This is a genomic window from Burkholderia sp. SR8 (assembly GCF_052851275.1).
This window is the reverse complement of the sequence record NZ_JAULUC010000005.1, coordinates 170,026-282,911: the sequence shown is the minus strand read 5'-3', so window position 1 is coordinate 282,911 and position 112,886 is coordinate 170,026. Positions and strand designations below refer to the sequence as shown.

Sequence of the window (112,886 nt, the reverse complement as noted above, 5' to 3'; positions counted from 1 at the left end):
CGCCGACCGCTACGTGGTGTTCGGCAATCCGGTGGCGCACAGCAAGTCGCCGTTCATCCACGCGCAGTTCGCCGCGCAGACGGGCGAGGCGATCGTCTACGAACACCGGCTCGCGCCGGTCGACGGCTTCGAGGCCGCCGTGCGTGCGTTCGTTGCCGAAGGCGGCCGCGGCGCGAACGTGACGGTACCGTTCAAGCTCGACGCGCACGCGCTCGCCGACACGCTGTCGCCGCGCGCGGCTGCGGCAGGTGCGGTGAATACGCTGCGCATCGACGCGGGCGGCCGCATCCACGGCGACAACACCGACGGCGCCGGCCTCGTGCGCGACATCGAACTGAATCTCGGCGTGTCGCTCGCGGGCGCGCGCATCCTGCTGCTCGGCGCGGGCGGCGCGGCGCGCGGCGTCGTGCTGCCGATGCTCGAGCGCGCACCGCTGTCGATCACGATCGTGAACCGCACCGCGAGCAAGGCCGAGGCGCTCGTCGGCCAGTTCACGCAGGCCGCGCACGACGCGGGTTGCGTGCTGTCGGGCGGCGGCCCGGACGCCGTGCGCGCGGAACCGTACGACGTGATCGTCAACGCGACGGCCGGCAGCCTCGATGCGGCGCTGCCGGAGTGCGACGCGGCCGCGTTCGGCGCCGGCACGCTCGCGTACGACATGATGTACGGCGCGCAGCCGACCGTGTTCATGCAGCATGCGGCGTCGCTCGGCGCACGCACGGCCGACGGGCTCGGGATGCTGGTCGAGCAGGCGGCCGAATCGTTCTTCATCTGGCGCGGTGTGCGGCCGGACGGCGCACCGGTGCTGGCCGCGCTGCGCCACGCGCTCGCGGCGGCCTGAGCAGGGCGCGCAGGTGGCGGCGGTGAGCGGCGCGCAGCGCACGCGCACGGTGGGCCTGACCCGCTGGCTCGTCTATGCGGGGTCGGTGTTCGCGGGTGCGTGGCTCGCGACGCAGCTGTTCTATCTCGTGCAGATCGCCGCGTGGTCGTTCATCAATCCCGGCTCGACCGCGTTCATGCGCACCGACGCATGGTGGCTGTCGCGCGACAAGCCGCCCGCGCAGATCCAGCACCAATGGGTGCCGTACGACCAGATCTCGCGCAACCTGAAGCGCGCGCTGATCGCGTCGGAAGATTCGACGTTCGCGACCAACAACGGCTACGACGTCGACGCGATCCTGCAGGCGTGGGAGAAGAACAAGGCGCGCGGCCGGATCGTCGCGGGCGGTTCGACGATCACGCAGCAGCTCGCGCGCAACCTGTTCCTGTCGCGCGAGAAGAGCTACATCCGCAAGGGGCAGGAACTGATCATCACGTGGATGCTCGAGACGGTGCTCGACAAGGAGCGCATTTTCGAGATCTACCTGAATTCGGTCGAATGGGGCCGCGGCGTGTACGGCGCCGAGGCCGCCGCACGCTATTACTACCGGATTCCCGCCAGCCGGCTCGGCGCGTGGCAGTCCGCGCGCCTCGCGGTGATGCTGCCGAAGCCGCGCTGGTTCGACGCGCACCGCGGCTCGGCCTACCAGGCGCAGCGCGCGGCCGTGATCGCGCGCCGGATGGGCGCCGCCGAGCTGCCGCAATCGCAGTGAGCGGCGCGGTCGCGCCGCCGCATTGTCCGTTCCGTCGTCCGCACGCCGATGCTGCGCTGCAGCGCATTCGTGTCGCCGCGCGTGCCGTGCGTCATCCACTAGACGAAATCGTCTATTTCGGTTTGCTGAGCAATGCGTGCGGCCACGCGATTTTGTTTGCCGATATGGCGCGAAATTCGCACGATTTTAGTCGCGCCCACTAAACGCCCGCGCGACTGAAAGGCCGGTGAAATGCAACGGTTCGCGAATCGAAGCATTCCTGAAAGGTGTGCGCTGCACCGACTCCCGCGCAAATATTTCCAAATTTTTCAAAGCCGACCCGCTCGCGTATATTGGCCAGCGCCTCGGCTTATCGGCCGCAATCGAGGCGGGGGGCGGCTTACCCGGCTGCTCGACACAAAAAAACATTCGAGAGAAGGAAAGCAACGATGCCAGCGAGCAAAGCGAAGCTGTTGTTGGGAGTCGTGTTCTCTTCGCTGATTCTGACGGCCTGCAACGACGACGTGACGTCGTCCGCCGCAGCAGGCACCGCCAATTCAGCCGATCCCGCCGCGCAGGTGGACAGGCCGTACAACGATCCCAACAGTTATTCGTCGAGTGCGAGCGCGTCGCTCGACGCGTCCGCCGCGGTCGAAAAGGCCGCCGTCACCCATCACCAGATCACGCTGAACGGCAAGACGATCGGCTACACGGCCACCGCCGGCCACCTCGTCGCGCGCAATCCGCAGACGGGCGCGCCCGAAGCGTCGTTCTTCTACGTCGCATATACCGCCGACAACCAGCCCGCGGCGAAGCGCCCGGTCACGTTCCTGTACAACGGCGGCCCCGGCTCCGCATCGGTGTGGCTGCATCTCGGCTCGTTCGGTCCGAAGCGGATCCAGACGGGCGACCCGAACGCGAACACGTCGACGTTCCCGTTCGTCGACAACGCGGAAAGCCTGCTCGACACCACCGACCTCGTGTTCGTCGATGCGATCGGCACCGGCTTCTCGGAAGCGATCGCGCCGAACACGAACCAGACGTTCTGGGGCGTCGACCAGGACGCCGGCGCCTTCCGCGACTTCGTCACGCGCTACATCGCCGTGAACCAGCGCAACGATTCGCCGAAGTACCTGTTCGGCGAGTCGTACGGCACGCCGCGCACCGACGTGCTCGCGAACCTGCTCGAGACGGCCGGCGTGAAGCTCGCCGGCATCGTGCTGCAGTCGTCGATCCTGAACTACAACGCGAACTGCGACATGGCGAGCGACTATGTCGGCAACTCGAACAACGGTGCGAGCCCCGTCAGTTGCGCGGGCTTCGTGCCGTCGTACGGCGCCGTCGGCGCGTACTACCAGCTCGACAATCCGAATCCGTCGAACCTGCCGCAGTACGCGGACCAGATGCGCCTGTTGACGGCCGGCAGCTACGCGCCCGCCGTGAACGCGTATCTCGCGAGCCATACGGCGCCGTCGCCGAGCCTCGTCGCGACGATGTCGAACGCGACCGGCGTCAAGCAGTCGCTGTGGAATGCCGACTTCAACGTGGTCCCGACCTTCTTCGACAACAGCGTCCAGGTGTCGCTGATCCCGGGCACGCTGATCGGCCGCTACGACGCACGCGTGAACGTGCCGTCGTCGAGCCCGCTCGCAGCGGACGGCGACCCGTCGAGCACGTTCATTACGAAGCCGTTCACCGACACGATCGGCAGCTACCTGCCGAACGTGCTGAAGTACAGCGCGCAGTCCGCGTATTCGGTCAGCAGCAATGCGATCCAGACCTGGGACTGGTCGCACGACGGCCTCGCGATGCCGGACACGATCCCCGATCTCGCCGCGGCGCTCACGCTGAATCCGGCGCTGAAGGTGCTGTCGCTGAACGGGTATCACGACATCGCGACGCCGTTCTACCAGACCGAGCTCGACCTCGCGCGGCTCGGCTCGCAACCGAACCTGACGATCAAGGACTATCAGGGTGGACACATGGTCTATCTCGACGACACGTCGCGTCCGCAGGAGAAAGCCGACCTCGTGACGTTCTACAACGCGGCCGCGCACTGATGCGATGGACTGGTCCGGCGATGCGCGCCCGTGGCGGCGCGCATCGCCGGCCGTCGACGACCCCATTCCAGACTGGAGCCTGACATGAAGAAACGTTTCATCGTCGTTGCCGCGGCGCTTGCGTGCGCCGGCGTCGCAGCATCCGCATCGGTGTCCGCATTCGCACAGGCGAGCGACGCCGCCACCCCAGCGCGCGCGCGCCAGGCGCAGCTCGGCGATCCGTACGTGCCGCCGGCCGCGCGCAAGCCGACCGCCGGCACGCAGACGACCGGCGCCGCGCTGCACGCGCAGGTGGTGCGCAAGCTCACGCGGCAGTTCGGCGCGGCCGACACGCAGAACACCGGTTCCATCACCGAAGCGCAGGCGCGTGCGGCGGGCCTCGGCTACGTCGCGAACCACTTCCGGCAGATCGATGCGAGCGGCAGCGGCCGCGTGTCGTTCGCGGACGTGCAGCGCTACATGCAGGCGCGCAGCGCGAACCAGCAGTAAGTACGGCGTGCACGCATGACGGGGGCGGATCCTGCGACACGCGGGTTCCGCCCCCGTGCGCATCGCGCGCGAACTTTCCCGCGGCGCACGCTCGCGCGGGTTTCTCATTATCTGGACAACGCATTCAAATATTGGAGACGCGTGCGTCCGCTCCTACAATCCGAAGCACATCGACAGCTTCGGACCCACGCACCGCGCGGCGCCCGAGCACACGGAGACACCTTCCATGAAGTTCGCCGGGCACTTTCCTCGGTGCATCGACCGCCGCGCTGCCGCGACGCCCGAGTTCGTTCAGGCGTCGCGACTGCGGCTTCACCGATTCCGTTGAAGCAGCCTGTTCCATGACCAACATGCCCGATACCCTCGCTCTCGACGCCCGGCGCGCGACGCCGGACGATGCGCCGCTCACCGACAGCATCGGCGCGACCAGCACGCCGCTCGATCTCGCCGCGCAGCAGGCCGGCACGCAGACGTTGCTGCGCGGTCTCGCGATCCTCGAAGCGATCGCGAACGGCGCGCGCGACATGCGCGCGATCGGCGCCGCGCTCGGCACGACGCGCAGCACGACGCACCGGCTCGTCAGCAGCCTCGTGCAGGCGCGCTACCTGCGCCAGGTGCAGGGCGGCTACCTGCTCGGCCCGAAGCTGATCGAGCTCGGCACGATCGCGCTCGAGCAGATGCCGCTCACGGCGGTCGCGCGGCCGCATCTCGAAGCGCTCGCGGAAGCGACGCTCGACACCATCCACCTCGGCGTGCGCGACGGCGACGACGTGCTGTACATCGACAAGATTCCGGGCACGCGCGGGCTCGAAATGCGCTCGCGCGTCGGCCACCGGATGCCGCTCGCGTCGACCGGCATCGGCAAGGCGATGATGCTCGACCTCGATCCGGACCTGTGGCGCTCGCTGTTCGAGGCCGCGCGGCGCGCGCTCGCCGGCGTCAATTTCAAGCCGGACAACCGGCCCGAGACGAGCGCGTTCCTGCAGCGCATGGCGCATTACGCGGCCGGCGGCTACACGTTCGATCTCGAGGAAAACGAGGCGTCGATCCGCTGCGTGGCCGCGCCGATTCGCGATGCGTCGGGCGCGATCGTCGCGGCCGTGTCGGTTGCCAGCACGATTCCGTACATGCCGCACGACCGGATGGACGAACTGATTCCGCTCGTGCAGCGCGAAGCGCGAGCCATTTCCGCAGAGCTGGGCTGGAGCCCGCCGCAGGGTACCCGCAGGATCAAACGATGACCGATTCGACCCCGACCGTTCCGGACGCCAATTCCGCCGACCCGTCGCTGATCGCGCTCGACTGGGGCACGACGTCGCTGCGCGCGTATCTGTTCGACGCGCACGGCGCGCTGATCGACACGCGCAGCCGCGCAGCGGGCGTGATGCACGTGCCGGCCGGCGGCGCGCGCGCGTTCGACGTCGTGTTCGAGGAGGCGTGCGGCGACTGGCTCGACCGCGCGCCCGGCATGCCGGTGCTGGCGGCCGGGATGGTCGGCAGCGCGCAGGGCTGGCGCGAGGCGCCGTACGTCGCGGTGCCGGCCGGCGCGGACGCGCTCGTCGCGGGCCTCGTCACGGTGGCGACCGCGCGCGGCACGACGGTGTCGATCGTGCCGGGCGTGATCGCGACGGGCGAACTGCCGGACGTGATGCGCGGCGAGGAAACGCAGATATTCGGCGCACTCGCGAACGATCCCATGCTTGATGCCGATCGTTCAGGGGTACTGATCGGCTTGCCGGGCACGCATGCGAAGTGGGCATGGGTGAAGGACGGGCTCATCGAACGCTTCCAGACCTTCATGACCGGCGAGCTGTACGCGGCGCTGCGCGATCACACGATCCTCGGCCGCACGATGCGCGCGAGCGCGTCGCCCGACCGCGCGGCATTCGAGCGCGGCGTCGCGGTGGCGCGCGGCGCGCAGCGCGCGGGGCTGCTCGCGACGATTTTCAGCACGCGCACGCTCGGCCTGACCGACCGGCTCGCGCCGGACGCGCAGGGCGACTACTTGTCCGGCCTGCTGATCGGCCACGAGCTGAATGCGCTCGACGCGATGCTCGCGGAGCGCGGCGCGGCGCTGGCGAACCAGCCGCTGCTGCTGATCGGCGACGGCGGATTGTGCGCGCGCTACGTCGACGCGCTGAACGTGTTCGGCTGCACGCACGCACGCGTCGCCGCGCAGGCGACCGAACGCGGCCTGTGGTGGATCGCATCGCGCGCCGGGCTCGTGCGCGCGGACGGCGAACCCGCGTGCGCCGACCAATGAACTGCTTGAAGAGGAACTGCCGATGTCGTCCGACCTTACGCTGCCCGCGCCGTACACGCCGAACGCCGCGCTGATGCGCGGATTCGACGCGTGCCCGCTGATCGCGATCATGCGCGGGATCACGCCCGCCGAAGCGGCGGACCACGGTCATGCACTGCATGAAGCCGGCTTCCGGATCGTCGAGGTGCCGCTCAATTCGCCCGATCCGTTCGACAGCATCGCGGCGCTGCGCCGCGCATTGCCCGACGACATGATCGTCGGCGCGGGCACCGTATTGCGCGCCGAGTTCGTCGACCGCGTGCACGACGCCGGCGGCACGCTGATCGTGATGCCGCACAGCGACGCGGCGGTGATCCGCCGCGCGCGCGAGCGCGGGCTCGCGAGCGCCCCGGGCGTCGCGACGCCGACCGAGGCGTTCGCCGCGCTCGCGAACGGCGCCGACGTGCTGAAGATGTTCCCGGCGGAGCAGCTTGGCGTGCCGGTCGTGAAGGCGTGGCGCGCGGTGATCGATCGCGCGGTGCCGCTGATTCCGGTCGGCGGCATTGCGCCGGACAACATGCAGCCGTTCCTCGCGGCCGGTGCGAACGGCTTCGGGCTCGGCTCGGCGCTGTACCGGCCCGGCCAGTCGGCGGACGCGACCGCGGCGAACGCGCGCGCGTTCCAGGCCGGCCTGCGCGCGGCGCGCGGCGGAGCTGCATGATGGGCCGGCTCGCGGGCAAGGTCGCCGTGGTGACGGGCGCGGGCCGCGGGATCGGTGCGGCGATCGCGCACGCGTTCGCGCGCGAAGGCGCGGCCGTCGCGCTCGCCGACGTCGACTTCCCGCACGCGCAGCGCACGGCCGCGGCGCTCGCCGACGGCATCGGCGGCGCGCGCGTGCTGCCGCTGCAGATGGACGTCACGCGACAGGAGTCGGTACGCGACGCGCTCGCGCAGACGGAAGCCGCGTTCGGCCCGCTCGACGTGCTGGTGAACAACGCGGGCATCAACGTATTCGCCGATCCGCTGACGATGACGGACGACGACTGGCGCCGCTGCTTCGCGGTCGATCTCGACGGCGTGTGGCACGGCTGCCGCGCGGCGCTGCCGGGAATGGTCGAACGCGGGCGAGGCAGCATCGTGAACATCGCGTCGACGCACGCGTTCCGGATCATCCCTGGCTGCTTTCCGTACCCGGTCGCGAAACACGGCGTGCTCGGCCTCACGCGAGCGCTCGGCATCGAATACGCGGCGCGCAACGTGCGCGTGAACGCGATCGCGCCCGGCTACATCGAGACGCAGCTGACGCGCGACTGGTGGGATGCGCAGGCCGACCCGGCCGCGGCGCGCGCCGAAACGCTCGCGCTGCAGCCGATGAAGCGGATCGGCAAGCCGGAGGAAGTCGCGATGACGGCCGTGTTCCTCGCGTCCGACGAGGCGCCGTTCATCAATGCCGCGTGCATCACCGTCGACGGCGGGCGCGCGGCGCTGTACCACGACTGACACGCGTGACGTAACGATTCGAAAGACCGCACGTGCGACGGCCGCGCGCACGTTGCGTCGAAACCCAACAAGCGGCTGCATCCTGTTCGATGAAGACAAGGAGACACTGGAGATGAAACGCAGAACGTTCGTAACGCTGGCCGCTGCGGCCGCGGTGGTGATGGGGAGCCCGGTGGCGCACGCGGCCGACCCGGTCAAGATCGGCTTCCTCGTGAAGCAGCCGGAAGAGCCGTGGTTCCAGGACGAATGGAAGTTCGCCGAAATGGCCGCGAAGGAGAAAGGCTTCACGCTCGTGAAGATCGGCGCGCCGTCCGGCGAGAAGGTGATGAGCGCGATCGACAACCTGTCCGCGCAGAAGGCGCAGGGCTTCATCATCTGCACGCCCGACGTGAAGCTCGGGCCGGGCATCGTCGCGAAGGCGAAGTCGCACAACCTGAAGATGATGACGGTCGACGACCGGCTCGTCGACGGTGCGGGCAAGCCGATCGAGTCGGTGCCGCACATGGGGATTTCCGCGTACAACATCGGCAAGCAGGTCGGCGACGGCATCGCGGCCGAGATCAAGAAGCGCGGCTGGAACATGAAGGACGTCGGCGCGATCGACATCACGTACGAACAGCTGCCGACCGCGCACGACCGCACGAGCGGCGCGACCGACGCACTGGTCGCCGCCGGCTTCCCGAAGGCGAACGTGATCGCGGCGCCGCAGGCGAAGACCGACACCGAGAACGCGTTCAACGCGGCGAACATCGCGCTCACGAAGAACCCGCAGTTCAAGCACTGGGTCGCGTACGGCCTGAACGACGAGGCCGTGCTCGGCGCGGTGCGCGCGGCCGAAGGGCGCGGCTTCAAGGCCGACAACATGATCGGCATCGGCATCGGCGGTTCCGATTCGGCGCTGAACGAGTTCAAGAAGCCGCAGCCGACGGGCTTCTACGGCACCGTGATCATCAGCCCGAAGCGCCACGGCGAGGAAACTTCGGACCTGATGTACGCGTGGATCACGCAAGGCAAGGCACCGCCGGCGCTGACGCTGACGACCGGCATGCTCGCGACGCGCGACAACGTGTCGAAGGTGCGCGAGGAGATGGGACTCGCGTCGAAGTAAGCGGCTTGCCGGCTGCCGCGCCGACGCGGCGGCCGGCGATCGATGGATCTGCAAGTGGGGAGACGACGTGTCAGCGGCACTGCGTTTTGACAATATCGGCAAGGTATTTCCCGGCGTGCGCGCACTCGACGGCATCTCGTTCGACGTGCATGCAGGCGAGGTACATGGCCTGATGGGCGAGAACGGCGCGGGCAAGTCGACGCTGCTGAAGATTCTCGGCGGCGAATACCAGCCCGATGCGGGCAGCGTGCTGGTCGATGGCCAGCCCGTGCATTTCTCGAGTGCGGCTGCGTCGATCGCGGCCGGCATTGCGGTGATTCACCAGGAACTGCAGTACGTGCCCGACCTGACGGTCGCGGAGAACCTGCTGCTCGGCCGGCTGCCGAATGCGCTCGGCTGGGTCAGAAAGGGCGCGGCGAAGCGCCACGTGCGCGAGCGGCTCGCCGCGATGGGCGTCGATCTCGATCCGGACGCGAAGCTCGGGCGCCTGTCGATCGCGCAGCGGCAGATGGTGGAGATCTGCAAGGCGCTGATGCGCAATGCGCGCGTGATCGCGCTCGACGAACCGACGAGCTCGCTGTCGCATCGCGAGACCGAGGTGCTGTTCAAGCTCGTCGACGACCTGCGTGCGCAGGGCCGCGCGCTGATCTACATCTCGCACCGGATGGACGAGATCTACCGGCTGTGCGACGCGTGCACGATCTTCCGCGACGGGCGCAAGATCGCGTCGCACGAATCGCTGGCCGACGTGCCGCGCGAGCGGCTGGTTGCCGAGATGGTCGGGCGCGAGATTTCGGACATCTACCATTACGCGCCGCGCGCGCTCGGCGACGTGCGGTTCTCGGCCGAAGGCGTCGACGGCCCGGCGCTGCGCGAACCGGCGAGCTTCTCGGTGCGCGCGGGCGAGATCGTCGGCTTCTTCGGGCTGGTCGGTGCCGGCCGCAGCGAACTGATGCGGCTCGTGTACGGCGCGGACCGCCGGCGCGCGGGCACGCTGACGCTCGACGGCAAACGCATCGACGTGAAGCGCACCGGCGACGCGATTCGTCACGGGATCGTGCTGTGCCCGGAGGACCGCAAGGAAGAAGGGATCATCGCGATGGCGTCGGTCGCGGAGAACATCAACATCAGCTGCCGCCGCCATTCGCTGCGCGCGGGGCTCTTCATCGATCGCAAGACCGAAACCGAAACGGCCGACCGCTTCATCCAGCGGCTGAAGATCAAGACGCCGAACCGGCGGCAGAAGATCCGCTTCCTGTCGGGCGGCAACCAGCAGAAGGCGATCCTGTCGCGCTGGCTCGCGGAGCCCGACCTGAAGGTCGTGATCCTCGACGAGCCGACGCGCGGCATCGACGTCGGCGCGAAGCACGAGATCTACGACGTGATCTACCGGCTCGCGGAGCGCGGCTGCGCGATCGTGATGGTGTCGTCGGAACTGCCGGAGGTGCTCGGCGTGTCGGACCGCATCGTCGTGATGCGCGAAGGGCGGATCGCGGGTGAGCTGCCGCGCGCCGGCGCGAACGAGCATGCGGTGCTGAACCTCGCGCTGCCGCAGACGAGCGTCGTCGAGGCGGCTGACGCGGCCTGAGGCGGCTTGAAGTGGCTTGAAGCGGCCGGGAACGGACGAAAGCGGACGAAAGCGGACGAAAGCGGCCAGGAATTCGAATCGATCACGCGCGGCGCGGGCCGCGCGAAGCAGGAGCAGGAGACACAACCATGCAAGTCAGGGAAAACCTCGCCAGCGCAGCCGTGAAGCCGTCGGCCGACGCGCTGGTACCGCAGCAGACCGACCGCCAGAAGTGGTGGCAGCACCTCACCGAATACAGCCTGATCGCGATCTTCGCGGTGATGTTCATCACGATGTCGCTGACGGTCGACCACTTCTTCTCGATCGACAACATGCTCGGTCTCGCGCTGTCGATCTCGCAGATCGGGATGGTCGCGTGCACGATGATGTTCTGTCTCGCGTCGCGCGACTTCGATCTGTCGATCGGCTCGACCGTCGCGTTCTCGGGCGTGCTGTGCGCGATGGTGCTGAACGCGACCGACAACACGGTCGTCGCGATCATCGCGGCGGTCGCGGCCGGCGCGGCGATCGGCTTCGTGAACGGTGCGGTGATCGCGTACCTGCGCATCAACGCGCTGATCACGACGCTCGCAACGATGGAAATCGTGCGCGGGCTCGGCTTCATCGTGTCGAAAGGGCAGGCGGTCGGCGTGTCGTCGGATACGTTCATCGCGCTCGGCGGGCTGTCGCTCTTCGGCGTATCGCTGCCGATCTGGGTCACGCTGCTGTGCTTCATCGTGTTCGGCGTGCTGCTGAACCAGACGGTGTACGGCCGCAACACGCTCGCGATCGGCGGCAATCCGGAGGCGTCGCGCCTGGCGGGGATCAACGTCGAGCGCACGCGCGTGTACATCTTCCTGATCCAGGGCGCGGTGACGGCGCTCGCCGGCGTGATCCTCGCGTCGCGCATCACGTCGGGTCAGCCGAACGCCGCGCAGGGCTTCGAGCTGAACGTGATCTCCGCTTGCGTGCTCGGCGGCGTGTCGCTGATGGGCGGCCGCGCGACGATCTCGGGCGTCGTGATCGGCGTGCTGATCATGGGCACCGTCGAGAACGTGATGAACCTGCTGAACATCGACGCGTTCTACCAGTACCTGGTGCGCGGCGCGATCCTGCTCGCGGCCGTGCTGCTCGACCAGCTGAAGAACCGCGGCGTGCGCGACTGACCGAGTCCACGGAGACGATACGCATGACCATCGAAACATCCGTGCCGCGCACGCACGCCGCCGCAGGCGACGCACGCTATGCGCGCTACCCGAGCCTCGAGGATCGCGCGGTGCTGATCACGGGCGGCGCGACCGGCATCGGCGCGTCGTTCGTCGAGCACTTCGCGCGGCAGGGCGCGCGCGTCGCGTTCGTCGATCTCGACGCCGACGCGGGCGCCGCGCTGGCCGAGCGTCTCGTGCACGATCAGCAGGTGCGCCACGCGCCGCTGTTCCTGCCGTGCGACCTGACCGACATCGACGCGCTGCGCCGGACGATCGACGCGATCCGCGCGCGGATCGGCGCGATCGCCGTGCTCGTGAACAACGCGGCGAACGACACGCGCCATGCGATCGGCGACGTGACGCCCGCGTCGTTCGACGCGGGCATCGCGGTGAACCTGCGCCACCAGTTCTTCGCCGCGCAGGCGGTGATCGACGACATGAAGCAGCAGGGCGGCGGCTCGATCGTCAATCTCGGCTCGATCAGCTGGATGCTGAAGAACGGCGGCTATCCGGTGTACGTGATCGCGAAGGCGGCCGTGCAGGGGCTCACGCGCGGGCTCGCCCGCGATCTCGGGCCGTTCGGCATCCGCGTGAATTCGCTGGTGCCGGGCTGGGTGATGACCGACAAGCAGCGCAAGCTGTGGCTCGACGATGCGGGCCGGGCCGCGATCAAGGCCGGCCAGTGCATCGACGCCGAGCTGCTGCCGGACGATCTCGCGCGGATGGCGCTGTTCCTTGCGGCCGACGACAGCCGGATGATCACCGCGCAGGACGTGGTGGTCGACGGCGGCTGGGCCTGATTGTTGATGTCCGTGCTCGCGCGGCAGCGCGCGGCGACCCGTATCGTTTCTTCGACGAAGGAAAGGAGCTCACCATGACTGCCACGTCCCCGCGCGCCGCGTCGTCCACGAGCCAGTCGCGCCGCGCGCGCCTCGCTGCCGCCGCGCAGCCGGTCAGCGCCGGCCCGCAGACCGCCGCGTTCGCGCAGGGCGCCGGCGCCGTGCATGCGGCGGCCGTCACGCTGTCGAACGCGTCGTTGCGGCTCGACGTGCTGCCGCATCTCGGCGGCGGCATCGCGCGCTTCGACTGGCGCGGCGATCATGGCGCGCTGGTGCCGGTGTTCCGCCGCTGCGAGCATCCGGAGACCGCGACCGACCCGAACGAACTCGCGTGCTACCCGCTGCTGCCGTACTCGAACCGGATCGGCAACGGCCGCTTCGAATGCGACGGACGCAGCGTCGCGGTGCCGCGCAATCGCCGCGACGAGCCGCTGCCGATCCACGGCGACGGCTGGCTCGCGCCGTGGCAGGTGGACGATGCGACCGACACGGCGCTGCAGTTGTCGCTCGATCGCGCGAGCGGCGCGCCGTACGCGTTTCGCGCGATCCAGTCGTTTTCGCTCGACGACACGACGTTGGCGATCGCGCTGACGATCGAGAACGCGGGGCGCGCACGGCTGCCGTTCGGGCTCGGCGTCCATCCGTTCCTCGTGCGTGACGACGCGACGGAGCTGGCCGCGGCCGCGGGCGGGTTGTGGCTGTCGGGCGCCGATTTCCTGCCGGTGCGGCACGTGAGCGTGCCGCCGGCGTGGCAGTTCGGCGTCGCGTATCCGCTGCCGGCGACGCTCGTCAATCACGCATTCACCGGCTGGGGCGGCCACGCGACGGTGAGCTGGCCGCGCCGCGCGCTGTCGCTGACGATCGCGGCCGACGCCGATGCGTACGTGCTTTACACGCCGCCGGGCGAGCCGTTCTTCTGCTTCGAGCCGGTCGATCATCCGATCAATGCGGTGAATCTGCCGGGCGGCGCGGCCGCGCACGGGATGACGCTGCTCGCGCCGGGCGAGCGGCTCACGCGCCGTTTTGCGTTCACCGTCGAGCGCGCCGATGCGCGCGTGGATGCGGCCGTGCGCGAGGGACGCCGTCGACGCGGGTAAAATACGCGGTCTACCAACGGTTTGCCGCGAGTATCCGCCATGTCTTCCCCGCTTACTTTCATCGAATCGCTGCGCGCCGCGTGGCAGCGCACGAATTCGCTGCTGTGCGTCGGCCTCGATCCCGAGCCGTCGCGCTTTCCCGTGCAGTTCGACGGCCAGCCCGATGCGATCTTCGAATTCTGCCGGCAGATCGTCGACGCGACCGCACCGTATGCGAGCGCGTTCAAGCCGCAGATCGCGTACTTCGCCGCGCATCGTGCGGAAGATCAGCTCGAACGGCTGATCGCGCACATCCACCTGCAGCATCCGGGCCTGCCGGTGATCCTCGACGCGAAGCGCGGCGACATCGGCAGCACCGCCGAGCAGTACGCGCGCGAAGCGTTCGAGCGCTATCGCGCGGACGCCGTCACCGTGAACCCGTACATGGGCTACGACTCGGTCGAGCCGTATTTCGAGCATGAAGGCAAGGGCGTGATCGTACTGTGCCGCACGTCGAACCCGGGCGGGTCCGACCTGCAGTTCCTCGACACGAACGGCCGGCCGCTGTACCAGGTCGTCGCCGATCTTGCGGCGAGCAAGTGGAACGCGAAGAACGGCCAGCTCGGCCTCGTGGTCGGCGCCACGTTCCCGAACGAGATCGAGATCGTGCGCGGGATCGTCGGCGACATGCCGCTGCTGATCCCCGGCATCGGCGCGCAGGGCGGCGACGTGCAGGCGACCGTCCGCGCGGGCCGCACCGAGGATGGCACCGGGATGATGATCAACTCGTCGCGCGCGATCCTGTACGCAAGCAACGGCGAGGACTTCGCCGAAGCCGCGGCGCTCGCCGCGCAGAAGACGCGCGACACGATCAACGCGCATCGCTGATCGATTCGCACGACACCGTATCGCATCCTTCCGTATCGCATCACATCGCCCGGCCGACCGGCTCGGCGGTTGGCGCCGACCCCGCGCACGCGGGCCGGCGCCGCATCCTCCCGTTCGTTCGCTTGCGTCGATCCGCTCTGGCGCGCACCGACAACTTCCCGTCGCTTCCACACCGCATGCCGGCATTTTCGTCGCGCGATGCTGCCGTTTGTCATCGATCCGTAACCAAAATGTCAAGAAAAGGAGCGACGCCATGCCCAAGCTGTCCCGACGTTTTCTGAGCGCGCTTGCCGCGTCGTTGTGCATGTCGTTCGCCCACGCGGCCGACCTGTCGCACTGGCCGGCCGACAGCGCGAAGGCGCTGAACGCGATGATTGCCGAGCATGCGCATCGCGGCGACTACGCGGTGTTCGACGCGGACAACACGACGTACCGCTACGACCTCGAGGAATCGCTGCTGCCGTATCTGGAGAACCACGGCGTGCTCACGCGCGACTCGCTCGATCCGTCGCTGAAGCTGATGCCGTTCAAGGATTCGGCCGACTACAAGGAGTCGCTGACGAGCTATTACTACCGGCTGTGCGAGATCGACGACCTGGTCTGCTACCCGTGGATCGCGCAGGCGTTCGCCGGGCTGTCGCTCGCCGACCTGAAGCGCCACATCGACGCGATGCTCGCCGACGGCAAGCCGGTGCCGATCCGTTACTGGCAGGGCGACAAGGTCGTCGACGGCACCGCGAACCCGCCGCGTTTCTTCCGCGGGATGCAGCAGCTGTACAACGCGCTGCGCGAGAACGGGATCGAGGTCTACGTGATGACGGCCGCGCACGAGGAGCTCGCGCGGCTCGTGCTGGCCGATCCGAAGTACGGCTACAACGTGAAGCCGCAGAACGTGATCGGCGTGACGACGCTGCTGCGCAATCCGGCGACCGGCGCGCTGACCACGTCGCGGCTGCAGATCAAGGCCGGCAAGTACGACGAGGCTGCGAACCGCAACCTCGTGATCACGCCGTTCCTGATGAACCCGATGACGTGGTACGAAGGCAAGCTCGGCTCGATCGTCGGCTGGATCGACCAGTGGAAGAAGCCGGTGCTCGTCGCGGGCGACACGCCGAAATCGGACGGCTATATGCTGCTGAATGCGACCGACGTCGCGCGCGGCGGCGTGCGCGTGTGGGTGAACAAGAAGGACAGGCAGATGACGCAGATGCGCGCGTGGTCGGACGAATCGGCCGCGCAGCAGAAGGCGCTGGGCCTGCCGGTCACGGCGGACCGGAACTGGATCGTCGTGAAGCCCGACGCGATCCAGTAAGCGCGGCGGCGCGCCGGCCGCGCGTGCCGCGGCCGGCGCGCACGCGGATCAGCGTTCGTGCTCGTCGAGCAGCTTCAGCAGCCCGCGCAGCGCATGCGCGGCCGCCTGCGTGCGGATCTGCTCGCGGTCGCCCTTGAACACGAGCGTCTCGACGTCGGTATGGAGCCGGTTGCTCCACGCGAACGACACGGTGCCGACCGGCTTCTTGTCGCTGCCGCCGCCCGGCCCGGCGATGCCGGTGACGGACAGCGCGACCTGCGCGCGGCTGTTGCGCAGCGCGCCTTCGGCCATCGCGCGCGCGACCGGCTCGCTGACGGCACCGTGCTTGTCGATCAGATCGGGCGGCACGCCGATCATCTCGCTCTTGGCCTGGTTCGAATAGGTGACGAAGCCGCGCTCGAACCACTGGCTGCTGCCGGAGATGTCGGTGATCGCGGCGGCGATCATGCCGCCCGTGCAGGATTCGGCGGTGGCGAGCGACAGGTGCTCGTCGCGCAGCTTGTTGCCTGCGCGGATCGCAAGCTGATGGACGACGGAATCGGTTGGCATGCGCGTCGGGAAACGGGAGTCGGGAAATCGGTCAGCCGACGACGGAGCGCCACAGCGCGATCACGAGCAGCGTCATGAACGCGGCGATCAGGTCGTCGACCATGATGCCGAGGCCGCCTTTCACGCGACGGTCGAAATAGCGGATCGGCGGCGGCTTGAGCATGTCGAAGAAGCGGAACACGACGAACGCCCACAACTGGCCGATGAAGGTCGCGGGCGTGACGAACAGCATCACGAGCCAGATCGCGACGATTTCGTCCCAGACGACGGCGCCCGGATCGGCCGTGCCCATCCTGCGTGCGGTGAAACCGGTGATCCACGTGCCGGCGACGAACCCGACCGCGATCAGCGCCCACCATTGCTGCACCGTCAGGTAGCGGTTGAGCACGACGAACGACAGCCAGCCGAACAGCGTGCCGAACGTGCCGGGCATGAACGGCGCAAGCCCGCTGCCGAAGCCGAGCGACACGATGTGCGCCGGGTGCGACAGCATCAGGCGCGCGGTGGCGCGCTGCGGCGCGGTGCCGGCGGCGCCGGTGGCGCCCGCGGCACCGGGCGCGGCCGCGCGTTGCGCGGGCGTCGGATCAGTCTGCATGGAAGTGGTCGAAACCGTGCAACGTGAGGGTCAGGGGCGCGCCGGCGGCGTCGCGCCACGCGATCGCGGGCTGCTCTGACGGCGAGGACAACGCGCGTATTGTACCGATTCGCGTGACCCGGACGCCGGCGCGCGCGCCCGCCGCGTCGACCGCCGCACGGGCCGCGACGGGCGCGGTGAAGCACAGTTCGTAATCGTCGCCGCCGGCGAGCGTGCAGCGCCGCTGCACGTCGGGCGGCAGCGTCGCGAGCGCGGCCGAGCGCGGCACCGCGTCGGCGTCGATGTCGGCGCGCACGTTCGAGCGCGTCAGGATGTGCCGCAGGTCGCCGGCGAGGCCGTCCGAGATGTCGAGCGCCGCGTGCGCGATGCCCGCGAGCGCGAGCCCGAGCGCGATGCGCGGCTCCGGACGCTCGAGCGCGTGCCGGAACGCGGCGGCTTCGTGCGCGCCGGCCGTCCACTCGCCGCGTGCGATCCCGAGTCCGGCGCGCGCGTCGCCGAGCGTGCCGGACACCCACACGTCGTCGCCGTCGCGCGCGGCATCGCGCCGCAGCGCCGCGTCCGGCGCGACTTCGCCGAACACGGTCACGCATAGGTTCAGCGGGCCGCTCGTCGTGTCGCCGCCGATCAGCTCGCAGCCGAAGCGCTCGGCGAGGGCGAACAGCCCGTCGCTGAATGCCTCGAGCCACGCGGCGTCGGCGCGCGGCAGCGCGCACGCGAGCGTAAACGCGCGCGGCTCGGCGCCCATCGCCGCGAGATCCGACAGATTGACCGCGAGCGTCTTGTGGCCGAGCGCGCCGGGTGCGACGTCGGGGAAGAAATGGCGGCCCTCGACCAGCATGTCGGTCGAAATGGCCATCAACTTGCCGGATCGCGGCGCGATCAGCGCGCAATCGTCGCCGATGCCGAGCGTCGACGCCCGCGCGCCACGGGCCGCGCGGCGCGCGAAGAAGCGATCGATCAGCGAAAACTCGGACAAGGCGGCTGGCACGGCGGAGGGACCCGGAAGCGGTGAGGGAACGGCATTGTACGCAGCGAACGGCGCCGTTCCTGCACCGTTCAGTACATTTTTGTCGCGGCTGTCGCACCCGAATCGCCGGTCTGGCGGGGTTCGATTGGCGCTACAATGCCGTCGAACAGTTATTCTAATCCGCCCGTCACGAGACACATGTCGACTCAAGCCTCCTCCAAAGCCAAGCTCCGCGAAGCCGCTCTCGACTATCACGAATTCCCGACGCCCGGGAAAATCGCGATCGCCCCGACCAAGCAGATGATCAACCAGCGCGACCTCGCGCTCGCCTATTCGCCGGGTGTCGCGTACGCGTGCGAGGAGATCGTCGAGAACCCGCTGAACGCCGCGCGCTTCACCGCGCGCAGCAACCTGGTCGGCGTCGTCACGAACGGCACCGCAGTGCTCGGTCTCGGCAACATCGGCCCGCTCGCGTCGAAGCCGGTGATGGAAGGCAAGGCGGTGCTGTTCAAGAAGTTCGCCGGCATCGACGTGTTCGACATCGAGCTGAACGAGTCGGACCCGCACAAGCTGGTCGACGTGATCGCCGCGCTGGAGCCGACCTTCGGCGGGATCAACCTCGAAGACATCAAGGCGCCGGACTGCTTCATCGTCGAGCGCGAAGCGCGCAAGCGGATGAAGATCCCGGTGTTCCACGACGACCAGCACGGCACCGCGATCGTCGTGGCCGCGGCCGTCACGAACGGCCTGAAGGTCGTGAACAAGGACATCAAGAAGGTCAAGCTGGTGGCATCGGGCGCCGGCGCTGCCGCGCTCGCGTGTCTGGACCTGCTGGTCGACATCGGCCTGCCGCTCGAGAACATCACGGTGACCGACCTGGCCGGCGTGGTCTACAAGGGCCGCACCGAACTGATGGACCCGGACAAGGAGCGCTTCGCGCGCGAAACGGAAGCACGTACGCTGGCGGAAGTGATCGACGGCGCGGACATCTTCCTTGGCCTGTCGGCCGCCGGCGTGCTGAAGCAGGAGATGGTGAAGGGCATGGCCGAGCGCCCGCTGATCCTCGCGCTCGCGAACCCGACGCCGGAAATCCTGCCGGAACTCGCGCTCGAAGTGCGCCCGGACGCGGTGCTGGCCACCGGCCGCACCGACTACCCGAACCAGGTCAACAATGTCCTGTGCTTCCCGTTCATCTTCCGCGGTGCGCTCGACGTCGGCGCGACGACGATCACGCGTGAAATGGAGATCGCGGCCGTCAACGCGATCGCCGAACTCGCGCAGCACGAGCAGAGCGACATCGTCGCGACCGCGTACGGGATCCAGGATCTGTCGTTCGGGCCCGAATACCTGATTCCGAAGCCGTTCGATCCGCGCCTGATCGTCAAGATCGCGCCGGCCGTCGCACAGGCCGCGATGGACGGCGGCGTCGCGACGCGTCCGATCGAGGACATGGAAGCGTACAAGCAGCACTTGCAGCAGTTCGTGTATCACAGCGGCACGACGATGAAGCCGATCTTCCAGATCGCGCGCGCCGCGCCGGAAGAGAAGAAGCGCGTCGTATTCGCGGAAGGCGAGGAAGAGCGCGTGCTGCGCGCGGTCCAGATCATCGTCGACGAGAAGCTCGCGAAGCCGATCCTGATCGGGCGTCCGTCGGTGATCGAGCACCGTATCCAGCGCTACGGGCTGCGCCTCACGCCGGGTACCGACTTCACGGTCGTGAACACCGAGCACGACGAGCGCTACCGCGATTTCTGGCAGACGTACTACAAGATGATGGCGCGCAAGGGCATCAGCGAGCAGCTGGCCCGCGTGGAAATGCGGCGCCGCACGACGCTGATCGGCTCGATGCTGGTGAAGAAGGGCGAAGCGGACGGGATGATCTGCGGCACGATCAGCACCACGCACCGCCATCTGCACTTCATCGATCAGGTGATCGGCAAGCGCGCGGGCTGCAGCGTGTACGCGGCGATGAACGGCCTCGTGCTGCCGGGCCGCCAGATCTTCCTGGTCGACACGCACGTGAACGTCGATCCGACCCCCGAACAGCTGGCCGAGATCACGATCATGGCCGCGGAAGAAGTGCGCCGGTTCGGCATCGAGCCGAAGGTCGCGCTGCTGTCGCACTCGAACTTCGGCACGAGCAACGCGCCGTCGGCGAAGAAGATGCGCGATACGCTCGCGATCCTGCAGGAAACCGCGCCGGAGCTGAAGGTCGACGGAGAAATGCACGGCGACGTCGCGCTCGACGCGGCACTGCGCAAGGAAATCCTGCCGGAATCGACGCTCGAAGGCGACGCGAACCTGCTGATCCTGCCGAACATCGATGCCGCGAACATCGCGTACAACCTGCTGAAGACGGCCGCCGGCAACAACATCGCGATCGGGCCGATCCTGCTCGGCGCGGCGCAGCCGGTGCACGTGCTGACCGAGTCGGCGACCGTTCGCCGCATCGTCAACATGGCGGCGCTGCTGGTCGCCGACGTGAACGCCGCACGCTGAGCCGAAAACGAACGCCGCGCCGGCCGATCCGGTGCGGCGCGTCGGGCGAAATTGTAAACAAACGCAAAAAGAGGCGTGCCCGCAACGGGCACGCCGTCGGGTAGGGCGCAATCGCGCTTCCCATAAGCAACAGCAGCATCTCTCCACTCCGGGTAGCGAGCGTGGCAAGGAGGCAGGGTCTTGCCATGACGGAGATGCCACGCGTATTTTATCCTATGTAAGATAAATATAGTCTGATTTCGGTAAAAAATGCGCGATTCGGCGCGGCGCGACGCTTTCGTTTCCCAAACGAACATTGATTCGCGCGAACAATAGCGCTACGCTAACGCCTTTGGTTGGTCGTCAACTACTTGATTTAACAGCGGGAACCCTGGTTCATGGCACGCAAGTGGCTCCGCAACGGCGCGCTCGCGTCCGTCTTCGCGATGTTTGCGATGGGTATCGTCGGCACGCCGACGGGCAGTCTGGTTTCCGCCGCTTACGCACGGCAGGCCGTTTCGGCCGACATGGCCGTCGGCGGGGTCGATACGATCCCGACCGCCCGTCTGCCGCGCGAGGCCGTGACCACGCTTGGCCTGATCGGCGCCGGTGGCCCCTATCCGTACGAGAAAGACGGCGTCGTTTTCGGTAACCGCGAGCGGATCCTGCCGAAGGCGAAGCGCGGCTACTACCACGAGTACACGGTGCCGACGCCGCGCGCACGCAATCGCGGCGCGCGCCGGATCGTCTGTGGCGGGCCATTGCGCCGGATCGACAACTGTTATTACACGGACGACCACTACAACAGTTTTAAACGTATTGTTGAATGACTTCGGGATGAACGGCATGAGCGACTCCATCTACGCGCACGACACGGCGGCGGCGGAACTGTTCGCGGCCGGCGACGGCAATCTGTTTCAGCGCGTGATGCAACTACACGCGGCGGCACAGGCCGGCGGCGCGCCGGAGCAGCCGGCGGCCGAGCCCGGGCTTTCATCGAACGAGGAGCCTATGAGCCTTTTCACGACCGTGCGACCCAATCTCGTGCAGTCGATCCGCGCGTTCCGCGTGCAGGATCTCGCCGACGAAGCCGGTCGGCTCGGCCAGCATTTCCTGTATGCGTATTGCGGCGCCGCGCAGTCGAAGCAGGAAGTGATGGAGACGATCGCGACGTCGTTCCTGTTTCCGAAGCATTTCGGGAAGAACTACGACGCGCTGTACGACTGCCTGACCGACCTCGTCGCGAAGGCCGGCGCGCAGCCCGGTTTCGTGATCGTGCTCGAAGGGCTGCCGATCGCGCAGAAATTCGACAAGGAAGGGCGCGAGACGCTGCTCGACGTGTTCCGCGAGGCCGCCGAGTTCTGGGCCGAGCGCAAGGTTGCGTTCCGCGTGTTCTATTCGTTCGCGTAAGCGCGCAAATCGGCGGTACGCAGCGTCATCGCAGCTTCCGGTCGTATTTGCGCCGCCAGCACCGTAATCCGATCCGCAACTTCTCGAAGACCCGCCTTAGTGCGGGTTTTTTGCTTTTGGGGACCGAATCTGCGGGCACGCGTGACACCCACGGACGGGCTCGACATCGTCGCAACTGCGGCAGCGATAAGCAGATCGAGGCAATAGGACAACGCAGATTTTGCCGGTCTGTCGCTTACATCCGACGACTTACGGAAATCCGCTCGAGCAGCGAAATACAATTTTCGCTCGTTCACTCGTCAATGAAATTCATGAAGCGAATTGCAGGGGTTTTTATGCTTGCGACGGCGGTGACGCCGGTAACAGGCTTCGCGGAAGGTGCGCACATTTGCTGGATTTCCCAGGTAAGCCGTGTCGAAGAAGGACTAAAAGTCGATTTTCGGGGTAGCTTGCACGTCATTTCCACCAGTCGAGCCGACACGTCCGAGTCGGGCTCGGTCGTGCCCGGCGCAGCCCGACGGGAGAACCGATCAGCCGGTTACATGCAAGAGCGCTCGCTAGTGCTGGCAATGGGTGACACGGCGGTTGCCATGTCCATTCCTGAAGATTATTGCGAGTACAAGGCGGAAGTTCACGACGGACAAGTAGGTGTCACGGCACGCTCGATAATGCGCTTGCATGGATTGCCTCCTACCACGACAACGAAATTTATCGCCGCGGAATGAACCCGAGGCGATCTACGCGTTGAACTAGCGCCGGATCGAATCGCTTGCGGTTGCGCATCACCACCCGCCCCAGCGGGCCGCCAACGCCGCGAGCACGGCCGCGCCGGCCGTCTCGGTGCGCAGCACGCGCGGCCCGAGCGACAGCGCGGTGAACCCGCGTGCGCGTGCCGCATTTTCCTCGTCCGGCGACAGCCCGCCTTCCGGCCCGATCAGCAGCGTGACGGCCGCCGCGGGTGGTGCGTCGGGCAGCGACGCGAACGGAATGCTCGCGCGCGGCGACAGCAGCAGCCGCAGTTCGCCGTCGGCCGTCGCGGCCGGTAGCGTGTCGAGCCACGCGTGGAAGCCGGCCACCGGCGCGACGTCGGGCACGCGGTTGCGCCCGCATTGTTCGCACGATGCGCGCACGACGCCGCGCCAGTGCGCGACGCGCTTGTCCGCGCGCTCGCCGGACAGCTTCACGACGCCGCGCGCGGTCGACAGCGGCACGACCGCCGCGACGCCGAGCTCGACCGCCTTCTCGATCACCCAGTCCATCTTGTCGCCGCCGGCGATGCCTTGCGCGAGCGTCACGCGATAGGGCGGCTCGGCCTCGGCCGGGTCGAATGCCTCGATCTGCGCGAGCGCGTTGCGCTTGTCGATTTCGACGAGCCGCGCGCGATACTGGCCGCCGCTGCCGTCGAACAGCGCGAGCGCGTCGCCGGGCTGCAGCCGCAGCACCTGCGCGTGGCGCGCGACGTCGGCCGGCAGCGCGAGCGTCGCATCGGCGCGCAGCGCCGCTTCGACGAAAAAGCGCGGCACGGCCGCGGTGGTGGTGGCTTCATTCATCGTGGATACGGCTCCGTTCATGCACCGAGGCGGCACGCGAGTGCCCAGCGGTAGCCGTCGAGATCCTCGACCTGCGCGAAGCGGTCGCCCCAGAACTGGTCCTGCGGCGCGCTCAGCGATTTCGCGCCGGCATCGAGCGCGCGCTGCCACGTCGCGTCGACGTCGTCGACGTACAGATAGAACGACTGCGGAGCGGTTGCGTGCGCACTTTTCGGCGTGAGCGCGATCGAGCCGAACGCGCCTTCCGGCGCGAACATCACGATCAGCTGGTCGCGGTAGGTCATCTCGACGTGCATGATCGCGCCGTCCTCGTCGAGGACGTCGCGCAGCGCGAAGCCGAAGGCGGCCTGGAAGAACTCGATGGCCGCCTGCGCATTGCGCACGGCCAGATACGGCGTCAACCAAGGCACGTTGGCCGGACGTGGATCGGTCATAACATCTCCTGTCGAACAGTGTTGGTGCTTCAGCGCCTACGCTGTTCCCATGCTTCGCGGTCGAACAGTGTGGACGCTTCGGCAGCGACTCCGGAGCCGTGCCGTGCGGTCCAACGGAAAGCGGCGCCCGGACGCCCGTCGGCGGCCCGCAAGGCATCGCGGCTACCGTGACGGGCGGCCTCCGTCGTTCCGGGCTGCACGTCGCAGATCGTGCGCGGGAGAATCGCGACGAGCGTGCACCACGATGCGTTTTGCACGGAAGGTCAGCGGCGAACGCCCAGTGTATCGCGCAGCGCGCGCGGCAGGGCAAAGAGGGCCGCATGAAATCGCGCATCGTAGTAGCGCAGTCCCTGCACGCGGCGCGCGGCGAGCCGTTCGTCGACGTCGTGCGCGAACAGCGCGGCCGCGTCGAGCGTGTCGCTCGCGATCGCCATCAGCCATTGCGAGCCGTACAGCGGCACGTGCGCGGACAACGGATCCACGACCGCGAAGCTCGCGCGCAGGTCGTCGAGCAGCGCGGCAATGCGCGCCGCGTGGAACACCGGCGAGCCGAGGTGCATCGAGATCGCGCCGCGCGGCGACAGGATCCGCTTCAGCCGTGCGTAGAACTCGCGCGTATAGAGGCCGGCCGCCGGCGAGTCGGGCGGTGTGAGGTCGAACACGACGAGATCGAAATGCTCGACGGTCGACGCGACGAAATGCGCGGCGTCGCCGATCACGACCTCGACGCGCGGGTCGTCGAGCGCGCCCTGGTGCACGTCGTCGAGATAGCGGCGCGCCATGCCGACCACTTCGTCGTCGAGCTCGGCGACGACGATCCGCTCGATGCACGCGTGCTTCAGCAGCTGGCGCGCGGCGCCGCCGTCGCCGCCGCCGAGCACGAGCGCCTTCCTCGGACACGGATGCGCGAGCGCAGCCGGGTGCGTCATGCACTCGTGGTACACGTATTCGTCGCCGACCGACGTCATCGGCCGGCCGTCCAGCGTGAACAGGCGGCCGAGCTGCGGGGTTTCCCAGACCTCGATGTGCTGGTGCGGCGACGCGACGTGCGCGAGCCGGCGGGCGTTCGGGAACCCGTAAGCGACGTCGGGCGTGGGATGAAAGAGAAGGGTCGTGCTCAAGGGCGGGGGCCGCGCGGGGCGGGCAGTTCCGACGCCTGAATTATAGGAGGCGCGCGGTTCCATGGAAATGCGTGCCGGAACACCGCGTGCCGACAGGGGAAATGCCGGCCCATCTGTTAAAATGACGAGCTTTGCAGCCCCGTCCGTAGGCTCCGTCCGCTTCGCGTCCGTCAGGCGCCGCACCGCGCGCCGGGAACGATTGACGCTCGAGCTTCCGGATGCCGCCGTGCCCCCGTTTCCTCGACTCGTTCTCCGGACTCGACATGACGACTTCGTCTCCCGCCTCCACCACCCTGATGGCCAACGCGATCCGTGCGCTCGCGATGGACGCCGTCCAGCAAGCGAACTCCGGTCACCCCGGCATGCCGATGGGCATGGCCGAAATCGGCGTGGCGCTCTGGTCGCGCCACCTGAAGCACAACCCGACGAACCCGCACTGGGCGGACCGCGACCGCTTCGTGCTGTCGAACGGCCATGGCTCGATGCTGCTGTACTCGCTGCTGCACCTGACCGGCTACGACCTGCCGATGGAAGAGCTGAAGAACTTCCGCCAGCTGCACTCGAAGACGCCGGGCCACCCGGAATACGGCATCACGCCGGGCGTCGAGACGACCACCGGCCCGCTCGGCCAGGGTCTCGCGAACGCGGTCGGCATGGCGCTCGGCGAAGCGCTGATGGCGGACGAGTTCAACCGTGACGGCGCGAAGATCGTCGATCACCACACGTACGTGTTCCTCGGCGACGGCTGCCTGATGGAAGGCATCTCGCACGAAGCCTGCTCGCTCGCGGGCACGCTGAAGCTGAACAAGCTGATCGCGCTGTACGACGACAACGGCATCTCGATCGACGGCGACGTCGTCAACTGGTTCCATGACGACACGCCGAAGCGCTTCGAGGCGTACGGCTGGAACGTGATCCCGAACGTGAACGGCCATGACGTCGACGCGGTCGACGCGGCGATCGCGAAGGCGAAGCTGTCGGACAAGCCGACGCTGATCTGCTGCAAGACGGTGATCGGCAAGGGCGCGGCCACGAAGGCCGGCGGCCACGACGTGCACGGTGCGGCGCTCGGCGCGGAAGAAATCGCGAAGACGCGCGCGGCACTCGGCTGGACCTGGGAGCCGTTCGTGATTCCGCAGGAAGTCTATGCGGCATGGGACGCGAAGGAAGCCGGCAAGCGTGCCGAAGCCGAATGGGACGCGACGTTCGCCGCGTATCGCGCGAAGTTCCCGGCTGAAGCCGCCGAATTCGAACGCCGGATGGCGAACAAGCTGCCGGCCGACTGGGCCGAGAAGGCCGCCGCGATCATCGCCGGCGCGAACGAGCGCGCCGAGACGGTCGCGACCCGCAAGGCGTCGCAGCAGGCGATCGAAGGGCTCGCCGCCGTCCTGCCGGAACTGCTCGGCGGCTCGGCCGACCTGACCGGCTCGAACCTGACCAACTGGAAGGCATCGAAGGCGGTGCGCGCGAATCCGGAAGGCGCGGGCGTGCTGCTCGGCAACCACATCAACTACGGCGTGCGCGAATTCGGCATGAGCGCCGCGATCAACGGCCTCGCGCTGCACGGCGGCCACAAGCCGTTCGGCGGCACGTTCCTGACGTTCTCCGACTACAGCCGCAACGCGCTGCGCGTCGCGTCGCTGATGAAGGTCCCGTCGATCTTCGTGTTCACGCACGATTCGATCGGCCTCGGCGAAGACGGCCCGACGCACCAGTCGATCGAGCACGTGTCGAGCCTGCGCCTGATCCCGAACCACGACGTGTGGCGCCCGGCCGACACGGTCGAGACGGCCGTCGCATGGACGCACGCGGTTGCCGCCGACCGTCCGTCGAGCCTGATCTTCAGCCGCCAGAACCTCGCGTTCAACCCGCGCACCGATGCGCAGATCGCGAACATCGAGAAGGGCGGCTACGTGCTGAAGGACTGGGACGAAGAGATCGTCGCGCGCAAGATCATCCTGATCGCGACGGGCTCGGAAGTCGAACTCGCGATGAAGGCCGTCGAGCCGCTCGCGCAGCAGGGCATCGCGGCCCGCGTCGTGTCGATGCCGTCGACCAGCGTGTTCGACCGCCAGGACGCCGAATACCGCGAACGCGTGCTGCCGCACGGCGTGCGCCGCGTCGCGATCGAAGCGGGCGTGACCGCGTTCTGGCACAAGTACGTCGGCCTCGAAGGCGGCGTCGTCGGGATCGACACGTTCGGCGAATCGGCGCCGGCCGGCGTGCTGTTCAAGTACTTCGGCTTCACCGTCGAGCACGTCGTCGAGACCGCGAAGGCCGTGCTGGCCTAAAAGCATTCGCGACGCGCGCGGCCCCTCGCGCGCGTCGCACCGTGAAGCTGCACGAAACGAATTTTTTCAGCCATCAGGAGATAGACCATGACGATCCGCGTCGCAATCAACGGCTACGGCCGTATCGGCCGCAACACGCTGCGCGCGTTCTATGAAAACGGCAAGAAGCACGATCTCGAGATCGTCGCGATCAACGACCTGGGCGATGCGAAGACCAACGCGCACCTGACCCAGTACGACACCGCGCACGGCAAGTTCCCGGGCGAAGTGTCGGTCGACGGCGACTACCTCGTCGTGAACGGCGACAAGATCCGCGTGCTCGCGAACCGCAACCCGGCAGAACTGCCGTGGGGCGAGCTGGGCGTCGACGTCGTGATGGAATGCACCGGCTTCTTCACGACGAAGGAAAAGGCGAGCGCGCACCTGAAGGGCGGCGCGAAGAAGGTGATCATCTCGGCACCGGGCGGCAAGGACGTCGACGCGACGATCGTCTACGGCGTGAACCACGACGTGCTGAAGGCCGAGCACACGGTCATCTCGAACGCGTCGTGCACGACGAACTGCCTCGCCCCGCTCGTCAAGCCGCTGAACGACAAGATCGGCCTCGAAACCGGCCTGATGACGACGATCCATGCATACACGAACGACCAGGTGCTGACGGACGTCTACCACGAAGACCTGCGCCGCGCGCGTTCGGCCACGCACAGCCAGATCCCGACGAAGACGGGTGCTGCATCGGCTGTCGGCCTCGTGCTGCCGGAACTGAATGGCAAGCTCGACGGCTACGCGATCCGCGTTCCGACGATCAACGTGTCGATCGTCGACCTGTCGTTCATCGCGAAGCGCGACACGACGGTCGAGGAAGTCAACGCGATCATGAAGGAAGCATCGGAAGGCGCGCTGAAGGGCATCCTCGGCTACAACGACGCACCGCTGGTGTCGATCGACTTCAACCACAACCCGGCTTCGTCGACGTTCGACGCGACGCTGACCAAGGTGTCGGGCCGTCTCGTGAAGGTGTCGAGCTGGTACGACAACGAGTGGGGCTTCTCGAACCGCATGCTGGATACGGCGATCGCATTCGCGAACGCGAAGTAATCGCGCACGTTGCGCGGCCGCGGCAACGCGGCCGGCGCGGCGAACGAACCCGGCCCGGAGCTTCCCGGCCGGGTTTTTTATTGTCCGGCGCTCGCCGTCGCGTGTTCGATCGCGTCGACGAATGCGCGCTTCAGCGGGCTGGCGAGATCGGTCCACGCGAGGCCGATGCCGCTGCGGTGACCGGCCAGGTCGAGCGGCCGCGCGAGCACGTTCGGCGGCAGCGCGCTCGCCGCCTGCGCCGGGATCAGCCCGATTCCCATCCCTGCCGCGACGAGCGCGAGCATCGTCGTGAATTCGCCGAATTCCTGCGCGATCTCGAGCGTCGTGCCCGCGCGGCTCAGCGCGAGCAGCATGTCGTCGTGAAAGCCGGGCGCGTAGCGGCGCGCGAGCACGAACGCCGGCTGGCCGCGCAACGCGGCCGGTGCGATCGTGTCGTGTGCGGCGAGCGGATGATCGAGCGGCAGCGCGACGACGAAACCTTCCTCGAGCACCACGCGCGTGTCGATGCCCGCATACGCGGCCGGCAGCCGGATCATCCCGAAATCGATACGCCGATCGCGCAGCGCGGCAACCTGGTCGGGCGTCGGCAGGTCCTTCAATTCGAGCGTGATCAGCGGGTAGCGCTCGCGCATCGTGCGCAGCACGGCCGGCAGCAACGCGGGCAGCACCGACGACACGAACGCGATGCGCAGCGTACCGATCTCACCGCGGCTCGACAGCCGCGCCATCTGCTCCGCGCGCGCGGCCTGCTGCAGCGTCGCGCGCGCCTCGGGCAGGAACACGCGGCCCGTATCGCTGAGCTCGACCTTGTGACGGTCGCGCTCGAACAGGCGCGCGCCGAGTGCATGCTCGAGCGCCTTGATCTGCATGCTCAGCGCGGACTGCACGATGAACAGGCGCTGCGCGGCGCGCCCGAAGTGCAGTTCTTCCGCGAGCGTGACGAAGGCGCGCAATTGCTTGAGTTCCATGACGGGGGCGGCAGCGACGAGTGGTGATCTGTTTTCATGATAACCGGATCAAAAAAGACCATTGGCGCGCAGCCGGCCGAGCGTCGAAGATAGCGTCGATGCGAGACCGGCCGCGACCGGCGGTCGGCTCGCCGGCACGAGGAGACATGCATGAGCAACGCGCTTGACCGGTTCCGCCTGGACGGCCGCCGCGCACTGATCACGGGTTCCGGCCGCGGTATCGGGCTCACGCTCGCCCGCGGACTCGCGGAAGCCGGCGCGGCGATCGTGATCAACGATCGCAATGAAGAGAAGGCCGCGACGCTCGCGCGCCATTTCCGCGATGAAGGTTTCGCGGCCGACTACGCGGTGTTCGACGTCGCGGAGCACGCGCAGGTGCGCGCGGCGGTCGACGATTTCGAGGCGCGCGTCGGCGCAATCGACATCCTCGTCAACAACGCGGGCATCCAGCGCCGCGCGCCGCTCGACGCATTCGACCCGGACGACTGGCACGCGCTGATGCGCGTGAACCTCGACGGCGTATTCAACGCCGCGCAGGCGGTGGCGCGCCACATGATCGCGCGCGGCCGCGGCAAGATCATCAACATCTGCTCGGTGCAGAGCGAGCTCGCGCGGCCGACGATCGCGCCGTATGCGGCGACGAAGGGCGCGGTGCGGATGCTGACCAAAGGGATGTGCGCCGACTGGGCGCGTCACGGGATCCAGGCGAACGGCCTCGCGCCCGGCTATTTCGAGACCGAACTGAATCGCGCGCTGGTCGACGATGCGGCATTCTCCGACTGGCTGTGCAAGCGCACGCCGGCCGGCCGCTGGGGGCAGGTCGACGAGCTGTGCGGCGCGGCGATCTTTCTCGCGTCGGCCGCGTCCGATTTCGTGAACGGCCAGACGCTGTTCGTCGACGGCGGGCTCACGAGCGCCGTCTAGCAACGGAGGAACCTCATGCGTATGCGTTGCATGTGCGTCGTGATCCACGGGCCGAACGACCTGCGGATCGAAGAACAGGACGCGGGCGAGATCGGCCCGGGGCAAGTGCGCGTCGATGTCGCGATGGGCGGTATCTGCGGCTCGGATCTTCATTATTTCCGGCACGGCGGCTTCGGTGCGATCCGGCTGCAGCAGCCGATGGTGCTCGGCCATGAAGTGGCCGGCACGGTGGCGGCGGTCGCGCCGGACGTGACGTCGGTGCAGGTCGGCGATCGCGTCGCGGTGAATCCGAGCCGCCCGTGCGGTGCGTGCCGCTATTGCCTCGAAGGGCTGCCGAACCAGTGTCTGGACATGCGCTTCTACGGCAGCGCGATGCGGATGCCGCACGTGCAGGGCGCGTTCCGCAACGCGCTCGTGTGCGACGCCGCGCAGTGCGTGAAGGTGGCCGACCACGTGCCGCTGTCGCTCGCGGCGCTCGCCGAGCCGTTCGCGGTCGGGCTGCATGCGGTGTCGCGCGCGGGCCCGCTGATCGGCCGGCGCGTGCTCGTGTCGGGATGCGGGCCGATCGGCGTGCTGGCGGTCGCGGCGGCGCGCGTGCATGGCGCGGCGGAGATCGTCGCGACCGACGTCGTCGACGCGCCGCTCGAGGTGGCCCGCGCGCTCGGTGCCGATCATGCGATCAACGCGGCCACCGACACCGGCTGGGTCGCGCGCTACGGTGCCGACAAGGGCACGTTCGACGTGATGATCGAGTGTTCGGGCAATGCGCGCGCACTGCGCGACGGTCTCGACGTGATGCGCCCGCGCGGCGTCGTCGTGCAGCTCGGGCTCGGCGGCGACGTCAGCCTGCCGCAGAACGTCGTGGTCGCGAAGGAGCTGTCGATCTGCGGGTCGTTCCGCTTCCATGCGGAATTCGCGCTCGCGGTGCAGCTGATCAATGCGGGCCGCGTCGACCTGCGCGCGGCCGTGACGCGCGTGTTCCCGATGCGCGACGCACACGACGCGTTCGAGCTGGCCGGTGACCGGCAGCGCGCGATGAAGGTGCTGATCGATTTCGCGGACGACCGCGCGTGAACGTGCGCCGCCGATAGCGCGGCGCCGTCGATGCAGACAAGGCACGCCCGCCAACCGCGGACGTGCCTTTTTCACTGGACGAAGCGACAGCCGGTCACTGCGTGACCTGCCGCACGACGACGCGCTGCGACGCGAGCCACAGCGCGATCAGCACGCCGGCGAGCGCCGCGCCTGCGATGCATACGCCGCGCCAGCCGTCGATGCCGTACGCGACGCTCGCCGCGAACGATCCGAATGCGCCGCCAATGAAGTAGCTCGTCAGGTAGATCGTCGTCACGCGGCTGCGTGCGTTGCCGGCGAGCGCGTAGATCACGCTCTGGTTCGAGATGTGCATGCCTTGCACGCCGACGTCGAGCAGCAGGATCCCCGCGATCAGCGCGGCGAGCGAGTGGGCGCCGGCCGCGATCGGCGCGAACGACGCGAGCACGGCCGCCGCGAACAGGCCGGTCGCCGCGTTGCCGTGGCCGCGATCGACGAGCCGGCCGGCCGACGTCGCCGCGAGCGCGCCCACCGCGCCGACGATCCCGAACAGCCCGATCTTCCCTTCGGAATAGCTGTACGGCGGCTGGCTCAGCAGGAACGTGAGGCCCGTCCACAGCAGGCTGAAGCATGCGAACACGAGCGCGCCGTAGGTCGAGCGCAGCGCGATCAGCGGCTGCGCGCGCACCAGCGCGACGAGCGACTTCATCAGCGCCGCGTAGTCGAGCCGCGCGTCGCGGCGATCCTTCGGCAGCTTCGCCGCGAGCACGCCGGTCAGCGCGAGGATCATCGCCGCGGCGATCCCGTACACCGCGCGCCAGCCGAACCCGTCGGCGATCGCGCCGGCCGCGACGCGCGCGAGCAGGATGCCGAGCAGCAGCCCGCTCATCACGGTACCGACCGCGCGGCCGCGCGTGCGTGCGTCGGCGAGCGATGCGGCGAACGGCACGAGCAGCTGCGTCGAGCACGTGACGAAGCCGAGCGCGATGTTCGCGACGACGAACATCGTGAAGTTCGTGCTGAGCGCGACGGCCGCGAGCGCGATCACGTTCAGCGCGAGCAGCCGCACGATCAGCGTGTGGCGGTTGAGTGCGTCGCCGAGCGGGACGATCATGAGCAGGCTCGCCGCATAGCCGAGCTGCGTCAGCGTGACGAGATAGCCGAGCTCGGCGGGCGGCCGGCCGAAGCTGTGCGCAATTGCCGCGAGCAGCGGCTGCGCGTAATAGATGTTGCCGATGACGATGCCGCACGCGCACGCGAACAGCAGCGTCATCGCGCGAGTCAGCGGGGGATGGTTGTCGTGATGCGGTTCCATGGTCGCGAAAAAAGCGGGGCGCCGGCCGGCGGCATGGGGCCGTCGGCTGCGCGGGGTGGCGGAGGTCGGGGCCGGCGTCAGCGGAGCGACCGCTGAACGGATGCGTGCGCGGCGGAAGGTGGCCGGCGCCACGATCGGGCGGCGGCGAATCTCCCTGCGGCACGCAACGGGAGGCGGGCCCGGGCGTGCCGCTCCGGTGCGGCGGCCAGCGGCCGTGCGCGGGAGCGGAAGTGCGTATGATGCGAGAATCGAGCCATAGCGTCCAAGACTGGATTCTTATGGAATCCATTGGCATTACCAATACCTGAGCCGCGATGCTACTCCGCCACATCCGCTATTTCCTGGCCGTCGCCGAACAGCGCAGCTTCACGCGCGCGGCCGATGCGCTGCACGTGTCGCAGCCGACGCTGTCGCAGCAGGTCCGCCAGCTCGAGGAGATGCTCGGCGTGCAGCTGTTCGACCGCTCGGGCCGCGCGGTGCGGCTGACCGAGTTCGGCGAGGTCTATGCGCGGCACGCGCGCGCGGCGCTGCACGAGCTCGACACCGGGCAGCGCGCGCTGCACGACGTCGCCGAGCTCGGCAGCGGTTCGCTGCGGCTCGCGATGATGCCGACCTTCGCGGCCTACCTGAGCGGCTCGCTGATCGACGCATTCCATGCGGATTTTCCGAACGTCGCGCTGACGATCGACGCGATGCCGCAGGAACGCATCGAGGCGCTGCTCGCCGACGACCGGCTCGACGCCGGCTTCGCGTTCGTGCCGCCGCGCGCGCCCGACATCGACGCGCTGCCGCTGTGGGAAGAGCCGCTCGCGCTCGTGACGGGCCGCACGCACCGCCTCGCGCGCCGCCGGCGCGCATTGCGTGCGGCCGAGCTCGCGGGCGAGCCGCTGGTGCTGCTGAGCCGCGCATTCGCGACGCGCGAAAGCATCGACCGGTATTTCATCGAACAGGGCGCGCAGCCGAAGATCGCGATCGAGACGAATACGGTCAGCGCGGTGCTGGAGCTCGTGCGTTGCGGGCGGCTCGCGACGGTGCTGCCGCAAGCGGTCGCGCGCGAGAGCGGCGACCTGTGCGCGCTGGAGCTCGACCCGCCGCTGCCGTCGCGCACGGCCGCGCTGCTCACCCGCAAGGGCGCGTACCGCAGCGTGGCGGCGCGCGCGTTCATCGAGCGCGCGCTCGCGTATCGCGATCCTTCGGGGGGATGACCGATACGGGCGAAAAGCGGCCGGGAACGGCGAAGGGCGAACGGCGGCGCAGCGAACCGCGGCGGACCGCCGGCTCCGTCAGCCGCCCGGCGTCGGGAAGAAGATGCCCGCGCGTTGCGCGGCGTTCGCGATGTGCGTCTCGATCGCGATACCGGCCGCGGCCGCGTCGCGGGCGATCAGCGCGTCGACGATCGCGCGGTGCTCGTGCCACGTCGACAGCAGCAGCTCGCGCCGGTAGAACGGCATGCGCTGGCTTTCCTTCATGATGTCCGCGCTGCTGCGCAGCACCGACTCGATCGCCGCGTTGCCCGCGAGGTGGATGATCCGCATGTGGAAGTCGAAGTCGAGCCGCGACGCCTCGTCGAGCGCGCTGTCGGTGAGCGCGACGTGCAGGTCGGCGAGGTTCTCCTCGAACCACGCGATGTCGTCGTCGGTGACGACGTGCGCGGCCATCCGCGCGGCGAACCCTTCGAGCGCATAGCGCATCTGGTACGTATCGGGCGGCGACGACTGCTCCGCGAACTGCCACGGATGCGCGGCCGTCGCCTGCGCGCTTTCGACGTACACGCCCTTGCCGGCGCGGATGCGCAGCATCCCGAGCGCCTCGAGCGTGGACAGCGCCTCGCGCAGCGACGCGCGGCTGATCTCCAGCTCCTCGGAGAGCTGGCGCTGGGCCGGCAGCAGGCTGCCGACCGGATACACGCCTGCCTCGATCCGGTCGCGGATCGTCGCGATGGCGGCGTCGGTCACGGTATGCGGAACGTTCTTCATGGTGTGAGCGATAGCCGGTCTGACCGGCATTGTAATCCGCACGTGCACGGTGCACGACGGACCTACGGGAAAGCCACGATCGGCCCCTGTCTGGTGCATCGCCACGCGGTGCGCGAGCGCGGGAAATCCCTATTTTGTTCGTCCTTGACGCGACTATATCGGCTTCCTACTATCCACCATAACATCACTGGTCTTACCAGTATGAACAGACGAAACTGCAACCGTTGGATCGGGAGAGCGCCGTGTCGAAATTCCTCAATTCGCTGTTTGGCCGGGTAGTCGTCGCATTAATCCTCGGGGTCGCGCTAGGCGCGTTCTTCCCGCATTTCGCCGAGTCGCTGCGACCGCTCGGCGACGGCTTCCTGAAGCTCATCAAGATGGTCATCGGTCCGATCGTGTTCTGCGTGGTGGTCAGCGGGATGGCCAATGCGGGCGACCTGAAGAAGGTCGGCCGGGTCGGCCTGAAGGCGGTCGTCTACTTCGAGGTGATGACGACGCTCGCGCTCGGCATCGGCCTCGTGCTCGCGTGGCTCACGCGCCCGGGCGTCGGAATGAACATCGACCTGCGCTCGCTCGACGCGGCGTCGCTGTCGACGTACGCGAAGAACGCCGAAAGCCTGAAGGACACGGCCGGCTACCTGATGAAGATCATCCCCGACACCGCGATCGACGCGTTCGCGAAGGGCGACATCCTGCAGATCCTCGTGTTCGCGGTGCTGTTCGGCTCCGCGCTGTCGCTGCTCGGCGACAAGGCGCAGCGCGTGAACAGCCTGATCGAGGAGCTGTCGCACGTGTTCTTCCGCATCATCGGCTTCATCATCAAGCTCGCGCCGCTCGGCGTGCTCGGCGCGATCGCGTTCACGACCGGCAAGTACGGCGTCGCGTCGCTCAAGCAGCTCGGCTACCTCGTCGCGGTGTTCTACCTGAGCTGCTTCGTGTTCGTCACGGTCGTGCTCGGTGCGGTGATGCGGCTCGCGGGCTTCTCGGTGTTCAAGCTGATCCGCTACCTGCGCGAGGAACTGTCGATCGTGCTCGGCACGGCGTCGTCGGACGCGGTGCTGCCGCAGGTGATGAGCAAGCTCGAATACATGGGCATCAAGGATTCGACGGTCGGCCTCGTGATCCCGACCGGCTATTCGTTCAACCTCGACGGCTTCTCGATCTACCTGACGCTCGCGGTGCTGTTCATCGCGCAGGCCACCAACACGCCGCTGTCCACGCATGACCTGATCGTCGTGCTGCTCGTGTCGCTCGTCACGTCGAAGGGCGCGCACGGGATTCCCGGTTCGGCGATCGTGATCCTCGCGGCGACGCTGTCGGCGATCCCCGCGATTCCGGTGCTCGGCCTCGTGCTGATCCTGCCGGTCGACTGGTTCGTCGGCATCGCCCGCGCGCTGACCAACCTGATCGGCAACTGCGTCGCGACGGTGGTGGTCGCGGTGTGGGAGAACGACATCGACCGTGCGCGCGCGAAGCGCGTGCTGAACCGCGAACTGCGCTACGTGGCCGACGCGCCGGGCAGTGCCGCACCGGTTGCCGGCGACCAGGCCCACGCGCTCTGAGCACGACTGTCGCGCGGCGCGGCGCCCCTGGCCGCCCCGCGCGAACGAATTTCCTGCGACCGGCGCGTTGACGCGCCGGCGCTTGCCAAAAAAGTGGAGACGACATGGCAGCCCCCATCCTCGATCCGAACGCGCCGGCCTTCACGCGGCGCTACATGAACCTCGCCGACCCGCGCCTGGGCGCGCAGGCGCTCTTCGCCAGCGACGAATTCTTCGCGCCGAAGGAGCGCATGCTCAATCCCGAGCCGGCCGTGTTCATTCCCGGCAAGTACGACGACCACGGCAAGTGGATGGACGGCTGGGAAACGCGCCGCAAGCGCACGACCGGCCATGATTTCTGCGTGGTGCGGCTTGCGCGGCCGGGCGTGATCCACGGCGTCGATCTCGATACGAGCCACTTCACCGGCAATTTCCCGCCGGCCGCGTCGATCGAGGCCTGCGCGGTGGACGGCGACACGCCGCCGGACGACGCCGAATGGCGCACGATCGTCCCGGCGACGACGCTGCAGGGCAATTCGCATCACTACGTGAGCGTCGACGATGCGCAGCCGTTCACGCACCTGCGCGTGAACCTGTATCCGGACGGCGGGCTCGCGCGGCTGCGCGTGTACGGCCAGCCGCAGCGCGACTGGCGCCGCGTGCCGGCCGGCGAGCTGGTCGATCTCGCGGCGATCGAGAACGGCGGCTACCTGGTGGCGGCGAACAACCAGCACTTCGGTCCGGCGTCGCAGATGCTGATGCCGGGGCGCGGCGCGAACATGGGCGACGGGTGGGAAACGCGGCGCCGGCGCGAGCCCGGCAACGACTGGGCGATCGTCGCGCTCGCGCGGCCGGGCATCATCCGGCGCGTCGAGGTCGATACCGCGTTCTTCAAGGGCAATTTCCCCGACCGCTGTTCGCTGCAGGCCGCGCGGGTCGCGGGCGGCACCGACGATTCGCTGGTCACGCAGGCGATGTTCTGGGCCGAACTGCTCGGCGAGCAGAAGCTGCAGATGGATCACGTGCACACGTTCGACCAGCTCGCGGCGCTCGGTCCCGTCACGCACGTGCGCTTCAACATCTTCCCGGACGGCGGCGTGTCGCGCCTGCGTCTGTGGGGCGAGCCCGCCTGAAGGAGAACGTCGGCATGAGCGGACCCCATATCCTGCGCGTCGAGCGCCTGACCCGCGACGCGTTCGCGCCGTTCGGCGACGTGATCGCGCTCGAAGGCGCGCGGCACTTCCCGATCAACGGCGGCACGACCGAGCGCTTCCACGATCTCGCGACGATCGACGTGTGCGCGGACGGCGGCCGGCCGCTCGTCAGCGTGTTCCGTGCGCAGCCGCGCGCGCTGCCGGTCGCGCTCACGCTGATGGAGCGCCATCCGCACGGCAGCCAGGCGTTCATCCCGCTCGCGGCGGTGTCGCGTTACGCGATCGTCGTCGCGCCGGCCGGCGAGTTCCGGCCCGACGCGATGCGCGCGTTCCTGGCCGAAGGCTGGCAGGGCGTGAACTACGCGAAAGGTGTCTGGCACCACCCGCTGCTCGCGCTCGACGCGGTCAGCGACTTCGTGATCGTCGACCGCGGCGGCCCGCAGCCGAACTGCGACGAGATTCCGCTCGACGACGCGTGGGCGCTCGAGTTCGAGCCGGCCTGCGCGGGCGCGGCCTGACGGGCGGCGGGGCCGGCGGCCTCGGGCCGCCGTGCTGCCGGGAGCCCGGATCGCGCATCGCGCCCCGCGCGGCGGCGCACGGCGCGCCGTCGAGCGATCAACCGGTCGGTCGAAAACGTCCCGAACCGGCCCGCGCGCGCTGCGCGGGCTTTTTCGTCCCTGTCCCGAAAACAACGCGGCCCGGGCGGCGGGATGCCGGCCGGGCCGTCGCGACGCACGCAGCGCGTGGGTCAGTGCTTGCGGTGCGGGCAGTTCTCGGTCGTGCAGGAACCGTACATCGCGAGCGAGTGTTCCTGGAGCCGGAAGCCGCGTTCCTTCGCGATCGCCTGCTGGCGGCTTTCGATTTCGGCATCGAAGAATTCCTCGACGCGGCCGCAATCGAGGCACACGAGGTGGTCGTGGTGCGAGCCTTCGTTCAGTTCGAACACGGCCTTGCCGGATTCGAAGTTGCTGCGCGACAGCAGGCCGGCCTGCTCGAACTGCGTCAGCACGCGGTAAACGGTGGCGAGCCCGATGTCCAGCTGCTCGTTGAGCAGGTTGCGGTAGACGTCTTCGGCCGTCAGGTGACGCACCGGGCTTTGCTGGAAGATCTCGAGAATCTTGAGGCGCGGTAGGGTGGCCTTTAGCCCGATATTCTTGAGATCCGTCGGATTGGTCATGGCTAGGCATCCCTAGAGTACAATGCAGGGCTTCAATGTTACCGGCTTTTCGCCGTTCCAGAAACACGCGCGGCCCGCGGAGCGGGCCAGCACGGTGAAGGAAATGTTCCCGGAATCCCTTTCGCACTTTCAGAGGAGTCGCATGCGGAGTGCCATCATCGCTGCCGCCGCCGTTGCCGCGCTGGCTGGTTGTTCGTCGTACGACAGCGTGACGCAGCGCATCGCGCAGAGCATCACGCCCTATCGGATCACTGTCGTGCAGGGCAACTTCGTGTCGCAGGAGAAGGCCGCGCAGCTGCAGGCCGGGATGACGCGCGAGCAGGTTCGCGCGCTGCTCGGCACGCCGCTGCTCGCGGACATGTTCCATGCCGACCGCTGGGATTACCTCTTTTACTTCAAGCGCGGCTCGACCTCGGTCGTCCAGCAGCGCGACCTCGTGCTGACGTTCTCGGGCGATCGCCTCGCGAGCTGGACGGGTGCCGAGAACCTGCCGTCCGAACTCGACCTGCTGGCCGATATCGACGGCGATCGCGGCGGCAAGAAGGCGAAGGCCGCGGCCGCGGCGAAGAAGGCGTCCGAAGCCGCTGCCGCGAGCGCCGCGCAGGCTGCCGCAGCCGCGAGCCCGTCCGCTGCGCCGGCCTCCGCTGCGGCAGTCGACCAGGATGCGAACGCGCAGGCTGCGCGCGCGGCGAACCGCGCGACCAACCAGGTGTCGGGGCAGGGCTCGACGTCGCGCCGCTTCACGCCGTCCGCGCAGGCTTCGGGCGGCGCGCCGGTGCCGGGCGGCCAGCCGCCGGGCGCGGCGCCGGCGATCCAGCCGCAGTTCCAGTTCCATCGTCCGCCGCCGCCGAACGCGACGAACGAAACGGCGCCGCCCGTCGGCCCGCAAGGCTCGGACACCCTGCAGAACCAGCCGCTCACCGCGCCGGCGCAGTCGCAATAAGCGGCCGGCGTGCGGAAACAGGGCGGCATGCGCCGCCCGCCTTTAGACCTGTCGTGTAGAAAGCCATGAAGATTGCGATTGCCGGTGCATCGGGCCGTATGGGCCGGATGCTGATCGAAGCCGTTCTCAACGATTCCGACGCGCAGCTCGTCGGCGCGCTCGACCGCGCCGATTCGCCGTTCCTCGGCCAGGACGCCGGTGCGTTCCTCGGCAAGGAAACCGGGATCAAGCTGACCGACGACCTCGATGCGGTGTTCGCGCAGGCCGACTACCTGATCGACTTCACGCGGCCGGAAGGCACGATCGCGCACGTCGCGGCCGCGCTGCGCCACGACGTGAAGCTCGTGATCGGCACGACCGGCTTCACCGCCGAGCAGAAGGCCGAGCTGCAGGCCGCGGCCGGCAAGATCGGCATCGTGTTCGCGGCGAACATGAGCGTCGGCGTGAACGTCACGCTGAAACTGCTCGAATTCGCGGCGAAGCATTTCTCGCACGGCTACGACATCGAGATCATCGAGGCGCATCACCGTCACAAGGTCGATGCGCCGTCGGGCACCGCGCTGATGATGGGCGAGGCCGTCGCCGGCGCGCTCGGGCGCTCGCTCGACGACTGCGCGGTGTATGGCCGCCAGGGCGTGACGGGCGAACGCGATCCGTCGACGATCGGCTTTGCGGCCGTGCGCGGCGGCGACATCGTCGGCGACCACACGGTGCTGTTCGCCGGGATCGGCGAGCGGATCGAGATCACGCACAAGTCGTCGAGCCGCGTGTCGTATGCGCAGGGCGCGCTGCGCGCGGTCCGCTTCCTGTCGGCGCGCGGCGCCGGCCTGTTCGACATGCAGGACGTGCTCGGCCTGCGCTGACCCACACGGGGAAACTCCGATGGCCATTCCCACCGGCGTTGTCCACTACCTCGAAAGCGGCGATGCGATCACGCATGCGGTCGCGTACGTGCTGCTGGCGATGTCCGTCGCCAGCTGGTGCTTCCTCCTGATGAAAGCCTGGCTCCTGGTCCGCGCGAAGCGGCAGGGGCCGCGCGCGCTTGCCGCGTTCTGGCGCGCCGCGTCGCTCGACGCGGGCATCGACGCGCTCGCCGGCGCCGATCGCGAGCGCGTGTTCGTGCCGCTCGCGGAAGCCGCGCGCGATGCGGCCGACGCGCACGATCCGGCGGCGCTCGCCGCGCGCGTCGAGCGCAGCGAACGCGTGCTGCGCGCGCTGCGTCATGCGATGCTGCGTTCGCAGCGGCGTCTGGAGTTCGGCCAGGTGCTGCTCGCGTCGATCGGCAGCACCGCGCCGTTCGTCGGGCTGCTCGGCACCGTGTGGGGCATCTACCACGCGCTCGGCAGCATCGCCGCGAGCGGGCAGGCGCAGATCGAGAACGTCGCGGGGCCGGTCGGCGAGGCGCTGATCATGACCGCGTTCGGGCTCGTCGTCGCGATCCCGGCGGTACTCGCGTACAACATTCTCGGGCGGCTCGTGCGCCAGCTCGCCGAGGAACTCGACGGCTTCGCGCGCGACCTGCACGTGTTCGTGTGCGCGCAGGGCGCCTGACCCACGGGCGGGAGGAGCGATCATGGCATTCGGCGGACTGGAGCACCACAAGACGTCCGCGCCGATGGCGGAGATCAACATGACGCCGCTGATCGACGTGATGCTCGTGCTGCTCGTCATCTTCATCATCACCGCGCCGCTGATGACGCACGCGATCCGGCTCGACCTGCCGAAGGTCGCGGCGAGCGTCGCGCGCGACACGCCGCAGTCGGTCACGCTGTCGATCGACGATGCCGGCAAGCTGTACTGGGACGACATGCCGGTCGCACTCGACGCGCTGCCCGCGCGCTTCAAGGCCGCCGCCGCGGGCGCGACGCCGCCTGAGCTGCGGCTGCGCGCGTCGCGCGCAACCCGCTACGACGTGATCGCGCAGGTGATGGGCGCCGCGCAGGCCGCGGGCCTCGCGCGCATCGGCTTCGTCACCGACGTGCCGCCGGCCGGCGCCGCCGCACCGGCCGCCGCGGGCGCGACCCGCCGAGTTCCCGCGTCGTCGAGTCCCTGAGTCGCTGTCTGCCGACCGGCCGACGTGCCGCCCGCGCGGCCTGCACCGGGAACACGGGAAGAATGCGCGCTGGCCCCCGAGACCGGCCGTACCGCCCGCCGCGGACGGTATAATCGTCGTTTCCGCCCGGTCGGCAGGGTTTTGCCGGGTAACCTGGAGACCCTCCCGGTTACCCGGCGAATATCCGCGAACCATGACGCAGGCCCGAGATCCGTGATCCTGCTGCTGCCGCCGGGCTGCCCGATTTTCGTCCACTTCCGCGTGCCCGCCTCGTGGCGCGCCGCTTAAAGCCTAGTCCGAACCACACCATGCACGAGAGATACGTACCCGCCGACGTCGAAGCCGCCGCCCAGGGCGACTGGCGCGCAGCCGATGCCTACAAGACGAAGGAAGACTCGCAGAAGCCGAAGTTCTACTGCGTGTCGATGCTGCCGTACCCGTCCGGCAAGCTGCACATGGGTCACGTGCGCAACTACACGATCAACGACGTGATGTACCGCTATCTGCGGATGAACGGCTACAACACGCTGATGCCGATGGGCTGGGACGCGTTCGGGATGCCGGCCGAGAACGCCGCGATGGCGAACGGCGTGCCGCCCGCGAAGTGGACCTACGACAACATCGAGTACATGAAGGGCCAGATGCAGTCGATGGGCCTCGCGATCGACTGGTCGCGCGAGATCGCGACGTGCAAGCCGGACTACTACAAGTGGAACCAGTGGCTGTTCCTGAAGATGCTCGAGAAGGGCATCGCGTACAAGAAGACGGGCACCGTGAACTGGGATCCGGTCGACCAGACCGTGCTCGCGAACGAGCAGGTGATCGACGGCCGCGGCTGGCGTTCGGGCGCGCTGGTGGAAAAGCGCGAGATCCCGATGTACTACCTGCGGATCACGCAGTACGCGGATGAACTGCTGAACGACCTCGACGGCCTCGGCTGGCCGGAGCGCGTGAAGATCATGCAGCAGAACTGGATCGGCAAGAGCTTCGGCGTGAACTTCGGGTTCCCGTACGAGCTCGACGGCGAGAAGGCGCTGCTGCGCGTGTTCACGACGCGTGCCGACACGATCATGGGCGTCACGTTCTGCGCGATCGCAGCCGAGCACCCGCTCGCCACGCGGCTCGCGCAGGGCAAGCCGGAACTGCAGGCGTTCATCGACGAATGCAAGCGCGGCGGCGTCGCCGAGGCCGACGTCGCGACGATGGAGAAGAAGGGCGTCGCGACGGGCTTCTCGGTGTCGCACCCGCTGACCGGCGAGCCGGTCGAGGTTTGGATCGGCAACTACGTGCTGATGAGCTATGGCGAAGGTGCGGTGATGGGCGTGCCGGGCCACGACGAGCGCGATTTCGCGTTCGCGAAGAAGTACGGCCTGCCGATCAAGCAGGTGATCGCGAGCGAAGGCCAGACGTACTCGCTCGACGCATGGCAGGAGTGGTACGGCGACAAGGACACCGCGGTCTGCGTGAACAGCGGCAAGTACGACGGGCTGCGCTATACGGAAGCGGTCGACGCGGTCGCGGCCGACCTGAAGGCCGGCGGCTTCGGCGACAAGCAGGTCACGTGGCGCCTGCGCGACTGGGGCGTGTCGCGCCAGCGCTACTGGGGCACGCCGATCCCGATCATCCACTGCCCGTCGTGCGGCGACGTGCCGGTGCCGGAAGCCGACCTGCCGGTCGTGCTGCCGGAGGACCTCGTGCCGGACGGCTCGGGCAACCCGCTCGCGAAGTCGGAAGCGTTCCTGAACTGCTCGTGCCCGAAGTGCGGCGCGGCCGCGAAGCGCGAAACCGACACGATGGACACCTTCGTCGATTCGTCGTGGTACTTCTCGCGCTACACCGCGCCGGATGCCGAGACGATGGTCGACGCGCGCACCGATTACTGGATGCCGATGGATCAATACATCGGCGGCATCGAGCACGCGATCCTGCACCTGCTGTATTCGCGCTTCTGGACCAAGGTGATGCGCGACCTCGGGCTCGTGAAGTTCGGCGAGCCGGCGAAGAACCTGCTCACGCAGGGGATGGTGCTGAACGAGACGTACTACCGCGAGGACGCGGCGGGCAAGAAGACCTGGTACAACCCGGCCGACGTGACGGTCACGCACGACGACAAGGGCCGCCCGGTCGGCGCGACGCTGAACGCCGACGGCCAGCCGGTCGTGCTCGGCGGCATCGAGAAGATGTCGAAGTCGAAGAACAACGGCGTCGACCCGCAGGTGCTGATCGACCAGTACGGCGCCGATACCGCGCGCCTGTTCACGATGTTCGCGGCGCCGCCCGAGCAGCAGCTCGAGTGGTCGGGCGCGGGCGTCGAAGGCGCGAGCCGCTTCCTGCGCCGCGTGTGGAGCTTCGGTTTCGCGAATCGCGAAGCGCTCGCCGCGCGCGCCGGCTTCGACGCGGCCGCGCTCGGCGATGCCGACAAGGCGCTGCGCCGCGAGATCTACAGCGTGCTGAAGCAGGCCGATTTCGACTACCAGCGCCTGCAGTACAACACGGTCGTGTCGGCCGCGATGAAGATGCTGAACGCGATCGACGGCGCGAAGGGCGCGACGCCCGCCGTGCTGCGCGAGACGTACGGCGTGCTGCTGCGCGTGCTGTACCCTGTCGTGCCGCACGTCACGTTCGAGCTGTGGAAGGCGCTCGGCTACGCGGACGAATTCGGCCCGCTGCTCGACGCCCCGTGGCCGAAGGTCGACGAGGCCGCGCTCGAGCAGGCCGAGATCGAGCTCGTGCTGCAGGTGAACGGCAAGGTGCGCGGCGCGCTGAAGGTGGCGAAGGATGCGAGCCGCGACGCGATCGAAGCCGCGGCGGTGGCCGACGAAGCATTCGCGAAGTTCAGCGACGGCAAGCCGGCGAAGAAGATCGTCGTCGTGCCGGGCCGCCTCGTGAACATCGTCGTCTGACGGCCGCCGGCCGTCGGGTGCACACAGAAGGAGCGAAGGTGATCCGCAGATCGTTTTTGATGCTCGCCGCCGGCAGCGCGCTCGCGCTGTCGGCATGCGGTTTCCAGTTGCGCGGCCAGCAGAACTACGCGTTCAAGCACCTGCTGGTGGCCGGCGCGCCGGCGCCCGTCGAGGCGCGCCTGGTGCGCCTCGTCGAGGCCGGCAGCGACACGAAGATCGTCAAGTCGGCGGACGACGCCGACGCCGTGCTGCGCATGTGGGAATCGCGCGGGCAGAACACGCTGACGCTCAACAAGTACGGTTCCGCGCAGGAATATGCGCTGTTCTATACGCTGAACTACACGCTGACGAGCAAGGACGGCACCGTGCTGATCCCGCCGAGCGCGATCGCGCTGAACCGCGCGATGACGTACAGCGACCAGTACACGAACGCGAAGGCGCAGGAAGCCGACATCCTGTACGGCGACATGCAGAACGACGCGGTCGACCAGCTGATGCGGCGTCTCGCGATCGTCCACTCGCTGACGCCGGCGCCGGAGGACGTGGTGCCGGGCGTCGCGCCGCGCGCGCCGCTGCCGCCGCCGCCGCTGTGATCGCGGGCGCACGCACCGATGCAATTGCGACTTGATGCGCTGGAGCCGCACCTCGCGAAGGGGATGGCCGGGCTCTACACCGTGTACGGCGACGAGCCGCTGCTCGCGCAGGAAGCGTGCGACCGCATTCGTGCGGCCGCGCGCGCGGCCGGCTTCACCGAGCGTTCGGTGCATACGGTCGAGCGCGGCTTCGACTGGAGCGTGCTGCTCGGCGCGACGCAGGCGATGTCGCTGTTCGGCGAGCGCCAGCTGATCGAGCTGCGCATTCCGTCGGGCAAGCCGGGCAAGGAAGGCGCCGACGCGCTGAAGACGCTCGCGGCGACGCCCAATCCGGACGCGCTGATGCTCGTCACGTTGCCGCGCCTCGACGCGGCGACGCAGAAATCCGCGTGGTTTACCGCGCTGCAGAACGGCGGCGTCGCGCTGAAGATCGATCCGATCGACCGCGCGCAGCTGCCGAACTGGATCGGCCAGCGTCTGGCAATGCAGGGCCAGCGCGTCGCGCCCGGCGAAGACGGCCGCCGCGCGCTGCAGTTCATCGCGGAGCGCGTCGAGGGCAATTTGCTCGCCGCGCACCAGGAAATCCAGAAGCTCGGCCTGCTGTATCCGCAGGGCGCGCTATCGTTCGAGCAGGTGCACGACGCGGTGCTGAACGTCGCGCGCTACGACGTGTTCAAGCTGAACGAGGCGATGCTCGCGGGCGACGCCGCGCGGCTCGCGCGGATGATCGACGGGCTGAAGGGCGAAGGCGAGGCGATCGTGCTCGTGATGTGGGCCGTCGTCGAGGAATTGCGCACGCTGTTGCGGATCAAGCGCGGCGCGAACGCGGGCAAGCCGCTCGCGACGCTGCTGCGCGAGAACCGCGTATGGGGGCCGCGCGAGCGGCTGATCGGCCCCGCGCTGAATCGCGTGTCGGAAGCTGCGCTGGAGAAGGCGCTCGCGTTCGCCGCGAAGCTCGACCGGCAGGTGAAGGGGCTGTCGGCCGTCACGCCGGGCCGCCGCACGCAGGACGATCCGCCGCCCGATCCGTGGGACGGCCTGTTCCAGCTCGCGATGACGGTCGCCGGCGAGCGCGCCGAGGGCAGTGCGCGACCGCAGACCGCGGGTCGCGTGCGGCGTTAAGCCCCGCCCGGGCGCTTCAGCGCACGCATCGCAACCCGCTTACAATGTTTTGATGGCCGGCGCGGCCTGCCGCGGCTACCGCACGGATGGCCGCCGCGGATGGCCGCCACCCGGATGGCCGGCCCACGCTTCCCCACGAATTCACGCCGCCCAGCGCGGCTTGCTTCTCGAGTCACACGATGGATATCGATCAGTACATGACCGACCTGGGCCGTCGCGCCCGGCACGCTTCCCGCGCGATGGCGCGCGCCAGCACGGCCGCGAAGAACGCGGCGCTCGACGCGGTCGCCCGCGCGATCGAGCGCGACGCGCAGGCGCTGAAGGAGGCGAATGCGCGCGACGTCGCCCGTGCCCGTGAAAAGGGGCTCGATGCGGCGTTCATCGACCGCCTGACGCTATCCGACAAGGCGCTGAACACGATGGTCGAAGGCCTGCGCCAGGTGGCGTCGCTTGCCGACCCGATCGGCGAGATCGGCAACCTGAAGTACCGCCCGAGCGGGATCCAGGTCGGCCAGATGCGCGTGCCGCTCGGCGTGATCGGGATCATCTACGAGTCGCGCCCGAACGTGACGATCGACGCGGCCGCGCTGTGCCTGAAGTCGGGCAACGCGACGATCCTGCGCGGCGGCTCCGAGGCGCTCGAATCGAACGCGGCGCTCGCGAAGCTGATCGGCGAAGGACTCGAGGCGGCAGGCTTGCCGCAGGACGCGGTGCAGGTGGTCGCGACGGCCGATCGCGCGGCGGTCGGCAAGCTGATCACGATGACCGAATATGTCGACGTGATCGTGCCGCGCGGCGGCAAGAGCCTGATCGAGCGCCTGATCAACGAGGCCCGCGTGCCGATGATCAAGCACCTCGACGGCATCTGCCACGTGTATGTCGACGATCGCGCGGACCTGAACAAGGCGCTGACCGTGTGCGACAACGCGAAGACGCACCGCTACGGCACCTGCAACACGATGGAGACGCTGCTCGTGTCGAGCGGCATCGCGGCCACGCTGCTGCCGCCGCTCGGCAAGCTGTATCGCGACAAGCAGGTCGAACTGCGCGTCGATGCGGCCGCGCGCACGGTGCTCGCCGACGCAGGCGTCGGCCCGCTCGTCGACGCGACCGAAGAGGACTGGCACACCGAATACCTCGCGCCGGTGCTCGCAATCAAGGTCGTCGACGGCCTCGACGCGGCGATCGAGCACATCAACCACTACGGCTCGCACCACACCGATGCGATCGTCACCGAAGATCACGACCGTGCGATGCGCTTCCTGCGCGAAGTCGATTCGGCGAGCGTGATGGTCAATGCGTCGACGCGCTTCGCGGACGGCTTCGAATTCGGCCTCGGCGCGGAAATCGGCATCTCGAACGACAAGCTGCACGCACGCGGGCCCGTCGGCCTGGAAGGGCTCACGTCGCTGAAGTACGTGGTGCTCGGACACGGCGAAGGCCGCCAGTAAAGCGAGGCGCACAACCGATGGCAATGCTCTGGGTCAAGACGTTCCACATCGTTCTGATCGCCGCGTGGTTCGCGGGGCTGTTCTACCTGCCGCGCATCTACGTGAACCTGGCCATGGAAACCGATCCGGCCGCGGTGCGCCGGCTGCTGCTGATGGCGCGCAAGCTGTTCCGCTTCATGACGATGATCGCGGTGCCGGCGCTCGCATGCGGGCTGTGGCTGTGGCTCGTGATCGGCATCGGCCAGGGGCAGGGGTGGATCCATGCGAAGGTGGCGGTGGTGGTGCTGCTGATCGTCTACCACGCGTATTGCGGGCACCTGCTGCGGGTGTTCGAGCGCGGCGAGAACCGCCGCACCGACAAGTGGTACCGCGTGTTCAACGAGCTGCCGGTGCTCGGCATGCTCGCCGCGGTCGCGCTGGTCGTGATCAAGCCGTTCTGAGTCCGCCGCGCGGCCCGGGGGGCGAGCGATGCGCGACGGCGCCCCTCGGGGCGCCGTTGTTCGTTTACACGCGCGGATCCCGCTGCGGCTCTACTCCTTCGCCGGATCGTCGATCCGGCGGCGCGTGATCGCTTCCTTCGCACGGCCGACGCGCTCCATCAGCGCCGGCCCGCGCGACAGCGCGACGCCGACCGCGAGGATGTCGCCGATCGCGAGATGCGACATCCGCGACGTCATCGGCGAGAACACGTCGGTTTCCTCCGCAACGTTCGACGCGAGGCTCACCGTCGCGAGCTTCGCGAGCGGCGAATGGCTCTGCGTGATCGCGACCACCTTCGCGCCGCACGCGAGCGCCGAGCGCGCGGCATCGACGATGTCGCGCGTGCGCCCGGTGTTCGAGATCGCGACGACGACGTCGTGCGGCCCGAGCAGCGCGGACGACATCGAGAACGTATGCGGGTCCGAATACGCGACGCTCGGCACGCCGAGCCGGAAGAACTTGTGCTGGATGTCCTGAGCGGCGATGCCCGAGCCGCCCGCGCCGTAGAACTCGATGCGCGATGCGTTCGACAGCAGCGCGATCGCGTCGGCGACGCTGCCGGCCGACAGGCTGTTGCGCACCTCGATCAGCGCGCCGATCGTGCGGTCGAACACCTTGCCGATGATGCCGGGCGCCGGCTCGTCCGGCTCGACGTCGCGATACACCGACGACACGCCCGGCGCGACGCTCTGCGCGAGCCGGATCTTGAATTCGCGAAAGCCGCTGCAGCCGAGCGCCTGGCAGAAGCGCGCGATGGTCGGCTGGCTGACGCCCGCGCGAGTCGACAGCTCGGTCATCGCGAGGTCGAGCACCTCGCGCGGCGCGGCGAGGATGTAGTCGGCGAGCTTGCGCTCGGACGGGCGCAGGTCGGCGCGGATCGCTTCAATGCGAGGCAGCATGGGACGGCGGATGGAAATCGGGTTCGGATGAGCGAGTGTATCGCAATCGAATTGTAGAAAATCTACATGAAAATGCTAGCTCCAATCCCGACGGTTTACCGAGCGGCGGAGTGGGTGAATTAGGGTTTTTACTAGGTAGCCCCTTGCTGGTGGCGGGAATAGCGGTTGCGAGCATATCGATCCGCATTGCGTGCTTGTAGTTTTTCTACTAGACTGCCTTCGTTCGTTCGACGAAGCTCGACCGTCCCCACGATTCCAACCGCCGGTGTCGTCCGGCATACAGGAGCGCCCAGCATGACGTCGCTGCATCCCACCCTGGCGAAGGTCACCGAACGCGTGATCGCCCGCAGCCAATCGACCCGTTCCGCCTATCTGCAGCGCATCGACGGCGCGCAGGGCAAGTTCCCGGCGCGCGGCGCGCTGTCGTGCGCGAACCTCGCGCACGGTTTCGCGGGTCTCGAAGGCAGCGACAAGTTCCAGATCAAGGCGATCCGCGAACCGAACATCGGCATCGTGTCCTCGTACAACGAGATGCTGTCCGCGCACGCGCCGTACAAGAATTTCCCCGACATCATCAAGGCCGCCGCGCGCGAGAACGGCGGCGTCGCGCAGTTCGCGGGCGGCGTGCCGGCGATGTGCGACGGCGTCACGCAGGGCAACCCGGGGATGGAACTGTCGCTGTTCTCGCGCGAGGCGATCGCGATGGGCACGGCGATCGCGCTCACGCACAACATGTTCGACGCGGCGCTCTGCCTCGGCATCTGCGACAAGATCGTGCCGGGCCTCCTGATCGGCGCGCTGCAGTTCGGCCATCTGCCGACCATCTTCGTGCCGGCCGGCCCGATGACGAGCGGGCTGTCCAACGACGACAAGGCGAAGATCCGCCAGCAGTTCGCGACCGGCCAGGTCGGCCGCGACGCGCTGCTCGAAGCCGAATCGGCCGCGTATCACGGCCACGGCACCTGCACGTTCTACGGCACCGCGAACAGCAACCAGATGCTGATGGAGCTGATGGGCCTGCACCTGCCGGGCTCCGCGTTCGTCCATCCGCACACGCCGCTGCGCGACGCGCTCACCGCGCAAGCCGCGCGCCGCGTGCTCGACCTGACCGTCGAGCGCGGCCAGTACACGCCGATCGGCCATGTGATCGACGAGAAGGCGATCGTCAACGGGATCGTCGCGCTGCTCGCGACGGGCGGCTCGACCAACCACACGCTGCACCTCGTCGCGATCGCGCGGGCGGCCGGCATCCTGATCGACTGGAACGATTTCGACGAACTGTCGGCCGTGGTGCCGCTGCTCGCGAAGATCTACCCGAACGGCAAGGCCGACGTGAACCATTTCCACGCGGCGGGCGGCGTCGCGTTCCTGGTGCGCAACCTGCTCGAAGGCGGGCTGCTGCACGAAGACGTGACGACGGTCGCGGGCAAGGGCCTGTCGCACTACACGAAGGAGCCGAAGCTGGTCGACGGCAAGCTGACGTGGGTCGACGGCACGACCGAGAGCCACGACACGAAGGTGCTGCGCGGCATCCGCGACCCGTTCCAGCCGGACGGCGGCCTGCGCCTGATGCAGGGCCGGCTCGGCCGCGGCGTGATCAAGATTTCGGCGGTCGCGCCCGAGCACCGCAAGGTGAAGGCGCCGGCGATCGTGTTCGATTCGCAGGAAGCCGTGCAGGAAGCGTTCGATCGCGGCGAGCTGAAGCGCGATTTCGTCGCGGTCGTGCGCTTCCAGGGCGCGCGTGCGAACGGGATGCCCGAGCTGCACCGTTTGACGCCGCTGCTCGGCGTGCTGCAGGATCAGGGCTTCCACGTCGCGCTGGTCACCGACGGCCGCATGTCCGGCGCGTCGGGCAAGGTGCCGGCCGTGATCCACGTGTCGCCGGAAGCGCTGCTGGCCGGCCCGATCGGCAAGGTGAAGACGGGCGACACGCTCGTGATCGACGCGGAAGCCGGGATCCTCGACATCGAGGTCGACGATGCGCAATGGCACGCGCGCCCGGTCGCGCAGCCGCTGCACCAGGCCGACAACGAAGTCGGATTCGGGCGCGAACTGTTCGGCGTGTTCCGCGCGGCGGCCGCACCGGCCGAGCAGGGCGCATCGGTTTTCGGGACGCTGGTCGGCGAAACGGCCGTCCGCGTCGCTGCATGAATTTCAAGGAGTGTGATCAATGAAGACGATTGCTGAAATCGTGAAGCTGGGCCCGGTGATTCCGGTGCTCGCATTCGACTCGGTCGAGCAGGGCGAAAACGTGTCGCGCGCGTTGCACGCGGGCGGCGTCAAGGTGCTCGAGATCACGCTGCGCACGCCGGCGGGCCTCGAGGCGATCCAGCGCGCGAGCCAGCTCGCGGACGACATCGTCGTCGGCGTCGGCACGATCACGAAGCCCGAGCACTGTGCGCAGGCGAAGCGTGCGGGCGCAACGTTCGGCGTGTCGCCGGGCCTGACGAAGGACCTGCACCTCGCGTCGCTCGACGCGGGCCTGCCGCTGCTGCCGGGCGTGATGACGCCGAGCGACATCATCCAGGCGCTCGAATTCGGCTACGACATCGTCAAGTTCTTCCCCGCGCAGCAGGCCGGCGGCGTGCCGATGCTGCAGGCGTTCCACGGCCCGTTCCCGGCGCTGAAGTTCTGCCCGACGGGCGGCATCACGGCCGAAAGCGCGCCGAATTTCCTGAAGCTGCCGAACGTCGTGTGCGTCGGCGGCTCGTGGCTCACGCCGAAGGCCGCGCTTGCCGCGCAGGACTGGGCGGAAGTCACGCGTCTCGCGCAAGCGGCAAGCCAGCTTCCCCGCTGATACTTGCACGAAACGACGGTTCGGCCCTCGGTGGACGAGCACATAGATGCTTGTTTTACCGAGGGTTTTTGCTGATGGAACCGGTTCTATCCGCAGGCCGGAAAGATAAGTAAAATTCAGCGTCCTCACGGGGTGGGTACCCCCCGTGTTTCGGAGACCTGCATAGCCGGGCATACTCGCAACAACTCGCCCGGTTTCGAACAATCCAAGGAGGAGTGCCACATGGGGGCTGTCCAAGGCAGCATGCTGCTCGTATTCACGCTGATCGCGATCGCCGCGCTGATCCTGATGATCGCGCGCTTCAAGATCTACCCGTTCCTGGTGCTGATCATCGTTTCGCTGGGCCTGGGTCTCGCCGTCGGCATGCCGATGGACAAGATCGTCAAGTCGTTCGAAACGGGCACGGGCGGCACGCTCGGCCACATCGCGATCGTCGTCGGCCTCGGCACGATGCTCGGCAAGATGATGGCCGAATCGGGCGGCGCCGAACGGATCGCGACCACGCTGATCGACTGGTTCGGTGAAAAGAACATCCACTGGGCGATGATGTTCGTCGCGATCATCGTCGGCCTGCCGGTGTTCTTCGAAGTCGGCTTCGTGCTGCTGATCCCGATCGCGTTCAACGTCGCGAAGCGCACCGGCAAGTCGCTGCTCGTCGTCGGCCTGCCGATGGTGGCCGGCCTGTCGGTCGTGCACGGGCTGATCCCGCCGCACCCGGCCGCGCTGCTGGCCGTTCAGCAATACGGCGCCGATATCGGCAAGACGATCGCGTTCGGCCTGGTCGTCGGCGTGCCGACCGCGATCATCGCCGGTCCGCTGTTCGCGCTGACGATCTCGAAGTTCGTGAAGCTGCCGGAGAACAATCCGCTCGCGTCGCAGTTCGTCGATACGCACACGGACGGCCGCAAGCGCGAACTGCCGAGCTTCGGCATCACGCTGTTCACGATCCTGCTGCCCGTCGTGCTGATGCTCGTCGGCAGCTGGGCCGACCTGGTGTTCGCGCCGAAGTCGCTGCCGAACAACCTGCTGCGCTTTGCCGGCAACTCCGACGTCGCGCTGCTGATCGCCGTGCTCGTGAGTTTCTTCACGTTCGGCAAGCTGCAGGGCTTCAACCGCGACCAGATCCAGAAGTTCTGCGGCGAATGTCTGGCGCCGATCGCCGGCATCACGCTGATCGTCGGCGCGGGCGGCGGCTTCGGCGGCGTCTTGCGCGACAGCGGGATCTCGCAGCAGATCGTCGAGACCGCGAAGCACGCGCACCTGTCGCCGCTGCTGCTCGGCTGGTTCGTCGCGGCGCTGATGCGTCTCGCGACCGGTTCGGCAACGGTCGCGATGACGACGGCGTGCGGCATCGTCGCGCCGATCGCCGCGGCGGCCGGTACGACGGTCAGCCCGGAACTGCTGGTGCTCGCGACCGGCTCGGGCTCGCTGATCTTCTCGCACGTGAACGACGGCGGCTTCTGGCTGATCAAGGAATACTTCGGGATGACGGTCGGTCAGACGTTCAAGACCTGGTCGTTGCTCGAAACCATCATCTCCGTGCTTGGTCTGGGCTTTACGCTGCTGCTGAGCATGGTTCTGTAACAAGGGGTAGTCAATGATTCTGATCGCAATGGGCGTGTCGGGCGCGGGCAAGTCGCGAATCGGCGAAATGCTGGCGGAACGCCTGTCGTGCAGCTATACCGACGGCGACGCGTTTCACAGCGCGGCGAACAAGGAAAAGATGCACCACGGCATTCCGCTGACCGACGACGACCGTTGGCCGTGGCTGCGCTCGATCCGCGAGGCCATCGAGGCAAAGCAGCGTGCGGGCGAGACGGCCGTGTTCACGTGCTCGTCGCTGAAGCGCTCGTACCGCGACGTGCTGCGCGGCACCGACACCGACGTGCGGTTCGTGTACCTGAAGGGCTCGTTCGACGTGTTGCGCGAGCGCCTGAAGACCCGCACCGGCCATTTCTTCGATCCGTCGCTGCTGAAGAGCCAGCTCGACACGCTCGAGGAGCCGGGCCCGGACGAAGCGATCGAGGTCAGCATCGAGCTGACGCCCGAACAGATCGTCGATGAAGTGATGGTGAAGATCGGCCTCGCGCAGCAGCCCTGAGCGCGGTTCGCGGCAATCATCCCGCAGCAGTGACGAAGGCGCCCTCCGGGGCGCCTTCGTCGTTTACGGCCGCCCGAGCGCTCGGGCAGTGCGCGCGTGTTGCGCGATGCCGTCGAGCAGCACGTCGAGCATCGTGTCGTGCACGGCGGCCGGGTCGAGCCGCGCATACAGCGGCGCGGCCGACTTGACGAGCGGATGCTCGGCGTCGGACAGCGCGTGCATCTCCGCGAGCTCGACGTCGTTCGCGGGCCGCGCGAGGCCGCCGGCCTCGGCCGCGGCGAGCCCGATCACGCTCGCGTACCAGCCGACGCACACCGACGGCAGCGCCGCGCGTGCGATGCCGGCATCGGCCAGCGCGCGATGCACGGCTTCGATATGCGCGAGATCGGCAGGGCCGGTGCTCATGTGACGCTGCAGCAGCGCGAACGCGGCCGGATGGCGCAGCGCGAGCGCGCGGTACTGGCGCGCGAGATCGCGCAGCCGTTCGCGCCACGGCAGCGACGGATCGACCGGCACCAGCGAGCGCGACAGCGCGTTCGCGATCGCGCGGCTCAGGCCTTCCTTCGACTTGAAGTGATACAGCACGCTCATCGGATCGCAGCCGACCGTCTGCGCGAGCTTGCGCACGCTGAACGCGGCTTCGCCGACTTCTTCGAGCAGCGCGAGCGCGGCGGCGACGATCGCGTCCTTGTCGAGGCCGCGCGGGCCCTGGGCGGGTTTGTCTTTCATCGGAACGGGTACGGCACCCGGCTGTAATCTTGACGAAAGCATATTCTACGCTGTAGAATTATTTCTGCGGTGTAGAAATTGGGTGTCCCGGCGCCTTTCAATGCGTGCTTCCGCACGGTCCGGGATCCAGGCAGACGCGAGCGTGTCTGCCGTCAACACGGGCCGTCGCGCCCCTTCATCTCGTTGACACCCAAGTGGAACCGGCTGCCCCACCCGCGAAGCCCGGCACGAACGGGCCCTTCGACAGGCGGCCCAAGACCATGCAAGTGCAATCATGACTTCCAACAACAAACCCCTGATTCAGGGCGAATCGCGTTTCGAGCAGACACAACTGAACATCGAGAAGGACAACTGGAACTGGTGCGAACCGTCGCGCTACGACGGCGCGCAGCCGGCCAACTGGTACGAGGCGTCGCTGTCGCGCCATGAAAACAGCGCGCCGCTCGCGCACGATGCCGTGTGCGACGTGCTCGTGATCGGCGCGGGGCTGCTCGGCGCATCGGCCGCGCTGCATCTCGCGGAAGCGGGCGTCGACACGATCCTCGTCGACAAGCATCACGTCGGCTCCGCGGCGTCCGGCCGCAACGGCGGCCAGCTGACGCCGGGCCTCGCGCGCTGGGAAGCGGCCGACATGATCGACAACCTGTCGCACGACGACGCGAAGCGGCTGTGGCGCTTCGCGTCCGCCGAATCGATGGACCTGATCGACGCGATCGGCGCGCGCTACGCGCTCGACCTCGATCGCAAGCGCGGCCACGTGACGGCGGCGGTCCACCCGGGCCACATGAGCGCGCTGCTGGACGGCGCGGACGCGCGCCGCCATCTCGGCGATGCCGGCGTGACGCTCGTCGGCCGCCATCAGCTGCACGACGAATACGTGCGTTCGGGCCTCTATCACGGCGCGGCGATCGACGCGATCGGCGGCCAGCTGCATCCGCTCGCGCTGGTGCGCGGCCTCGTGCACGGGTTCCGGCTGAACGGCGGCGCGCTGTACGAACGCACCGAGGTGCTGGAGCTCGACGAAACGCCGGCGGGCGTCGTCGCGACGACGCCGGGCGGCACGATCACGGCACGCAAGGGCGTCGTGCTCGCGCTGCACAACACGACGTTCCGGCTGCTCGACGACGGTGGCGCGACCACCGTGCCGTTCTTCACGTACGTGAGCGTGACGGCGCCGCTCGACGTCGACGTCGCGACGCTGCTGCCCGCCGGGATGCCGGTGTACGACACGCAGTTCCAGATCGACTACTACCGGCCGGTGCGCGGCAACCGGTTATTGTTCGGCGGGCAGGGCACCGGCACGTGCTGGGCGCAGCACGACGTGAACGCGTACCTGCTGACGCGGCTCGATACCGTGTTCCCGCAGCATGACGGCCGCTTCGCGCTCGATTACTGCTGGAGCGGCGTCAGCGATTTCACGCTGAACGGCGCAACCGACAGCCGCAAGACCGACGGCCGCGTGCCGATGTACATGGTGCAGGGCTGGAGCGGGCACGGCGTCGCGCAGACGGTGCGGATCGGCAAGGCGATCTGCGACGACTTCGTCGGCCGCAACGACGATTTCTCGATGCTGACCGGCATCGACCATCGCGAGATACCGCTCGGCCGGCAGCTGTCGCCGCTCGCGATTCCGGCCGCGAAGGCGGCGATGAGCGTGATGACGGCGCTGAACCCGGGGCGGATGATCTCGTTCTGATCGCCTGACAAGCAAAAAGCCCGATGCGAAGCGCTTCGCATCGGGCTTTTTTACGTGCGGCGACGGCGGTGCTTACGCGATCCGCTTCGCGAGTTCGACGGCCTTGCCGATGTACGACGCAGGCGTCATCGCGAGCAGGCGGTCCTTCGCATCCTGCGGGATCGCCAGCGTGCCGACGAATTCCTGCAGCGCTTCGCGCGTGATGCCCTTGCCGCGCGTCAGTTCCTTCAGCTGCTCGTACGGGTTCTCGATGCCGTAGCGGCGCATCACCGTCTGCACCGGCTCCGCGAGCACTTCCCAGCAGTTGTCGAGGTCTTCGTTCAAGCGCTGCGGGTTCACTTCGAGCTTGTCGAGGCCGCGAATCAGCGAGTCGTATGCGAGCAGCGAATAGCCGAGCGCGACGCCCATGTTGCGCAGCACCGTCGAGTCGGTCAGGTCGCGCTGCCAGCGCGACACCGGCAGCTTGTCGGCGAGGTGGCGCAGCGTCGCGTTCGCGAGGCCGAGGTTGCCTTCCGAGTTCTCGAAGTCGATCGGGTTGACCTTGTGCGGCATCGTCGACGAGCCGATCTCGCCGGCCTTGGTCTTCTGCTTGAAGTAGCCGACCGAGATGTAGCCCCACACGTCGCGGTCGAGGTCGAGCAGGATCGTGTTCGCGCGGGCGACCGCGTCGAACAGCTCGGCCATGTAGTCGTGCGGCTCGATCTGGATCGTGTACGGGTTGAACGTGAGCTTCAGGCGGTTCTCGATCACGTCGCGCGAGAACGCTTCCCAGTCGAATTCCGGATACGCCGACAGATGCGCGTTGAAGTTGCCGACCGCGCCGTTCATCTTGCCGAGGATCTCGACCTTCTCGATGCGCGCGATCGCGCGGGCGAGGCGCGCCGCGACGTTCGCGAGTTCCTTGCCGAGCGTCGTCGGGCTGGCCGGCTGGCCGTGCGTGCGCGACAGCATCGGCTGTTCGGCGAGCGCGTGCGACAGCGCGACGAGGCGCTGGTGGACCGTGCGCAGCGCCGGCACGATCACGTGCTCGCGCGCGCCGGCGAGCATCATCCCGTGCGACGTGTTGTTGATGTCTTCGGACGTGCACGCGAAGTGGATGAATTCGCTGGCCTTTTCGAGTTCGGCCTGGCCCTTCACCGATTCCTTCAGCCAGTATTCGACCGCTTTCACGTCGTGGTTCGTCACGCGCTCGATGTCCTTGATGCGCGCGGCGTCGTGCGCGGTGAAGCGCTCGGCGAGCTGCAGCAGGAATTGTTCCGACGCATCGGAGAAGCGCGGAATTTCCGCGAAGCCGGCGCGCGACAGCGCGATCAGCCAGTGCACCTCGACGGTGACGCGGTGGCGCATGAACGCGGCTTCGGAGAGCCAGTCGCGCAGCGCTTCGGTCTTGCTGGCGTAGCGGCCATCGATGGGCGAGAGCGCGGTGAGGGCGAAAAGCGTATCGGGACGGGTGTCGGACATGATCGGGCAGGGCCTTTTGGGGCCGGGGCGAACGAGGGGAGGAGAATCCGGCATTTTACCATTGACGCGCGCCGATTCCGGCCGAACCGGCCCGGGCGCCGTGGCGGCGGCCGATGGGCGCTCGGGCGCCGCGTGAACGGCTTGCCGACGGCCACCCGCGCCGGCTCGGCCGGCCGCTGCCCGGGCCGGCGGCCGGCCCCGCCCGCCGGTAGAATGCAGGCTTCTTCCCGACCGCCGCCGCCGCGCCCGCCAGCATGGAACTCAAATGGCTCGAAGACTTCGTCTCGCTCGCGGAAACGCGCAGCTTCAGCCGGTCCGCCGAACTGCGGCACGTGTCGCAGCCCGCGTTCTCGCGGCGCATCCAGGCGCTCGAGGCATGGCTCGCGACCGAGCTGATCGACCGGTCCGTCTATCCGACGCGGCTCACGCAGGCCGGCCAGATCTTCTACGAGCAGGCGCTGACGATGCTGTCGCAGGCGCACGAGGCGCGCACGCTGCTGCGCGGCCACGTCGGCGCGCCGGTGCCGACCATCGAATTCGCGGTGCCGCACACGCTGTCGCTCACGTATTTCCCGCGCTGGCTGCAGCGGATCGAGGCGAAGATGGGACAGGTGCACACGCGGCTGCGCGCGCTGAACGTGCACGACGCGGTGCTGTCGCTCGTCGAGGGCGGCTGCGATCTCGTGATGGGCTACCACCACCCGAGCCACCCGGTCGCGCTGGATCCGGCCCGCTACGACATGCTGGTGCTCGGCAGCGAGCCGATCAGCGCGTTTTCGGCGCCGGGCCGCGCGGGCCGGCCACGCTACACGCTGCCGGGCACGGCCGATGCGCGCGTGCCGTACCTGTCGTATACGCCGAACGCGTATCTCGGCCGGATGACCGAAGTGATCGTTGCGAACGCACCGACTTCGCTGTTCCTCGACCGCGTCTATGAAACGGACATGGCCGAAGGGCTGAAGGCGATGGCGCTCGCCGGCCACGGCGTCGCGTTCCTGCCGCACAGCGCGGTCGAGGATGCGGTCGCCAGCGGCCGCCTGATCCGGCTCGACCGTTCCGCGCGCGGCGGCACGCATCCGTTCACGCTGACGATGGAAATCCGCCTGTACTGCGACAAGCTCGCGCTGCAGGGCGACGATCCGCGCCAGAAGCTCGTGCGTGCGCTGTGGGACGTCGTGCGCGACGAACTGCGCGAAGCGGCCGGCTGAACCGAAGCTCGCGGCGATCGCACGCGTCGCCTCGCGCGAGCGGCTGACGACGCGCTTGCGATGCCTGTCGGATGGCTGTCCGGCGGGCGTTCCGCGTCTTTTCCGTGCAGTTTTTCGCGCACGCGATGCACGATCGATCGCGGCCGTTCTTGCGCAAATCGACCGCGGATTTGCGAAAAATCCCGATCATGCAAGAAACGCATAATCGAATAAGCAAACGGCATTGGATAAAAAAAACGGGTTTTTCGACAATGTGCGCAATCCGTTGAACGTTGGAGCATCCATGTCTTCGCAACTGCAGTCCATCCCGTCCTACCTTCACGCCGACGATCTCGGCCCGTGGGGCAACTACCTTCAGCAGGTCGATCGCGTCGCGCCGTACCTCGGTTCGCTGTCGCGCTGGCTGGAAACGCTGAAGCGTCCGAAGCGCATCCTGGTCGTCGACTGCCCGATCGAACTCGACAACGGCACCGTCGCGCACTTCGAAGGCTATCGCGTGCAGCACAACGTGTCGCGCGGTCCGGGCAAGGGCGGCGTGCGCTACCACCAGGACGTGACGCTGTCGGAAGTGATGGCACTGTCCGCATGGATGTCGGTGAAGAACGCGGCCGTGAACGTGCCGTACGGCGGTGCGAAGGGCGGCATCCGCGTCGACCCGCGCAAGCTGTCGCGCGGCGAGCTCGAGCGCGTGACGCGCCGCTACACCAGCGAAATCGGCATCATCATCGGGCCGAACACCGACATCCCGGCGCCGGACGTCAACACCAACGAACAGGTGATGGCGTGGATGATGGACACGTACTCGATGAACCAGGGCCAGACGTCGACCGGCGTCGTGACCGGCAAGCCGATCTCGCTCGGCGGTTCGCTCGGCCGCAAGGAAGCAACGGGCCGCGGCGTGTTCGTCGTCGGCTCCGAAGCGGCGAAGAAGAAGGGCCTCGAGATCGAAGGCGCGCGCATCGCGGTGCAGGGCTTCGGCAACGTCGGCGGCATCGCGGCGAAGCTGTTCCAGGAAGCGGGCTCGAAGGTGATCGCGGTGCAGGATCACACCGGCACGATCTACCAGCCGGCCGGCCTCGATTCGAACAAGCTGCTCGACCACGTGGCACGCACCGGCGGCGTCGCGGGCTTCGAAGGCGCGGAACCGATGCCGAACGACGAGTTCTGGACGGTCGAGACCGACATCCTGATCCCGGCGGCACTGGAAAACCAGATCACCGAGAAGAACGCATCGAAGATCCGCACGAAGATCATCGTCGAAGGCGCGAACGGCCCGACGACCACGGCGGCCGACGACATCCTCAGCGCGAACGGCGTGCTCGTGATCCCCGACGTGATCGCGAACGCGGGCGGCGTGACCGTGTCGTACTTCGAGTGGGTGCAGGACTTCTCGAGCTTCTTCTGGACGGAAGACGAGATCAACCACCGTCTCGAGCGCGTGATGCGCGAAGCGTTCGCCGGCGTGTGGGCGGTCGCGGAAGAGCACAAGGTGTCGGTGCGCACGGCGGCGTTCATCGTCGCGTGCAAGCGCATCCTGATGGCGCGCGAAATGCGCGGCCTGTACCCCTGACCGGGCGTCCCTGATCCGTCGTTGCCGATCGTCGATCGGTTGACTACGATCAATGCATGACGCAATCCACCCGGTTGCGTGCATGAACCCTCGCGGGCGGTGCCGAATCCGGCACCGCCCGCGTGCGCATCCGGGGTGTGCGAAGCCGGGAGGACGGCTTCGCACAGCGCGATTCGTAGTACGGTAAACAACCAGTACTTTCAAAAATATTACTTTGATACACTGGCGCGGGTTTTAGCCAAGGAGATGACCACAAATGAAATACCACAAGGCAGTCCTGATGGCCGCGGCGCTGTGCGCGTTCGCAAGCGGCGCGCATGCCCAGGAGACCGGCACGCTGAAGAAGATCAAGGACACGGGCGTGATCGCGCTGGGCCACCGCGAATCGTCGATCCCGTTCTCTTACTATGACCAGAACCAGCAGGTCGTCGGCTATTCGCGCGAATTCCAGCTGAAGGTCGTCGATGCGGTGAAGAAGAAGCTGAACCTGCCGAACCTGCAGGTGAAGAACATCCCGGTCACGTCGCAGAACCGCATCCCGCTCGTGCAGAACGGCACGGTCGACATCGAGTGCGGCTCGACCACCAACAACGCCGAGCGTCAGCAGCAAGCCGCGTTCTCCGACACGATCTTCGTGATCGGCACGCGCCTGATGACGAAGAAGGATTCCGGCATCAAGGATTTCGCCGATCTGAAGGGCAAGACGGTCGTGACCACCGCCGGCACGACGTCCGAGCGCCTGCTGCGCAAGATGAACAACGACAAGCAGATGGGCATGAACATCATCAGCGCGAAGGACCACGGCGACTCGTTCAACACGCTCGAGTCGGGCCGCGCGGTCGCGTTCATGATGGACGACGCGCTGCTCGCGGGCGAGCGCGCGAAGGCGAAGCAGCCGGGCGAGTGGGTGATCGTCGGCACGCCGCAATCGGAAGAAGCGTATGGCTGCATGATGCGCAAGGGCGATACGGAGTTCAAGAAGGTCGTCGACGACGCGATCTCGCAAGTCGAGAAGTCGGGCGAGGCCGCGAAGATCTACGCGAAGTGGTTCGAGAACCCGATCCCGCCGAAGGGGTTGAACCTGAACTTCCCGCTGTCCGAATCGATGAAGAAGCTGTACGCGAACCCGAACGACAAGGCGCTCGACTGACCACGCGGCTGTTGATGCAGAAATGACGCTACTGAAACGGAAGAGGCCACGCTTCTTCCGTTTCTTTTTGCTGGAGTCTTGCCCATGTCTTACCACTGGAACTGGGGCGTATTCCTGAGCCCCGTGTCGACCGGCGAGCCGACGACCTACTTCGGCTGGCTGCTGTCCGGCTTCTGGGTGACGATCGAGGTATCGCTCGTCGCCTGGGTCATCGCGCTGATCGTCGGTTCGCTGTTCGGCGTGCTGCGCACGGTGCCGAACAGATGGCTGTCCGCGATCGGCACCGTATACGTGTCGATCTTCCGGAACATCCCGCTGATCGTGCAGTTCTTCGTCTGGTACCTCGTCGTGCCCGAGCTGCTGCCCGCATCGATCGGCACCTGGATCAAGCAGTTGCCGCCGACCACGCAGTTCTTCACCGCATCGATCGTCTGTCTCGGCCTGTTCACCGGCGCGCGCGTGTGCGAACAGGTGCGCTCGGGCATCAACGCGCTGCCGAAGGGCCAGCGCGCGGCCGGCCTCGCGATGGGCTTCACGCAATGGCAGACGTACCGCTACGTGCTGCTGCCGGTTGCGTACCGGATCATCGTGCCGCCGCTCACGTCGGAGTTCCTGAACATCTTCAAGAACTCGGCCGTCGCATCGACGATCGGCCTGCTCGACCTGTCCGCGCAGGCGCGCCAGCTCGTCGACTACACCGCGCAGACCTACGAGTCGTTCATCGCGGTGACGCTCGCGTACGTGCTGATCAACCTCGTCGTGATGGCGTTCATGCGCTGGATCGAAGGCCGCACGCGGCTGCCCGGCTACATCGGAGGCAAGTGATGCATCAGTTCGACTGGAGTAGTATTCCCGGCGCGATTCCGACGCTGTGGTCGGGCGCGATCGTCACGTTCAAGATCACGCTGATCGCGATCGTCGTCGGCATCGTCTGGGGCACGCTGCTGGCGCTGCTGCGGCTGTCCGGCGTGAAGCCGCTCGCATGGTTCGCGAAGGCGTACGTGACGGTGTTCCGCTCGATCCCGCTCGTGATGGTGCTGCTGTGGTTCTTCCTGATCGTGCCGCAGGTGCTGCAGGGCGTGCTCGGGCTGTCGCCGACGATCGACATCCGGCTCGCGTCGGCGATGGTCGCGTTCTCGCTGTTCGAAGCCGCGTATTATTCCGAGATCATTCGCGCCGGCATCCAGGCGGTGCCGCGCGGGCAGGTGAACGCCGCGTTCGCGCTCGGCATGAACTACGCGCAGGCGATGCGCCTCGTGATCCTGCCGCAGGCGTTCCGCGCGATGGTGCCGCTCTTGCTCACGCAGGCGATCGTCCTGTTCCAGGACACGTCGCTCGTATACGTGATCAGTCTCGCGGACTTCTTCCGCACGGCTGCGAACATCGGCGATCGCGACGGCACGACCGTCGAGATGGTCCTGTTCGCGGGCGCATGCTATTTCGTGATTTGCTCGGTGGCGTCTGCCCTCGTCAAAGGTCTCCAGAAAAAGGTCACAAGATGATTTCCATCAAGAACGTTTCGAAGTGGTACGGCCAGTTTCAGGTCCTCACCGATTGCACGACCGAGGTCAAGAAGGGCGAGGTGGTCGTCGTGTGCGGTCCGTCGGGCTCGGGCAAGTCGACGCTGATCAAGACCGTGAACGGCCTCGAGCCGTTTCAGCAGGGCGAGATCCTCGTGAACGGCCAGTCGGTCGGCGACCGGAAGACCAACCTGTCGAAGCTGCGCTCGAAGGTCGGGATGGTGTTCCAGCATTTCGAGCTGTTCCCGCACCTGTCGATCACCGAGAACCTGACGCTCGCGCAGATCAAGGTGCTCGGCCGCGGCAAGGACGAAGCGGCCGACAAGGGCATGAAGCTGCTCGATCGCGTCGGCCTGAAGGCGCATGCGCACAAGTTCCCGGGCCAGCTGTCGGGCGGCCAGCAGCAGCGCGTCGCGATCGCGCGCGCACTGTCGATGGACCCGATCGCGATGCTGTTCGACGAACCGACGTCCGCGCTCGATCCGGAGATGATCAACGAAGTGCTCGACGTGATGGTCGAACTCGCACAGGAAGGGATGACGATGATGGTCGTCACGCACGAAATGGGCTTCGCGAAGAAAGTCGCCCATCGCGTGATCTTCATGGACAAGGGCGCGATCGTCGAGGACGACCGCAAGGAAGCGTTCTTCGCGAATCCGAAGTCGGATCGCGCGAAGGACTTCCTCGCGAAAATCCTGCACTGAGCGCTCGTGCATCGCGCACGCGTCGTGCGCATGCAATGCGAAAACCGCCCGGCCCGGCGCCGGGCGGTTTTTTTTCGCCGCTGCGCGGCGCCCGCTACCAGCTGTACCGGTAGCCGACCTGCCCGGTCACGCCGCGCCGGTAGTCGCCGCCGATGTTGCGCGCATATTTCACGTTCGCATACAGCTCGCCCGACTTGCCGAAGCCCGCGGTGATGCCGAGGCCGAGCTCGTACCACGTGCGGCCGAGGTGCGTCGCGAACGGCGTGCCGCCGACGACCGTCTGGCCCGGCGACAGGAAGTCGTGCAGCACGTCGGCCGTGAAGTACGGCGTCGCGGCGCCGCCGCCCGCGTTCGCGTCGAGGTTCGGCCGGAAGATGCGCACGCCGGCGCGCCCGCGCAGAGCGTTCGACGTCGTGCCCGACACGGCCGACACGTTGTCGTTGAACCCGTTCAGCTTCAGGTACTGATACATCAGCTGTGCCTGCGGCTCGACCGCGACCGGCAGGCCGCCGAACGCGAACGGCTTGCCGACCTCCTGCGACAGCGCGATGCCGAAACCGTTCTGCGACGCCTCGTTGCCGTAGCTGTCGCGATAGCGGTTGCCGTAGTGCGTGACCTGGCCGACCGTGTCGAAGTAGGTGCCGTCGGCGAGGTAGCGCGTCCAGTAGCCGCCGACGCTCTGCGCGTGCATCTCGACCGAGCCCGTCGACGTCGACAGGCCGGGCGCGGCCGCGCGCGCCGTGTCGCTGAAGCTCGCGTTCGCGACGCCGATACTCGCCGTCACGCCTGCGTGCGTGCTGCCGCCCGTGGGCGCCTGGTCGAGCGTCCAGTCCTTGCCGAACTGCGCGAAGAACGTGCGCTCGTCGGCCGCGAAGCGGCCCGCGTTTGCGTCGAGGCTCTGTCCGCCGATACGGCCCCACACGCCGTCGCGGTTGCCCGGCGCCTGCTTCTCGAGGTTGTAGACGTCTCCGACGCGCTCGTGCAGCTTGCCGAGCGTCGAGAAGCCGTAGTCGGCGTTCAGCAGCGGCGTCATCGCGTAGCCGGCCACGCCCGGACGGTACGCGAGATTGCTGCCGGTGCCGCCGCCGTTGATGGTGGACGGATCGACGGGGTCGCCGGGGTCGGCCGGGTCCAGCTGCGAGCGCAGGTACCAGCCGTTCGCATCGCGTTGCCCGCCGCGGTAGAGCCGGTATTCGTATGCGCCGGCCTGCACCGGGCCCGCGAGATGGAATGCCGACGCGGCCGTCGTGCCGCCGTTTGCCGTGACGACCACCGGAATCCCGTCGCCCGTCGTCTGCGCGCCGCTGCCGGCCGTGTTCGCGATCTTCAGCCCGGTCGTGCCGCTCGCGGCGCCGCCGTTCACGATCAGCCGGTCGGTCGGCGATGCGTCGGCGCCGAGGTAGGTATTCAGCGCGATCGTGCCGCCGTTGCCGACATAGCTGCCGGTCGTCAGCGTCTTGTAGCTGCCCGCGGCCGTCGGTGCGCCGGACGGCGCGGCGAACGCGACGAGGCCCGCGTTATTCAGGCTGCTCAGCACCGAGCTGCCGGTCATGTGCCACGCGCTCGAGCCGTCGATGCTCAGCGCGACCGGGTCGATCCTGCCGGTCAGCGTCGTGCCGTTCGTCAGGAACACGCTGCCGTTGCTCGATGCGTCCGACACGATGTCGCCGGCGAGATTCACGGCCGATGCGTTGAAGGTCGCGGTGCTGCCGTTCGCGAGGTCCAGCAGCGTGCCGTTGCCGGCCGTCACGACCGTGCCGTTGCGCACCGCGATGTCGACGGTGCCGCCGCGCGCCGCGAATGCCGGCCCGGCGACGGATGCGACGCTGCCGCCATCGACCCCCACCGTGCTCGTCGCGCCGGTCGCGAGCGTGTCGGTGCTCAGCACGCCGGCCGTCGCGCCCTTCAGCGTCGTGCCCGTCAGCGCGAGCACGCCGCCGCCGTCGACGCTCGCGCCGTTGCCCGCCGCGCTCGCGATCGACGAGCCCGTGTCGCCGATGCGCCCGCCCGCCTGCGCGACGAGGCCGTCCGCCGCCGCGCCGGCGGTGGAAAGCTTCGCACCTGACAGCAGCGCGGTCGCGCCGCTGCCCGCGACGATCGCGTGCGCGCCGGCACCCGTCGTCGCGACGGTCGTGCCGTCGATTGCAAGCGTCGCATCCGCGCCCGTCGCGAACAAGCCGCGCGCGTTGTCGCCGGTGGTACGCACGACGCTCGCCGCGTCGGTCGCGATGCGCGCGCCGGCACCCGTCGACGACAGTGCGTCGGCGCCGTTGCCGGTCGTTGAGATCCGTGTACCCGACAGCATGATCGTCGCGTTCGTGCCGCGGTTGTCGATGCCCTTGCCGGTGCCGCCCACCACGATCGACGTCGCGCCGGCCGCGATCCCGCCGTCCGACACCGTCGAGTCGATCAGCACGCCGTCCGCGCTGCCGTTCGCGACGACACTCCCGCTGCCCGACAGCGCGACCGATGCGCCCGCGCCGGTCAAATGCACGCCCGCGATGCCGTCGTCGGCCTCGATCGTGCCCGCGTTCGCGAGTGTCGCCGACGCGCCCTGCACGCGCGCACCGGTGCCGTTCCACACGCGGATCGTCGACGCGTTGTTTACCGTGCCGAGCGCGCCGATCACGACACCCGTCGAGTTCGCGCCGGTCAGCAGCACGGTCTCGCGGTTCTCGAGCGTGCCGAGGTTCTGCGCGACGAAGCCGGTCACGGCGGCGGTCGACGACGTGACCGCCGCGTCGTTGATCAGCGTCGTCGCGACCGGCGCGCCGGCATTCGCGCCGGCGAGGTCGTGCGCCTGGCCGTCGACGACGCCCGCGATCGCGCCGGCCGCGTTCAGGTTGATCGTCGCGCCGGCGTCGATCGCGCCTTGCGCGCCGCCTTCGACCGCCACCGCGATGCCGTTCGTACCGTTGACGTTGTAGACGGCGTTGCCGGTCGACAGCGTCGTGCCGGCGCCGGTTGCCAGCACGCCGCGCGCGCGTTCGCCGTTCACGTCCGTCGTCAGCGTGCCGGCGGCCGACGCGCCCGTGTAGGCCGCGCCGCTTGCGATGCGGAACAGCGTCGAATCGTCGGTATCGACGCTCAGGTGCTGTGCGGCGACGTTGATCTGCGACCCGGCGCCGTATGCGTAGAAACCGGTCTGGTTCGTGCCCGACATGAAGCGCGGCACCGCGTTCGCGCCGACGTCGATGGTCGCGCCCGAGCGCGCATGCACGCCGATCGCGCCGTTGCCGGTCAGGTTCAGCGTGCCGTCGACCGTGGCCTGCGCACGCGGGCCTTCGGCCCACACGCCGTAATTGCGCGTGTCCGATGCCGGATCGAGGCCGCCGGCCACGTCGATCGTGCCGGTCGACGTCGCGGCGGTCGCCGTCGAGCCGGTGCCGACCACCATGACGCCAATGCCGTTCACGCCGTTCAACGTGATCGTGCCGGTGTTGGTCACGGTTGCCGCGGTGTCGGCCGCGAGCATGCCGACGTTGGCGAGCGGCGTGCCGGGCGCCGCACCGTTCACGACGATCGAACCCGCGTTGCGCAGCGTGCCGGACGTCGAGCTGATGCTCGCCATCCCGGCGCCGTTTTGCGTCTGCGAGCCGATCACGATCGAGCCGAGGTTGGTGGCGGTGCCGGACGCGCCGAGCAGGATCCCGTACGCATGCGCGGACAGCGCGACGTCGTTCGCCGCGGCGCCCGGCCCGTACTGGGCCGCGCGGCCGAGATAGATCGTGCCGCCGGCCTCGTTCGTGAAGCTGCCGCCGGCCGCGAAGCCGCCGATCACCTGGCTGTCGAGGGTGGTCGCGTTCACGCCGACGTTGATCGTGCCGGCGTTCGACGCGCTCGCGCCCGACGTCACGCCTACCGCGTAGTTCTGCAGGCCGGGGCGGTTGCCGTCGAGCGTCCATGCGCCGACGTTCATCACGCCGTTGTTCACGAACGTCGTGCCGGCGCCGCTCGCGTACACGCCGTTGCCTTCGGTGTACGCGTGGAACCCGAAGTTGTCGGGCGGCGTGCTGCTGCTCGTGTCGACGTTGTCGCCGGCCGCGTAGCCGGACGAGATCACGCCGTTGTTGACGCCGCTCGCGCCGGTGAGCAGGCGCACCAGCGTGAAGTCGCCGGACAGGCGGCCGTCGTTCACGAAGTGCGCGCCGTTTTCCGCGAGGACGGCCGAGCTGGATTCGATCGTGTTGGTGCCGCGGAAATCGATCTGGCCGTCGTTGCCGATGTGCAGCGTCGCGTTCGCGCCGGTGCCGTGCATCACCGACAGATGGTCGATCGGCAGCGCGTTCTTGTCGCCGGCGGACACGTTGTTCGCGTACTGGAAATTTTGCTGCGTGAACGTGACGGCCTGGCCGAATGCGGTGTCGTATGCGGCCTGCGAGCCGAGCGCGCCGCTCTGCACCGAGCGCACGAGGAAGTCGTTGTAGGCCGCGAGCGACGCGGCGTCGTTGACGGTCCACGTGCTGCCGTCGAACGCGGTGAAAGTGCCTGCATAGGCCGGCACGTCGAGCTGGACGGTACCGACGGGGCCGCCGCTCGCGAGGTAGTCGCCGGTGCCGAGCCAGATCCGGTTGCGCGATTGCCAGTTGACGACGCTTTGCGCCGTGCCGGTGCCGTCCGCGAACGTGAGGTCGGTCTGCTTCGGCGCGATCGAGATGGCGTTGCCGGCTGCGTCGGGCGCGCTCGCCGGATTGCCGATCGACACGTTCAGCGTGCCGCCCGAGCTGTCGACGGTGCCGAGCCGCAGGTTCACGTACTGGTTGCCGTTCACGTCGTGGTAGACGGGCACGTTGATCGAGCCGGCCGTCGACCCGGCGAACGCGGACGAGTTGTACGTGGCGACCGACGTGTGCGCGCCGGTGATGGAATCGGGCGTGCTGACGCTCTGGGTCTTGCCGCCGACCGACAGCAACGGCTGGTTCGGGTTGCCCGACACGATCGTCGTGCTGCCGATCGGCGCGAGCGTATAGCCGGGGTCGCCAGCGGCACCCGTCCACGCGCCCGTCAGGGCGACCGTGCCGCCGCCCGACACGGTCGTCGCGCCGGCCAGGTTGTCGTTCACGGTCGGGCTGAAGCCGGGGAGTGCGCAACTGCCGCCGCTCGCGACCGGCGAACCGTCGCCGCAGGTGGATGCGTACACGGAGCCGGCCGGCAGCGCGGCCAGTGCGGTGCCGAGCGCGGCGCCGAGCAGGGCGGCCCGCAGCGGCGAGCGGCGCAGCGCCGGGCGGCCTGCACGGCGGCTTGCGCCCGATTCGCGGCCCGGGCGCTTGCCGCGCGCACGAGTCGTTTCCGCCACCGCAACCCAGCAACCGGCGGCTTCGCTCCATATCGATCGAAATGAATGATTCACGACATGCCCCTCTTTCTTTTTTTGAAGTGATCTCCACCGCGGCGCGGTGAAAGCGCATTCCACGGCGGGAAAATGGCGAAAAAGGGCGTGCAGCAGCCATCGCCGCGTTGCCGATGTCGCGCCAATCGTGATCCGTTACACCGAGGACGGACGGAGTCTACTAATCGGAATGGCGGGTGATTATCAGAAAAATAAGGGCTGTGGCAGTAATGCCGATTTTGTCGTGTATTTCTGGATTGTGTGATTAATCGAACTGACAGCCTTGTCGCGCAATGGTTTGGAGTAATTCGATGCGGGCGGGAAGCGGGTCGTGCATCGGTGGTCTGACGCACTGTTTGAGGAAAATTGACGAGATAGTATCGGGCTTCGGATTATGTTGTTGAGAGCGGGCTCATTTATTTTATCCGCGTGTTTGTCATTTTCGCGCGTACGTTAATAAAATCAAGCGAATGTTGCGCGGATACGGCGCGCGATGCGAATGCGTGGTTCGGATGAAACGAAAACGGAAAATGACGGCGGTGAACCGCGCGATTTTTCGACGGTCGCGCGCGACGGTGCAGCGCGCGGGTGCGGGGCGAGGCTAACGCGGCGCGATACGGCGCGGCAAACGAGCGGCCACGAGCGACCGCAAGCGGCCACGAGCGGCCACGAGCGGCCGCGGCGCGGCATCGCGACGGAACAGGAAGCGGGAAACGGAAAAAAGCGCGCGGGCGCGCCGCTCAGAAATCGATCGCGTCGTCGGTATCGTCCGCGGCGGCTGCCGCGAGCGCTTCCCGCCGCGCCCCGGCGCACGGCGCGGACGCCGATGCGTCGAGCGCCGGGTTGCGCAGCTTCTCGAGCACGCGCTCCGGCACCGGAATCTGCATGCGCGCGGCGACGTCGCCGCACTGGAACATGATCAGCTCGCCCGGTTCGAACGAGGTCCAGACTTCGTTGTCGGTCAGCGGCTGCGTGGCGATCACCGCGACGCGATCTTCGGGCGTCGTGTATTTCGCGAAGTCGATCGACAGGTCTTCGTCGACCAGATGCGCGGTCGAGAATGGCCAGCGGCGCACGAGGTAGTGCAGCCGCGTCGAGCAGTGCGCGAACAGCGCCTGGCCGTTCGACATCAGGAAGTTGAACACGCCGTGATCGGTGATCCCCCGCGTGAGCTCGCCGACACGCTCGAACAGCTCCGGCAACGGCGGCTGCGCGCCGGGGAATGCTTCGCGCAGCCCCTGCATCAGCACGCAGAACGCCTTCTCGCTGTCGGTCGTGCCGACCGGATGGTAGACGCTGCCGTCGAGATCGGGTTCGTAGTCCTGCAGATCGCCGTTATGCGCGAAGATCCAGTGCCGCCCCCACAGCTCGCGCATGAACGGGTGGCTGTTCTCGAGCAGGATGTGACCCTGCGTGGCCTTGCGGATGTGTGCGATCGTGTTCTTCGACTTGATCGGGTAGCGCTTCACCATTTCGGCGATCGGTGACGTGGCCGATGCCTGCTGGTCGATGAAGAGTCGGCAGGCCTTGTCTTCGAAGAACGCGATGCCCCAGCCGTCGGCATGGTGATCGGTGAGGCCGCCCCGGGCCGCGAAACCCGTGAAGGAGAATGTGACGTCCGTCGGTGCGGCGCAGTTCATTCCTAGGAGTTGGCACATTTTACTTGGGGCGCGGGCGGGAAGCAGGGTAACCAACCGGGTGAACCCCGGTACAATGTGACTTCTAGCATATCACCGAGCCTTGAGCGGTAAAAAGCGGATTCCGCCGGCCGAAGGCCCCGTGTTGCGGTTTGCCGTCAGTCGGCCCGCGCACGCGCGTTCCGGCCCCGCAGATGGCCAGCCCGTTCCTCACGACGCCTCCTATGACTGCCTCGAACGCTTCCTCTCCGGCGACGCTCACGCTCGCCCGTCCCGACGACCTGCACCTGCACCTGCGCGACGGCGACATGCTGGCCGCGGTGCTGCCGCACACCGCGCGCCAGTTCGCGCGCGCGATCGTCATGCCGAACCTGAAGCCGCCCGTCACGACCACCGCGCACGCGCAGGCCTATCGCGAGCGGATCCTCGCCGCGCTGCCGGCGGGCATGACGTTCGAGCCGCTGATGACGCTGTACCTGACCGACAACACGGCGCCCGACGAAATCCGCCGCGCGCGCGACAGCGGCTTCGTGCACGGCGTGAAGCTGTATCCGGCCGGCGCGACGACGAATTCCGACCACGGCGTCAGCGATCTCGCGAAGTGCGCGAAGACGCTCGAGGTGATGCAGGAAACCGGCATGCCGCTGCTCGTGCACGGCGAGGTGACCGATCCGGCGGTCGACATGTTCGATCGCGAGAAGGTGTTCATCGACCGCGTGATGACGCCGCTGCGCCGCGATTTTCCGGGCCTGAAGGTCGTGTTCGAGCACATCACGACGAAGGATGCGGCCGACTACGTGCGCGACGCCGACGCCGCGCCCGGCCTGCTCGGCGCGACGATCACGCCGCAGCACATGCTGTACAGCCGCAACGCGCTGTTCGTCGGCGGGATCCGCCCGCACTACTACTGCCTGCCGGTGCTGAAGCGCGAGACGCATCGTGTCGCGCTCGTCGAAGCGGCGACGTCGGGCAACCCGCGCTTCTTCCTCGGCACCGACAGTGCGCCGCACGCGCGCGGCGCGAAGGAAACCGCGTGCGGCTGCGCGGGCTGCTACACGGCGCTGCACGCGCTCGAGCTGTACGCGGAAGCGTTCGACCAGGCCGGCGCGCTCGACAAGCTGGAGAATTTCGCGAGCCGTTTCGGCGCCGATTTCTACGGGCTGCCGCACAGCACCGACACGATCACGCTGCGCCGCGAGACCTGGGAACTGCCGCGCGAGGTGTTCGCGGGCGATACGCCGGTCGTGCCGCTGCGAGCCGGCGAAACGATCGGCTGGAAGTTCGCATGACGGGGGCGCCGCCGCGCGGCGCCGGCCGGACGGCCGGCGGCGAGGCGGCGGCGTTCGCGCGGATCGACTGGTCCGCGCCGTGGCTCGCGCGTTACGCAGCGTACGGGCGCCCGCTGCAGGCGGCCGCGCTCGCGGGCGAGTGCGCGCTGCTCGATGCGCTGAACGACGCGTTGCGTGACGGCGCGCGTACAAGCGGCCGCGGCCAGCCGCTGCGATTCGTGCCGCAGGCCGAACTGCCGCCCGGCGTCGCATATGAAACCCATATCGCCGACACGGGCTGCGTGCCGACCCGCCACAACCTTCACGACTTCTTCAATGCGCTCGTCTGGTTCGCGTATCCGCGCATCAAGGCCGCGCTGAACGCACGACAGGCCGCCGCGATCGACGCGGCCGGCGGCGTCGGGCCAGTGCGCGGCACGCTGCGCGATGCGCTGACGCTGTTCGACGAAAACGCCGCACTGTTCGTGACGGCCGACCGCACGCTCGCCGACGCGCTGCGCGGCTTCAGCTGGCAGCAGCTTCTGGTCGCCGCGCGCGACGCGTGGGGCACGCGTTGCGAGGCTCGGCTCGTCGGCCATGCGCTGCTCGAGAAGCTCGTCGCGCCTTACAAGTCCTGCACCGCACACACGTGGATCGTCGAAGTGAGCGACGACTATTTCTCGTGGTCCGACGCCCAGCGTGCCGCGCATGTCGATGCGCGGATCGCAGGCGAACTCGCGACGCGCGACCTGACGAGCCGCGATTTCGCGCCGCTGCCGGTGCTCGGCGTGCCGGGCTGGTGCGACGCGAATGCGGCGCCCGCGTTCTACGACGATCCGGCGGTGTTCCGCAGCGGCCGCCGCACGCGGGCTGCCGGCGGCGGCGCGCAGTGCTAGAATGCGCGTCGCAAAGCAGGCCAGGCAGTCGCGGCCTCGCCGCCTTCGGGCAGGCGGGGGCGAGGAAAGTCCGGACTCCACAGGGCAGGGTGATGGCTAACGGCCATCCGTGGCGACACGCGGAACAGGGCAACAGAAAGCAAACCGCCGATGGCCCGGCGCAAGCCGGGATCAGGTAAGGGTGAAACGGTGCGGTAAGAGCGCACCGCGGCGACGGCGACGTTCGCCGGCACGGTAACCTCCACCCGGAGCAATTCCAAGTAGGCAGGCGCGCATTTTCGGATGCAGGACGGGGCCCCCGTCTCGTCTGCGGGTAGGAAGCTTGAGCGCGTCAGCAATGGCGCGCCTAGAGGAATGACTGCCACGCGCTGCACGCTTCGGCGTGCGGCGTGCACAGAATCCGGCTTATCGGCCTGCTTTGCCGCTCGAATGCGAAAGGGCCGGCGCTCCGTCAGGAGCGCCGGCCCTTTTTTCGTGCGCGGCCGCCGTGCGTTCAGGACGCGACGATGTCGAACGAGTGCGTGAGTTCGGCCGTCTTCGCGATCATGATCGATGCGGAGCAATACTTGTCGTGCGACAGGTTGATCGCGCGCTCGACCGTGGCCGGGTTCAGGTTGCGGCCCGTGACGGTGAAGTGGAAGTGGACCTTCGTGAACACCTTCGGGTCTTCGCTCGCGCGTTCGGCCTTCAGCGTGACCGAGCAGCCGGTGACTTCCTGGCGGCTCTTCTTCAGGATCAGCACGACGTCGTACGCGGTGCAGCCGCCGGTGCCGAGCAGCACCATTTCCATCGGGCGCGGCGCGAGGTTGTGACCGCCGCCTTCCGGTGCGCCGTCCATCGCGACGAGGTGCCCGCTTCCGGTCTCGGCCGAAAACGCCATGCCGTCCTGACCCATCCAGCTTACTTTGCATTCCATGCTTGCACTCCAGCGTTGCCTGATTCGGATTCGATCCGGCATTGTAGCCCGCGGCGCAACGGTCGGCTGATGCGCTGCACGAAGCGAAACGCCGCAGCGGCCGGCACGGCGGCGGGCAGGGCGCCGCGGGCCGAATTCCTTGCTGTCTTTAGGGGTTTTGCTCTAGGTGGGGCGGCACCGCTGCCATCGCGTTGGCCCACAGGTCGTTGATTTAAAAAGGGAAACGCGGCTGGCTCGGGGGTTTTTGAGAATTCCGCATTGTGGTGTGCGATTTCGCAATGCAAATTTTCTTGTGAAGTCGGCAACCCGTTCGTATAATGAGCGTCATTGGTTGTCGCGCTGCGGCAACCTCCGAATGTCTCCTCCACCCTCCTCCTAAGGTGGATTAAGCCCGAACCAGCCGTTCGGGTTTTTTTTCGTCCCGTGCAAACATCGGCGCGCAGTTTGCGCGCCCCGACACCCGTCGTGGACGCGCATTACGCAGGCTGCCGCGCGGCCGGTTGCGACGCAGCGGCGGCCGATGCCGCGGCGGCCGGCGCATCGCCCGAACGCGCGGCGGGTGATTGAGCGTGAGCAGCGGATGCGTGGCCGTGGCCGCGTGCGCAGAAGTGGCGGACGCGCTCGCGTACCGCGCGCAGACGCGCGATGCGATCCTCGGCATGCGCGCCGCGCGCGTCGGCGATACGCGCGTCGAGCGCGTCGAGCTTGGCCTCGCAGCCGGCCCGGGCGGCGACGGCGGGTGCCGCGGCGGCCAGCAGCACGGCCGCGAAAAAGGGCGTAAGTCGTTGTTTCATCATGCTTGCTTGTCGTTTTCCCGGATGTGGCCGATCGGGCGCGGCAAGGTCAGGTGCCATGCGTCGATGGGTGCCTCCGCAGGCGCTCGGTTCGCCTGACGTGATGGGGCACGACCGGATTTTGGCCCATTTTCGGCGCCGCCGGCACGGGACGTGGATTCTCTTTGACCGCGTCGCGGTATTTCCTTTATAATTCAGGGATTTTCCGCATTCATGCCCACGGAAAAAGAACAGGGAGAGCCTGCACCGCGCCTCGAAGCGCACACAGACAAGCAGGAAGAACACATCGGGCAAAGCATTTTTTTTGGATCGATCATGAAGACGTTTTCCGCAAAAGCCCATGAGGTGACGCGCGAATGGTACGTGATTGACGCGACGGATAAGGTTCTCGGCCGTGTTGCCAGCGAAGTGGCACGCCGTCTGCGCGGCAAGCACAAGCCTGAGTTCACTCCGCACGTCGACACTGGTGATTTCATCATCATCATCAACGCGAGCAAGTTGAAGGTCACGGGCAACAAGACGCTGGACAAGAAGTACTACCGTCACTCGGGCTACCCGGGCGGTATCTATGAAACGACGTTCGGCAAGATGCAGGAACGCTTCCCGGGCCGTGCGCTCGAGAAGGCGGTCAAGGGCATGCTGCCGAAGGGCCCGCTCGGCTACGCGATGATCAAGAAGCTGAAGGTCTACGCAGAAGCGACGCATCCGCACTCGGCTCAACAGCCGAAGGCGCTCGAGATCTAAGGGGAGCCCACATGATCGGTAACTGGAACTACGGTACGGGCCGCCGCAAGAGCGCAGTCGCACGTGTCTTCATCAAGGCTGGCAAGGGCGACATCATCGTCAACGGCAAGCCCATCGCTGACTACTTCTCGCGCGAAACGTCGCTGATGATCGTGCGTCAGCCGCTGGAACTCACGAACCACGGCCAGACGTTCGACATCAAGGTCAACGTCAACGGCGGCGGCGAAACGGGTCAGGCAGGCGCAGTTCGCCACGGCATCACCCGCGCGCTGATCGACTACGATGCAACGCTGAAGCCGTCGCTGTCGAACGCAGGCTTCGTCACGCGCGATGCACGTGAAGTCGAGCGTAAGAAGGTTGGTCTGCGCAAGGCACGTCGCGCAAAGCAGTTCTCGAAGCGTTAATTCCGCTTCATGGCCGCGCCGCTTCCGGGTGGCGTCCGCCCGAAAAACCGCCAGCTTTCGCGCTGGCGGTTTTTTTATGCCCGCGCGGCGGCGCCCGCGGGCCGCCCGCTGTACTGAAATCAACAAGAACCTATTGATTTCATGGACATCAGCACGATCTTCTGATCGGCCCTACAATAGCGGCTAAAGCTTTTTGGAGAGTTCGCATGAACGCTGTTACCGAATCCGCAGCAACGACCACCGAAATGCCGGTACCGTTCGTCTTCACCGACGCCGCGGCCGACAAGGTCAAGCAACTGATCGACGAAGAGGGCAATCCCGACCTGAAGCTGCGCGTATTCGTGCAGGGCGGCGGCTGCTCGGGCTTCCAGTATGGCTTCACGTTCGACGAGGAAGTCAACGAGGACGACACCGTGATGAACAAGAACGGCGTCCAGCTCCTGATCGACTCGATGAGCTACCAGTACCTGGTCGGCGCCGAAATCGACTACAAGGACGACCTCAACGGCGCCCAGTTCGTGATCAAGAACCCGAACGCGTCGACTACCTGCGGGTGCGGCTCGTCGTTCTCGGTCTGAGCGCAGTACGGATCCTGTCCGGTTCGCCGGAATGAAAAACGGGGCTTCATGCCCCGTTTTTTTATGCCGATGCGCGGCGTGACCGCGTGTAGCGGGCTGTCGGGTGTCAGCGCGGATAGAGCGCGCCGAGCACGCGTTCGCCTGCTGCGCCCGTCACGCTCGGCACGTTGCCGGGCTGGCGCGCGGTGAAGCGGTACGCGAGCCACGCGAACGCGAGCGCCTCGACCTGCTGCGGCGGCACGCCGAGCGCGGCGGTCGTGTCGACGGTCGCGGGCACGCCGGCCGCGTGCAGCGCGTCCTTCAGCGCGGCGAGCAGCACCGGATTGCGCGCGCCGCCGCCGCACACGAACACGGCGCTGCAATCTGCCGCATGCTGCGCGATTTCGCGGGCGACCGACACCGCGGTGAGCGCGGTCAGCGTCGCCTGTACGTCCTGCGGCGCGGCCTGCGCGAACGCGGCGAGCTTCGCGTCGAGCCAGGCGGGATTGAACAGGTCGCGGCCGGTGCTCTTCGGCGGCGGCGCAGTGAAGTAGGGCTCGTCGAGCAGTGCGTCGAGCAGCGGCGCGTGCACGGTGCCGCGCGCGGCGAACTTGCCGCCGTCGTCGTACGGCTTGCCGAGGTGGCGCATCGCCCATGCGTCGATCAGCGCGTTCGCAGGTCCGCAGTCGAAGCCGCGCACGTCGCCGCCCGCGCCGGGCAGGATCGTGATGTTGCTGATGCCGCCAAGGTTGCAGACGACGCGCGTCTCGCCGGGAGCCCCGAACACCGTCGCATGAAACGCTGGCGCGAGGGGCGCGCCATGGCCGCCGGCCGCGACGTCGCGCGTGCGGAAATCGGCGATCACGTCGACATGCGCGAGCTCCGCGAGCAGCGCCGGGTTGTTGAGCTGGCGCGTGTAGCCGCGCTCGGGACGGTGCCGCACCGTCTGGCCGTGCACGCCGATCGCGCGGATATCGTCGCGCGCGAGCCCGGCCGTGCGCTGCAACTCGTGGCAGCACACCGCGTAGCGGGCGACGAGCGCGTTCGCCGCGACCGATTCGCGGTCGATCTCGTTGTCGCCGGGCTGCTGCAGCGCGAACAGCGCGTCGCGCAGCGACTGCGCGAAGCCGACGAACGCTTCCGCGAGCACGACGGGCGCCTTGCCGGTCTCGAAACGCACGGCGACGCCGTCGACGCCGTCCATGCTGGTTCCCGACATCAGCCCGAAGTAGATGCCGTCGGCCGGATGGGCGGGTTGCGGATGTCGATGCGGCACGTTGGGTTCTCCTCGATCATGCGGCGCGGGCCGGTGCCGCGCGCCTTGGGCCCGATTATCCGCGCAACCTGACGCATCGTTAAGCGATGCACGCGCAAGTTATGGGAAAATCCCTGTCTTTGCGACATTCTTCCCGGCACCGATGAGCACCGAACCCAGTTCCAAGCCTGTTTTCCCGATCACCGACGAAGTCCGCCATGCGCTCGCCGTCACGAAGCGCGGCGTCGACGAGCTGCTGATCGAGGAAGAGTTCGCGCAGAAGCTCGCGCGCAGCGCCGCCACCGGCAAGCCGCTGCGCATCAAGCTCGGCCTCGATCCGACCGCGCCCGACATCCACATCGGCCATACGGTCGTGCTGAACAAGATGCGTCAGCTGCAGGACCTCGGCCACACGGTGATCTTCCTGATCGGCGATTTCACGTCGCTGATCGGCGATCCGTCGGGCCGCAACGCGACGCGTCCGCCGCTCACGCGCGAGCAGATCGAATCGAACGCGAAGACCTACTTCGAACAGGCCGCGCTCGTGCTCGACCGCGACAAGACCGAGATCCGCTACAACAGCGAGTGGTCGATGCCGCTCGGCGCGGACGGGATGATCAAGCTCGCGTCGCGCTACACGGTCGCGCGGATCCTCGAGCGCGAGGACTTCACGAAGCGCTTCCAGGGCGGCGTGCCGATCTCGATCCACGAATTCCTGTACCCGCTGATGCAGGGCTACGACTCGGTCGCGCTGAACGCCGACCTCGAGCTCGGCGGCACCGACCAGAAGTTCAACCTGCTGGTCGGCCGCGAACTGCAGAAGCAGTACGGGCAGGAACAGCAGTGCATCCTGACGATGCCGCTGCTCGAAGGGCTCGACGGCGTCGAGAAGATGTCGAAGTCGAAGGGCAACTACGTCGGCATCAGCGAGAAGCCGACCGACATGTTCGGCAAGCTGATGAGCATCTCGGACACGCTGATGTGGCGTTACTTCGAGCTGCTGTCGTTCCGCAGCCTGGAAGAAATCGCCGGGTTCAAGCGCGACGCCGAAGGCGGCCGCAACCCGCGCGACTTCAAGGTGCTGCTCGCGCAGGAAATCGTCGCGCGCTTCCACTCGCAGGCCGACGCCGAGCGTGCGCTGGAGGACTTCAACCACCGCGCGAAGGGCGGCGTGCCCGACGATATCCCGTCGATCACGCTCGCGGGCGCGCCGCTCGCGATCGGCCAGCTGCTGAAGCAGGCGGGCCTCGTGCCGTCGACGAGCGAAGCGCTGCGCAACATCGAGCAGGGCGGCGTGAAGATCGACGGCGCGACGGTGTCCGACAAGGGCCTGAAGGTCGAGGCCGGCGAGTTCGTCGTGCAGGTCGGCAAGCGCCGCTTCGCGCGCGTCACGCTGACCGCATGATCGCGCTGATCCAGCGCGTGAAGCGCGCGGACGTGCGTGTCGGCGACCGTACGACGGGCGAGATCGGCGCGGGCCTGCTCGCGCTCGTCTGCGCGGAGCGCGGCGACACCGAGGCCGCGGCCGACAAGCTGCTCGCGAAGCTGCTCGGCTATCGCGTATTCAGCGACGCGGCCGGCAAGATGAACCTGCCGGTGTCGAACATCGACGGCGCGGGCGGTGCCGGCGGTCTGCTGCTCGTGTCGCAGTTCACGCTCGCGGCCGATACCAACAGCGGGCTGCGGCCGAGCTTCACGCCGGCCGCGCCGCCCGACGAAGGCGCGCGCCTGTTCGACTATTTCGTCGCGGCCGCGCGCGAGCGCCATCCGGTCGTCGAGACCGGCGAGTTCGGCGCCGACATGCAGGTGTCGCTCGTCAACGACGGCCCCGTGACGTTCTGGCTGCAAGTGCGGCCTTGATTCTTCCCCCCGGAGACGCGCCGCGATGGCCACCACGCAGATCCTGTTCATTCGCCATGGCGAGACGGCCTGGAACCGCATCAAGCGCATCCAGGGCCATATCGACATTCCGCTGGCCGACACAGGTCTCGCGCAGGCGCAGCGCCTCGCCGCGCGGCTGGCGCGGGAGGCGCGCGACGGACAGCGGATCGACGCGATCTATTCGAGCGACCTGATGCGCGCGCAGCAGACCGCGCAACCCTTCGCCGATGCGCTCGGCCTGCCGCTGCAGTTGCGCGAGGGGCTGCGCGAACGTTCGTACGGCGTGTTCCAGGGGCACGACAGCACCGAGATCGAGACGCTGTTCCCGGACGCGTATGCCGCATGGCAGACGCGCGATCCCGGCTTCGCGCCGGACGGCGGCGAGTCGCAGCGCGAGTTCTATCACCGCGTGCTGCATGCGCTCGAGCCGATCGTTGCCGCGCATTCGGACGGCCGGATCGCGTGCGTTGCGCACGGCGGCGTGCTCGACTGCGTATATCGCTTTGCGAACGGTCTCGACCTGTCGGCGCCGCGCAGCTATCAACTGCTCAACACGAGCATCAACGTCGTCGATTACGTCGACGGTCGCGCGCAGGTCGTCCAGTGGGCCGATGTGTCGCATCTCGATTCGGCGAGCGACGACGACGGGTATCGCAAGGTGCTGTGAGTCGGGCGTGCAGGCCTGTGCGTCGCGGATCTCGATTGCGCGGAATGCCGCGCCGGGCGAACAGAGGCACGACCGGCACGACCGGCTTGGTCGTGCGACCGTGCGCGCGCAGGTCCGTCAGCCAGTTACACGCAAACGATCTGAAGAGTCGTCAGCAGGGCGGGGCGCCGTCCGGCGGTGTCGCGGTCGCGCGGCGGCGGGCGCGTTTCGACGCGCCATTGACGAGCGCCCAGCGCAGTACCGGCGCGACGGCCCGCACGCCGGGCCGAACCACCGCGCGCCGCAGCGGCGCGAACGTCGATACGCCGAGCATCCGTTGCGCCCAGGGCGGGAGCAGGTCGATTCCCGCATGCATCATCAGCGACGCGGCCGGACGCAGCGCGGGCGATGCGACGGGCGCATTCAGCAGGATGTCCATCACGTCGAAGGTATGCGGCCCGGCTGCGAGTTCGGGCTGCATGCGCGCGAGATAGGCCGCGACCTCGGCGCGTGAACGCGGAACGTCCGCGGCGCCGAGCAGCTCGGCGACCAGTGCCGTTTCAGCGTAGTAGCGGTCCTGCAGCTCGCCGGGTAGCGACGGATTCACATAGCGCAGATGCGCGGCGAGAAAGCTCGATACTTCCGCGACATGCACCCACGTCAGCAACGCCGGATCGTCGGCCCGGTACGGCCGGCCGTCGGGCGCGGTGCCCGAGACGCGCGCGTGGATCGCTTTCACGCGCTCGATCAGCGCCAGTGCGTCCGCGCGGCTGCCGAACGTCGTGCCCGTGATGAACGTGGCCGTGCGCCGCAAGCGGCCGAGAATGTCGGTGCGGAACGACGAGTGATCCCACACGCCCGCGAGCGCGAGCGGATGGAGCGCCTGCAGCAGCAGCGCGGCGATGCCGCCCGTCATCATCGACGTGAAATCGGCATGCACGCGCCAGCAGATCGCGTCGGGGCCGAACAGCCCCGGATCGCCGGGCGGCGACGACAGATCGATCGACGGACCGCCGCCGCCTGCCGTCAGGTGCGTGATGCCGGCCACGAGCCGCTTGCGGATCGGCTCGGCCCAGCGCGGGCCCGGGGCGGGAGCGGCGCGGTGTGAGCTGGGCGGCGTGGTCATGGCGGGCTTCGGGCTGGCAGCGGGTTACTTCCCGTCCGGGGTATCCCAGATGCCGCGTTCGGTGTTGCCGGCGTCGGGCGCGGCGAGCCCGAAGTGGCGGTACGTGAGCAGCGTCGCGACACGCCCGCGCGGCGTGCGCTGCAGAAAGCCCTGCTGGATCAGGTACGGTTCGAGCACGTCCTCGATCGTGTCGCGCTCCTCGCCGATCGCCGCCGCGAGGTTGTCGATGCCGACCGGGCCGCCGTCGAACTTGTGCAGGATCGCCTCGAGCAGCTTGCGGTCCATCAGGTCGAAGCCGACCGGATCGACGTCGAGCATCGCGAGCGCGGCGTCGGCGACGGCCGCGGTGATCTGGCCGTCGGCCTTCACTTCCGCATAGTCGCGCACGCGGCGCAGCAGCCGGTTCGCGATCCGCGGCGTGCCGCGCGAGCGCTTCGCGATCTCCAGCGCGCCGTTCGGATCGATCTGCGCGTTCAGCAGCGACGCCGAGCGGCGCACGATGCGCGACAGCTGATCGGCATCGTAGAACTCGAGACGCGCGACGATCCCGAAGCGGTCGCGCAGCGGGTTGGTCAGCATCCCCGCGCGCGTGGTCGCGCCGACCAGCGTGAACGGCTGCAGGTCGAGCTTCACGCTGCGCGCGGCCGGCCCTTCGCCGATCATGATGTCGATCTGGTAATCCTCGAGCGCCGGATACAGGATTTCCTCGACGACCGGCGACAGCCGGTGGATCTCGTCGATGAACAGCACGTCGTTCGCTTCGAGGTTGGTCAGCAGCGCGGCGAGGTCGCCCGCGCGTTCGAGCACGGGGCCCGACGTCTGGCGCAGGTTCACGCCCATTTCACGCGCGATGATGTGTGCAAGGGTCGTCTTGCCGAGGCCTGGCGGCCCGAACAGCAGCACGTGGTCGAGCGGCTCGGAGCGGCGCTTCGCGGCCTCGATGAAGATCTCGAGCTGGCCGCGCACCTTTTCCTGGCCGACGTAGTCGTCGAGCTGGCGTGGCCGCAGCGCGCGTTCGAACACCTCCTCGTGCGACGAGGCGGGCGTGGCGGCGATGATCCGCTCGGCGGCGAGTTTGTCGGTTTCAATCATGCGGCCATTGTACCGCGCACCGTCACGCGGCCGAACTGGCCGAACGGCCGACTGGCGCGCGCCGCACGGCGGCGCGACACTGGCTCGGACGCAGGGACAGGCGGTTGCGTCAGCCGGCTCCGGCGCCTGCCCGGGCCGCCGTTACACCTTCGACAGCGCCTTCAGCGCGAGCTTGATGCCCTCCGACACGCCGGTGCCGGCCGGCACGTTCTTGATCGCGGCGAGGCCTTCCTTTTCGGAATAGCCGAGCGCGACGAGCGCGTTGAGGATGTCGGTTGCGTGATCGGACGGCGACGCGGCGCCGGCGAGTGCGCCGAGGTCCGCGCCGAGCTTGCCCTTCAGCTCGAGCAGCAGGCGCTCGGCGGTCTTCTTGCCGATGCCGGGCAGGCGCGTGAGGCGCGCGGCGTCCTGCATCGTCACCGCCTGCGCGAGCTCCTGCACGCTCATGCCGGACAGCACGGCGAGCGCCATGCGCGCGCCGATGCCGGTGATTTTCAGCAGTTCGCGGAAGGTCGTGCGCTCCTGCGGCGTCAGGAAGCCGTACAGCAGGTGCGCATCCTCGCGCACGATCTGCTGCGTGAGCAGCACGACGCGCTCGCCCGTTTGCGGCAGGTTGTAGAACGTGCTCATCGGTACGTCGATTTCGTAGCCGACGCCGTTGCAGTCGACGAGCAGGTGAGGCGGGTTCTTTTCGAGCAGGATGCCGGCGATGCGACCGATCATGGATGGCGGGATGCGAGGAAGAAAGCGCGAGTGTAGCGCAGGTGCGGCGCGATGCCGATGGTGTGGCCGTCAGGTCGGTTGTTGCGGGGTGCCGCATGCGACAGGTGCGGAGGCGACGCGGGCAGGCAGCAGACGGTGAGTCGGTGAGTCAATGAGGCAGGCGGGAGGCGATGACGCGGTCAGATGAACTGAGGGGAGGTCCCGCGGCGAACGCGATTCGCATGACGCGATCGGCCGCGCCCCCGCGGCTGGCGATTCGCGTGTCGCCGCGTCAGCCGACGAGCCGTCCGCGCCGCACGCGCAGCCCCTTCTTCGCGAGCGCCGGCGCGAGGCCGCTGATCGTGCCGAGCGTATTGCCGCTGTGCGCGTGGCAGATCGCCATGCCGAGCGCGTCGGCCGCGTCGCTGCCGGGCTGGCCGCTGAGATTGAGCAGCCGCGTGACCATCTCCTGCATCTGCGACTTGGTCGCGCGGCCGTAGCCGACGACGGCCTGCTTCAGTTGCAGCGCGGTGTATTCGGCCACCGGCAACCCGCCCGCGACGAGTCCGCAGATCGCGGCGCCGCGCGCCTGCCCGAGCAGCAGCGTCGACTGCGGGTTCACGTTGACGAACACCTGTTCGATCGCGGCCTGATCCGGCGCATGTTCGCGCACGAGCGTCGACACGCCCTGGAAGATCGTGCCGAGCCGGGTGGCCAGATCGGCCGCGGGCGTGCGGATCACGCCGCTCGCGACATACGCGAGGCGGTGGCCGCTGACGTCGATGACGCCGAAGCCGGTGACGCGCAGGCCAGGGTCGATGCCGAGAATTCGCATGAGTGAGGAGGAAAACGTGATGCAGCGATACTACAACGAACGGTGCGCCGTGCCGGCCCGACGGCCGCGCGCGAACGCGCCGCGCAATAAAAAACCCGGCGGGTGCGATGCCGCCGGGTTTGCGTGCAGCGGCCGCGCGGGCCGCATGCGATCAGTGACGGAAGTGGCGCACGCCCGTCAGGATCATCGCGATGCCGTGCTCGTCGGCTGCCGCGATCACTTCGTCGTCGCGCATCGAGCCGCCCGGCTGGATCACGCAGGTCGCGCCTGCCGCCACGACGACGTCGAGGCCGTCGCGGAACGGGAAGAACGCATCCGACGCGACCGCCGAACCCGCGAGCGTCAGGCCCGCGTTCTGCGCCTTGATGCTCGCGATGCGTGCGGAATCGACGCGGCTCATCTGGCCTGCGCCGACGCCGAGCGTCATGCCGTTGCCGCAGAACACGATCGCGTTCGACTTCACGTACTTCGCGACACGCCATGCGAACAGCAGGTCGTCCATTTCCTTCGCGGTCGGCTGGCGCTTCGTGACGACGCGCAGCTCGCTCGGCTGCACGTTCTTCGAATCGAGCGACTGCACGAGCAGGCCGCCGCCGACGCGCTTCAGGTCGAATGCGTTGTGGCCGTCACCCAGCGTAGCGACGCCCGGCGCGATCTCGAGCAGACGCACGTTCTGCTTCGCGGCGAACACCTGCTTCGCGGCGTCCGTGAACGACGGTGCGATCAGCACTTCGACGAACTGCTTCGCCACCGCCTGCGCGGCCGCTTCGTCGACTTCGCGGTTGAACGCGATGATGCCGCCGAATGCCGACGTCGGGTCGGTCTGGAATGCCTTCGCGTACGCGTCCGCCGAGTCGTTGCCGACCGCGACGCCGCACGGGTTCGCGTGCTTGATGATCACGCAGGCCGGCGCGTCGAACGTCTTCACGCATTCCCACGCCGCGTCCGAATCCGCGATGTTGTTGTACGACAGTTCCTTGCCCTGCAGCTGGCGGTAGTTCGCGAGCGCGCCGGCCGGGGCCGCGAGGTCGCGGTAGAACGCAGCGCTCTGGTGCGGGTTCTCGCCGTAGCGCAGGTCCTGCACCTTGTCGAACGCCATGTTCAGCGTGGCCGGGTACGCGCTGCGCGATGCGTGCTGCAGCTCGTCGGTCAGGCTCGTCAGGTAGTTCGTGATCGCGCCGTCGTATTGCGCGGTGTGCGCGAACACCTTGGTCGCGAGGCGGAAGTTGGTCGCATAGCCGATCGCGTTGCCGTTCGCCTTCATTTCGTCGAGCACGACCGCGTAGTCGGCCGGATCGACGACGACCGTCACGTCGCGGTGGTTCTTCGCGGCCGAGCGCAGCATCGTCGGGCCGCCGATGTCGATGTTCTCGATCGCGTCGGCGAGCGTGCAGTCGTTCTTCGCGATCGTCGCGACGAACGGATACAGGTTCACGACCAGCAGGTCGATCGTCGGGATGCCGTGCTGCTCCAGTGCCTGCATGTGCTCGGGCAGGTCGCGGCGGGCGAGGATGCCGCCGTGCACCTTCGGGTGCAGCGTCTTCACGCGCCCATCGAGCATTTCCGGAAAGCCCGTGTAATCGGCCACTTCGGTAACGGGCAGGCCGGCGTCGGCGAGGAGTTTCGCGGTGCCGCCGGTCGACAGCAGCTTGACGCCGAGGTCGGACAGCGACTTCGCGAAGTCGACGATGCCGGTCTTGTCGGAAACGGAAATGAGCGCTTGCTTGATCATGATGGAACCACCAATAGCCAGGGAAACGGGGACGGGACGGCCGCCTACAGCAGGCCGTGCTGCTGCAGCTTCTTGCGCAGCGTGTTGCGGTTGATGCCGAGGTACTCGGCGGCGAGCGACTGGTTGCCGCCGGCCTGTACGAGCACGACCTCGAGCATCGGCTTTTCGACGCAGGACATCACCATTTCATAGACGTCGTGCGGATTGGAGCCGTCTAGATCCCGGAAATACACGTCCAGGCTCTCGCGGACACATTGTTCGATGTTGTGCTTGCTCATGCTGCTAACTGGTTATGGTCGTCCGACTCGCCCTGGCCGTTTTCCGCTTCGTCATCGACGTAGACGAGGTGGTCCGACAGCGCCTTTTGCGCCTCGAAGAAGGCATTGACGGCGGCGAGCTGCTCGCGGGTGGAATCGAGCGTATTCATCCTGTGCCGGAACCCGTTGGCACCGGAAAGGCCGCGAGTGTACCAGCCGATGTGCTTGCGCGCAGTACGGACGCCGGTGAATTCGCCGTAGAACGCGTAGTGGTCTTCCAGGTGTTCGTTCATCACGTGCTGGATCTCGTCGATCCGCGGCGGAGGCAGCAGCTCGCCGGTTTGCAGGAAATGATCGATTTCGCGGAACAGCCACGGCCGGCCTTGCGCGGCGCGACCGATCATCAGCGCGTCGGCGCCGGTTGCATCGAGCACCGCCTTCGCTTTCGCCGGCGACGTGATGTCGCCGTTAGCGACGACCGGGATGCGCACGGCAGCTTTCACTGCGGCGATGGTGTCGTATTCCGCGTCGCCGCGGTAGAGGTCGGCGCGCGTGCGGCCGTGCACGGTCAGCATCGAGATGCCGGCCGCTTCGGCGAGGCGCGCGACCGTGATCGCGTTCTTGTGCTCGCGATCCCAGCCGGTGCGGATCTTCAGCGTGACGGGCACCGCATCGGGCCCCGTGCCGACCGCCGCGACGACGGCCTCGACGATCCGTTGCACGAGCGGCTCGTTCTGCAGCAGCGCGGAGCCGGCCGCGACGTTGCAGACCTTCTTCGCCGGGCAGCCCATGTTGATGTCGATGATCTGCGCGCCGTTGTCGACGTTGTAGCGGGCCGCTTCGGCCATCATCGCCGGATCGGCGCCGGCGATCTGCACCGCGATCGGCTCGACTTCGCCTTCGTGGTTCGCGCGCCGCATCGTCTTCGCGCTTTTCCACAGCTGCGCATTGGACGCGACCATCTCGGACACCGCGTATCCGGCCCCCAGCCGCTTGCACAGCTGGCGGAACGGACGATCCGTCACCCCGGCCATCGGGGCGACGAACAGGTTGTTACGCAAAACGTGAGAGCCGATAACGGGCATCGCAATGGCACCGCCCGCGAGCGCCGGGCGTCGCGGGCAAAAAAAGGCGGAGGGAAAACGCGCATTTTACCGTATTCCCATGCGCCGCCGATTTGACCCGGTTTGCGCGGTGCCGCTGCGCGCGGCGTGCGGTGCGTCAGTTGCGCTGGCCGAACATCATCTGGCGCGCGATTGCCTTCTTGAGCGGCGGCACGAATTCGAGCGCGGTGAGCGCCGCGCCGCGCAGCAGCGGAAGCGGGCCGGCGTCGATCGTGAACAGGCGCGCGAGCGTGTCGGTCGCGCCGATCGTGAAGCGCCGGTCGAGCGCGCGGCGCGCGTTGAAGGTGGCGAGCGCGATGGCTTCGAAGCCCTGCGTGGACAGCGTGTCGACCAGCGTATGCGCATCGCGCAGCCCGAGGTTGAGCCCCTGGCCGGCGACCGGATGCAGCGTTTGCGCGGCGTTGCCGACGATCGCGATACGCCCGCTGACGAGCGTTTGCGCGGCGGTCAGCCCGAGCGGGAACGATGCGCGCCCCGCGATCGCGACGAAGCGGCCCATCCGCTCGCCGAATGCCGTGCCGAGTTCGCGCAGGAACGCGTCGTCGGGCAGCGCTGCGCGGCGCACGGCCTCGTCGGGCGTGCAGCACCACACGAGCGAATACTCGGCCTGGCGCGGACCGCCAAGCGGCAGCAGCGCGAGCGGGCCTTCGTGCGTGAAGCGCTCCCACGCGACGTTCGGGCGCGGCGCCGACACCGTGACCGTGCCGACGATCGCGGTCTGACCGTAGTCGCGGCGATGCTTGCCCGTATCGGCGTGCTGTTCATGAAACAGTCCGCCCTCCGCGTTGATCACGATGCGCGCGCGCAGCGTGCGTTCGCCTTGCGGCCCGTCGAGCGCGAGCGTGACGCCGTCGGCGTCCTGCTGCGGGGCGCTGGCGGTGGTCGACGTGAGCCAGTCGACCCGCGTGCCGCGCACCGCGTGCGCGAGCGCCTGCACGATCGAGCCGTAACGCACGACGTAGCCGAGCGCGGCGAGATCGTGTTCGTCGCGGTCGATCAGCGTGCGGCCGAAATGGCCGCGCTGCGATACGTGGATGTGTTCGATCGGTGTCGCGTCGCCGGGCCACGCGAGCGTGTCGAGCAGCACGCGGCTGCCGTGCGACACCGCGATCGCGCGCGGATCGTTCGCGCTCGCGGCCGGTTCGCGCGCGTCGATCAGTGCGATCGACGCATGCTGCGTCGCGCTGCGTCGTGCGAGCCAGCCGGCGAGCGCGAGCCCGACGGGGCCCGCGCCGACGATGGCGAGGTCATAGTCCGGCGTGGCCGGGGAGGAAGCGGTCGTCATCAGTGTGCTTGAAACGGGAAAGCGGTCGGCCCGGACATGGCAGCCGCGCTCATGCGCGCTGCGCGGCGCCCGCGCGCATCAGCGCCTCGATCTCGTCGGCGGCCACCGGCACGTCGCGCGTGATCAGTTCGCAACCGTGCTCGCGCACGATCGCGTCGTCCTCGATGCGGATGCCGATGTTCCAGTATTCGGACGGCACGTCGTCGGCCGCGCGTACGTACAGGCCCGGCTCGACGGTGAGCGTCATGCCCGGCTTCAGCGTGCGCCACGGCAGCGCGCCGTTCGCGTCGCGCGCGGCGAGCCGCTCGCGGTAGTCGCCGCAATCGTGTACGTCCATCCCGAGCCAGTGGCCGGTGCGGTGCATGTAGAAGCGCGCGTACGCCCGTTCGGCGATCACGTCGTCGACGCTCGAGAAGCGCGTCTTCGGAATGATGCCGGTGTCGAGCAGCCCCTGCGCGAGCACGCGCACGGCCGCGTCGTGCGGCGCTTCGAACGGCACGCCCGCGCGCGTCGCGTCGATCGCGGCCTGCTGCGCGGCGAGCACGATGTCGTACAGCGTGCGCTGCGCGGGCGAGAAGTGCCCGTTGGCCGGGAACGTGCGCGTGATGTCCGACGCGTAGCCGTCGAGCTCGCACGCCGCATCGATCAGGATCAGGTCGCCGTCCTGCGCGGCCGCGTTGCCGGCCGGGTAGTGCAGCACGCACGCGTTTGCGCCGGCCGCGACGATCGAGCCGTATGCGGGCGCCTGCGCGCCGTGCTTGCGGAACATGTACAGCAGCTCGGCCTCGAGTTCGTATTCGCGAATGCCGGGGCGGCACACCTGCATCGCGCGGCAGTGCGCGAGCGCGGAGATGTGCGCGGCGCGCATCATGATTGCGAGTTCGTGTTCGTCCTTCACGAGCCGCATGTCGTCGAGCAGCGGCGTGAGGTCGAGCATCGCATCCGGCGCGGCGACGCCCGCGCGTGCCTGCGCGCGCACCGCATCGATCCACCCGGCGAGCTGGCGGTCGAACTCGGCCGATGCGCCGAACCGGTAATGCACGGTGCCCGCATCGGCGAGCAGGCGCGGCATCTCGATGTCGATCACGTCGACCGCGTACGCCGCATCGAAGCCGAACGCGTCGCGCGCGGCCTCGGGCCCGTAATGGAAGCCTTCCCAGATCTCGCGGTCGGCATTCTTCGCGCGGCAGAACAGGATCGATTCCGGCGCGCCGTGCGACCCGGCGGCGTTCAGCACGAGCACGGCATCCGGCTCGGTGAAGCCCGTCAGGTAATGGAAGTAGCTGTCATGCCGGTACGGGAACGCCGTATCGCGGTTGCGCAGCAGTTCCGGCGCGGTGGGGACGATGGCGACGCCGCCGCCGGCGGCGCGCAGTGCGGCAAGCACGCGTTCGCGGCGCTGGCGGTAGACGTCGACGGCAATGGCGGTATCGAGGGGCGCATTCATTCGTGCGATTGTAGCGCCGCCGGACGCGGCGCGTGAGAGGCGTGGCTGCAAGCCGCGCCGGACGGGGCTCGGCGACGGCTGTTGCAAACCATCCACAGGCCGGACGGGCGATTTTCTACCCGGCCGTGCCGGCCGGTTATGATCGGCGACAACGTATACTCTCGGCAGTTCCCTTAAAAAGGCAGATGATGAAATTAATCGGTTCGCTGAGCAGCCCGTACGTCCGCAAGGCGCGGATCGTGCTCGCTGAAAAGAAGATCGACTACAAGCTGGAGCTCGAGAACGTCTGGGCGCCGGAGACGGACATTCACGCGTCGAATCCGCTCGGCAAGGTCCCGTGTCTCGTGATGGAGGATGGTGCCGCGGTGTTCGATTCCCGCGTGATCTGCGAATACGTCGATACGCTGTCGCCGGTCGGCAAGCTGATTCCGCCGTCGGGGCGCGAGCGCGTCGAAGTGCGCTGCTGGGAAGCGCTCGGCGACGGCGTGCTCGATGCAGCCGTCGCGATCCGTCTCGAACACACGCTGCGCGAAGAAGGGCAGCGCAGCGCGAGCTGGATCGCGCGCCAGCAGCGCAAGATCGACGACGGTCTGGTCGCGATGTCGCAGGGCCTCGGCGGCAAGACGTGGTGCGTCGGTAACCATTACACGCTCGCCGACATCGCGCTCGGCTGCGCGCTCGGCTACCTCGACTTCCGGATGCCCGAACTGAACTGGCGCGACCGCCATCCGAACCTCGACAAGCATTTCGTGAAGCTGTCGCAGCGGCAGACGTTCGCCGATACGCTGCCGCAAGGCTGAGCGGCCGCGGCTCCGTATTGAGCAGACAAAAGAAAAGCGCCCCGCGGGGCGCTTTTCCGTTTGGCGGATCGCACTGACCAGCGCGCCCGCGACCGCCCGTGCGATGCGTCGGGCGTTATTCGATCGACGCGTAAACGGTCTCGCCGAGCACGAACGAATCGCTGCGCGCGATCGGCCACCACTTGTCGTACAGCGTATAGCCGCAGGTCTGGCCGTCGAGCAGCGCGCCGGGCTTCAGGTACTTCAGCAGCTGCGACATCAGCCGCACCTCGTGCGGCGCGACGCGTTGCACGATGTGATGCGCGCGCAACTCGGACGGATGGCCGAGGCCGGCTGCCTGCACGAGTTCCTGCAGCGCATGCAGCGTGTTGCGATGGAAGTTGTACACGCGCTCGGCCTTGTCCGGCACGACGATCGCGCGCTGGCGCACCGGGTCCTGCGTCGCGACGCCGGTCGGGCAGCGGTCGGTGTGGCAATGCTGCGCCTGGATGCAGCCGACCGCGAACATGAAGCCGCGCGCCGAATTCACCCAGTCCGCGCCGATCGCGAGCGTGCGCGCGATGTCGAACGCGGTGATGATCTTGCCGCTCGCGCCGATCTTCACGCGGTCGCGCACGCCGATCCCGACGAGCGTGTTGTGCACCAGCAGCAGCCCCTCCTGCAGCGGCACGCCGACATGATCGGTGAATTCGAGCGGGGCCGCGCCGGTGCCGCCTTCCGCGCCGTCGACGACGATGAAGTCCGGCACGATGCCGGTCTCGATCATCGCCTTCGCGATCCCGAAGAATTCCCACGGATGGCCGATGCACAGCTTGAAGCCGGTCGGCTTGCCGCCCGACAGCGTGCGCAGCCGCTCGACGAATTCGAGCAGCCCGCGCGGCGTCGAAAACTCGGAGTGCGTCGCGGGCGAGATGCAGTCCTTGCCCATCGGCACGCCGCGCGTCTCGGCGATTTCGGGCGTGATCTTCGCGGCCGGCAGCACGCCGCCGTGGCCCGGCTTCGCACCCTGCGACAGCTTGATCTCGATCATCTTGACCTGCGGATCCGCGGCCTGCTTCGCGAACTTGTCCGGGTTGAACGTGCCGTCGTCGTTGCGGCAGCCGAAGTAGCCGGACGCGATTTCCCAGATGATGTCGCCGCCGTGCTCGCGGTGGTACTTCGACAGCGAGCCTTCGCCGGTGTCGTGCGCGAACCCGCCTTTCTTCGCGCCGAGGTTCAGCGAGCGGATCGCGTTCGCGGACAGCGAGCCGAAGCTCATCGCCGAGATGTTGAAGATCGAGATGTCGTACGGCTGCGCGCGGGTCGCGCCGACCCGGATGCGGAAGTCGTGGTTCGGCAGCTTCGTCGGCGCGAGCGAATGGCTGATCCATTCGTGCGCGACGGATTTCACGTTCAGTTCGGTGCCGTACGGGCGGTTGTCCGCGACGTTCTTCGCGCGCTGGTAGACGAGGCTGCGCTGCGCGCGCGAGAACGGTTTCTCGTCGGTGTCGTCCTCGACGAAATACTGGCGGATCTCGGGGCGGATGAACTCGAACAGGAAGCGGAAGTGGCCCCAGAGCGGGTAGTTGCGCAGGATCGCGTGGCGGTCCTGGTTCAGGTCGTACAGGCCGACCGCGACGAGGGCGACGGGGATGATGATCCACAGCCACGAAAGCACGTGGATCGACGCGAGGGCGGCCGCCGCGACGAGCAGCAGCACGGCACACCACATCGCGAGGTAGCGTCGAGAAAGCATGGGGACTCCGTAAGAATCTGAAATGCCGCCATGCGTGCGCTGCGAGGGCGGCGCGCCGGCCGCGACGGAATCGTGTTCCGCCGGGCGCGGCGTGCCGCAAGTCTAAACCGAATGGATGTCAGCGTGCTTCGGCGAGCGCGCTTGCGTGGCCCGCCGCAGGTGCCGGCGCCGCCTGGCCGGGCTGGCCAGTGGCTGCGAACTCGATGATGCCGCCGCCGAGGCAGATCTCGCCGTCGTACAGCACGGCCGACTGGCCGGGCGTGACCGCCCATTGCGCGTCGTCGAACGCGAGCGAGAAGCGTCCGCCGTCGGCCCGATCGAACGCGGCCCGACCGAACGCGCATGCCGCGTCGGCCTGCCGGTAGCGCGTCTTCGCGCCGCACGCGAAGCCTTCGGCCGGCGGCTCGCCCGCGACCCAGCTTACGTTGCCGGCGACGAGCTCGCGCGACAGCAGCCACGGATGGTCGTGGCCCTGCACGACGTACAGCGTGTTCGACGCAATGTCCTTCGCGGCGACGAACCACGGGTCGCCGTTGCCGTCCTTGCTGCCGCCGAGGCCGATGCCCTTGCGCTGGCCGAACGTGTAGAACGCGAGACCGATGTGCTCGCCGACCACCTTGCCGTCCGGCGTCTTCATCGGGCCCGGTTTCGTCGGAAGATAGCGGTTCAGGAAATCGCGGAACGGCCGTTCGCCGATGAAGCAGATGCCGGTCGAATCCTTCTTCTTCGCATTCGGCAGGCCGATCTGCGCGGCGATCTCGCGCACCTTCGTCTTCGGGATCTCGCCGAGCGGGAACATCGTCTTCGACAACTGCGCCTGGTTCAGCCGGTGCAGGAAGTACGACTGGTCTTTCGTATGATCGAACGCCTTCAGCAGCTCGAAGCGGCCGTCGCGTTCGCGCACGCGCGCGTAGTGGCCGGTCGCGATCATTTCCGCGTCGAGCGACATCGCGTGGTCGAGGAACGCCTTGAACTTGATCTCGGCGTTGCACAGCACGTCCGGGTTCGGCGTGCGGCCGGCCGAGTATTCGCGCAGGAATTCGGCGAACACGCGGTCCTTGTATTCGGCCGCGAAGTTCACCGCTTCGACGTCGATGCCGATCAGGTCGGCGACCGACACCACGTCGATCCAGTCCTGGCGCGTCGAGCAGTATTCGCCGTCGTCGTCGTCTTCCCAGTTCTTCATGAACAGGCCGACCACGTCGTAGCCCTGTTCCTTCAGCAGCCACGCGGTCACCGACGAATCGACGCCGCCCGACATGCCCACCACTACACGGCGCTTGCTCATTTGCCTACCGCCTGACGGTCGAATGCTTCCGGACGCGGCGCGACCGAATGCGTGTGCACGAAATCGAGCGGAATGCGCCGCCCGGCGAGATAGTCGTCGACGCAGCGCATCACCGCGGGCGAGCGGTGGCGCTCGCTGCACGCGCGCAGTTCGTCGGCGCTCATCCACAGCGTGCGGACGATGCCGTCGTCGAGCACGTGGTTCGGCAGCGGCTCGCCGGCCGTGCCGCAGAACGTGAAGCGCAGGTAGGTCGCGCCGGCACTGCCCGGGCGGTCGTAGTGGGCGAGATAGACGCCGACGAGCGCGTCGGGCGTAAACGGATGCGCGGTTTCCTCGAGCGTCTCGCGGATCACGGCGTCGGCGAGCGTCTCGCCGGCCTCGAGATGGCCGGCCGGCTGATTGATGCGCAGGCCCGTCGAGGTTTCTTCCTCGATCATGAGGAAGCGGCCGGCGCGCTCGACGAGCGCCGCGACGGTCACATGCGGGGTCCAGATTTCGGGTTTCATGGTTCGGCATTTTACCGGTTGCGCCCGGAGGCTGCCGGCCATCTGGTTAGACGAATCCGACCCCCGAACGCTCGTGCGCGGAGCGCGGGTGCGCTGCATTCGTCGCGACACGCGCGTACGGCGCGGCCTGCGTCGGGCAGGGGCGACCGCCCCGACACGCTCGAGCGCCTCGGCCGCGCCGTTCAGCGGCGACCGGCTCGCGACACGCGGAGGTCGCGTCGGCGGGGGGGCGAGCGCACGGCGTCGGCGAAACGCGTCCGTGTGCCGGGGACACCTTGTCGGCGCGGCGACCTGCCGGCGTGTGTCGCGCGGTTGGCGACCTGCGTAACGGGCTGGTGCGGCCCGAGCAGGATCAGCCGCCGTTTTTCACGGCGCGACGATCCGCGCGACACACTCGGCGATCGTGTCCCGCACGCGCACGATCGCCGGATCGCGCTGCGTGCTGGTCCGCCAGCCGATCTCGACCGGATAGCGCGGCAACTCGAGCGGGCACGCGAGCGCTCGCAGCGACGTCGCATCCGCGATCGCGCGGGCCGCGTGCGCCGGAATCGTCGCCACCGCGCCGGAACCGGCGAGCAGGTACGGCAGCGCCGCGAAGTGCGTGGTCGATGCCGCGACGCGCCGCTTGTGGCCGAGCGCGGCGAGCGCGTCGTCGACGATTCCGATCACGCCGCCCGACGACACGAGCAGATGGTCGCGCGCGAGGAAATCGGCGAGCCCGAGCGTGCGCGGCGCGCGCGCCGGGCCGGACGGGTCGAGCAGGCACGCGTAGCCGCCGGTTGCGACCGCGCGCCGGCTGAGCCCGCTCGCCGAGAACCCGCCCGACGCGATCGCGAGGTCGACGCCGTGCCGCAGCAGCGCGTCGCCGGCGATCCCGCTGTGGGTCTGCCGGAAGATCAGCCGGATGCCGGCGGCTTCGCGCGCGACCGCGTCGATCAGCGCGCGGCCGAGCGCGATCTCGAAGTCGTCCGACAGCCCGATCGAGATCGTGCGGCCGATCCGCTCGCCGCCGTCGGCCGCGATCGCGAGGCTTTCGCGGCAGCGGTCCAGCGCATCGGACAGGATCGGCTTCAGTTCGTCCGCGCGCGGCGTCGGCGCGAGCCCGCGGCCGGTGCGCGCGAACAGCGGATCGGCGTAGATCGCGCGCAGCCGCGCGAGCGCCGCGCTGACCGCCGACTGCGTGAGGCCGAGCCGCAGCGCCGCGCGGCTCGCGCCGCCTTCCTCGTACAGCGCCTCGAACACCTTCAGCAGGTTCAGGTCGAGCCCGGCGATATCATCCGCATTCATGTCAGTTATCGTTGTATCGATTTGATCGATGAAATGATATCGACAAAGATGGCGTCATCCCACTCATCACCTTTACCGGAGACGCCTTCATGTCCACGTCAGTCATCGCCGCGCTGCAGATCGGCGCATCGCCCGCCGGCACGCGCGCCACGCTCGATACGATCCTCGGCTACGAAACCGCGATCCGCGACAGCGGTGCGTCGCTCGTCGTGCTGCCCGAGGCCGTGCTCGGCGGCTATCCGAAAGGCGAGATCTTCGGCACGCGGCTCGGCTACCGGTTGCCCGAGGGCCGCGACGCGTATGCGCGCTACGCCGCGCAGGCGATCGACGTGCCGGGGCCGGAAACCGACGAACTGGCCGCGCTGTCGCAGCGCACCGGCGCAAGCCTCGTGGTCGGCGTGATCGAGCGCGGCGGCAGCACGCTGTACTGCACGGCGCTGTTCTTCGATCCGCGCGACGGGCTCGTCGCGAAGCACCGCAAGCTGATGCCGACCGGCACCGAGCGGCTGATCTGGGGGCAGGGCGACGGCTCGACGCTGCCCGTCGTCGACACGGCCGCCGGCCGCGCGGGCGCCGCGATCTGCTGGGAGAACCACATGCCGCTGCTGCGCTGCGCGATGTATGCGAAAGGCGTGCAGATCTGGTGCGCACCGACGGTCGACGAGCGCGACCTGTGGCAAAGCTCGATGCGGCACATCGCGCACGAGGGGCGCTGCTTCGTCGTAAGCGCGTGCCAGGTGCAGCCGTCGCCGCGCGCGCTCGGCATCGACGTGCCGGGCTGGGAGCCGGAGCGGCCGCTGATCCGCGGCGGCAGCGTGATCGTCGGGCCGCTCGGCGACCTGCTGACGGAGCCGCTCGTCGGCGAGGCCGGGCTCGTGACCGCGCGCATCGACACCGACGAACTCGTGCGTGCGCGTTACGACTTCGACGTCGTCGGACACTATGCGCGCGCCGACGTGTTTTCGCTGCACGTCGACGAGCGGCCGAAGCGGTCGGTGGTGTTCGAGGCTTGACGGGTGCGGCCGGGGCGCGGGCGGCCCGGTATGCGCATCGCGGCGGGGTGGCCAGGTGACGGGCCAGCGCCTGACGGGCGCCCACGGAGCGGGGTGGCGAGGTGGCGATGTGGCGGAGCGGCTAGGTGGCGAGGTCCCGAGAACGCGAGGCGATGTGGCGGTGTGGCGGTGCGGCGAGTTGGCAAGGTCGCGGGGCGGCGCGATCGCAAGGTGACGAGGTGAGTTGACGAGGTAATGGGGCGGCAGCGCGGCATGCGGCGAGCCGCCGTCGTCGCCGCCCGCATCAGCGCATCGGCGCTTCCGCGATCCGCATGTAGTCGGCGATCCGGCGGCCTTCCATGTCCGGAAACTGCTCGTGCACGGTGATGTCGCCCATCCGCGCGATGTCGAACGTGCGGAAGTCGTCGCGCAGCTCGCACCACGCGCCGATCGTCCAGCGGCCGCCCCAGTACACGAGCCCGAGCGGCCACACGCGGCGCTTCGTGTGCGCGCCGAGCCGGTCGCGATAGTCGAAGCTGACGATGTGGCGCGTGTCGACCGCCTGGTGGATCGCGTCGACCTTCGCGCAGAACGTCTCGTCGATATGGAACGACGGCGCGAACACCGGCAGCCGATCGAGCGCCGTGCGCTTGTCGGCCGGCATCGCCGACGCGATCTTCGCGAGCGCCGAACGCGCGCCGCCCGCGAAGCGCGCGCCGCCCCAGGTCTCGAGCATCCGCGCGCCGACCGCGAGCGCGGCGAGCTCCTCGGCCGTGAACGTGAGCGGCGGCAGGCTCGCATTGCGGTTCAGCCGATAGCCGATGCCGGCTTCGCCTTCGATCGGCACCCCTGACAGTTGCAGGTCGCGGACGTCGCGATACACGGTGCGCGGCGACACCGACAGCCAGTCGGCGAGCTGCTGCGCGGTCGTGAGGCGACGCCCGCGCAGCAGCTCGGCGATCTGGAACAGGCGGTCGGCACGGCGCGTCATGGCTGCACCTCGACTCCAACGGCGACGGGAACTTCGCGATGATAGCGCCGCGCCGGCCCGGTCGTCGGTGCGCTCAGTGGCATTTCGGCGCGTGCAGCCCGACGCGGTTGCCTTCGGTATCGATCAGGTAGCCGATGTAGCCGTAGTTGTTCGGCAGCTCGACGACCGAGCCCTGCACGATGCCGCCCGCGCGCTTCGCGCGCTCCAGCGCCGCGACGACCGATTCGCCGGCGTTCAGGTACACCAGCACGCCGTTCGCGCTCGGCTTCATCTGCTGCGGATCGAACACGATGCTGCCGCCCGTGCTCGACGCTTCGTGATCGAACATCGCCATCGGTACGCCGCCGATCACTTCGCGCTGCAGCGTGGTCTGCAGCACGGTTTCGTAGAAACGGATCGCCCGGTCGAAATCGAGGGACGGGATGTCGAACCACGCGATCGCACGTTCGAGGGTTGCGGTTGCAGTTGCGGACGTCATGACGCGCTCCTTGTTGTCGGATTCTTCTTGATGGAAACCAGCCTTGCATTGCGCCGGGATTGCAGTGTGAGCGCGGGCTGCTGACAGCGTGCTGTCAGTAGTGATGGCGGTGCTGACAAAAGGCGGCGTCAGGGGCGTCCGGGGCACCGGAGGCGGGCGCGCGGGCGGCGGCGCGCAGCGGGGCGGATCGACGCCGCCCGCGCGGCAACGCATGCATCGGTGCCGCGCAAAGCACGACGCCCGGCGGATGCCGGGCGTCGTCAGGATGTCGGCAGGCGGCCGCAGCGGCCGGTGCGACGAGGGGAGGGGCGAGGTCCGCGCGTCAGGCGTCGCCTTCCGGCGCGGCCGGCCGTGCCTTCACGCTGCCGGCGATCAGGTCGAAGCGGAACAGCCGGCATTCGAGCGCGCCGTTGAACAGCGGCGTCTTCGCCGATTCGCGCAGGCGCAGCTGGCCCGGCAGCGACCGGTCGGACGTCAGCAGGAACGCCTGCCAGCCCGTGAAGCGCTGCTTGAGCGCATCGCCGAGCGCGTTGAAGAACTCGCTGTCCGGCGCGTCGGTGTGCGTGCGGCGGAACGCGTCTTCGTTGCCGCGGTTGCGGCCGGTCTCGCGCACCTCGCCGCGCGCGCTGCGGCCGCGCACTTCGATCCGCTCGCCGTACGGCGGGTTCGCGAGGATGATGCCGGGGCCGTCGCACGGCGGCGTCATCCCGCGCGCGTCGACCTGCTTCAGCCACACCGACGGCACGCCCGCGCGCTCGAGGTTCGCGCGCGCCTTCTCGAGCATGTCGCCGGAGATGTCGCTGCCGTACACGCCGAGTGCCTCGCCGCGCTTGCCGCGCGCCGCGCGTTTCGCGTCGAGTGCCGGCACCTTCAGGCCCTGCCACGCGGTGATGTCGTACTGCTTGAGCTTTTCGAAGCCGAAACGGCGCTCGACGCCCGGCGCGACGCCGAGCGCGATCTGCGCGGCTTCCGCGAGGAACGTGCCGCTGCCGCACATCGGGTCGTACAGCGGCGTGCCGGGCGTCCAGCCGGTCAGGCGCAGGATGCCGGCCGCGAGGTTCTCGCGCAGCGGTGCCGCGCCCTTGTCGAGGCGCCAGCCGCGCTTGAACAGCGGCTCGCCCGACGTATCGAGGTACAGCGTGCAGTCGGTGGCCGTCAGGAACGCGAACACGCGTACGTCGGGCGCGCCGGTGTCGATGCTCGGCCGCGCGCCGGTCTTGTCGCGCATCCGGTCGCAGATCGCGTCCTTCACGCGCAGCGTCGTGAATTCGAGGCTCTTCAACGGCGACTTGATCGCGGTGATGTCGATGCGCAGCGTCTGCGTCGACGCGAACCAGCGTTCCCACGGCTGCTCGAGCGCGAGCGCGTAGACGTCCTGTTCGTTGCGGTACGGACGCTGCGCGATCTTCAGCAGGATCCGGCTCGCAATGCGCGAATGGAGGTTCGCGGCCATGCCGGCGGCCCAGCCGCCGCGGAAATGCACGCCGCCCGGCACCTGCGCGCCCGCGGTGAACGGCGCGCCGTCCAGATGACGGCCGGCGATCTCGGCCAGCTCGGCGGCAAGCGCCGCTTCGAGGCCGCGCGGGCAGGGAGCGAAGAATTCGTACAGGGTGGGCGAGGACATAAGGCGGGTGAGGACGTGCAAAAGTCCACTATTGTACGCGGCGCGGGCGGCCGGGGCCGGCGTTGCGTCCGATTCGGATTACGGCGCTCGCGTGCGCGGCGGCGCCCGCCGGCGGCGCGGCCCGCGCGGCGGCACCTCGGGAACGCTGCCGCGCTGCCGCTACACGGTCAGTGCGAGCCCGTCTGGCCGGCCCGGGCCGCCGTCGCGCCGGCCGGCCAGAACAGCGCGGACGGCTTCGACAGCACCGTGCGGACGATCGCGCCGACCAGCGCGCGCACCTTGGTGCGGCGCAGGCTGCGCGAGCGCACGGCCATCGTGAACGCGAGCGCGAAGCTCACCAGCACGTTGAGGATCGCCATGCTCAGCACGCCCGCGCAGGCCCACCACAGCTCGGGCGTGCTCAGCGCATCCTTGCCGAGCACGCCGAGCGCGATCCCGATCGAGCCGGCCGACAGCGTCACGTGCCGCACTTCGAACGGAAACAGGAACACGGTGACGATCGCCGGGATCAGGCCGAGCATCAGGCCCAGACCGACGTTGGCGACCACCCCGGCGACGTTCGAGCGGCAGAAGTGCGCGAACTTCGCGGCGCCGGCCGCGCCGAGCGTGAGCCGCAGCCGGCGGTTGTACGCGAGCGCGTCGCCGACCCGGTGCAGCACGAACCAGTTGTCGGCCCAGCCCGCGAGCAGGCTCGACGCCCACAGCAGCACGCCCGTGAGCGCCGCGTAGAACGGCGTCGGGCCCAGCAGCGAGAACGAGTGCAGCGTCGCGTGCGCCTTTTGCGCCGAGATCAGGTTCGCGTGCAGCAGGTTGCTCGCGAACAGCTGCACGAGCAGGCACACGGGCAGCACGACCAGCACGTTGCCGGAGATCGCCGCGGCCTGCGTGCGGATCAGCGCGATCACCGACGCGACGAACGCCTTCACGCCTTCGTCGTGACCGGTGTCGTCGAGCTCGCGTGCGAGCGTCGGCGCGGTCATCGCCGGCTGCTTCGTCGCGAGCGTGAAGTGCAGGAAGTGCATCAGCATGAAGCTCGCCGCGTAATTGACGCCCGCGAGCAGTCCTTCGAGCATCGACTGCAGGTGCGCGCCCGTGATCGCGAACTTCACGCACACGGTCGCGACGGTGACGAGACCGCCGCCGGCCGCCATCCGCAGCATCTTCAGGTACTCGGCGCGGCCGCGCGAGATGTAGTGCTCGCCGGTGTCCGCGTTGGTCTCGACGAGCTTGCGCGCGAACAGCGAGAAATTGCTGCGCACGAGGTGCGACACGCTCTGGCTGTTCTGGTTCGCGTCGACGAGCTCGGCCGTCAGGCGCGCCATCCCGCGCAGGTCGTCGCGTGCCATCCACGCGTTCAGCAGCATTTCCGCGCGCAGGATGCGCATGCGCATCCGTTCGACCTGGAACACGATGTCGACCGACACGCCGTTGCGGTACAGGTGCGCGAACACGTCGTCGACCGCGATCCGGCATTCGTCGAGCAGCACGCGCAGGTAGTTCACTTCGTGCAGCAGCTTGCTCGGATCGCCGCCGTCCTCGACGGCCGCGTGCGCGGTCTCGACCGCGAGCATCGCGCGCGTGAGGCGGTAGAACGGCTGCGTTTCGAGCGGCTTGCGCGCGTCGTCGTCGGACAGGCGGCTGCGTACCGTCTGCGACAGGCCCGTCGAGCTGATCTGGCAGGTCAGGTTGTGCAGCGCGGCCAGCAGGTCGCGCGAGAACGAGCCTGGCTCGTGGCGTTCCTCGTCGGTGACGTCGAACGCGATCAGCTCCGCGAGGCGCGCGAGCAGGTCGTCGGGCAGCGCGTCGATCCATTGCGCGTCTTCCGGCGCGGGGAACATCAGCGTGAACAGCGCCGTCAGTTCGCGGCGGTTCGGCGCGGGCGGGATCAGCGACGAGTCGATCCGCTCGAACAGCGCGCCGAAGAAGCCCGAATGCACCGGCATCCCGGCGTCGCACAGCAGCGAGATGCCGTCGCACTCGCGCAGGATGCCGCGCAGGATGCGCGCCGCGTGCGACTTCCACGCGGGATTGCGGTCGAGCACGTGGAACAGGTAGCGCAACCGCGCGTGTGCCGGATACGCGCGCGTGTCGGCGTCGCGTTCGGCCGGCGTGTCGTGCGCGGCCTGCATCGCGCCGTTGCGGCGCAGCCAGTGCGCGAGCTCGATCAGCCATTCGCTGCGCTCGGCGTACGACGCGTCCGCGTCGGCATGCGCGAGCAGCGCATCGAGCTGGTGGCCGGCATTGCGCGACGCGCGCCACTTCTTGATCAGGGTCGTCAGGGAACGAAACATAAACGGAATAGCGAAAGCCCTGGACGGGCGGGTTCGGGATGCCGGCCGGGATGGCGGCGCGGCGCCGGGGAGAACGGTGACGCTGTCGGGTGGCCGGACGGTGCGCGGCGACCCGCGATGCGGCTGCCCCGACGCGGCGCTTGCGGACACGCATGCGCACCCCGGGAGACGCGGCGACCGGACCGGATTCGACGGGCGGATCGCCGCCGGCTGGCGCGCACGAACGCGGCACGAGCCGGAAAGTGCGTAGGATCGTCAATCGGGCGCGAAAACGCAAGCCGACCGTGTTGCCGGGCGCGGGTTCCGGCGGATTTTGACAAACAATGCAAAGCGGCCGTCCGGCCGATGGGGGCGGGCAGCTTCGGCGATGGCGATGGCAACGGCTGCGACTCCAGCTACGGCAACGACAACGGCAACGGCAACGGCAACGGCAACGGCAACGGCGGCATCGCTACGGCAGCTCGGCAACGGCAGCTCGGCAACGGCGACAACGGCGACAACGGCGACAACGGCGACAACGGCGACAACGGCGACAACGGCGACAACGGCGCGCACGCGTGAGCGGCGGTGCGCGTATGGGGTTCGCTGCCGACGGTCGTAATCGTCATCGGCGTCGCGGGGTCGGCTGCCGAATGCAGCCGCATGCACGAATGCGCGGGCGCTCGCCCGCGCACCACATGCTTACGCGCCGGACTTGCCCGTCGCGCCTGCGTCGCCGTCCGCCGTCGGATTCGCCGGGCAAGGCAAGACGGGCGCCAGGGCCGGTGCCTTGCCGGACACAGCCGACGTCGGCGTCGCAGCGCGCCGCGCGGCCATCGCGCGCACGCCGGACGCCGCTTGCGAGGCGATCACGTCGAGCGCGCGCCGGTGGCCGGCGACGAGCGCGTCGTAACCGTCGCCGACCGGTTCCGCGACGCTCGTGCGGCATGTCATCACCGCCTGCGTGCCGAGCGCGCGCACGCTCCACACCGCGTCGATCGCCGCGCGCTTGCCGGGCCACGACTCGAAGCGCTGCACGTTCACGCTGATCCGGTAGACGGGCACGCCGGCCGGATACGCGGAATTCGCGACGTCGATCGTGCCGAGCTGCGCGGCGAGATCGTCCGACAGCGCGCGGCGGATTTCGTCGGCGGGCGGCGCGGCCCAGCGCTCCTGCTCGAGCACGTCGACCTGCGCGGCGTTCTTCTGCACGACGAGCTGGTTCTTCGCGACCTGCTCGGGCACGCCGACGGACGGCACCTCGATCAGGAACGCGGGGTTGGCGGGCGCGCTGCGCACGGGTGCCGCCGCATCGGCCGGGCTCAGCGTATAGAACCGCGCGGGCGGCGAGCTGCACGCGGCGAGCGCGAGTGCAGCGACGACTGCCGCGCCGCTCGCGAGACCGTTCACGCGTGGGGTCGTCATTGTTGATCTCCTGGCTTGCCCTTGAGCAGCGATTCGGGGTGGCGCTCCAGATAGTCGGCGAGCGCATTGAGCGACTGCAGCGTGCGCGTGAGCTCCTTCAGCGCGCCGCGCACGTCCGACTGCAGCGGCGAATCCTGCTGCAGCGTCGCCTCGGCGGTCGAGAAGGTCTGCTTCGCGGCCGACAGCGTGTCGCGCGCTTCCGGCGCGACCTGCGTGTCGAGCTGCTTGAACAGCTTGTCGGCGTTCGACAGCGCGCTGTTCAGGTTCGCGCCGATCTGGTCGAACGGCACCTTGTCGAGCTTCTTCGCGATGTCGGCGACCTGCAGCTGCAACTCGTCGAGCGTGTTCGGCACGGTCGGCAGCTCGAGCGGCTGGCGTGCGGCGTCGATCTTCGCGGGCGGCGCCTTCGGGAAGAAGTCGAGCGCGACGTACAGCTGGCTCGTCAGCAGGTTGCCGGTGCGCAGCTGGCCGCGCAGCCCGTGCTGGACGAGTCGTTCGACGATCTCGCGGCGGGCCGGTTCGCCCTTGCTCTCGATCGTTTCGCGGAAGCGCCGGCCGAGCCGCTCCGGATACACGTTCATCGTGACCGGCATCAGGAAGTTCTTGGTCTTCGGATCGTAGTCGATGCCGATGTTCGTCACTTCGCCGAGCACGATGCCGCGGAAGTCGACCGGCGCGCCGACGGCGAGCCCGCGCAGCGACTGGTTGAAGTTCATCACGACCTGCAGCGGCTGACCGTCCGGTTCGCGCATCGCATCGCCTTCGTCCGAGCCGAGGCGGAACGTCGTGTTGTTCGGCGCGGGCGCGCCGGTGTCCTGGTTCGGCGGCGTCTGGAACGCGATGCCGCCGAGGATCACCGTCGCGAGCGACTGCGTGTTCAGCTTCAGGCCGCTCGAATCGAGCCGCAGGTCGACGCCGCTCGCCTGCCACCAGCGCGAGTTCAGGCCGACGTACTGGTCGTACGGCGCATTGACGAACACGTTGAACGTGACGCCGGTGCCGTCCTTGTCGAGCGAGAAGCCGACTACCTGGCCGACCTGCACGCGGCGGTAGTAGATCGGCGAGCCGATGTCGACGGAGCCGAGCGAATCGCCGCGCAGCACGTACTGCGTGCCTTTCTGGTCGCCGGTCACGGCCGGCGGCGACTCGAGGCCGGTGAAGTCGGTCTGCGTGTCCTGCCCGTGGCCGGCGTCGACGCCGATGTACGCGCCCGACAGCAACGTGCCGAGCCCCGACACGCCGGTCGCGCCGACGCGCGGCCGCACGATCCAGAAGCGCGAGCCCTTGACCGCGAAATCCTCGGCCTCCTTCTTCAGCTGGACCTGGACGAGCACGCGCGACAGGTCTTTCGACAGCTTGATCGTCTTGACCATGCCGATCTCGACGTCCTTGTACTTGACCTGCGTCTTGCCCGGCTCGAGCCCTTCCGCGCTGTGGAAGCTGATCGAGATTTCCGGGCCGCGCTCGCGCACCGACTTGATCACGAGGCCGATGCCGATCAGCGCGGCGATCAGCGGCACGAGCCAGACGAGCGACGGCAGCCAGCCGCTTTTCGTCGAGATGGCCGGATCGGGCGGCCGGGGCGCGTCGTGCTGCGGGCCTTGCGGACTATTCATGGTGTTTCCCTGAGGTTTCGACTGGATCCCAGATCAGGCGGGGATCGAACTGCATCGACGCGAGCATCGTCAGGATCACGACCGAGCCGAACGCGAGCGCGCCGGGGCCGGCCGTGATGACGGCGAGCGAACGGAAATGAACGAGCGCGACGGTCAGCGTCACGACGAAGATGTCGAGCATCGACCAGCGGCCGATCCGCTCGACGATCCGGTACAGCCGCGTGCGCTGCAGCGGCCGCCACGCGACGCGGCGCTGCGCGCTGGTCGCGAGGATCGTCAGCACGCCGAGCTTGAGCATCGGCACGAGAATGCTCGCGACGAACACGACGACCGCGAGCGGCCAGTCGCCGGACGTCCAGAAATAGATGACGCCGCTCATGATCGTGTCTTCCTGCGAACCGACGATCGACGACGTGCGCATGATCGGCAGCAGGTTCGCCGGAATGTACAGGATCGCGGCGGCGATCAGCAGCGCCCACGTGCGCATGATGCTGTTCGGCGTGCGGAAATGAAGCGCGCTGCCGCAGCGCGCGCAATGCGCATGCGGATGGTCGATCGTCTGCACGAGCCCGCAGGCGTGGCAACCGGCGTAGCCCTCGCGGGCGGCGGTGGGCATCGTCATCGGCGGGGCGCGTCCGGCAGCGGCACGGCCGGGTCGGGCGCGCGGCCGGCGCGCAGGTCGTCGGCGATGTCCCACAGCGTGCGCGGGTCGAACATCAGCACGACGGCGGTCATCAGCGTGAGCGCGCCGAATGCGAACAGCGCGGCATCGGGCACGACGCGGGCGAGGCTCACCATCTTCACGATCGTGACGACGATGCCGAGCATGAACACCTCGATCATTCCCCACGGCCGCACGAGCTGGATCGTGCGCAGCACGAGGTTCAGGCCCGGCGGCACGACGCCGCGCCGTATCGGCAGCAGCACGTACAGCAGCGCGGACATCTCGACGAGCGGGAACAGCACCGTCGAACAGAACACCATCACGCCGACGACCGCCATGTCCTGATGCCACAGCGCTTCGATCGCGCCGATCAGCGTCGTCTGCACGCGCGTGCCGTTCAGGTCCATTTCGAGGATGGGGAACGCCTGCGCGATGATGAACGTGACGAGCGCCGCGACCGCGAGCGCGCTGATGCGCTCGATCTGCGTGGTGCTGTTGCGGTAGAGCAGCGCGTCGCAGCGCGGGCAGCGCGCGATCTCGCGACCGCTCAGGCGCGGTTTATGCAACAGTGCGTCGCATTCGTGACAGGCAATCAGATCGTATCGTTGCATGGAAAAGGCGGTGTTGCGACGGCTGGGACACGCGTCGACGGGGCCGGAACCCGCGCCAATCTTACCAAAACGGCTTTTTGCACGTGTCAACGTTCGGTTACCGGGTGACCGGTCGGTAACGTGGCGTAAGGATGGCGGCCGGCTGACGCGCCTGTTCTGAGAGTCCGCGCCCGTCAAAAGGTTGCGGTAGCATGGCGCCCTTGACACGCGTCGGTCGAAGTTGCCGGCGCAGCCGTTCGCTCAACTGAGGATTCCACGATGGCATCGAATTCGCTGCCGGCCAGGCCGGTCCGTTACACGCAGACCGCGATCGCACTGCACTGGCTGATCGCGCTGCTGATCGTGTGCGCGTTCGCGCTCGGCTGGGTGATGACCGACATCCCCGGTTTCACGCCGACCAAGCTGAAGTACTTCTCGTGGCACAAGTGGATCGGCGTGACGGCGTTCGCGCTGGCCGCGGTGCGCGTGCTGTGGCGCGCGACCCACGCGGCGCCGGCGCTGCCGGGCAATACGCCCGCGTGGCAGCGGACGGCGTCGCACGGCGTGCACATCCTGCTGTACGTGCTGATGCTCGTGATTCCGGTCACCGGCTATCTGTACAGCTCGGCGTCGAACATTCCGGTCGTCTATCTCGGTATCGTGCCGCTGCCGCGCCTGATCGACCCCGATCCGGTGCTGAAGGAAACCTTGAAGACGCTGCACGTCACTTTGAATTACATTCTGCTTGCGCTCGTTTCGCTGCACGTGCTCGCGGCGCTCAAGCACCAGGTGTTGGACCGCGACGGCCTGCTGTCGCGCATGCTTCCCTTTGCCAAATGAAGGATCCCATGAAAGTGTCGCTCTCCCGCTCCATGCTGACCGCGTTCGCCGCGGTATCACTCGCCGCGTCGGCCGCGGCGCACGCCGACGTCGATCTCGCGAAGAGCAAGGTGTCGGCCGTGTCGAAGCAGATGAACGTGCCGACCGAAGGCGCATTCAAGAAGTTTTCCGCGCAGGTGAAGTTCGATCCGGCGAAGGCCGCGCAGGGCAGCGCGCAAATGACGATCGACGTCGCGAGCTTCGACCTCGGCGACAAGATGTACAACGACCAGGTCGCGGGCAAGGACTGGTTCGACGCGAAGGCGTACCCGCAGGCGACCTTCACGTCGTCGGCGATCGCACCGGCCGGCGGCAACAAGTACAACGTGACCGGCAAGCTGACGATCAAGGGCAAGTCCGAGACCGTCACGGTGCCCGTCACGGTCACGCAGAGCGGCGCGACGCAGACCTTCGACGGCGTGCTGCCGATCAAGCGCTCGGCATTCAACATCGGCACCGGCGAATGGAAGGACACGTCGATCGTCGCCGACGAAGTGCAGATCAAGTTCCATCTCGTCGCGACGAAGTAAGCGGCGGGCTGTCGCATCACCCGAATGCCGCGCGAGGGCGCGGCGCTGTTCCAAGGAGAAAGAGTTGAAAAAGCATCTGATCATCGCCGCGGGCGCGCTGGCCGCTTCGCTGTCGTTCTCGGCTTTCGCCGACAGCGCGACGTACCAGTTCGATCCGAGCCACACGTACCCGAGCTTCGAGGCCGACCACTTCGGCGGCCTGTCGGTCTGGCGCGGCAAGTTCGACAAGTCGAGCGGCACCGTGACGCTCGACCGCGCGGCGAAGACGGGTACGGTCGACGTGACGACCGACATCGCGTCGATCCACACGGGCAGCGCGAAGCTCGACGAGCACCTGCAGACGGCCGAGTTCTTCGATGCGGCCAAGTTCCCGCAGGCGAACTACAAGGGCACGATCAAGTTCGACGGCGACAAGCCGGTGTCGGTCGTCGGCAACCTGACGCTGCACGGCGTCACGAAGCCGCTGACGCTGAAGATCGATTCGCTCAAGTGCATGCCGCATCCGATGCTCAAGCGTGAAGTGTGCGGCGTCGACGCGGTCGGCGAATTCAGCCGCGACGATTTCGGCCTCGACTACGGCAAGCAGTACGGCTTCAAGATGAAGACCAAGCTGCTGATCACGGCCGAAGCGGTCAAGCAGCAGTAACGCACGCGGCCGCCCGGTCGCATGCCCGCCGCCGCGCTCCCTTTCCGGGGGGCGCGGCGGTTTTTTTTGCGCGCCTATAATCGTCGGCACAGCTTGCGAGCTTGCGGCGCGGGAACGGACGCGTCGGACACAACGTACAACGACAAGGAGATCGCCGATGCATGCCGTCACGCAGTCCAGCTCCGTAGCCTCGTCGCCGCGCGTGTGGCGCGCGGTGGTCGCCGCGTCGATCGGCAACGCGCTCGAATGGTTCGACCTCGTCGTCTACGGCTTCTTCGCGGTGACGATCTCGAAGCTGTTCTTCCCGGCCGGCAACGACACCGTGTCGCTGCTGCTCACGCTCGGCACCTTCGGCGTGTCGTTCTTCATGCGCCCGCTCGGCGCGATCGTGCTTGGCGCATACGCCGACCGCGCGGGCCGCAAGGCCGCGCTCACGCTGTCGATCCTGTTGATGATGGCGGGCACGCTGATCATCGCGGTGCTGCCGACGTACCAGACGATCGGCGTCGCCGCGCCGCTGATCCTTGTCGCCGCGCGGCTGATGCAGGGCTTCTCGGCCGGCGGCGAATTCGGCAGCGCCACCGCGTTCCTCGCCGAGCACGTGCCCGGCCGGCGCGGGTTCTTCGCGAGCTGGCAGGTCGCGAGCCAGGGGCTCACGACGCTGCTCGCGGCCGGCTTCGGCACCGTGCTGAACGCGCAGCTCACCGCCGGCCAGATGGCCGCGTGGGGCTGGCGCGTGCCGTTCTTCTTCGGGCTGCTGCTCGGGCCGGTCGCGTACTACATCCGCGCGAAGGTCGACGAGACGCCCGAATTCCTCGCGGCCGAAAGCACCGCGAGCCCGCTGCGCGACACGTTCGCCTCGCACAAGGCGCGGCTCGTCGCCGCGATGGGCGTGGTGGTGCTCGGCACCGTCGCGACCTATCTCGTGCTGTTCATGCCGACCTACGGCGTGAAGCAGCTCGGCCTCGCGCCATCGGCCGCGTTCGCGGCGATCCTCGTCGTCGGCGTGATCCAGATGGCGTTCGCGCCGCTCGTCGGCCACTGGTCGGATCGCTACGGCCGCGTGCGCGTGATGCTCGCGCCGGCCGTCGGCATCCTCGTGCTGATCTATCCGGCGTTCGCGTATCTGGTCGCGCATCCGGGCTTCGGCACGCTGATCGCGCTGCAGGTACTGCTCGCGTTCCTGATGACCGGCTATTTCGCGGCGCTGCCGGGGCTGCTGTCCGAAGTGTTTCCGGTGCAGACGCGCACGACCGGGATGTCGCTCGCGTACAACGTCGCGGTGACGATCTTCGGCGGCTTCGGGCCGTTCATCATCGCGTGGCTGATCCGCGCGACCGGGATGAAGACCGCCCCGAGCTTCTACCTGATGTTCGCGGCCGTGCTGAGTCTCGCGGCGCTGGTCGTGTTGCGCCGGCGGTTCGGGTTCCGGTGACGGCGCACGCATGAAAAAAGGCCGGCCCACGAGGGACCGGCCTTCCTGGATCCGCCGAAACGGCGCGGCGCTTAAACCTGCGCGCCGGCGTTCGGGTCGTCCGGATCGTGCGCGGTCTTCTTTTCCTTGATCAGGTCTTCGCGCTTGATGCCGAGCCACATCGCGAGCGAGCCCGCGACGAACACCGACGAGTAGATGCCGAACATGATGCCGACCGTCAGCGCGAGCGCGAAGTAGTGCAGCGTCGGGCCGCCGAAGAAGAACATCGACAGCACCATCATTTCCGTCGACGTGTGCGTGATGATCGTCCGCGACATCGTCGTCGTGATTGCGTGGTTGATCACTTCCTGCACGCTCATCTTGCGTTCGCGGCGGAACGTTTCGCGGATCCGGTCGAAGATGACGACCGACTCGTTGACCGAGTAGCCGAGCACCGCGAGGATCGCCGCGAGCACCGCCAGCGAGAACTCCCACTGGAAGAACGCGAAGAAGCCGAGAATGATCACGACGTCGTGCAGGTTGGCGATGATGCCGGCGACCGCGTACTTCCATTCGAAGCGGAACGACAGGTAGATCACGATGCCGATCACGACGCACGCGAGCGCGAGCAGACCGTCGGTCGCGAGCTCGCGGCCGACCTGCGGGCCGACGAACTCGACGCGTTGCAGCGTCACGTCGGGGCTCTGCGCCTTCAGCGCGGTCATCACCTGGTCGCTCTGCTGCGCGGACGTGAGGCCCTGCTTCAGCTGCAGGCGGATCAGCACGTTGCGCGACGTGCCGAAGTTCTGCACCTGCGCGTCGGCATAGCCGAGCTTGCCGAGCGTGTCGCGCACGGGCTCGAGCTGCGCGGCCTGCTGGTACTGGACCTCGATCACCGTGCCGCCGGTGAATTCGACGGACAGGTGCAGCCCGCGGTGGAACAGGAAGAACACGGCGGCGAGGAACGTGACCAGCGAGATCACGTTGAACACCAGCGCGTGCCGCATGAACGGAATGTCTTTACGGATGCGGAAAAATTCCATGGCTTCGTCTCCGGGGCCTTATTGGGTCGAGCCCGGTTTCTTCGGCGACACGCCTGGCTGCGCGCGGTTGCGCAGTTGCGGCTTGCCGGCGCGCGGCGCGTTGCCCTTCGCCGGTGCGGCGAGCTTCGCGGCGCGCGCGGTGTCGGTCGATTCGTCGGCCGCGTCGAACGCTGCGCCGGCGGCACCGGCTGCGGCGCCTTCCGGCTTCCACACCTGGCCGATCGCGAGCGACTTCAGCTTCTTGCGGCCGCCGTACCAGAGATTGACGATCCCGCGCGAGAAGAACACTGCGGAGAACATCGACGTCAGGATGCCGAGGCAGTGCACGATCGCGAATGCGCGAACCGGGCCCGAGCCGAACGCGAGCAGCGCGAGGCCGGCGATCAGCGTCGTGACGTTCGAGTCGAGAATCGTCGCCCACGCATGCGCGTAGCCGGACTGGATCGCGAGCTGCGGCGGCTGGCCGGCGCGCAGTTCTTCCCGCACGCGCTCGTTGATCAGCACGTTCGAGTCGATCGCCATGCCGAGCGCGAGCGCGATTGCCGCGATACCGGGCAGCGTCAGCGTCGCCTGCATCAGCGACAGCACCGCGACGAGCAGCAGCAGGTTCACCGACAGGCCGATCACCGAGATCACGCCGAACAGCATGTAGTACGCGACCATGAATACGGCAATCGCGCAGAAGCCCCAGATCACCGAGTGCACGCCCATCTTGATGTTGTCCGCGCCGAGGCTCGGGCCGATCGTGCGTTCCTCGATGATGTCCATCGGCGCCGCGAGCGAGCCGGCGCGCAGCAGCAGCGCGAGGTCGGCCGCGGCCTGCGGCGTCGGCTGGCCCGTGATCTGGAAGCGATCGCCGAGTTCGGACTGGATCGTCGCGACCGTCAGCACTTCGCCCTTGCCCTTCTCGAACAGCACCATCGCCATCGGCTTGCCGATGTTGTCGCGCGACACCGTGCGCACCGAGCGGCCGCCCGCCGAGTCGAGGCGGATGTTGACCGACGGACGCTGGTGTTCGTCGAAGCCGGCCGACGCGTCGATGATGCGGTCGCCGGTGAAGATCACGTCCTTCTTCAGCAGCACGGGCACCTGGTTGCCCTGCGTGAACAGCTCCTCGCCCGGCGGCACGGGATCGTTCGGGTTCGGGTGCGTGTTGATCGGGTCGGCGAGGCGCGCCTCGAGCGTCGCGGTGCGGCCGATGATGTCCTTCGCCTTCGCGGTGTCCTGCACGCCCGGCAGTTCGACGACGATGCGGTCGCTGCCTTGCTGCTGCAGGATCGGCTCGGACACGCCGAGTTCGTTCACGCGGTTGTGGAGGGTGGTCAGGTTCTGCTTGAGCGCGGCGTCTTCGACGGCCTTCTGCACGGCCGGCGTGAACGTGCCGACGACCTGCGTGCCGCCGCCGCCGGGCTGAGTCGCCCACTGCAGTTCGGTGATCGACGCGGCGAGCACCTTGCGGGCGTCCTCGGCCGTCTGCGCATCGCTGAAATTGACGACGACGGACTGGTCGACGCGGCTCACGCCGCCGTCGCGGATGTTCTTGTCACGCAGCAGCGTGCGGGCGTCGGACGCGTCGGAGTCGAGCTTCTTCGTGAGCGCGCCCGTCATGTCGACCTGGAGCAGGAAGTGGACACCGCCGCGCAGGTCGAGGCCGAGATACATCGGCAGCGCGTGCAGCGCGGTCAGCCAGCGCGGCGACGCGCTCTGCAGGTTCAGTGCGACGACGTACTGCGGATCGTTCGGGTCGGCGTTCAGCGACTTCTGCAGCAGGTCCTTGACGCGCAGCTGCGTATCGGTGTCCTTCAGGCGCACGCGGATGTTCGCGTTGGTCGCCGTGTTCTCGAACGTGATGTCGTCCGGCTTGATCTGCGCGGACGCGAGCGCGGATTCGACCTGGGTCAGCGTGGTCGAATCGAGCTTGACCGTGGCCTTGCCGCTCGACACCTGCACCGCCGGCGCTTCGCCGAAGAAGTTGGGCAATGTGTACAGAAGGCCGATGGCGAGCGCCACGACCATCACGACATATTTCCAGATTGGATAACGATTCATGAGGGGGCCGAACGGGTGGTTGGCGTGAAAGCGTCGCGTCCGGCGCCGCGGCGGCCCGCTCTCTCAGGCGGGCACGGCGCGGGGAGCCGGACGCTCGGTGAAAGCCTTACAGCGACTTGATCGTGCCCTTCGGCAGAATGGTCGTGACCGCGGCCTTCTGCACGGTGATTTCGGTGCCTTCGGCGATTTCGACGCCGATGTAGCCTTCGGTGACCTTCGTCACCTTGCCGACGAGGCCGCCGCTCGTGACGACTTCGTCGCCCTTCGCCATGGCCGCGAGCATGTTGCGGT

General features: G+C 68.1%; 105 protein-coding genes and 1 other RNA gene (2 of these 106 only partly in view). 64 read left to right on the top strand and 42 right to left on the bottom strand.

What is annotated here, in order from left to right; all coding sequences use genetic code 11:
- From aroE to Q3A80_RS08710, 16 genes are all read left to right on the top strand, one after another.
- Positions 1-841, top strand: the 3' portion of a protein-coding gene (gene aroE / locus Q3A80_RS08785) for a shikimate dehydrogenase (protein WP_446328664.1). The gene continues 26 nt to the left of window position 1, outside the view; the window shows 841 of its 867 coding nt (coding positions 27-867); its start codon lies off the left edge, out of view; its stop codon occupies positions 839-841.
- A 13-nt stretch (positions 842-854) separates the two neighbouring features.
- Positions 855-1,592, top strand: a complete 738-nt coding sequence (mtgA, locus tag Q3A80_RS08780; protein ID WP_446328663.1) for a monofunctional biosynthetic peptidoglycan transglycosylase — start codon at positions 855-857, stop codon at positions 1,590-1,592.
- Positions 1,589-1,795 carry a hypothetical protein gene (locus Q3A80_RS08775; RefSeq protein ID WP_446328662.1) on the top strand — a complete coding sequence of 69 codons (207 nt, stop codon included), beginning with the start codon at positions 1,589-1,591 and terminating at the stop codon, positions 1,793-1,795. Before mtgA ends, Q3A80_RS08775 begins: the two co-directional genes overlap by 4 nt.
- A 225-nt stretch (positions 1,796-2,020) precedes the next feature.
- Positions 2,021-3,631, top strand: a complete 1,611-nt coding sequence (locus Q3A80_RS08770) for a S10 family peptidase (protein WP_446328661.1) — start codon at positions 2,021-2,023, stop codon at positions 3,629-3,631.
- Between the two features lie 84 nt (positions 3,632-3,715).
- The gene (locus tag Q3A80_RS08765) at positions 3,716-4,120 is read left to right on the top strand and encodes an EF-hand domain-containing protein (protein ID WP_446328660.1); all 405 of its coding nucleotides are present in this window, start codon (positions 3,716-3,718) and stop codon (positions 4,118-4,120) included.
- A 341-nt stretch (positions 4,121-4,461) separates the two neighbouring features.
- Entirely contained in the window at positions 4,462-5,361 is a 900-nt protein-coding gene (locus tag Q3A80_RS08760) for an IclR family transcriptional regulator (protein WP_446328659.1), read from the top strand.
- Positions 5,358-6,383, top strand: a complete 1,026-nt coding sequence (locus Q3A80_RS08755; protein ID WP_446328658.1) for a 2-dehydro-3-deoxygalactonokinase — start codon at positions 5,358-5,360, stop codon at positions 6,381-6,383. The genes Q3A80_RS08760 and Q3A80_RS08755 overlap by 4 nt, the downstream gene beginning before the upstream one ends.
- Positions 6,384-6,405: 22 nt before the next feature.
- A complete protein-coding gene (locus Q3A80_RS08750; protein ID WP_446328657.1) occupies positions 6,406-7,083 on the top strand; it encodes a 2-dehydro-3-deoxy-6-phosphogalactonate aldolase in 678 nt (225 codons plus the stop codon).
- Positions 7,083-7,862, top strand: a complete 780-nt coding sequence (locus tag Q3A80_RS08745) for an SDR family oxidoreductase (RefSeq protein WP_446328716.1) — start codon at positions 7,083-7,085, stop codon at positions 7,860-7,862. The genes Q3A80_RS08750 and Q3A80_RS08745 overlap by 1 nt, the downstream gene beginning before the upstream one ends.
- A 112-nt stretch (positions 7,863-7,974) precedes the next feature.
- On the top strand, positions 7,975-8,970 hold the full coding sequence (locus Q3A80_RS08740) for an arabinose ABC transporter substrate-binding protein (protein ID WP_446328656.1): 996 nt from the start codon (positions 7,975-7,977) through the stop codon (positions 8,968-8,970).
- A 67-nt stretch (positions 8,971-9,037) separates the two neighbouring features.
- Positions 9,038-10,558, top strand: coding sequence for an L-arabinose ABC transporter ATP-binding protein AraG (gene araG, locus Q3A80_RS08735; protein WP_446328655.1), 1,521 nt, complete (start codon positions 9,038-9,040; stop codon positions 10,556-10,558).
- 128 nt (positions 10,559-10,686) lie between these two features.
- A complete protein-coding gene (gene araH / locus Q3A80_RS08730; RefSeq protein WP_446328654.1) occupies positions 10,687-11,703 on the top strand; it encodes an L-arabinose ABC transporter permease AraH in 1,017 nt (338 codons plus the stop codon).
- Positions 11,704-11,726: 23 nt separating this feature from the next.
- Complete coding sequence (locus tag Q3A80_RS08725; protein ID WP_446328653.1) at positions 11,727-12,545, top strand: SDR family NAD(P)-dependent oxidoreductase; 819 nt, start codon at positions 11,727-11,729, stop codon at positions 12,543-12,545.
- Positions 12,546-12,619: 74 nt separating this feature from the next.
- Positions 12,620-13,681 carry an aldose 1-epimerase gene (locus Q3A80_RS08720; RefSeq protein ID WP_446328652.1) on the top strand — a complete coding sequence of 354 codons (1,062 nt, stop codon included), beginning with the start codon at positions 12,620-12,622 and terminating at the stop codon, positions 13,679-13,681.
- Positions 13,682-13,720: 39 nt separating this feature from the next.
- On the top strand, positions 13,721-14,548 hold the full coding sequence (pyrF, locus tag Q3A80_RS08715) for an orotidine-5'-phosphate decarboxylase (protein ID WP_446328651.1): 828 nt from the start codon (positions 13,721-13,723) through the stop codon (positions 14,546-14,548).
- A 253-nt stretch (positions 14,549-14,801) separates the two neighbouring features.
- Positions 14,802-15,860 (top strand): haloacid dehalogenase-like hydrolase, encoded by a 1,059-nt coding sequence (locus Q3A80_RS08710; RefSeq protein ID WP_446328650.1) that lies wholly within the window; start codon positions 14,802-14,804, stop codon positions 15,858-15,860.
- A 48-nt stretch (positions 15,861-15,908) separates the two neighbouring features.
- Here Q3A80_RS08710 and Q3A80_RS08705 read toward each other — a convergent pair whose 3' ends face one another.
- Genes Q3A80_RS08705 through thiL form a run of 3 tightly spaced genes read right to left on the bottom strand, consistent with a single transcriptional unit; the run spans position 15,909 to position 17,992 of the window.
- Positions 15,909-16,409 (bottom strand): CinA family protein, encoded by a 501-nt coding sequence (locus Q3A80_RS08705; RefSeq protein WP_446328649.1) that lies wholly within the window; start codon positions 16,407-16,409, stop codon positions 15,909-15,911.
- Positions 16,410-16,440: 31 nt separating this feature from the next.
- Positions 16,441-17,004 carry a phosphatidylglycerophosphatase A family protein gene (locus Q3A80_RS08700; protein WP_446328648.1) on the bottom strand — a complete coding sequence of 188 codons (564 nt, stop codon included), beginning with the start codon at positions 17,002-17,004 and terminating at the stop codon, positions 16,441-16,443.
- Complete coding sequence (gene thiL, locus Q3A80_RS08695) at positions 16,994-17,992, bottom strand: thiamine-phosphate kinase (protein ID WP_446328647.1); 999 nt, start codon at positions 17,990-17,992, stop codon at positions 16,994-16,996. Before thiL ends, Q3A80_RS08700 begins: the two co-directional genes overlap by 11 nt.
- Before the next feature lie 135 nt (positions 17,993-18,127).
- On the opposite strand from thiL, the gene Q3A80_RS08690 reads away from it, so the two are divergent.
- From Q3A80_RS08690 to Q3A80_RS08675, 4 genes are all read left to right on the top strand, one after another.
- Complete coding sequence (locus Q3A80_RS08690) at positions 18,128-20,470, top strand: NADP-dependent malic enzyme (protein WP_446328646.1); 2,343 nt, start codon at positions 18,128-18,130, stop codon at positions 20,468-20,470.
- Positions 20,471-20,847: 377 nt separating this feature from the next.
- The gene (locus Q3A80_RS08685) at positions 20,848-21,279 is read left to right on the top strand and encodes a ribonuclease (RefSeq protein ID WP_059451950.1); all 432 of its coding nucleotides are present in this window, start codon (positions 20,848-20,850) and stop codon (positions 21,277-21,279) included.
- 16 nt (positions 21,280-21,295) lie between these two features.
- The gene (locus tag Q3A80_RS08680) at positions 21,296-21,859 is read left to right on the top strand and encodes a barstar family protein (RefSeq protein WP_040144874.1); all 564 of its coding nucleotides are present in this window, start codon (positions 21,296-21,298) and stop codon (positions 21,857-21,859) included.
- A gap of 302 nt (positions 21,860-22,161) precedes the next feature.
- The gene (locus tag Q3A80_RS08675; RefSeq protein WP_446328645.1) at positions 22,162-22,584 is read left to right on the top strand and encodes a hypothetical protein; all 423 of its coding nucleotides are present in this window, start codon (positions 22,162-22,164) and stop codon (positions 22,582-22,584) included.
- Between the two features lie 57 nt (positions 22,585-22,641).
- On the opposite strand, the gene Q3A80_RS08670 is transcribed toward Q3A80_RS08675, so the two are convergent.
- The 3 genes from Q3A80_RS08670 to speE form a co-directional block, all read right to left on the bottom strand.
- Entirely contained in the window at positions 22,642-23,409 is a 768-nt protein-coding gene (locus tag Q3A80_RS08670; protein ID WP_446328644.1) for a 16S rRNA (uracil(1498)-N(3))-methyltransferase, read from the bottom strand.
- A gap of 17 nt (positions 23,410-23,426) precedes the next feature.
- Positions 23,427-23,843 (bottom strand): VOC family protein, encoded by a 417-nt coding sequence (locus tag Q3A80_RS08665; protein WP_446328643.1) that lies wholly within the window; start codon positions 23,841-23,843, stop codon positions 23,427-23,429.
- 263 nt (positions 23,844-24,106) lie between these two features.
- On the bottom strand, positions 24,107-24,964 hold the full coding sequence (gene speE, locus Q3A80_RS08660) for a polyamine aminopropyltransferase (protein ID WP_446328642.1): 858 nt from the start codon (positions 24,962-24,964) through the stop codon (positions 24,107-24,109).
- A 218-nt stretch (positions 24,965-25,182) separates the two neighbouring features.
- On the opposite strand from speE, the gene tkt reads away from it, so the two are divergent.
- Together tkt and gap are read left to right on the top strand one after the other, a co-directional pair.
- The gene (tkt, locus tag Q3A80_RS08655; protein ID WP_446328641.1) at positions 25,183-27,255 is read left to right on the top strand and encodes a transketolase; all 2,073 of its coding nucleotides are present in this window, start codon (positions 25,183-25,185) and stop codon (positions 27,253-27,255) included.
- 87 nt (positions 27,256-27,342) lie between these two features.
- On the top strand, positions 27,343-28,353 hold the full coding sequence (gap, locus tag Q3A80_RS08650) for a type I glyceraldehyde-3-phosphate dehydrogenase (protein ID WP_006476940.1): 1,011 nt from the start codon (positions 27,343-27,345) through the stop codon (positions 28,351-28,353).
- A gap of 77 nt (positions 28,354-28,430) precedes the next feature.
- On the opposite strand, the gene Q3A80_RS08645 is transcribed toward gap, so the two are convergent.
- Entirely contained in the window at positions 28,431-29,321 is an 891-nt protein-coding gene (locus tag Q3A80_RS08645) for a LysR substrate-binding domain-containing protein (RefSeq protein WP_446328640.1), read from the bottom strand.
- A gap of 150 nt (positions 29,322-29,471) precedes the next feature.
- Here Q3A80_RS08645 and Q3A80_RS08640 point away from each other — a divergent pair, with 150 nt between their 5' ends.
- Together Q3A80_RS08640 and Q3A80_RS08635 are read left to right on the top strand one after the other, a co-directional pair.
- A complete protein-coding gene (locus Q3A80_RS08640; protein WP_446328639.1) occupies positions 29,472-30,245 on the top strand; it encodes an SDR family NAD(P)-dependent oxidoreductase in 774 nt (257 codons plus the stop codon).
- 15 nt (positions 30,246-30,260) lie between these two features.
- Positions 30,261-31,319, top strand: coding sequence for an L-idonate 5-dehydrogenase (locus Q3A80_RS08635; protein WP_446328638.1), 1,059 nt, complete (start codon positions 30,261-30,263; stop codon positions 31,317-31,319).
- 94 nt (positions 31,320-31,413) lie between these two features.
- Here the strand turns inward: Q3A80_RS08635 and Q3A80_RS08630 are convergent, their stop codons facing one another.
- Complete coding sequence (locus tag Q3A80_RS08630; RefSeq protein ID WP_446328637.1) at positions 31,414-32,613, bottom strand: MFS transporter; 1,200 nt, start codon at positions 32,611-32,613, stop codon at positions 31,414-31,416.
- Positions 32,614-32,927: 314 nt separating this feature from the next.
- Between Q3A80_RS08630 and cynR the strand changes: the two genes are divergently transcribed.
- Positions 32,928-33,818 carry a transcriptional regulator CynR gene (gene cynR / locus Q3A80_RS08625; protein ID WP_446328636.1) on the top strand — a complete coding sequence of 297 codons (891 nt, stop codon included), beginning with the start codon at positions 32,928-32,930 and terminating at the stop codon, positions 33,816-33,818.
- 78 nt (positions 33,819-33,896) lie between these two features.
- Here the strand turns inward: cynR and Q3A80_RS08620 are convergent, their stop codons facing one another.
- A complete protein-coding gene (locus tag Q3A80_RS08620; RefSeq protein WP_446328635.1) occupies positions 33,897-34,619 on the bottom strand; it encodes a FadR/GntR family transcriptional regulator in 723 nt (240 codons plus the stop codon).
- Between the two features lie 212 nt (positions 34,620-34,831).
- On the opposite strand from Q3A80_RS08620, the gene Q3A80_RS08615 reads away from it, so the two are divergent.
- The 3 genes from Q3A80_RS08615 (at position 34,832) to Q3A80_RS08605 (ending at position 37,802) form a co-directional block, all read left to right on the top strand.
- Positions 34,832-36,151, top strand: a complete 1,320-nt coding sequence (locus tag Q3A80_RS08615; protein ID WP_446328634.1) for a C4-dicarboxylate transporter DctA — start codon at positions 34,832-34,834, stop codon at positions 36,149-36,151.
- 104 nt (positions 36,152-36,255) lie between these two features.
- A complete protein-coding gene (alc, locus tag Q3A80_RS08610) occupies positions 36,256-37,263 on the top strand; it encodes an allantoicase (protein ID WP_446328633.1) in 1,008 nt (335 codons plus the stop codon).
- A gap of 14 nt (positions 37,264-37,277) precedes the next feature.
- Positions 37,278-37,802 (top strand): ureidoglycolate lyase, encoded by a 525-nt coding sequence (locus Q3A80_RS08605; protein WP_446328632.1) that lies wholly within the window; start codon positions 37,278-37,280, stop codon positions 37,800-37,802.
- Positions 37,803-38,032: 230 nt separating this feature from the next.
- Here Q3A80_RS08605 and fur read toward each other — a convergent pair whose 3' ends face one another.
- A complete protein-coding gene (gene fur, locus Q3A80_RS08600; protein WP_006400349.1) occupies positions 38,033-38,461 on the bottom strand; it encodes a ferric iron uptake transcriptional regulator in 429 nt (142 codons plus the stop codon).
- Positions 38,462-38,603: 142 nt separating this feature from the next.
- On the opposite strand from fur, the gene bamE reads away from it, so the two are divergent.
- From bamE to Q3A80_RS08555, 9 genes are all read left to right on the top strand, one after another.
- Entirely contained in the window at positions 38,604-39,404 is an 801-nt protein-coding gene (gene bamE / locus Q3A80_RS08595) for an outer membrane protein assembly factor BamE domain-containing protein (RefSeq protein WP_446328631.1), read from the top strand.
- Between the two features lie 65 nt (positions 39,405-39,469).
- A complete protein-coding gene (dapB, locus tag Q3A80_RS08590; protein ID WP_044844161.1) occupies positions 39,470-40,267 on the top strand; it encodes a 4-hydroxy-tetrahydrodipicolinate reductase in 798 nt (265 codons plus the stop codon).
- A gap of 19 nt (positions 40,268-40,286) precedes the next feature.
- Complete coding sequence (locus Q3A80_RS08585; protein ID WP_446328630.1) at positions 40,287-40,955, top strand: MotA/TolQ/ExbB proton channel family protein; 669 nt, start codon at positions 40,287-40,289, stop codon at positions 40,953-40,955.
- Between the two features lie 22 nt (positions 40,956-40,977).
- Positions 40,978-41,457 carry an ExbD/TolR family protein gene (locus Q3A80_RS08580; protein WP_446328629.1) on the top strand — a complete coding sequence of 160 codons (480 nt, stop codon included), beginning with the start codon at positions 40,978-40,980 and terminating at the stop codon, positions 41,455-41,457.
- A gap of 308 nt (positions 41,458-41,765) precedes the next feature.
- The gene (gene leuS, locus Q3A80_RS08575; protein WP_446328628.1) at positions 41,766-44,360 is read left to right on the top strand and encodes a leucine--tRNA ligase; all 2,595 of its coding nucleotides are present in this window, start codon (positions 41,766-41,768) and stop codon (positions 44,358-44,360) included.
- Between the two features lie 38 nt (positions 44,361-44,398).
- Positions 44,399-44,953, top strand: coding sequence for an LPS-assembly lipoprotein LptE (locus Q3A80_RS08570; protein ID WP_446328627.1), 555 nt, complete (start codon positions 44,399-44,401; stop codon positions 44,951-44,953).
- 18 nt (positions 44,954-44,971) lie between these two features.
- Positions 44,972-46,075 carry a DNA polymerase III subunit delta gene (gene holA, locus Q3A80_RS08565; RefSeq protein WP_446328626.1) on the top strand — a complete coding sequence of 368 codons (1,104 nt, stop codon included), beginning with the start codon at positions 44,972-44,974 and terminating at the stop codon, positions 46,073-46,075.
- Between the two features lie 179 nt (positions 46,076-46,254).
- Positions 46,255-47,526, top strand: a complete 1,272-nt coding sequence (locus tag Q3A80_RS08560; RefSeq protein ID WP_446328625.1) for a glutamate-5-semialdehyde dehydrogenase — start codon at positions 46,255-46,257, stop codon at positions 47,524-47,526.
- 17 nt (positions 47,527-47,543) lie between these two features.
- The gene (locus Q3A80_RS08555; RefSeq protein ID WP_446328624.1) at positions 47,544-47,966 is read left to right on the top strand and encodes a CopD family protein; all 423 of its coding nucleotides are present in this window, start codon (positions 47,544-47,546) and stop codon (positions 47,964-47,966) included.
- A gap of 90 nt (positions 47,967-48,056) precedes the next feature.
- Here Q3A80_RS08555 and Q3A80_RS08550 read toward each other — a convergent pair whose 3' ends face one another.
- Positions 48,057-48,905, bottom strand: a complete 849-nt coding sequence (locus Q3A80_RS08550) for a MurR/RpiR family transcriptional regulator (RefSeq protein WP_446328623.1) — start codon at positions 48,903-48,905, stop codon at positions 48,057-48,059.
- A 294-nt stretch (positions 48,906-49,199) separates the two neighbouring features.
- On the opposite strand from Q3A80_RS08550, the gene edd reads away from it, so the two are divergent.
- From edd to Q3A80_RS08530, 4 genes are all read left to right on the top strand, one after another.
- Positions 49,200-51,056: a phosphogluconate dehydratase gene (gene edd / locus Q3A80_RS08545; protein ID WP_446328622.1), complete on the top strand. Its 1,857-nt coding sequence runs from the start codon at positions 49,200-49,202 to the stop codon at positions 51,054-51,056.
- A gap of 19 nt (positions 51,057-51,075) precedes the next feature.
- Positions 51,076-51,702 (top strand): bifunctional 4-hydroxy-2-oxoglutarate aldolase/2-dehydro-3-deoxy-phosphogluconate aldolase, encoded by a 627-nt coding sequence (eda, locus tag Q3A80_RS08540; protein WP_446328621.1) that lies wholly within the window; start codon positions 51,076-51,078, stop codon positions 51,700-51,702.
- 222 nt (positions 51,703-51,924) lie between these two features.
- The gene (locus Q3A80_RS08535; protein ID WP_446328620.1) at positions 51,925-53,286 is read left to right on the top strand and encodes a GntP family permease; all 1,362 of its coding nucleotides are present in this window, start codon (positions 51,925-51,927) and stop codon (positions 53,284-53,286) included.
- Between the two features lie 13 nt (positions 53,287-53,299).
- Positions 53,300-53,803 carry a gluconokinase gene (locus tag Q3A80_RS08530; protein WP_446328619.1) on the top strand — a complete coding sequence of 168 codons (504 nt, stop codon included), beginning with the start codon at positions 53,300-53,302 and terminating at the stop codon, positions 53,801-53,803.
- 63 nt (positions 53,804-53,866) lie between these two features.
- Here Q3A80_RS08530 and Q3A80_RS08525 read toward each other — a convergent pair whose 3' ends face one another.
- Positions 53,867-54,532, bottom strand: a complete 666-nt coding sequence (locus Q3A80_RS08525) for a TetR/AcrR family transcriptional regulator (protein WP_446328618.1) — start codon at positions 54,530-54,532, stop codon at positions 53,867-53,869.
- Positions 54,533-54,806: 274 nt separating this feature from the next.
- On the opposite strand from Q3A80_RS08525, the gene Q3A80_RS08520 reads away from it, so the two are divergent.
- Positions 54,807-56,228, top strand: coding sequence for an NAD(P)/FAD-dependent oxidoreductase (locus Q3A80_RS08520; protein WP_446328617.1), 1,422 nt, complete (start codon positions 54,807-54,809; stop codon positions 56,226-56,228).
- Positions 56,229-56,300: 72 nt separating this feature from the next.
- On the opposite strand, the gene purB is transcribed toward Q3A80_RS08520, so the two are convergent.
- Positions 56,301-57,689, bottom strand: coding sequence for an adenylosuccinate lyase (purB, locus tag Q3A80_RS08515; protein WP_446328616.1), 1,389 nt, complete (start codon positions 57,687-57,689; stop codon positions 56,301-56,303).
- A gap of 254 nt (positions 57,690-57,943) precedes the next feature.
- On the opposite strand from purB, the gene Q3A80_RS08510 reads away from it, so the two are divergent.
- From Q3A80_RS08510 to Q3A80_RS08485, 6 genes are all read left to right on the top strand, one after another.
- Complete coding sequence (locus Q3A80_RS08510; protein ID WP_446328615.1) at positions 57,944-58,897, top strand: LysR substrate-binding domain-containing protein; 954 nt, start codon at positions 57,944-57,946, stop codon at positions 58,895-58,897.
- A 283-nt stretch (positions 58,898-59,180) separates the two neighbouring features.
- Positions 59,181-60,467, top strand: a complete 1,287-nt coding sequence (locus Q3A80_RS08505; RefSeq protein ID WP_446328614.1) for a Glu/Leu/Phe/Val family dehydrogenase — start codon at positions 59,181-59,183, stop codon at positions 60,465-60,467.
- Between the two features lie 256 nt (positions 60,468-60,723).
- Positions 60,724-61,617: a glutamate/aspartate ABC transporter substrate-binding protein gene (locus Q3A80_RS08500; protein ID WP_446328613.1), complete on the top strand. Its 894-nt coding sequence runs from the start codon at positions 60,724-60,726 to the stop codon at positions 61,615-61,617.
- Positions 61,618-61,701: 84 nt separating this feature from the next.
- A complete protein-coding gene (locus Q3A80_RS08495; RefSeq protein WP_040143412.1) occupies positions 61,702-62,442 on the top strand; it encodes an amino acid ABC transporter permease in 741 nt (246 codons plus the stop codon).
- Entirely contained in the window at positions 62,442-63,119 is a 678-nt protein-coding gene (gltK, locus tag Q3A80_RS08490) for a glutamate/aspartate ABC transporter permease GltK (protein WP_057926770.1), read from the top strand. The genes Q3A80_RS08495 and gltK overlap by 1 nt, the downstream gene beginning before the upstream one ends.
- Positions 63,116-63,841, top strand: coding sequence for an amino acid ABC transporter ATP-binding protein (locus Q3A80_RS08485; protein WP_446328612.1), 726 nt, complete (start codon positions 63,116-63,118; stop codon positions 63,839-63,841). The genes gltK and Q3A80_RS08485 overlap by 4 nt, the downstream gene beginning before the upstream one ends.
- Positions 63,842-63,935: 94 nt before the next feature.
- On the opposite strand, the gene Q3A80_RS08480 is transcribed toward Q3A80_RS08485, so the two are convergent.
- Both Q3A80_RS08480 and Q3A80_RS08475 read right to left on the bottom strand, forming a co-directional pair.
- Positions 63,936-69,191, bottom strand: coding sequence for an autotransporter outer membrane beta-barrel domain-containing protein (locus tag Q3A80_RS08480; protein ID WP_446328611.1), 5,256 nt, complete (start codon positions 69,189-69,191; stop codon positions 63,936-63,938).
- Between the two features lie 719 nt (positions 69,192-69,910).
- Positions 69,911-70,828, bottom strand: coding sequence for a class II glutamine amidotransferase (locus Q3A80_RS08475; RefSeq protein WP_446328610.1), 918 nt, complete (start codon positions 70,826-70,828; stop codon positions 69,911-69,913).
- A 203-nt stretch (positions 70,829-71,031) separates the two neighbouring features.
- Here Q3A80_RS08475 and pyrC point away from each other — a divergent pair, with 203 nt between their 5' ends.
- The 3 genes from pyrC to rnpB all read left to right on the top strand — a co-directional run bounded on the left by pyrC (position 71,032) and on the right by rnpB (position 73,395).
- The gene (gene pyrC, locus Q3A80_RS08470) at positions 71,032-72,096 is read left to right on the top strand and encodes a dihydroorotase (RefSeq protein ID WP_446328609.1); all 1,065 of its coding nucleotides are present in this window, start codon (positions 71,032-71,034) and stop codon (positions 72,094-72,096) included.
- The gene (locus Q3A80_RS08465) at positions 72,093-72,971 is read left to right on the top strand and encodes a DUF3025 domain-containing protein (RefSeq protein ID WP_446328608.1); all 879 of its coding nucleotides are present in this window, start codon (positions 72,093-72,095) and stop codon (positions 72,969-72,971) included. The genes pyrC and Q3A80_RS08465 overlap by 4 nt, the downstream gene beginning before the upstream one ends.
- 12 nt (positions 72,972-72,983) lie before the next feature.
- Positions 72,984-73,395: RNase P RNA component class A (gene rnpB / locus Q3A80_RS08460), an RNA gene on the top strand.
- A gap of 69 nt (positions 73,396-73,464) precedes the next feature.
- On the opposite strand, the gene Q3A80_RS08455 is transcribed toward rnpB, so the two are convergent.
- Positions 73,465-73,929 (bottom strand): OsmC family protein, encoded by a 465-nt coding sequence (locus Q3A80_RS08455; RefSeq protein WP_446328607.1) that lies wholly within the window; start codon positions 73,927-73,929, stop codon positions 73,465-73,467.
- Positions 73,930-74,363: 434 nt separating this feature from the next.
- Positions 74,364-74,684 (bottom strand): hypothetical protein, encoded by a 321-nt coding sequence (locus Q3A80_RS08450; protein ID WP_446328606.1) that lies wholly within the window; start codon positions 74,682-74,684, stop codon positions 74,364-74,366.
- Between the two features lie 312 nt (positions 74,685-74,996).
- Between Q3A80_RS08450 and rplM the strand changes: the two genes are divergently transcribed.
- From rplM to erpA, 3 genes are all read left to right on the top strand, one after another.
- Positions 74,997-75,425, top strand: coding sequence for a 50S ribosomal protein L13 (rplM, locus tag Q3A80_RS08445; protein ID WP_009687896.1), 429 nt, complete (start codon positions 74,997-74,999; stop codon positions 75,423-75,425).
- Between the two features lie 11 nt (positions 75,426-75,436).
- Positions 75,437-75,829, top strand: coding sequence for a 30S ribosomal protein S9 (rpsI, locus tag Q3A80_RS08440; protein ID WP_011883283.1), 393 nt, complete (start codon positions 75,437-75,439; stop codon positions 75,827-75,829).
- Positions 75,830-76,035: 206 nt separating this feature from the next.
- Positions 76,036-76,407 carry an iron-sulfur cluster insertion protein ErpA gene (gene erpA, locus Q3A80_RS08435; RefSeq protein ID WP_121858445.1) on the top strand — a complete coding sequence of 124 codons (372 nt, stop codon included), beginning with the start codon at positions 76,036-76,038 and terminating at the stop codon, positions 76,405-76,407.
- Between the two features lie 106 nt (positions 76,408-76,513).
- On the opposite strand, the gene Q3A80_RS08430 is transcribed toward erpA, so the two are convergent.
- Positions 76,514-77,662 carry an anhydro-N-acetylmuramic acid kinase gene (locus Q3A80_RS08430; RefSeq protein ID WP_446328605.1) on the bottom strand — a complete coding sequence of 383 codons (1,149 nt, stop codon included), beginning with the start codon at positions 77,660-77,662 and terminating at the stop codon, positions 76,514-76,516.
- 142 nt (positions 77,663-77,804) lie between these two features.
- On the opposite strand from Q3A80_RS08430, the gene tyrS reads away from it, so the two are divergent.
- From tyrS to Q3A80_RS08415, 3 genes are read left to right on the top strand one after another with little or no spacing between them, the layout of a single operon-like run.
- Complete coding sequence (tyrS, locus tag Q3A80_RS08425; protein WP_446328604.1) at positions 77,805-79,046, top strand: tyrosine--tRNA ligase; 1,242 nt, start codon at positions 77,805-77,807, stop codon at positions 79,044-79,046.
- Positions 79,043-79,501, top strand: coding sequence for a D-aminoacyl-tRNA deacylase (dtd, locus tag Q3A80_RS08420; RefSeq protein WP_006751891.1), 459 nt, complete (start codon positions 79,043-79,045; stop codon positions 79,499-79,501). The genes tyrS and dtd overlap by 4 nt, the downstream gene beginning before the upstream one ends.
- Before the next feature lie 25 nt (positions 79,502-79,526).
- Positions 79,527-80,189, top strand: a complete 663-nt coding sequence (locus Q3A80_RS08415; RefSeq protein ID WP_446328603.1) for a histidine phosphatase family protein — start codon at positions 79,527-79,529, stop codon at positions 80,187-80,189.
- 151 nt (positions 80,190-80,340) lie between these two features.
- On the opposite strand, the gene Q3A80_RS08410 is transcribed toward Q3A80_RS08415, so the two are convergent.
- The 9 genes from Q3A80_RS08410 to Q3A80_RS08370 all read right to left on the bottom strand — a co-directional run bounded on the left by Q3A80_RS08410 (position 80,341) and on the right by Q3A80_RS08370 (position 89,768).
- The gene (locus Q3A80_RS08410; protein WP_446328602.1) at positions 80,341-81,294 is read right to left on the bottom strand and encodes an oxygenase MpaB family protein; all 954 of its coding nucleotides are present in this window, start codon (positions 81,292-81,294) and stop codon (positions 80,341-80,343) included.
- 24 nt (positions 81,295-81,318) lie between these two features.
- The gene (gene ruvB / locus Q3A80_RS08405; protein WP_446328601.1) at positions 81,319-82,386 is read right to left on the bottom strand and encodes a Holliday junction branch migration DNA helicase RuvB; all 1,068 of its coding nucleotides are present in this window, start codon (positions 82,384-82,386) and stop codon (positions 81,319-81,321) included.
- Positions 82,387-82,527: 141 nt separating this feature from the next.
- Positions 82,528-83,109, bottom strand: coding sequence for a Holliday junction branch migration protein RuvA (ruvA, locus tag Q3A80_RS08400; RefSeq protein ID WP_069240975.1), 582 nt, complete (start codon positions 83,107-83,109; stop codon positions 82,528-82,530).
- Between the two features lie 271 nt (positions 83,110-83,380).
- Positions 83,381-83,923, bottom strand: a complete 543-nt coding sequence (gene ruvC / locus Q3A80_RS08395; RefSeq protein WP_446328600.1) for a crossover junction endodeoxyribonuclease RuvC — start codon at positions 83,921-83,923, stop codon at positions 83,381-83,383.
- Between the two features lie 151 nt (positions 83,924-84,074).
- Entirely contained in the window at positions 84,075-85,655 is a 1,581-nt protein-coding gene (purH, locus tag Q3A80_RS08390; protein WP_446328599.1) for a bifunctional phosphoribosylaminoimidazolecarboxamide formyltransferase/IMP cyclohydrolase, read from the bottom strand.
- Positions 85,656-85,699: 44 nt separating this feature from the next.
- On the bottom strand, positions 85,700-85,933 hold the full coding sequence (locus tag Q3A80_RS08385) for a Fis family transcriptional regulator (RefSeq protein ID WP_006476892.1): 234 nt from the start codon (positions 85,931-85,933) through the stop codon (positions 85,700-85,702).
- Complete coding sequence (gene dusB, locus Q3A80_RS08380) at positions 85,930-86,997, bottom strand: tRNA dihydrouridine synthase DusB (protein WP_446328598.1); 1,068 nt, start codon at positions 86,995-86,997, stop codon at positions 85,930-85,932. The genes Q3A80_RS08385 and dusB overlap by 4 nt, the downstream gene beginning before the upstream one ends.
- 136 nt (positions 86,998-87,133) lie before the next feature.
- Positions 87,134-88,321, bottom strand: a complete 1,188-nt coding sequence (locus Q3A80_RS08375; RefSeq protein ID WP_446328597.1) for a UbiH/UbiF/VisC/COQ6 family ubiquinone biosynthesis hydroxylase — start codon at positions 88,319-88,321, stop codon at positions 87,134-87,136.
- Positions 88,322-88,370: 49 nt separating this feature from the next.
- On the bottom strand, positions 88,371-89,768 hold the full coding sequence (locus Q3A80_RS08370) for an aminopeptidase P N-terminal domain-containing protein (RefSeq protein WP_446328596.1): 1,398 nt from the start codon (positions 89,766-89,768) through the stop codon (positions 88,371-88,373).
- A gap of 185 nt (positions 89,769-89,953) precedes the next feature.
- Between Q3A80_RS08370 and Q3A80_RS08365 the strand changes: the two genes are divergently transcribed.
- Complete coding sequence (locus Q3A80_RS08365) at positions 89,954-90,568, top strand: glutathione S-transferase family protein (RefSeq protein WP_446328595.1); 615 nt, start codon at positions 89,954-89,956, stop codon at positions 90,566-90,568.
- A gap of 115 nt (positions 90,569-90,683) precedes the next feature.
- Here Q3A80_RS08365 and Q3A80_RS08360 read toward each other — a convergent pair whose 3' ends face one another.
- The 4 genes from Q3A80_RS08360 to Q3A80_RS08345 all read right to left on the bottom strand — a co-directional run bounded on the left by Q3A80_RS08360 (position 90,684) and on the right by Q3A80_RS08345 (position 95,384).
- Positions 90,684-92,303: an FMN-binding glutamate synthase family protein gene (locus Q3A80_RS08360; RefSeq protein ID WP_446328594.1), complete on the bottom strand. Its 1,620-nt coding sequence runs from the start codon at positions 92,301-92,303 to the stop codon at positions 90,684-90,686.
- A 118-nt stretch (positions 92,304-92,421) separates the two neighbouring features.
- Positions 92,422-93,591, bottom strand: coding sequence for a tRNA 2-thiouridine(34) synthase MnmA (gene mnmA, locus Q3A80_RS08355; protein ID WP_446328593.1), 1,170 nt, complete (start codon positions 93,589-93,591; stop codon positions 92,422-92,424).
- Positions 93,588-94,097: an NUDIX hydrolase gene (locus Q3A80_RS08350; RefSeq protein ID WP_446328592.1), complete on the bottom strand. Its 510-nt coding sequence runs from the start codon at positions 94,095-94,097 to the stop codon at positions 93,588-93,590. Before Q3A80_RS08350 ends, mnmA begins: the two co-directional genes overlap by 4 nt.
- 366 nt (positions 94,098-94,463) lie before the next feature.
- On the bottom strand, positions 94,464-95,384 hold the full coding sequence (locus Q3A80_RS08345; RefSeq protein ID WP_446328591.1) for a LysR family transcriptional regulator: 921 nt from the start codon (positions 95,382-95,384) through the stop codon (positions 94,464-94,466).
- Between the two features lie 89 nt (positions 95,385-95,473).
- On the opposite strand from Q3A80_RS08345, the gene Q3A80_RS08340 reads away from it, so the two are divergent.
- Positions 95,474-96,397, top strand: a complete 924-nt coding sequence (locus Q3A80_RS08340; RefSeq protein WP_446328590.1) for a carbon-nitrogen hydrolase family protein — start codon at positions 95,474-95,476, stop codon at positions 96,395-96,397.
- Positions 96,398-96,680: 283 nt separating this feature from the next.
- Here Q3A80_RS08340 and Q3A80_RS08335 read toward each other — a convergent pair whose 3' ends face one another.
- From Q3A80_RS08335 to Q3A80_RS08320, 4 genes are all read right to left on the bottom strand, one after another.
- Positions 96,681-97,367, bottom strand: coding sequence for a helix-turn-helix transcriptional regulator (locus tag Q3A80_RS08335; RefSeq protein WP_446328589.1), 687 nt, complete (start codon positions 97,365-97,367; stop codon positions 96,681-96,683).
- 73 nt (positions 97,368-97,440) lie between these two features.
- On the bottom strand, positions 97,441-97,845 hold the full coding sequence (locus Q3A80_RS08330; protein ID WP_151066681.1) for a VOC family protein: 405 nt from the start codon (positions 97,843-97,845) through the stop codon (positions 97,441-97,443).
- Positions 97,846-98,167: 322 nt separating this feature from the next.
- On the bottom strand, positions 98,168-99,469 hold the full coding sequence (locus Q3A80_RS08325) for a THUMP domain-containing class I SAM-dependent RNA methyltransferase (RefSeq protein WP_446328588.1): 1,302 nt from the start codon (positions 99,467-99,469) through the stop codon (positions 98,168-98,170).
- Positions 99,470-99,636: 167 nt separating this feature from the next.
- Complete coding sequence (locus Q3A80_RS08320; RefSeq protein ID WP_446328587.1) at positions 99,637-101,760, bottom strand: site-specific recombinase; 2,124 nt, start codon at positions 101,758-101,760, stop codon at positions 99,637-99,639.
- A gap of 345 nt (positions 101,761-102,105) precedes the next feature.
- Here Q3A80_RS08320 and Q3A80_RS08315 point away from each other — a divergent pair, with 345 nt between their 5' ends.
- A complete protein-coding gene (locus Q3A80_RS08315) occupies positions 102,106-102,321 on the top strand; it encodes a hypothetical protein (RefSeq protein ID WP_446328586.1) in 216 nt (71 codons plus the stop codon).
- Positions 102,322-102,441: 120 nt separating this feature from the next.
- On the opposite strand, the gene Q3A80_RS08310 is transcribed toward Q3A80_RS08315, so the two are convergent.
- Genes Q3A80_RS08310 through Q3A80_RS08295 form a run of 4 tightly spaced genes read right to left on the bottom strand, consistent with a single transcriptional unit; the run spans position 102,442 to position 106,055 of the window.
- The gene (locus tag Q3A80_RS08310) at positions 102,442-103,164 is read right to left on the bottom strand and encodes a PqiC family protein (RefSeq protein WP_446328585.1); all 723 of its coding nucleotides are present in this window, start codon (positions 103,162-103,164) and stop codon (positions 102,442-102,444) included.
- Entirely contained in the window at positions 103,161-104,780 is a 1,620-nt protein-coding gene (locus Q3A80_RS08305) for a PqiB family protein (protein ID WP_446328584.1), read from the bottom strand. The genes Q3A80_RS08310 and Q3A80_RS08305 overlap by 4 nt, the downstream gene beginning before the upstream one ends.
- A complete protein-coding gene (locus Q3A80_RS08300; protein WP_446328583.1) occupies positions 104,773-105,402 on the bottom strand; it encodes a paraquat-inducible protein A in 630 nt (209 codons plus the stop codon). Before Q3A80_RS08300 ends, Q3A80_RS08305 begins: the two co-directional genes overlap by 8 nt.
- The gene (locus Q3A80_RS08295; RefSeq protein ID WP_446328582.1) at positions 105,399-106,055 is read right to left on the bottom strand and encodes a paraquat-inducible protein A; all 657 of its coding nucleotides are present in this window, start codon (positions 106,053-106,055) and stop codon (positions 105,399-105,401) included. The genes Q3A80_RS08300 and Q3A80_RS08295 overlap by 4 nt, the downstream gene beginning before the upstream one ends.
- A 258-nt stretch (positions 106,056-106,313) precedes the next feature.
- On the opposite strand from Q3A80_RS08295, the gene Q3A80_RS08290 reads away from it, so the two are divergent.
- From Q3A80_RS08290 to Q3A80_RS08275, 4 genes are all read left to right on the top strand, one after another.
- The gene (locus tag Q3A80_RS08290) at positions 106,314-106,874 is read left to right on the top strand and encodes a cytochrome b (RefSeq protein WP_446328581.1); all 561 of its coding nucleotides are present in this window, start codon (positions 106,314-106,316) and stop codon (positions 106,872-106,874) included.
- A gap of 8 nt (positions 106,875-106,882) precedes the next feature.
- On the top strand, positions 106,883-107,443 hold the full coding sequence (locus tag Q3A80_RS08285; RefSeq protein WP_446328580.1) for a YceI family protein: 561 nt from the start codon (positions 106,883-106,885) through the stop codon (positions 107,441-107,443).
- Positions 107,444-107,507: 64 nt separating this feature from the next.
- Entirely contained in the window at positions 107,508-108,089 is a 582-nt protein-coding gene (locus Q3A80_RS08280) for a YceI family protein (RefSeq protein ID WP_039361400.1), read from the top strand.
- Between the two features lie 157 nt (positions 108,090-108,246).
- A complete protein-coding gene (locus tag Q3A80_RS08275) occupies positions 108,247-109,524 on the top strand; it encodes an MFS transporter (protein ID WP_446328579.1) in 1,278 nt (425 codons plus the stop codon).
- 71 nt (positions 109,525-109,595) lie between these two features.
- On the opposite strand, the gene secF is transcribed toward Q3A80_RS08275, so the two are convergent.
- The 3 genes from secF to yajC form a co-directional block, all read right to left on the bottom strand.
- Entirely contained in the window at positions 109,596-110,546 is a 951-nt protein-coding gene (secF, locus tag Q3A80_RS08270) for a protein translocase subunit SecF (protein WP_446328578.1), read from the bottom strand.
- Positions 110,547-110,564: 18 nt separating this feature from the next.
- Positions 110,565-112,595, bottom strand: coding sequence for a protein translocase subunit SecD (secD, locus tag Q3A80_RS08265; protein ID WP_446328577.1), 2,031 nt, complete (start codon positions 112,593-112,595; stop codon positions 110,565-110,567).
- Between the two features lie 106 nt (positions 112,596-112,701).
- Positions 112,702-112,886: the 3' portion of a preprotein translocase subunit YajC gene (gene yajC, locus Q3A80_RS08260; protein WP_006476868.1), read on the bottom strand. Its footprint extends 139 nt past the window's final position; the window shows 185 of its 324 coding nt (coding positions 140-324); the start codon falls outside the window, past its right edge — the gene reads right to left on this strand; its stop codon occupies positions 112,702-112,704.

What these genes read in the sequence shown, in the direction of transcription:
- Q3A80_RS08770 (WP_446328661.1), top strand. Translation starts at nt 2,021, where the DNA reads ATGCCAGCGAGCAAAGCGAAGCTGTTGTTGGGAGTCGTGTTCTCTTCG.
- Q3A80_RS08765 (WP_446328660.1), top strand. Translation starts at nt 3,716, where the DNA reads ATGAAGAAACGTTTCATCGTCGTTGCCGCGGCGCTTGCGTGCGCCGGC.
- Q3A80_RS08760 (WP_446328659.1), top strand. Translation starts at nt 4,462, where the DNA reads ATGACCAACATGCCCGATACCCTCGCTCTCGACGCCCGGCGCGCGACG.
- Q3A80_RS08755 (WP_446328658.1), top strand. Translation starts at nt 5,358, where the DNA reads ATGACCGATTCGACCCCGACCGTTCCGGACGCCAATTCCGCCGACCCG.
- Q3A80_RS08750 (WP_446328657.1), top strand. Translation starts at nt 6,406, where the DNA reads ATGTCGTCCGACCTTACGCTGCCCGCGCCGTACACGCCGAACGCCGCG.
- Q3A80_RS08745 (WP_446328716.1), top strand. Translation starts at nt 7,083, where the DNA reads ATGGGCCGGCTCGCGGGCAAGGTCGCCGTGGTGACGGGCGCGGGCCGC.
- Q3A80_RS08740 (WP_446328656.1), top strand. Translation starts at nt 7,975, where the DNA reads ATGAAACGCAGAACGTTCGTAACGCTGGCCGCTGCGGCCGCGGTGGTG.
- araH (WP_446328654.1), top strand. Translation starts at nt 10,687, where the DNA reads ATGCAAGTCAGGGAAAACCTCGCCAGCGCAGCCGTGAAGCCGTCGGCC.
- Q3A80_RS08725 (WP_446328653.1), top strand. Translation starts at nt 11,727, where the DNA reads ATGACCATCGAAACATCCGTGCCGCGCACGCACGCCGCCGCAGGCGAC.
- Q3A80_RS08720 (WP_446328652.1), top strand. Translation starts at nt 12,620, where the DNA reads ATGACTGCCACGTCCCCGCGCGCCGCGTCGTCCACGAGCCAGTCGCGC.
- pyrF (WP_446328651.1), top strand. Translation starts at nt 13,721, where the DNA reads ATGTCTTCCCCGCTTACTTTCATCGAATCGCTGCGCGCCGCGTGGCAG.
- Q3A80_RS08710 (WP_446328650.1), top strand. Translation starts at nt 14,802, where the DNA reads ATGCCCAAGCTGTCCCGACGTTTTCTGAGCGCGCTTGCCGCGTCGTTG.
- Q3A80_RS08705 (WP_446328649.1), bottom strand. Translation starts at nt 16,409, where the DNA reads ATGCCAACCGATTCCGTCGTCCATCAGCTTGCGATCCGCGCAGGCAAC.
- Q3A80_RS08700 (WP_446328648.1), bottom strand. Translation starts at nt 17,004, where the DNA reads ATGCAGACTGATCCGACGCCCGCGCAACGCGCGGCCGCGCCCGGTGCC.
- Q3A80_RS08690 (WP_446328646.1), top strand. Translation starts at nt 18,128, where the DNA reads ATGCCGTCGAACAGTTATTCTAATCCGCCCGTCACGAGACACATGTCG.
- Q3A80_RS08685 (WP_059451950.1), top strand. Translation starts at nt 20,848, where the DNA reads ATGGCACGCAAGTGGCTCCGCAACGGCGCGCTCGCGTCCGTCTTCGCG.
- Q3A80_RS08680 (WP_040144874.1), top strand. Translation starts at nt 21,296, where the DNA reads ATGAGCGACTCCATCTACGCGCACGACACGGCGGCGGCGGAACTGTTC.
- Q3A80_RS08675 (WP_446328645.1), top strand. Translation starts at nt 22,162, where the DNA reads ATGAAATTCATGAAGCGAATTGCAGGGGTTTTTATGCTTGCGACGGCG.
- Q3A80_RS08670 (WP_446328644.1), bottom strand. Translation starts at nt 23,409, where the DNA reads ATGAATGAAGCCACCACCACCGCGGCCGTGCCGCGCTTTTTCGTCGAA.
- Q3A80_RS08665 (WP_446328643.1), bottom strand. Translation starts at nt 23,843, where the DNA reads ATGACCGATCCACGTCCGGCCAACGTGCCTTGGTTGACGCCGTATCTG.
- tkt (WP_446328641.1), top strand. Translation starts at nt 25,183, where the DNA reads ATGCCGCCGTGCCCCCGTTTCCTCGACTCGTTCTCCGGACTCGACATG.
- gap (WP_006476940.1), top strand. Translation starts at nt 27,343, where the DNA reads ATGACGATCCGCGTCGCAATCAACGGCTACGGCCGTATCGGCCGCAAC.
- Q3A80_RS08645 (WP_446328640.1), bottom strand. Translation starts at nt 29,321, where the DNA reads ATGGAACTCAAGCAATTGCGCGCCTTCGTCACGCTCGCGGAAGAACTG.
- Q3A80_RS08640 (WP_446328639.1), top strand. Translation starts at nt 29,472, where the DNA reads ATGAGCAACGCGCTTGACCGGTTCCGCCTGGACGGCCGCCGCGCACTG.
- Q3A80_RS08635 (WP_446328638.1), top strand. Translation starts at nt 30,261, where the DNA reads ATGCGTATGCGTTGCATGTGCGTCGTGATCCACGGGCCGAACGACCTG.
- Q3A80_RS08630 (WP_446328637.1), bottom strand. Translation starts at nt 32,613, where the DNA reads ATGGAACCGCATCACGACAACCATCCCCCGCTGACTCGCGCGATGACG.
- cynR (WP_446328636.1), top strand. Translation starts at nt 32,928, where the DNA reads ATGCTACTCCGCCACATCCGCTATTTCCTGGCCGTCGCCGAACAGCGC.
- Q3A80_RS08620 (WP_446328635.1), bottom strand. Translation starts at nt 34,619, where the DNA reads ATGCCGGTCAGACCGGCTATCGCTCACACCATGAAGAACGTTCCGCAT.
- alc (WP_446328633.1), top strand. Translation starts at nt 36,256, where the DNA reads ATGGCAGCCCCCATCCTCGATCCGAACGCGCCGGCCTTCACGCGGCGC.
- Q3A80_RS08605 (WP_446328632.1), top strand. Translation starts at nt 37,278, where the DNA reads ATGAGCGGACCCCATATCCTGCGCGTCGAGCGCCTGACCCGCGACGCG.
- fur (WP_006400349.1), bottom strand. Translation starts at nt 38,461, where the DNA reads ATGACCAATCCGACGGATCTCAAGAATATCGGGCTAAAGGCCACCCTA.
- bamE (WP_446328631.1), top strand. Translation starts at nt 38,604, where the DNA reads ATGCGGAGTGCCATCATCGCTGCCGCCGCCGTTGCCGCGCTGGCTGGT.
- dapB (WP_044844161.1), top strand. Translation starts at nt 39,470, where the DNA reads ATGAAGATTGCGATTGCCGGTGCATCGGGCCGTATGGGCCGGATGCTG.
- Q3A80_RS08585 (WP_446328630.1), top strand. Translation starts at nt 40,287, where the DNA reads ATGGCCATTCCCACCGGCGTTGTCCACTACCTCGAAAGCGGCGATGCG.
- Q3A80_RS08580 (WP_446328629.1), top strand. Translation starts at nt 40,978, where the DNA reads ATGGCATTCGGCGGACTGGAGCACCACAAGACGTCCGCGCCGATGGCG.
- leuS (WP_446328628.1), top strand. Translation starts at nt 41,766, where the DNA reads ATGCACGAGAGATACGTACCCGCCGACGTCGAAGCCGCCGCCCAGGGC.
- holA (WP_446328626.1), top strand. Translation starts at nt 44,972, where the DNA reads ATGCAATTGCGACTTGATGCGCTGGAGCCGCACCTCGCGAAGGGGATG.
- Q3A80_RS08560 (WP_446328625.1), top strand. Translation starts at nt 46,255, where the DNA reads ATGGATATCGATCAGTACATGACCGACCTGGGCCGTCGCGCCCGGCAC.
- Q3A80_RS08555 (WP_446328624.1), top strand. Translation starts at nt 47,544, where the DNA reads ATGGCAATGCTCTGGGTCAAGACGTTCCACATCGTTCTGATCGCCGCG.
- Q3A80_RS08550 (WP_446328623.1), bottom strand. Translation starts at nt 48,905, where the DNA reads ATGCTGCCTCGCATTGAAGCGATCCGCGCCGACCTGCGCCCGTCCGAG.
- edd (WP_446328622.1), top strand. Translation starts at nt 49,200, where the DNA reads ATGACGTCGCTGCATCCCACCCTGGCGAAGGTCACCGAACGCGTGATC.
- eda (WP_446328621.1), top strand. Translation starts at nt 51,076, where the DNA reads ATGAAGACGATTGCTGAAATCGTGAAGCTGGGCCCGGTGATTCCGGTG.
- Q3A80_RS08535 (WP_446328620.1), top strand. Translation starts at nt 51,925, where the DNA reads ATGGGGGCTGTCCAAGGCAGCATGCTGCTCGTATTCACGCTGATCGCG.
- Q3A80_RS08530 (WP_446328619.1), top strand. Translation starts at nt 53,300, where the DNA reads ATGATTCTGATCGCAATGGGCGTGTCGGGCGCGGGCAAGTCGCGAATC.
- Q3A80_RS08525 (WP_446328618.1), bottom strand. Translation starts at nt 54,532, where the DNA reads ATGAAAGACAAACCCGCCCAGGGCCCGCGCGGCCTCGACAAGGACGCG.
- Q3A80_RS08520 (WP_446328617.1), top strand. Translation starts at nt 54,807, where the DNA reads ATGACTTCCAACAACAAACCCCTGATTCAGGGCGAATCGCGTTTCGAG.
- purB (WP_446328616.1), bottom strand. Translation starts at nt 57,689, where the DNA reads ATGTCCGACACCCGTCCCGATACGCTTTTCGCCCTCACCGCGCTCTCG.
- Q3A80_RS08510 (WP_446328615.1), top strand. Translation starts at nt 57,944, where the DNA reads ATGGAACTCAAATGGCTCGAAGACTTCGTCTCGCTCGCGGAAACGCGC.
- Q3A80_RS08505 (WP_446328614.1), top strand. Translation starts at nt 59,181, where the DNA reads ATGTCTTCGCAACTGCAGTCCATCCCGTCCTACCTTCACGCCGACGAT.
- Q3A80_RS08500 (WP_446328613.1), top strand. Translation starts at nt 60,724, where the DNA reads ATGAAATACCACAAGGCAGTCCTGATGGCCGCGGCGCTGTGCGCGTTC.
- Q3A80_RS08495 (WP_040143412.1), top strand. Translation starts at nt 61,702, where the DNA reads ATGTCTTACCACTGGAACTGGGGCGTATTCCTGAGCCCCGTGTCGACC.
- gltK (WP_057926770.1), top strand. Translation starts at nt 62,442, where the DNA reads ATGCATCAGTTCGACTGGAGTAGTATTCCCGGCGCGATTCCGACGCTG.
- Q3A80_RS08485 (WP_446328612.1), top strand. Translation starts at nt 63,116, where the DNA reads ATGATTTCCATCAAGAACGTTTCGAAGTGGTACGGCCAGTTTCAGGTC.
- Q3A80_RS08475 (WP_446328610.1), bottom strand. Translation starts at nt 70,828, where the DNA reads ATGTGCCAACTCCTAGGAATGAACTGCGCCGCACCGACGGACGTCACA.
- pyrC (WP_446328609.1), top strand. Translation starts at nt 71,032, where the DNA reads ATGACTGCCTCGAACGCTTCCTCTCCGGCGACGCTCACGCTCGCCCGT.
- Q3A80_RS08465 (WP_446328608.1), top strand. Translation starts at nt 72,093, where the DNA reads ATGACGGGGGCGCCGCCGCGCGGCGCCGGCCGGACGGCCGGCGGCGAG.
- Q3A80_RS08455 (WP_446328607.1), bottom strand. Translation starts at nt 73,929, where the DNA reads ATGCCGGATCGAATCCGAATCAGGCAACGCTGGAGTGCAAGCATGGAA.
- Q3A80_RS08450 (WP_446328606.1), bottom strand. Translation starts at nt 74,684, where the DNA reads ATGATGAAACAACGACTTACGCCCTTTTTCGCGGCCGTGCTGCTGGCC.
- rplM (WP_009687896.1), top strand. Translation starts at nt 74,997, where the DNA reads ATGAAGACGTTTTCCGCAAAAGCCCATGAGGTGACGCGCGAATGGTAC.
- rpsI (WP_011883283.1), top strand. Translation starts at nt 75,437, where the DNA reads ATGATCGGTAACTGGAACTACGGTACGGGCCGCCGCAAGAGCGCAGTC.
- erpA (WP_121858445.1), top strand. Translation starts at nt 76,036, where the DNA reads ATGAACGCTGTTACCGAATCCGCAGCAACGACCACCGAAATGCCGGTA.
- tyrS (WP_446328604.1), top strand. Translation starts at nt 77,805, where the DNA reads ATGAGCACCGAACCCAGTTCCAAGCCTGTTTTCCCGATCACCGACGAA.
- dtd (WP_006751891.1), top strand. Translation starts at nt 79,043, where the DNA reads ATGATCGCGCTGATCCAGCGCGTGAAGCGCGCGGACGTGCGTGTCGGC.
- Q3A80_RS08415 (WP_446328603.1), top strand. Translation starts at nt 79,527, where the DNA reads ATGGCCACCACGCAGATCCTGTTCATTCGCCATGGCGAGACGGCCTGG.
- Q3A80_RS08410 (WP_446328602.1), bottom strand. Translation starts at nt 81,294, where the DNA reads ATGACCACGCCGCCCAGCTCACACCGCGCCGCTCCCGCCCCGGGCCCG.
- ruvB (WP_446328601.1), bottom strand. Translation starts at nt 82,386, where the DNA reads ATGATTGAAACCGACAAACTCGCCGCCGAGCGGATCATCGCCGCCACG.
- ruvA (WP_069240975.1), bottom strand. Translation starts at nt 83,109, where the DNA reads ATGATCGGTCGCATCGCCGGCATCCTGCTCGAAAAGAACCCGCCTCAC.
- ruvC (WP_446328600.1), bottom strand. Translation starts at nt 83,923, where the DNA reads ATGCGAATTCTCGGCATCGACCCTGGCCTGCGCGTCACCGGCTTCGGC.
- purH (WP_446328599.1), bottom strand. Translation starts at nt 85,655, where the DNA reads ATGATCAAGCAAGCGCTCATTTCCGTTTCCGACAAGACCGGCATCGTC.
- Q3A80_RS08385 (WP_006476892.1), bottom strand. Translation starts at nt 85,933, where the DNA reads ATGAGCAAGCACAACATCGAACAATGTGTCCGCGAGAGCCTGGACGTG.
- dusB (WP_446328598.1), bottom strand. Translation starts at nt 86,997, where the DNA reads ATGCCCGTTATCGGCTCTCACGTTTTGCGTAACAACCTGTTCGTCGCC.
- Q3A80_RS08375 (WP_446328597.1), bottom strand. Translation starts at nt 88,321, where the DNA reads ATGACGACCGCTTCCTCCCCGGCCACGCCGGACTATGACCTCGCCATC.
- Q3A80_RS08370 (WP_446328596.1), bottom strand. Translation starts at nt 89,768, where the DNA reads ATGAATGCGCCCCTCGATACCGCCATTGCCGTCGACGTCTACCGCCAG.
- Q3A80_RS08365 (WP_446328595.1), top strand. Translation starts at nt 89,954, where the DNA reads ATGATGAAATTAATCGGTTCGCTGAGCAGCCCGTACGTCCGCAAGGCG.
- Q3A80_RS08360 (WP_446328594.1), bottom strand. Translation starts at nt 92,303, where the DNA reads ATGCTTTCTCGACGCTACCTCGCGATGTGGTGTGCCGTGCTGCTGCTC.
- mnmA (WP_446328593.1), bottom strand. Translation starts at nt 93,591, where the DNA reads ATGAGCAAGCGCCGTGTAGTGGTGGGCATGTCGGGCGGCGTCGATTCG.
- Q3A80_RS08350 (WP_446328592.1), bottom strand. Translation starts at nt 94,097, where the DNA reads ATGAAACCCGAAATCTGGACCCCGCATGTGACCGTCGCGGCGCTCGTC.
- Q3A80_RS08345 (WP_446328591.1), bottom strand. Translation starts at nt 95,384, where the DNA reads ATGAATGCGGATGATATCGCCGGGCTCGACCTGAACCTGCTGAAGGTG.
- Q3A80_RS08340 (WP_446328590.1), top strand. Translation starts at nt 95,474, where the DNA reads ATGTCCACGTCAGTCATCGCCGCGCTGCAGATCGGCGCATCGCCCGCC.
- Q3A80_RS08335 (WP_446328589.1), bottom strand. Translation starts at nt 97,367, where the DNA reads ATGACGCGCCGTGCCGACCGCCTGTTCCAGATCGCCGAGCTGCTGCGC.
- Q3A80_RS08330 (WP_151066681.1), bottom strand. Translation starts at nt 97,845, where the DNA reads ATGACGTCCGCAACTGCAACCGCAACCCTCGAACGTGCGATCGCGTGG.
- Q3A80_RS08325 (WP_446328588.1), bottom strand. Translation starts at nt 99,469, where the DNA reads ATGTCCTCGCCCACCCTGTACGAATTCTTCGCTCCCTGCCCGCGCGGC.
- Q3A80_RS08320 (WP_446328587.1), bottom strand. Translation starts at nt 101,760, where the DNA reads ATGTTTCGTTCCCTGACGACCCTGATCAAGAAGTGGCGCGCGTCGCGC.
- Q3A80_RS08315 (WP_446328586.1), top strand. Translation starts at nt 102,106, where the DNA reads ATGGGGGCGGGCAGCTTCGGCGATGGCGATGGCAACGGCTGCGACTCC.
- Q3A80_RS08310 (WP_446328585.1), bottom strand. Translation starts at nt 103,164, where the DNA reads ATGACGACCCCACGCGTGAACGGTCTCGCGAGCGGCGCGGCAGTCGTC.
- Q3A80_RS08305 (WP_446328584.1), bottom strand. Translation starts at nt 104,780, where the DNA reads ATGAATAGTCCGCAAGGCCCGCAGCACGACGCGCCCCGGCCGCCCGAT.
- Q3A80_RS08300 (WP_446328583.1), bottom strand. Translation starts at nt 105,402, where the DNA reads ATGACGATGCCCACCGCCGCCCGCGAGGGCTACGCCGGTTGCCACGCC.
- Q3A80_RS08295 (WP_446328582.1), bottom strand. Translation starts at nt 106,055, where the DNA reads ATGCAACGATACGATCTGATTGCCTGTCACGAATGCGACGCACTGTTG.
- Q3A80_RS08290 (WP_446328581.1), top strand. Translation starts at nt 106,314, where the DNA reads ATGGCATCGAATTCGCTGCCGGCCAGGCCGGTCCGTTACACGCAGACC.
- Q3A80_RS08285 (WP_446328580.1), top strand. Translation starts at nt 106,883, where the DNA reads ATGAAAGTGTCGCTCTCCCGCTCCATGCTGACCGCGTTCGCCGCGGTA.
- Q3A80_RS08275 (WP_446328579.1), top strand. Translation starts at nt 108,247, where the DNA reads ATGCATGCCGTCACGCAGTCCAGCTCCGTAGCCTCGTCGCCGCGCGTG.
- secF (WP_446328578.1), bottom strand. Translation starts at nt 110,546, where the DNA reads ATGGAATTTTTCCGCATCCGTAAAGACATTCCGTTCATGCGGCACGCG.
- secD (WP_446328577.1), bottom strand. Translation starts at nt 112,595, where the DNA reads ATGAATCGTTATCCAATCTGGAAATATGTCGTGATGGTCGTGGCGCTC.